This is a genomic window from Pseudomonas sp. GD03944 (assembly GCF_029839275.1).
In the GTDB taxonomy this organism is placed as follows: Bacteria; Pseudomonadota; Gammaproteobacteria; order Pseudomonadales; family Pseudomonadaceae; genus Aquipseudomonas.
Genome location: NZ_JAOCAH010000001.1, coordinates 1 through 111,948 on the forward strand (window position 1 = coordinate 1; position 111,948 = coordinate 111,948).

A 111,948-nucleotide genomic window follows, 5' to 3' on the forward strand; every position below is an offset into this window, starting at 1 on the left:
CGTTTGCGATGGCAACGATCACCCGTAGGGTGGGTTAGGCGCCTGGTCGCGAGCCATGTAACACCACCGGAATCGGCTGCGCCGTAACCCACCATGTGCCTCGAGGGCGGCAACCGCTGGTGGGCTACGTGGCGCGCTCACAATGCATCAAACATTCAGAACCGCACGCGCCACTCACCCACCCTACGGGAATGATGCGTGCATTCAGTGCTTGGCGCATGCGGCACATGCACATAAAATGGAACCACGTTCCACTTTATGTATTTACCGTTCGATTCACTCGAACTGGCCGCCGCCAGGAGCCCCCCGCATGCCCGCCGATACCCCTCCGCTTTCTTCCCTCGACTGCGATGTGCTGATCATCGGCTCTGGCGCCGCCGGGCTTTCCGCTGCGGTCACGGCGGCCTGGCATGGCCAGAAGGTGGTGGTGGTCGAGAAGGATGCTGTCTTCGGCGGCGCCACCGCCTGGTCCGGGGGCTGGATGTGGGTGCCGCGCAACCCGCTGGCCCGGCGTGCCGGCATCGAGGAGGACATCGACCAGCCGCGCACCTACCTGCGCCACGAGCTGGGCGAGCACTTCAACGCATCCCTGGTCGAGGCCTTTCTGCAGAACGGCCCGCACATGGTCAGTTTCTTCGAGCGTCACAGCAGCCTGCAATTCGCCGACGGCAACGCCATCCCTGACATGCACGACAGCACCCCAGGCGCAGCCACCGGCGGGCACCAGGTGATCGCCGCGCCCTATGACGCTCGCGAGGTCGGCGCCCTGTTGCCGCGCCTGCGCAGGACCATGCCGGAAACCTCGTTCATGGGCATGCCGATCATGGCCGGCGCCGACCTGTCGGCCTTCCTCAGCATGACCCGCTCGCCCCGGGCCGCACTCTACGTGGCCAGGCGCTTCACCACCCACCTCTACCAACTGGCGCGCTACGGCCGCGCCATGCACCTGGTCAACGGCGTCGCCCTGGTGGCGCGCCTGGCGAAATCGGCCGTCGACCTGGGTGTGCACCTGATCGAATCGGCCCCCGCCACCCGCTTGCTCACGGACGCCGATCGCGTGTGCGGCGCCGAGGTGCGCCACAACGGCACGCCGCTGACCATCCGCGCTCGCAAGGCGGTGGTGCTGGCCGCCGGCGGCTTCGCCCACGACATCGAACGGCGCCGCGCGCTGTTCCCCCGCACACCCACCGGCCACGAGCACCTGGCCTTGCCACCGACCGCTTGCAACGGTGACGGCCTGCGCCTCGGCGAGGCGGTCGGTGCGGTGCTCAAGACCGACCTGGCCTCCCCCGTGGCGTGGGCGCCGGTGTCCCGGGTGCCCTACTCCGACGGCCGTGTCGGGCATTTCCCGCACATCATCGACCGGGGCAAGCCCGGGGTGATCGGCGTGCTGAAAAACGGCCAGCGCTTCGTCAACGAAGCCGACGGTTACTACCAGTACACCTCGGCCATGGTCGAGGCCGCCGCCGAGGGCGACGAGGTCTGTTCCTGGCTGATCTGCGACCACCGTTTCCAGCGCCGCTATGGCCTGGGCTTCGCCCGTCCCGCCCCGGTTCCGCTATTCAGCGTGCTGCGCAGCGGCTACCTGAAACGCAGCGACAGCCTCGAAGGATTGGCACGCGCCTGCGGCATCGACCCGGCCGGGCTGACGGCCACCGTCGCCACATTCAACCAACACGCCCGCCAGGGTGAAGACCCCGCCTTTGGCCGTGGCAGCACCGACTTCAACCGGCGCAGTGGCGATCCCACACACACGGGCCCGAACCCCTGCGTGGCGCCCATCAAGCACGGGCCGTTCTACGCGGTGAAAGTCGAACCGGGTTGCTTCGGCACCTTCGCCGGCCTCACCACCAATGACCAGGCCCAGGTGCTGGACGCGCAGCAGCAGCCGATCCCGGGCCTGTACGCCGCCGGCTGCGACATGGCCAGCGTGATGGGCGGCCACTACCCCTCCGGCGGCATCAACCTGGGCCCGGCGCTGACCTTCGGCTACATCGCCGGGCGCCATATCGCCGGGGCCAGCGCCTACGAATAAGCGCCCCTAAAAAAACCGCCGACCGGGTTCGACACCCGGCGGCGGTCAGAGGGAAATCACACGGCGGAGAGCATCTGTAGGAGCCCCGCTCCGGGGCGAAGCAGGTAAGGCATTCAGCGCATCAGCCACCCTTCGCCGCGGGGCGCGGCTCCCACAGTTCACACATCCGTCCCGGGTATCGCTGCGCTCAACCCAGGCTACGGTCTGATAGACGACCTGCAGGAGCGGCTGGGCGGCACCCCGATTGCCCGCGAGTTTTTCGTTCCAACCGTCAGCACACCGTTGGGCACAAACCGCCGGGCTCGCGGACAAGTCCGCTCCTACGGAGGTGGCTACTGCACTGCCGGCGCCGATCGCGGGGATAGGTGGGACCGCGCAGGTCGAGCGAAGCGACACCCATCGTAACCCAGCCCCGGGTATCGCTGCGCTCAACCCAGGCTACGGTGCGGCTGCAGCAAGGAATCAGCCTTCCAGCGACTCCACACCCAGCTCGTCCCACACCGATTCGGCCAGGTGGAAGGTGGCGTTGGCGGCCGGAATGCCGCAGTAGATCGCGCTCTGCATGATCACTTCCTTGATCTCGTCGCGGGTCACGCCGTTGTTCTTTGCAGCCCGCAGGTGCAGCTTCAGCTCGCCCTCGCGGTTCATGCCGATCAGCATGGCGATGGTGATCAGGCTGCGGGTGTGGCGCGGCAGGCCGGGGCGGGTCCAGATATCGCCCCAGGCATGGCGGGTGATCATTTCCTGGAATTCTTCGTTGAATGGCGTCAGTTGCTGCAGGCTGCGGTCCACGTGGGCGTCGCCCAGCACCGCGCGGCGTACCTGCATGCCGGCTTCGTAGCGTTGTTTCTCGTCCATCGACAAATCCTCGGATGAGCCCGTGGGAGCGCACTCCCACAAGAAAAGGGGTAGCGCTCAGGCGCGCAGGAATTCCACTACGCGCTGGCTGAAGGCATCGCCGGCCTGCACGTTGGACAGGTGCGCCGCGTGGAACTCCACCAGCTCTGCACCGGCAATACGGGCCTGCATGAAGCGGCCATGCTCCGGGGTCGTCACCGGGTCGCCGCTGCCGCAGACGATCAGGGTCGGCGCGCGGATGGCACCCAGCTGCTCGCGATAATCCGCATCACGCACCGCCGCGCAATTGGCCGCATAGCCCTCGGGCGAGGTCTGCGCCAGCATGCCGACGATATGCTCCACCTGACCTGGGTTCGCCTCGGCGAAGTCCGCCGTGAACCAGCGCGAAATCGAGGCATCACGCAGATCCCGCATGGCCTGGGCACCGCCGGCCAGCACGCCGTCAATGCGCGGGTTCCACACCTCCGGGGTGCCGATCTTGGCAGCGGTGTTGCACAGCACCAGGCGCACGATGCGCTCGGGGGCATTGATCGCCAGCCACTGGCCAATCAGCCCGCCCATGGACAGACCGCAGAAATGCGCCTGGGCAATGTCCAGGTGATCCAGCAGCGCCAGCACGTCCCGGCCGTTCTGCTCGATGCTGTAGGGCCCGTCGGTGACCAGGGACTGGCCGTGGCCCCGGGTGTCGTAGCGCAGCACCTGGAAGTCCCGGGTGAACGCAGTCATCTGCGCGTCCCACATGTGCAGGTCGGTACCCAGGGAATTGGACAGCACCAGCACCGGCGCACCGGCCGGCCCTTCGAGTTGGTAATGCAGGTCGCCATCGGCGAGTTGGACAACGGACACGGTCGACTCCTCAGTCAGACAGGGCGCGGTGATCGGCCACGGCGCGCGCTACCCAGCGCTGCGCCTGGCCCAGGTAACCGGCAGGATCGAGCAGGCGATCCAGCTCGGCGGCGTTCAGTTGAGCGCTGACTTCGGCGTTATCGCCGAGCACCGCCCGCAGGTGGCGGCGCTCGGCGATGGCCTGGCGGCAGCAGTGTTCGATCAGGTGATGGGCCGCATCACGGCCGATGTGTTGGGCCAGGGCGATGCTCACCGCTTCGGCCAGCACCAGGCCCTGGGTCAGTTCTAGGTTGGCGCCCATGCGCGCGGTGTCCACCTCCAGCCCCGGCACTGCAATCAGCGCCTGTTGCAGCGCGCCGGACACCAGGCAGCACAGCTCCGGCAGCGTCTCCCATTCGGCGTGCCACAGGCCGAGGCTGCGCTCGTGCTCCTGGGGCATGGCGGCCAGCAGGGTCGACACCAGGCCCGGCGCCCGGGTGGCGGCGGCGATCAATACCGCCGCGCCCACCGGGTTGCGTTTGTGCGGCATGGTCGAGGAACCGCCCTTGCCCGGCGCCGACGGTTCGAAGACTTCACCGACATCGGTCTGCATCAGCAGGCTGAGGTCACGGCCGAGCTTGCCCAGAGTGCCGGCGACCAATCCGAGCAGCGCGGCGAACTCCACCAGGCGGTCACGCTGGGTGTGCCAGGGCTGCTCCGGCAGCGTCAGGCCCAGTTCCTCAGCCAGCGCCTCGGACACCGGCCAGGCCTGCTCGCCCAGCGCCGCCAGGGTGCCGGCGGCACCACCGAACTGCAGCACCAGCAGGCGCGGTTTGAGTTCGGCCAGGCGCTGGCGATGGCGGGTAATGGCGCCCAGGGTGCCGGCCAGCTTCATGCCCAGGGTCACTGGTGTGGCGTGCTGCAACCAAGTGCGCCCCGGCAACACGCTGTCGGCGTGGCGCTCGGCCTGCCCGGCCAGGGCCTCGGCCAACTGAGCCAGGTCCTGTTCCAGCAAGTCGATGGCCTGGCGCAGTTGCAGAACCAGGCCGCTGTCCATGGCGTCCTGGCTGGTGGCGCCCAGGTGCACGTAGCGCTCGGCCTCGGCATCGCTGGCAGCGACGCGCTTACCCAGCGCCTTGACCAGGGGAATTGCTGAGTTGCCGGCCGTGGCGATGGCCTCGGCCAGTGCCGAATAGTCATACAGCTCAGCCCGGCAGGCCCCCTCGATGGGCGCCACGGCGGCCTGGGGAATCAGCCCGACCCGGGCCTCGGCACGGGCCAGGGCCGCCTCGAAATCCAGCATGCCCTGCACCCGGCCGCTGTCGGAAAACACAGTCCGCATGGCCGGGGTGGTGAAGTAACGGTCGAAGAGTTGATTGCTCACAAGACTCATCCAGAAGGCATCGGTGTCGCGTAGATTCGCAGCACTGGCGGGTGGAATCCAGCTCCGGTGGGGCCGGATCATCAGCACCGTAGGGTGGGCCGGGCGGCGTTCCGCTTCAGCCCACCGGGGTAAATATGGTTGGTGGGCTGAAGCCCACCCTACAGCCCACCCATCAGGATATGGAGCACTACACCCGCTCGATCACCAATGCCAATCCCTGTCCAACCCCCACGCACATGGTGGCCAGGCCGAGTTTGCCGCCGGTCTTTTCCAGGTGATGGACCGCGGTCAGCACTAGGCGATTGCCGCTCATGCCCAAGGGGTGGCCGAGGGCGATGGCGCCGCCGTTCGGGTTGACCTTGGGGCTGTCGTCCGCCAGGCCCAGGTCACGGGTGACCGCCAGGCCCTGGGCGGCGAAGGCTTCGTTCAGCTCAATGACGTCGAAGGCATTGATGTCGAGGTCGAGCCGCGCCAGCAGCTTGCGCACCGCTGGCACCGGGCCGACACCCATGATGCGTGGCGCCACGCCGCCGCTGGCCATGCCGAGCACCTTGGCGCGGGCCTTGAGGCCGTATTTCTGTACCGCCTCGGCGGACGCCAGGATCATCGCCGAGGCGCCGTCGTTCAAGCCCGAGGCGTTGCCCGCAGTGACCGTCTTGTCCGGCCCGTTGACCGGCTTGAGCTTGGCCAGGCCCTCGGCCGAGGTGTCGGCGCGAGGGTGCTCGTCGGTGTCGACCACGGTCTCGCCCTTCTTGGTGGTGATCACCACCGGGACGATTTCCTCGGCGTAGTAGCCAGCGGCCTGGGCTGCCGCCGCACGCTGCTGGCTGCGCAGGGCGAAGGCGTCCTGGTCGGCGCGGCTAACACCGTAGTCCTCGGCGACGTTGTCACCGGTGACCGGCATCGGGTCGACGCCATACTGCGCCTTCATCGCCGGGTTGACGAAGCGCCAGCCCAGGGTGGTGTCTTCCAGTTTCTGGCCACGGCCGAACGCGCTGTCAGCCTTGCCCATCACGTAAGGCGCGCGGGTCATGGACTCCACGCCCGCCGCGATGGCCAGCTCCATTTCCCCCGAGGCGATGGCGCGAAAGGCCGCACCCACCGCTTCCATGCCCGAGGCACAGAGGCGGTTGAGGGTCACACCCGGCACGGTTTCCGGCAGGCCAGCCAGCAGCAGCGCCATGCGCGCCACGTTGCGGTTGTCTTCGCCGGACTGGTTGGCACAGCCCATGAACACTTCGTCCACAGCGGTCCAATCGACCTGCGGGTTGCGCTCGACCAAGGCCTTGAGCGGGATCGCCGCCAGGTCATCGGCACGCACGGCGGACAGCCCGCCATTCAGCCGGCCGATGGGGGTGCGCACGGCGTCGCAGATGAAAACGTCGCGGCTCATTCGTCGCTCCCCTTCTGGCCATGGGCCGCCGCAGTGCGGGCTTCCAGGTCACGCAGCGCGGCCAGCTCGTGGGCCTGGGGCGCCTCGGTGGTGGCCACAGTGTCGGCGAAGCGGATCTGCCAACCGGTGTTCTCGATCACCTGCTCGCGGGTCACGCCCGGGTGCAGCGAGGTGACGATGAATTCGTTGCTGCCGGCTTCCGGCTCCATGATGCACAGGTCGGTGATGATCGCCACCGGCCCCTCCCCCGGCAGGCCGAGGCGCTTGCGGTGATCGCCGCCCTCGCCATGGCCGACCGAGGTGACGAACGCCAGCTTGTCGACGAAGGTGCGGTGGCCCTGCTTGAGGATGATCAGCACCTTCTTCGCGCTGCCGGCGATCTCCGGCGCGCCACCGGCGCCCGGCAGGCGCACCTTGGGCTGATGGTAGTCGCCGATTACCGTGGTGTTGATGTTGCCGTACTTGTCGACCTGGGCCGCGCCAAGGAAGCCGACGTCAATGCGCCCGCCCTGCAGCCAGTAGCGGAAGATCTCGCCGGTCGGTACCACGGTGTCGGCGGTCTCGGCCAGTTCGCCGTCACCGATGGACAGCGGCAGCACGCTCGGCTTGGCGCCGATCGGGCCGGATTCGTAGATCAGCACCACCTCCGGCGCGTGGGTCAGGCGCGCCAGGTTGGCCGCCTTGGACGGCAGGCCGATGCCGACGAAGCAGACGCTGCCATTGCCCAGGCGGCGGGCGGCGGCGACGGTCATCATTTCGTTGGTGTTGAAGTCGCTCATCACTTGCCCTCCCCGTTCAGTTTCGCCTGGTACTGCGCAAAGTCCTCGGTGCCACGGATGTACGCGTCGATCCAAGCGGTGAAGGTGTCGCGGTCACGGGCGATCGGGTCCCAGGCCTGGTAGAAGCGGTTGTCGCGCTCGTAGTAGCCATGGGCGTAGGACGGGTGGGCGCCGCCGGGCACCACGCACACGGCGGTGACGGCCCAGGTCGGCAACACGCAGGCGTTCATCGGCGCCTGCAGGTCGTCGACGATTTCTTCCACGGTGACGATGCAGCGCTTGGCAGCCAGGGCGGCTTCCTTCTGCACCCCGAGGATGCCCTGGATCAGCACGTTGCCCTTGCGGTCGGCCTTCTGCGCATGGATCACGGTGACGTCCGGGCGCACGCTCGGCACAGTGGCCAGCTTCTCGCCGGTGTAGGGGCACTCGATGAACTTGATCTCGGGGTTGACCTTGACCAGGTCCGAGCCCTGGTAACCACGCAGCACGGCGAACGGCAGGTTGGAAGCGCCGGCCACGTAGGCGTTGGCCATGGCCGCGTGGCTGTGCTCGCTGATGTCCAGCTTGTGCGGCCAGCCCTTCTCCACCGCATCACGCAGGCGATGCAGCGAGCCGACGCCGGGGTTGCCACCCCAGGAGAAGATCAGCCGCTTGGCGCAGCCGGCACCGATCAGCAGGTCATAGACCAGGTCCGGCGTCATGCGCACCAGGGTCAGGTCCTTGCGGTTCTGCCGGATCAGCTCGTGGGCGGCAGCGGTCGGAATCAGGTGGGTGAAGCCTTCGAGGGCGACGGTGTCGCCGTCGTTGACGAAGCGCTGGACCGCCTCGCCAAGGGAAATGATTTCAGCCATCGGTGGTGCTCTCACTCGTTTGACGATGCCCGCGCAGGGCGCGTGGCGTGTGAGGCAACAGTAGGCGGTGGGGTGCGGCCAAACAATCCGATAATCGCCATAGCGTTCGATTATCGAACCCTTCTGCACGCACGCGTGATGCAGCAGAAATCCCGTGAGCGACGCCCTTACAACGGCGGGAAAAGCTGGCTGCTGAGGTCGCGGCTGGCGTTGAGCATGATCGGCAGGAAGCGCTTTTCCAGTTCGCTGGCCGGCACGCGCCCGGCGTGGGTGCTGACGTTCATCGCCGCCAAAACGTGGCCGGCCGAGTCGTAGACCGGCACCGCGATCGAACGCAGGCCCTGCTCCAGCTCCTGGTCGACCACGCACCAGCCCTGCTGGCGCACGCGCTGCAGGCATTCCCACAGGGCTTCCGGGGTGTGCAGGGTGCGGCTGGTCTTGGGTTGCAGGTCGGCGTGGTCGAGGTATTCATGCAGGCTGTCGTCGTCCATGGCCGCCAGCAGGATGCGCCCCATGGACGTGCAGTACGCTGGCAGGCGGCTGCCAACGCTGAGGTCCACGGAAATCAGCCGCTGCGGGATCGCCGAGCGGGCCAGGTACAGCACCTGCTCGCCTTCCAGGGTGGCCAGGTTGCAGGCCTCGTGCAGCTGCTCGCTGATGCGGTCCAGGTACGGCTGGGCCGAGACCGCCAGGGGCGTGGACGACAGGTAGGCGTGGCCCAGGGTCAGCACCTTGGGCAACAATGAATAGGTGCGCCCGTCGGTGGTGACGTAGCCCAGCTTCATCAGGGTGTAGAGGCAACGCCGCACGGCAGCCCGGGGGATTTCCGTGCGGTGGCTGATCTGGGCGATGGTCAGGTGGCGCTTGCGCTCCTGGAAGGCGTTGATCACCGCCAGGCCCCGCGCCAGGGAGGTCATGAAGTTCGGATCGCCACTGAATTCTTCGATGCGTTTGGCCGGCGAGACATACACCGGCGGCATCATGGGGGTCAGGGGCGGACGCGTCTCGGACATGGGAGCCTCTCACGGGCAAGGGACAACGACATTTCGATTATCGAACGGGAGTTCGATAATCGCAATTGACCCGACTGGCCTGGCTGAATACCCTTGCCGCCGCCCAGCCCCGGTCGTTACGGTCAGGTACCCCACGGGGCTTGGTACGGTTCGGCTCACAAGGTAGGACCGTTAACACGGCCGGCCACGCACCGGCCTGCGTTGCGGCGCTCCCTGCCCGTGATCTCGATCGCGGGCGGGGTCCGCCACGGCGTCAGCCGAGCAGCCCGCGGTATTCGATGAAACCGATCAGCGAGCTGACGGTGATGAATGCCAGCACCGTGGCCCCCACCAGCGCCGCCGCGCAGCGCTCCTCCAGGCCGAAACGCTGGCCCATGATCGGGTAGATGCTCATCATCGGCGCACTGGCGAACAGTACCCCGGCCACCAGCATGTGCGGCTCGATGCCCGGCATCAGTGCAAGCGCCACGAACACCGCCAGCGGGTGCAGCAGCAGCTTGGCCAGGCTGATCTGTGCCACCTCGCGCCACACGCCATTGGCCTTCATGCCGTACAGGGTGCCGCCAATCACGAACAGCGCCACTGGCGCCGAAGCGCTGGCCAGCATGTCGATCGGCCGGCTCAGCAGCGTCGGCAGACTGATCCCCAGCAGCGACACCACCAAGCCGAAACTGATGCCGATGATGATCGGGTGCTTCAGCAGGCGCTTGAGGGTTTCGCCCAGCACGGCCCACTTCGACTGTGCCTGCTGCTGACCGCCTTCGGCCAGCATCAGCGCCAGGGGAATCATCAGCAGGTTCTCCACCAGCATGCCCAGGGCCAGTGCCACGGCGGCCTGCTCGCCCAGCACCATCACCGCGATCGGGTAACCGATGAAGCCGCTGTTGGACACCGACACGCCCATGCCCATGATCGCGCTGTGCGACAGGCTCTGGCGGCGCAACCAGAAGGCCGCGGCAAAGCCGATGCCGAAGATCGCCAGCGACCCCAGGGCGTAGGCGCCCATGTACGGCAGGTTGAGCACCTCGCTCAGCGGGCGCTGCGCCAGGGCATTGAACACCAGGGCAGGCAAGGCGAAGGTGATGACGAAGGTGCCCATGCCGCGCAATTGTTCGCGGTTGACCAGGCCCGCCCGTGTGGACACGAACCCCACACCAATCAGGATGAAAATCGGGGCGGTGATACTGAGTACGGCTAACACGCGACAAGGTTCTCCACGGACCTGGACAATTGCTGCAGACGGCTGCGGGTGCGGCTGAAATCGCTGGCGCCGATATCGGCGCACACCTGCTCCAGGCTCGCCTCGCTGGCCAGCAGCAGGACCACACCGCTGTCGTAGGCAACATCGATGAAGTTGATCACCCGCAGCTGCACATCCAGCGACAGCCGATGCAGCGGCGGCACGTTGCTGACGGCGATGCACGCCACCTGCTCGCACAACCCCAGGTAATCCGCCGTCGACGACGGCACCTCGAACAGTGCCGGGAAATCCAGCCAGACGCCCTGCCCGCTGCGCCCCCGCAGTGCGAAGCGCCGGCGGTTCAGCTCCAGCTCGCCGCCGGTTTGCGTACCAACTTGCAAGGCATGGCTCAACAGGGAGTCGGCCCGGGCCATCGGGGCCTGGATGAAGCGTCCCCACTCATGCCGGGTGCGCTGGCGATAATCCTCGCCGGCGTCGAGTTCGAGTACCTGGAAATGGCGCTGCAGCAACGCGATGAACGGCTTGAAGCGTACATGATAGAGCGGGTTCGGGCACAGCCCGGCGGGTGGGAAGTTGGAGGTGAACACCAGCGCCACGTTCTCGCGCAGCAGGCATTCGAGCAGGCGCCCGAGCAGAATGGCGTCGCCGATATCGTGCACATGGAACTCATCGAAACACAGCAGGCGTGCTTCGGTGGCCAGGTCCGCGGCCACCCGCGCCAACGGCTCGGGTTGCCCGGCGTAGGCATTCAGGCGCTGCTGCAGCTCCTGGAGAAAACCGTGCACATGCACCCGACGCTTGTTCGCCAGGGGCGCGGCGGCGAACAGGCAGTCCATGACAAAACTCTTGCCGCGCCCGACACCGCCCCACAGGTACACGCCGGCAGCCGGACGCCGCCAGCGCCGCTTGGGCGTCAGCTGCCTGTCCAGCCAGTCGGCGAGCTGGGCGATGGCCCGTTGCTGGGCGGCATCGGCACGAAAGCCTCGGGCCGCCAGCTCGCGGTCGAAGTGACGGCGCACCGCCTCGACGGGCGCCACCGGTTCAGAAGTCAAAGAACACGGTTTCACCGTCCCCCTGGATGCGGATATCGAAGCGGTAGGCGGTCTTGCCGTCGACCTCGCAGCGCCTGGCGACCAGCGTCTCGCGGCGCTGCGGCTGCTCGATCAGATTGAGCACCGGGTCCTTGGCGTTGGCCTCGGCTTCGTCATCGAAGTACAGGCGCGTCTGCAGGTGGATGTTGATACCCCGGGCAAACAGCGTGACGTTGATGTGCGGCGCCATGGGCACGCCTGCCGCGTTGTTCACCACGCCCGGCTTGACGGTCTGCACCGTCCACTCGCTGCCGGCATCGAAGGTGGTGGCGGTACGGCCGAAGCCGTTGAAGGATTTCTCCAGGTCGTAGGCTTCGTCGTAACGACCCTGGTGATCGGCTTGCCACAGTTCCAGGAACGCGTCGCGCACCAGGTGGCCGTTGCCGTCGTAGACGTGGCCGACCAGTAGAATATGCTCGCCCGGCGCACCAGGCTTGGCCATCTGGCTCCAGACTTCCTGGTCGCGGACCGGGTTGCCGGCAGCCGCCAGGGCCAGGCCGATGTGCACGTAGGGGCCGGCGGTTTGCGAAGGGGTTTCCGGCAGCAGTTCGATAGGCATGCGTGGCTCCTCAGCAATTCTCGAAGTGAGTCTTTCGCTGCCCGCGCAGCACGATGTCGAAGCGATACGCCAGGCAATCCATGGGGTTGGCGGCGTTCATGTCGAGCTTGGCGATCAGGGTCTGCACCGCGTCGGGGTTGGCAATGGACTTGACGATCGGGCACAGCGGGATCAGCGGGTCGCCTTCGAAATACAACTGGGTCACCAGACGCGTGGAGATCGACGGGCCGTTCAGCGAGAAATGGATATGCGCCGGGCGCCAGTCGTTGGGGTTGTTGCGCCAGGGATACGGGCCCGGCTTGATGGTGCGGAAGCAGTAGTTGCCTTCGCTGTCGGTCAGGGCACGGCCCACGCCGCCGAAGTTCGGGTCGAGCGGCGCCAGGTAGCGGTCGTTCTTGTGGCGGTAACGGCCGCCGGCGTTGGCCTGCCACATCTCCACCAGGGTATGCGGGATCGGCTTGCCGTACTGGTCCATGACCCGGCCGCAGACCAGGATGCGCTCGCCCACCGGCAGCCCGCCGTTGTTGAAGTTGAGCAGCAGGTCGTTGTCGTGCTGGCCCAGCTTCAGGTGCGAGAAATCCGGGCCGGTGGTTTCGGAAATCGACTGCGGAATGCTCACCAGCGCCTGGCGCGGGGAACGGGCGATGGAGGTCTTGTAGTCGGGGGTGAAGGCTTTCGGGTGCCAGTTTCGATCACGGATCACGAAACGGCGAGTGTCCTCGGCGGGCATGGGCACGCTCCTGTTATTCGGGTATGGGAGTCGAGCCTGTCGGGCAGGCAGCTAGTGCCGAAGTGTCCGGCAAACGCCGGCCGAGGAACATTGAAAAGACAGCGCCAATCCATAACCAAATGGTTATGAGAAAAGTCCCTCGCGGTACTCCCCCGCCACCTCGCGCAGCACCTCGCAGAACCATTGCGAGGTCATGGCCTGGGGCATGGCGGTGTTGCTGCAGATGCCCACGGAGCCGCCCGGCTCCTGGATGCCCAGGGCCAGCTCGACCAGTTCGCCACGCTGCACGTCCAGGCGCACGGCGTCCTGGGGCGCGACCCAGATCGCTTCGCTGCACTGCACGTAGCGGCGACTCAGGGCCGGCGACAGGGTTTCCAGGCGCTGCTGCGGCTGGGCCACGCCGCACTGCACGAACAGGCTGTCAGCGTGGCGGCGGATGGTGGTGCCGGCTAGGGGCAGCACCAGCGGGTAATCGCCCAGGCGGCTGAGGTCGCTGGTACCCGCCAACAACGGGTGGCCGGGGCGCACCACCAGGGTCATGGATTCGCTGTACAGGTGCTCGAAGGTCAGGCCCTGGATCTCCGGGCTGTCGGTCATGCGCCCCACCACCAGGTCCAGCTCGCCGACCCGCAACTGGCTGAGCAGGTAGGCACTCGGCCCGGTGGCGATGCTCACCACCAGTGCTGCGTGACGGGTGTGCAGGCGCCGCACCACTTCGGGTATCAGCAGGCTCTCGACCGTGGACAACACCCCGACGCGGATCGGCTCGGCCTGGTGCTCGCCGCCGCGCAGGCTGGCCACACCATCACGCAGCGCTTGCACGCTGGGCCCGGCGTAGCGCATGAAAGCCACCCCGGCGGGCGTCAGGCTGACGCCGCTCTTGCCACGTTCGAACAGCGTGGCGGCGAGCATCTCTTCCAGCTCTTTGAGGGTCTTGGAGATCGCCGGCTGGCTCACCGCCAGGGCATCCGCCGCCTTGGCGAAACTGCGCTGCCGGGCGATCTCCAGGAAGCAGACCAGGTGGCGAAACTTGATGCGGGTATTGATGTTCATCGGCGAGCCTTGGGTGCGGACGACGCCGATTACACCACACGTCAGCCCTTGGTGGCGCCTGCCTCGCGCTCGGCCCGGGCGTCCTCCAGCAGTTGCTGGATCACCTGCTCCTGGGTCTCGTAGCGCCCTTCGCCGAAGTGGCTGAAACGTACGCGGCCCTTGGCGTCGATGAAGTAATGGGCCGGCCAGTACTGGTTATCGAAGGCGCGCCAGATCGCGTAGTTGTTATCGATGGCCACCGGGTAGGCGATGTCGAGCTTCTTCACCTCGCGCTGCACATTGCTGATGAGCTTCTCGAAGGCAAACTCCGGGGTGTGCACACCGATCACCACCAGGCCGTCCTTCTCGTATTTCTTCGCCCACTGGTTCACGTACGGCAGGCTGCGCTGGCAATTGATGCAGTCGAAGGTCCAGAAGTCCACCAGCACCACCTTGCCGCGCAGGGATTCGGCGCTCAGCGGCGGCGAATTCAGCCACTGCACCGCGCCCTCCAGCGAAGGCATGGCGCCGTGGTCGCGCAGCCCCAGCGGCGCGGCATCGGCCTTGCTGATCACGTAGTCGATGGCCTTGGGCACGTTCTCCAGCAGGCTGCGCTCCACCGCGTTGCCGCCCTCGGACGAGGCCTGCTCGTACAACTGGCGATCCACGCCGGTGGCGATCGACACCGCCGCCAGCAGCGCCGCGATACCGGTGCCCCGACGCAACCAGGAGGTGACCGGCAGCAGCGGTTTCAAACGCGCCACCAGGCCACGGCCGGCGACGATCAGCAGCCCCAGGGAACAGGCGCTGCCCAGGCCGTAGGCCAGCAGCAACAGGCTGGTCTGGCTGCTGGCGCCCTGCAGCATGGCGCTGGACAGAATCGCCCCCAGGATCGGCCCGGCACAGGGCGCCCAAAGCAACCCGGTGGCCACCCCCACGGTGAGCGAGGCCAGCGGGCCACTGGCACCACGCATGGACGGGTCGATGCGGTTGGCCAGGGCCACGAAGGGCTTCGACAGCCAGGTGCCGACTCGCGCAGAGATCAGCGACAACGCGAACAGCACCAGGATCACCAAGGCTACCTGGCGGCCAGCGATGTTGGCGTGCACCACCCACTCGCTGCTCACCACCGCCAGGCTCGAGACCAGGGCGAAAGTCAGCGCCATGCCGCTCAGCACCAGCAGGATGGACGAGCGCGAACGGCTGACGCCGGCGAACAGGAACGGCACCACGGGGAGGATGCACGGGCTGAGGACCGTCAGGACCCCACCCAGAAAGGCGATGAGCAGCATGGCGTTACCTATGGAGGCTGTGGCGCCCGGCCGGCGCCGTGTCGGCGGGCCGGGTCAGCCAGGTTGGAAGGAGCAGCGGGATGGGGCCAGGGGCCGCGCCCCACTCACGCCTGGGTGGTCGTGGCGCGTTCGTCGACCCAGCGGCCCAGTGGTGTACGGCTGAACCCGTTGGAAGCCACGGCTTCGCTCTGCATGCCCTGCGGCGTGCGGCTGAAGCCATCTTCGGCAACGCGCTCCAGCTGCTGGCCCAGCGGCGTACGGCTGCTGCCGTTCTCGGTCAGCGAGGGCACGGAACCCTTGCCGGCCAGCGGCGTGACCTGGAAGCAGAGGCCGCTCTCGCCGCGCTGGTTCTCGCTGGCGGCGTTGGCGTGCACCGCGACACCGGCCAGGGAAAAGGCGACGGCGGTGAGGAAGCTGTTGAGACTGTTCATGGGGTAACTCCCGCTTGCAACGTGGCGTGAAAGAAACGCAGCGTGGGCAGATCAGTTGCCATCGCTGCAGTTCTCGGCGAGCTTGCTGTAGCCCAGGACGTGCTGCTGGCCGTGGGAATCCAGGTAGGTCATGCGGGCGTTCACCACGCCGCAGGTGTCGGAGCTGTCTTCGCTCAGCGACACCACTTTCTGGATATCCAGGTGGCTGCCGTAGGTGTAGGTTTCGGCTTTGCTATCGGCCTGTGCCATGGCGGGCAGCGCGCCCAGGTTCAGGGCAGCAAACAGGCAAGCGGCGGTAAGGGTCTTCCAGTTCATGATCGTGTCCTCGCAGTCATCGTGTGGGTTGAGTCGAGGCGAGTGATGTCGTCTCGATGGGTCCCATTGAATGCCCGCGAGGTATCTCGGATGTGTCGGGAAAAACCGCCGTCGGATTCGTTACGTGTCAGAGCGGGCGCGGGATACAGAGCGATACATTCGCCCCGGTTTTGCATGCCTCTGTAACCCTCGCATCGCCAGATACACTGCAATACAAAGCCCGGCAGGCAGGCGCGCCGGGCATGGTTACACTGCGCGCATCACACACATTCCTGGAGGCCCGAACGATGGAACATGTCGATCACATATTGATCGTGGATGACGACCGCGAGATCAGGGAACTGGTCGGCAACTACCTGAAGAAGAACGGCCTGCGCACCACGGTGGTCGCCGACGGCCGCCAGATGCGCGCCTTCCTGGAGAGCAACCAGGTCGACCTGATCGTGCTCGACATCATGATGCCCGGCGATGACGGCCTGCTGCTGTGCCGCGAACTGCGCGCGGGCAAACACAAGGCCACGCCGGTGCTGATGCTCACCGCGCGCACCGATGAAACCGACCGCATCATCGGCCTAGAAATGGGCGCCGACGACTACCTGGCCAAACCCTTCGCCGCCCGCGAGCTGCTGGCACGCATCAATGCCGTGCTGCGCCGTACGCGCATGCTGCCGCCCAACCTGGTGGTCACCGAAAGCGGCCGCCTGCTGCGCTTCGGCCGCTGGCGCCTGGACACCACCGCCCGCCACCTGCTGGACGAAGACGACACCCTGGTGGCCCTGAGCGGCGCCGAGTACCGCCTGCTGCGCGTGCTCCTCGATCACCCGCAGCGCGTGCTCAGCCGCGACCAGTTGCTCAACCTGACCCAGGGCCGCGAGGCCGACCTGTTCGACCGCTCCATCGACCTGCTGGTCAGCCGCCTGCGCCAGCGCCTGCTGGATGACGCCCGCGACCCGGCCTACATCAAGACCGTGCGCAGCGAAGGCTACGTCTTCACCTTCGCGGTGGAGATCCTCGGGGAGCAGCCATGAGTTTCGCCCTGCACTGGCCGCGCACCCTCGCCTCGCGGCTGTCGCTGATCTTCCTGGTCGGGCTGATCCTGGCCCAGGCCCTGTCGTTCGGCGCGCAGTATTACGAGCGCTACCAGAGCACCAAGAACACCATGCTCGGCACCCTGGAGACCGACGTGTCCACCTCGGTGGCCATCCTTGATCGCCTGCCCGCCGCCGAGCGCCCCGACTGGCTGATGCGCCTGCAACGGCGCAACTACGGCTACCTGCTGCGCGAAGCCGACCCGGGCGTGCCGCTGAACCCGAACGACATCCCCATCGCCGTGCATTCGATCCAGGCCGCCCTGGGTGGCGACTACGTCCTGACCTTCAGCGAGATCCCCGGCCCGATCAAACACTTCCAGGCCCAGTTGCGCCTGGCCGACGGCAGCCCGGTCACCCTCGACGTGCGCCCCAAGGTCGCGCCGATGTCGCCCTGGCTGCCGTTCATGCTGCTCGGTCAACTGGCGCTGATGATCGCCTGCACCTGGCTCGCCGTGCGCATCGCCATCCGCCCGCTGACCCGCCTGGCCGATGCGGTGGCGAACCTCGACCCCAACGCCCACCCGGTGCCCCTGGATGAAAACGGCCCACGGGAAGTGGCCCACGCCGCCATGGCCTTCAACGCCATGCAGACGCGCATCGCCGACTACCTCAAGGAACGCATGCAACTGCTGGCCGCCATCTCCCACGACCTGCAGACGCCGATCACCCGCATGAAACTGCGCGCCGAGTTCATGGACGACTCCGCCGAGAAGGACAAGCTGACCCAGGACCTCAGCGAAATCGAACACCTGGTGCGCGAGGGCGTGGCTTATGCGCGCAGCGTGCATGGCGCCACCGAGGCCAGCTGCCGCCTCAACCTGGATTCTTTCCTCGACAGCCTGGTGTTCGACTACCAGGACACCGGCCAGGACGTGACCCTGGCTGGCAAGAACGGCGCCGTCATCGAAACGCGGCCCCACGCACTGCGACGCATTCTGGTGAACCTGGTGGACAACGCGGTGAAGTTCTCCGGCGCCGCCGAGGTGGTGATCGACGGCACTGCCGACGCGGGCCTGTCGATCAGCGTGCTGGACCGTGGCCCGGGCATCGCCGAGGCCGAGCTGGCCGACGTGCTCAAGCCCTTCTACCGCGTGGAAAGCTCGCGCAACCGCAGCACCGGCGGCACCGGTCTGGGGCTGGCCATCGCCCAGCAATTGGCCCAGGCCATCGGCGGTTCCCTGAGCCTGCACAACCGCGACGGTGGCGGCCTCTGCGTGACCCTGCACCTGCCGGCCAAGGCCTGACGCCTGGCCGGGCCGTTTGTATGCCTGTGTATCCGCCGCTGCCCGTTACACACGAGCATGCACAAACGCCGGTTCCTGACATAGCCGGCATACACGCCCTTGCAAGACTCCTGACTGTCGCCTGACCCACCGCATGCCCCGGATGGCGAAGGCCTTTCTCACAGGAGTTCTGCCATGACCACCTCAACCAACACCCTGCGCGGCTGGCCGCTGTTCAGCCTGATCGCCGTACTGATCCTGGCGATGAGCGCCGCCGCCATCGCCCTGCAACCCGACCTCATCGAAGGCCTGCGCAGTGCCATCCGCGCCACCGCCCGCTCCTCCTTCGCCCTGTTCCTCGCGGCCTTCACCGCCTCAGCCTTCGCCGTGCTGGTGCCGTCGGAGCTCTCCCGTGCCCTGGTGCGCGAGCGGCGCTTCCTGGGCCTGGCGTTCGCCTTCTCGCACTTCGTGCACGCGGTACTGATCTACGCCTACGGGCAGCTCAACACCGAGTTCTGGCCGGCGCGCAGCGTGGTGGACAACACCCCCGGCACCGTGGCTTACGTGTTCATCCTGCTGATGGCCCTGACCTCCTTCAAAGGCCCGGCCCGCCTGATCGGCGCCAGCGCCTGGAAGCGCCTGCACGTGACCGGCATGTGGATCATCATGGCGGTCTTCGCCTACGCCAACTTCAAGCGCATCCCCATGAGTGCCTGGTACGTGCTGCCCTTCGGCATCGCCTGCGCCGCCGTGGCCATCCGCCTGGTCGGCAAGCTGGCCCTGGCCACCAAACGCCGCCAGGCCAGACAGCCCGCCGCCCGCCCCGCCACCGCTGCCTGATACCGCACGCGGGCGGCCCCTGCGCGGCCGCCCGAGCCCCCCGTCGCCGCCACCACAAGGAATTTCACCATGCACACTGCTCCTGCCCTCTATCGCCCACTCGACCGCCTCGGCGGCTGGATCGCCCTGCTCAGCCTGCGCGTGTTGCTGGCCTGGGAATTCTTCGAAGCCGGCCTGGAAAAATGGAACGGCGAAAACTGGTTCGCCAGCATCCAGGGCGCCTTCCCGTTCCCCTTCAACCACCTGCCCAGCGGCCTGAACTGGGAACTGGCCATGTGGGCCGAACTGCTCTGTGCCATCGCGCTGCTGGTCGGCCTGGGCACGCGGGTTTCAGCCCTGGTGCTGATCGTCGTCACCGTGGTCGCCACCGCCGCCGTGCACTGGCCCGCCGACTGGTCCAGCCTCGCCGAACTGGCCCAGGGCTACGCCATCACCAACAAGGGCTACGGCAACTTCAAACTGCCGGTGATCTACCTGGCCATGCTCCTTCCCCTCGTTCTCAGCGGCCCCGGCAAACTGAGCCTGGACGCGCTGGTGCAGCGCCTCTACCGGCGCGGGCGCTAACCCCCAGGCGGACGCAGTGTGTAGGGTGGACAACGCGAAGCTTGTCCACCACTGACCAGCATCGCTGCGGACGCAGAGCGTCCGGATGCTTTCCCCCTGTAGGAGAGGCCTTGGCCTCGAGCTCGACGGCCTGCGGCACTCGATAATCTGTCGGCAAAGTGAAAAGCTCGCGGGCAAGCCCGCTCCTACAGGGACGCAAAGCGTCCCGGATGCATTCCCACGCGGAGCGTGGGAACGATCAAACCTATACCTGATGGCTCCCACGCTCTGCGTGGTAGCCGATCCCGTGACGCTCCGCGTCACCAGCGGTACAACTGCCTACAGATATCCCCTGATTGACGCAGTTCGTAGGGTGGACAACGCGAAGCTTGTCCACCACCGGCCAGCATCGCTGCGAACGCAGAGCGTCACGGCTGCATTCCCACGCAGAGCGTGGGAACGATCAAACCCGCAAGCCGTAGCCTGGGTTGAGCGAAGCGATACCCGGGAACCGATGCCCCCAAGCTGACGACTCCACCACAGCATTGCACCCTGTGTGGTGAAAAGATGGCGCCCAGGCAATCCCCCACAAACACACGCAAGGAGCACCCATGCGGCTATTCATCGGCGGGTTGATCGAAGGGATTCTGGATTTCCTGACAGACCTCTGGCTGCTGCGCAAACAACGCAACCGCAATGACCGACCCGAAAACAGCTGGCAGAAGGACGCCACCGACGTGGTCATCCTGGATTGGTGGCTGGTGTTGATTGCCACCGGGGCCGCACTGCTGGGGTTCGTCGTGCTGTTCTACATCGTCGGGTTTTCGTTTGGCATCAGCTTCTTCATCCCGACCACCCTGGCCGCGCTGTACCTGGCGTACCGATGGATCAGACTGACCAAGGATTGAGTCGCCGCTTTCCGCTGGTTCCCACGTTCCGCGTGGTAGCCGACCCCGTGGCGCTCCGCGTCACCAGCGGTACACCTGCCTGACAGATATCCCTTGGTTGACGCAATTCGTAGGGTGGACAACGCGAAGCTTGTCCACCACCGGCAAGGATCGCTGCGGACGCAGAGCGTCCGGGGATGCGTTCCCACGCAGAGCATGGGAACGATCAGATAGGGCGCGCCCCGTAGGAGCGGACTTGTCCGCGAGCTCGATGGCTTACGCCTCACCACCGCCATGGCGGCCGAACGAAAAGTTCGTAGGGTGGACAACGCGAAGCTTGTCCACCACTGGCAAGCACCGCTGCGGACGCAGAGCGTCCGGGGCTGCATTCCCACGCAGAGCGTGGGAACGATCAGATAGCGCGCGCCCCGTAGGAGCGGACTTGTCCGCGAGCTCGGCGGCTTACGCCCCACCACCGCTGTGGCGGCCAAACGAAAGGCCCGTAGCCTGGGTTGAGCAAAGCGATACCCGGGATCGATGGTGCCCACGCAGAGCGCGGGAACGATCAAAACGAAAAGCTCGCGGACAAGTCCGCTCCTACAGATGGGTGCCCGTCAGGCAACCGCATTTAAGCCACCCGATACAACGGATGCTCGACCCGCACGCCCACGCCAATCACCCCTTGGCCATGCAGCTGCTGCAACAGGCCCAGGCCGTTGGCCATGAAGGCCTCCAGATCCGCAGCCTCGGCCTCCGCCGCCAAACCATGCAAGTGGCTGCGCCCTTCCAGCTCGGGAAACTGGGTAATGCGCTCCAGCAACCGCCAGGCCAGCGGGCTGAGTTCGGCAAAGCGAATGCGCCAGTCCGGCAGGCGCCGCACCAGCAACAGGGTCGGCGCGGCAGGCGGTTCCGTGGGCTGGTAATCCGGCCCCAGGCGCTGCACCGGCCAGCGATAGGCCAACGGCCAGGCCAAGGGCGACACCCGCAGCGGCTGACTCAACAGCAGCTGCGCATCCCCCACCGGCAACGGCTCGGCCTCGGACTGTTGCAACGCCATCTCCACCCACTCGTAATGCGCCAGCTCGGCCATGAACGGCGGCCAATCGCCGTCGGCCAGCCCCGGTGGCTCCGTCGCCAGAAAGGCCACGAACTCCTCGGCGATCTCCCCAAACTTGGGCGTGACCGCGCGGTAGTCGCGCAGGAACACCCGCACCAGCGCATGCCAGCGCTCACGGCCCAGCACCCCGATCAACACCGGAAAGGTGCTGCTCAGCAACGTGTGCAGGTTGTTGAAAATCAGCTCCCGGTAGACCGCCACCCGCGCCCGATTCATCCCCGCCGGCGGCGGGCAATGCTCCGGGTCGCGCAGGTAGCGGGTCAGCGCCTGTTGCTGCTCGTGCAGCGTTGCGGTCGACCTAGCCATGGGCAGCCTCCGCCTCGCGTTGATGCCGGCGAATGGTCTGCAACTCGGCAACCAGCACCTCGAATGCCGGGAAGTTGAAGTCCCGCTCCAGCAGCGTCGGCACCACGCCGAAACGCCCGTAGGCCGTGGCCAGCAGCGACCACACGGCAGGCTTCACCGGCGCGCCGTGGGTGTCGATCTTCAGGTCATCGGCCTCGTCGTAATGCCCGGCGATGTGCATGCCCACCACCCGATCGGGCGCCAGCCCGGCGAGAAAGGCATGGGGGTCGAAGCGGTGGTTGATCGAGTTCACGTAGACGTTGTTAACGTCCAGCAGCAGGTCGCAATCGGCCTCCTGCAGCACGGCATTGGTGAAGGCCAGCTCGTCCATGTCCTGCCGGGGCGCGGCGTAGTAGGACACGTTCTCCACCGCCAGGCGACGGCCGAGAATGTCCTGGACCTGGCGAATGCGCGTGGCCACATGGTGCACCGCCTCCTCGGTGAACGGCAGCGGCAGCAGGTCGTAGAGGTGGCCGTCGTCGCTGCAATAACTCAGGTGCTCGCTGTACAGCGGCACGCCGAAATGATCGAGAAACCCGCGCACCTCACGCAGAAACGCCACATCCAGCGGCGCTGGGCCGCCCAGGGACAGACTCAGGCCATGGCAACTCAACGGGTAGCGCTCGGCCAGCTCGCGCAAGGCCGCGCCATGGGCGCCGCCGATGCCGATCCAGTTCTCCGGCGCCACCTCGAGAAAGTCGAAATCGCCGGCCGGCGCCGCCTTCAGATCGGCGAGCAAGGCACGCCGCAAACCCAGCCCGACACTGCTCGGCGCAAGCCCCCGGCTGGGCGCAACAAATGCCTCTTCCCGCTGCACGACACGGTTGTGCTGCATGGCGATCACCTCCTCTGAACGATGGGCAACAGGCGGCGCCCGATGTGGGCACCGCCTTCTCGTCGTTGCAGTTAATCGCGCAGGTGTATCGCCTCTGTGTGCCCGAACACCGCGCCACGTAGGCCCGTGTATCCGGCGGCGGGTTTTATACAGAGCGATACAAAGCCAAAGGTGCACCCATCTGTAGGAGCGGGCTTGCCCGCGAGCTTTTATTCGGCCGACACACCGTTGTTGGGGCAGAAACCGCCGAGCTCGCGGACAAGTCCGCTCCTACCCCTACAACCGCAACGCCGTCTGCCGTGCCTGATGGTTGCCACCCAACGGCGAACACAACCGCTGATGCACACGGCTCAGGAAGCCCACCTCGAACGCCCGCCGCTCCACGCCGGTAGGCAGCGCATCACGCTCGACGATCAGGTTGGCCCACAGCCAGCCGGAACCGTCGCTGTCCAGCCAGGCATTGGCGCACGCCACACCGTCACTGAACGCCTGCTGGCAATCCTGCGGCCAGCCGATCACCGCGCCCTGGTGCCCGTCGTGGCTGACCAGGTGACTGTTGAAGGGCCTATGCATGGCTCGCCCTCCTCCTGGCTTCAGCCAACGCCGTGCGATACAGCTCCGACACCTCGCGCAGCAGCTCGCGGGCGTAGCGGCACTGCTCCTCGACATCGCCCACCAACTCCGGCTGCGCCTGCGCACGCGCCAGGCCTTTGACCAGCTTGTGCAGCATCGCCAGGCGCAACTCGGCCTGGGCCTGCAATGGGCAGCTTTGCAGCGGTTTAACGTTTGAAGGTTTGGGGTTGAGCGGGAATGGAATGATCGTGTCGTCAGACATGGCGCACCTCCAGACTGGAGGTTGAAGACACAACAGATAGCCCAAGGTGGAGCCCTTGGGTAAAAGGGGGATAGCACATAATCCTTATGCTCCTTTCTGCGATTAAGGAGCCGTCACCCACCGTTGTCACGCGGTATTGGGTGGCGGACCGTACGGGGGTGACAAACCGGTCAGAAAGGACACCGGCCAGGCCGAAGCCTGCCCCGCACGGACCGCCATAGATGCACGAAACGGTAGGCATAAAAAAACGCCGACCGTTTAGGGCTATGGCGCTACGCGCCTTTCTGAATTCAGGTTGTCACACCCGGCCGCGGGATTGACCACGACGGGCGGACTTTAGCCCGAGGGCGACAGGAGGTGCAAGGTGAAGATGTAACGGCGTGGCGGGTCAGCCGAAGTGCTCGCGGAAGCTGGCTCGAAAGTCCAGAGGCTTCAAATAGAGGTGATTCGACAGATCGCCACGCAGAATGAAAAGCTTCGGGTCGGCCCGCAGTTGGAACACGCGGTAGAGGTAAAACTGCTCCTGCGCCTCCTTCGAAAACTCCAGTTCGTTGTGGCTAACCACGAACGATGAGGCAATCCCGCTGTTGGTGGTTTTGACCTCAATAAAACGGTGCTCTGCTTCGTTCTCGAACGACAGAATGTCGTAGCCAGCCCCATCCCCTCGCGTGTCGGAAATCCACTCCAAACGCTGGAATAACTCAGGCCGCCCCTGCTCCTGCAAACGCTGCTGTTCGTAGCCGATCACCCACTCTTCGCCCAGACGACCCAGCTTGCGATTGGCTTCGTCGCGTGCAGCGTAATCGAGCTTGCGCGGTAAACGCTGGCGGCCTGCGGCGGGAACAGCAAGCGCTTGTCGCGCCTCACGGGCCGGGGAATCGACCAGAACAGCCGAATAGGTTTTCTGCTCCGGTGCTTTCGCTTCTTCCAACGAATCGACGATTTTCTTGAGCGCGCCACCGTGTGTATCGAGGTACGACTGCACCGATTTGCGCAGCAGCAGCTGGCTGTTGCCACGCGGTTTGTAGCCCTGAATGAAAGGCAAATCCAGCCCGGCTAACACGGCGCTGATGTTCTGATGCTTCAGCTCAACAGAGCCTTTGCTGCGGCCGTTGAGCAGCTTGCGCAGCGCCTCGTTGTGCTCGCTTTTATTGAACCGATGCCCCTCTGCCTCAAGCCCCAACATCTCAAAGTAGTCACGAACGATGGCGTCGACTTCCTGCTGCGACCAGTCCTCGCCAGTGCGCGTCACCTCAAACCCCAGCGACTGCAACAGCGGCCCCACCGTGTTCTCGCCACCCGAGAAATCCGCCGGCCCAAGCGCCTCCGTCTGAAACTGCATGCCATAGGCAACCCCAGCGATCGCCTTGGAATCGCACAGCTCACCATTACGCGGGTTGCGAACCAGAAAGTCCCGCGACTTCCCAAACCCATGACGCGCCAAAAAGGCTGTCCGCCCAACGCGAGCAAACTCATCCATCGCAGCCTGAACGGCCGCCGGGCTCTTCAACAGTGACAACTTGGACATGACAGAACGCACAGAAGTGAGGAAAATTCCTACACAACTCTCGGCGTAGTCCTAAGTGAAATCAAGCCCGAAGGCATGCATTAAGAATCGCACACGCTAGCCGCACAAGGCTTGACCCAGCAATTGCTTGCCACTGATATGCCATTACGCTTTACCAGATGCCCCTACCCCGCTAGTGTTGCGTGACCGCAGTCACGTTTTAACGCATGACTCCAGGGATGGTTTTCAGTAGGCGCACTCCTAGCCCCCCTTCCCTCCTGTCCTGATCGACATGCCTGCATCTGCCTTTAACGTTTCTGATGGATGAACGATATGACGGAGCAATCTCCAACCAGTCAATCTCTGACGGCGAATGAGCGGAAGCTCGTACAGGATTGGGTATTGGAGCTGGTACCAGGAGACGGTACGGCGGTAGGAAACAAGACTCTCAAACAGCGCCTTGAACAGAAGGCAGAGTTGCACGATTTCGCCGTTAGCGACGAAGACTATTGGTCGATTAGAGAGGAGTTGATTACACAAGGCCGACTTCAGAAAGGCAGCGGCCGTGGCGGTTCAGTATTCCGCTTCGATAACACATGGGGCTCCAGTTCACAGCTGGCGAGCGTTGATGAGCAATCCCGCTGGGAAGACCTTGATGACCTTGCGACTGACAGCCCAGAAAGCCTGGAAAAACTGCGCAGCCGCCTTCTCGACCTCAGTGCAAGAAACAGGCTTCTGAATTTCTCGCATGCTCGCTCCAAGCGTTTTGCTCGAATTATCGATGAACTTCCTGATCATTTATTTGAAACGTTGACAGCCGACCAGCCGATGCGTTTCGCGCCGGTCCCTGAGCCGACAGAACGCCAACTCATCGACCACGGCTACCTTAAATACGATGAAAAAACCGGCAGTGTCAGTGAGGTCAAGAAACCTCCTACCGCTGAAATCTGGGCGCAGGTCCTTGGTATGCAGACGAGCTACGAGCTGCCTACCGGGTCGGAGACTCCCGGCGATAAGCATGCCGATGACGCAATTCAAACTCTGTATTACCCCGCCGAGCTAGAGTCACGTTTGCAAACGCTGTACGCGCAATCACGACTTTCACTCGACGAAACCGGCGCGAATATTCTCTACCTGGCATTCGGATTCCTTGAATGGGACGAGTCGGTAGTTGGAAAGAACAGCTCGCGCCTCGCCCCTCTCATGTTGCTACCCGTCCGCCTGGAGAAAGGGAAGCTCAATCCCAGAACAGCAACCTTCGACTACGAGGTTCTATATACCGGCGAAGACATCCTTACCAATCTGTCACTCCGGGAAAAATTACGCCGCGATTTTGGCATTGCACTACCTCGCATTACCGAAGATCTCCTGCCAGAAGAATACTTCGCTCGCGTACGGGAGACCGTTCTCGAAGTAAAACCGGACTGGGAGCTTCACCGCTTCGCCTCGTTGGGATTGTTCGAATTTGGCAAGCTGATGATGTACCTGGATCTTGAGCCAGGCAAAAACCAAGTTCTACTCCAAAGCAGCCTCGTACAGAGGCTGATTGGCCTAGCCGATAGCGAACGCCCCGATTCTGCTATCAACGGCTTCAGCGACGAGCACGCCATCGACGACCTTCAGGACGTACACCTGAACTACCCGCTGATTGATGACGCAGACAGCTCACAACACAGTGCATTGGTCGATGTAATCCGTGGCGAAGACCTGGTGATCGAGGGGCCACCCGGCACAGGTAAGTCACAGACCATTACCAATATGATCTCCGCAGCCATGGCACAGGGCAAAAAAGTGCTATTTGTTGCGGAAAAACGTGCTGCGTTGGAGGTTGTTAAAAACCGACTCACACGCGCCGGTCTGGGAGAGTTCTGCCTGGAGCTACACAGCCATAAAAGCCAAAAGAGCGCGGTGGCCGCCAGCATTGGACTACGTATAAGCAGTCGTGGAAGCTACCGTCAGCCTAGTCAGCTGAACGACTTGATCAGCAATTATGAGAGGCTGAAGCAGCAGCTGAATGAACACGTCCGGCAACTGCATACCCTCCATACTGATACCGGACTGACTGCTCACCAAACCCTAATGCAAGCCACACGTTTGCGCGAGAGTCTGGCCATCCGCCCTGCTGACTTCCATCCCGCTAGCGCCACAAAGCTGGATAAGAATCAGGTTCAGGAACAGGCTGGTTACTTTGCCCACATCTACAAAAAAACGGCTGAGGAATCAGGCCAGATCGGCCAACTTGAAACTCACCCATGGTTTGGCTGCACCAGAACACAGGTAAACGGGCTAGAACGGTCAGAAATCCTGCTCCAGCTTAAACACGCCATAACCGTACTTGATGAGCTGAGCAGCGTGCGTGTTAAGGCTTCAGCCAACCTCAAAGCAACTGAAGCCGCTACGTTCTCTCCCAAAGCCATGCAGCAATTGGCGAACGCCCTGACCGCAATGCCCATGCCAAAAGGTGATGAGGACTGGGATCTGATCAGCCGGCTTGACGCATCCAGTAGTGAGGCACTTCAAACCTGGCTAGAGGGTATGGACCAGCTGCTACAGCAGCAAGTCACTCTTAACCAAGCTTTGAACTCTAGCGTCCTCGGCTCTCCTGGTGCCCTTGAAACGATCAAGAAATCTTGCGCGCAAATACGGCAACACAATGACAGTAACGGCCTGAAACTGGATGACCTTCTGGAGCTGATCCAGGAGGCCCAAGAACTCATTGATGAAGCCCCTAGAGCTCAGCTACTGATTCAAACCATCACAAAAACATCAGCGGCCCAGTCGCTCAGAACCGATAAACAGGGCATCGAGCAACTGCACCTGCTACTTGAGCTGGTGATGCAAATGCCTATCGCCCTTGCTGAGTGGCGCCACAAACGATTCGAAGACGCTTCTCTGGATAGAGTACTTCCCGAGCTAAGTGAACTTCTAACTGACATCAAACGGCTCGAAACACAATCCGCCAGCGTCTTCACCATCGACCGCCTGCCAAGCCACACACGCCTTGAAGACCTGCAACGTGTGCTCGCTGACAGCTCGTTATTCCGCTGGTTCAAGAGTGGCTGGCGAGCTGCCAAGACCGAAGTCCTTGCCATGGTACGGCCTGGCATCAAATTGAAGATGGCTCTTCAAGCACTGCCAGAAGGCATAGCCTACAGACGTCAGCATAACCACCTGGCAACCGAATCTACCTTTCGCGAGGTGCTCGGCGAGCACTTTAAAGATGAAGGGACTAAAACAGCTGAGCTAATTGCTCTGCGTAACTGGTATAGAACGCTGCGTGACAAGTGCGGGCGCGGCTTTGGGGGCAATGTCTGGATTGCCGAGTATCTACTTAAAGAAAGCCCGCAGGTGCTGGAACACTTGTTAGCCGAAGCCGGCGAACTGAAAGAGTACCTTTACGATGTACTCTCCCATCGCCGTGAATTGGAAGAGGCTATTCCCTTGGACGGTCACCCGCTCAAGTCAGAAGACTTGCTGGCCCCCAAAGGTCTCTATATCCGGCTCATCAGGGAGCTCGGTGGCGCTCTCAACGCACTTCTGCCTTTGATTAACGAGCCAGCGCCAACCACCGGCCGCATACTGGCCCTCGCACAAGCAGTTGAAAACTGGCAGGAGCGCGCTGCGGCCCTGCAGAACAATGCTGAACTGATTGCATGCTTGAACGGTGAAGAGCTGCCCCGCTTCGACAACCTAGCAGAAGCACGTGGCCGTCTGATCGCCTGGCGTCATACCGTATCTTTTGTTCGCCCGATTATGGCCCTGTCGATACGCCACCTGCTGGTGCCTCAGCTAGCGGCCTGCAGCACTAAACAGGCCGAACTGTTGGTTGGCGACTGGAATACGTTAGGTCATCAGCTAGCAGGAGCCCTGCAGACTTGGGAGCAAGCCTTAGCAGGTTTTATCGGCAAAGCCGAAGTAGAACCGGCACGCTGGTGGAAGCGCGTCAATCAGGACGATCTCACAGCTCTCAAACAGCGCCTGCAATGGGCAGCGCAAAATGAAGAGCTGCTTGAGCACTGGCTGGAATATCGCCGCCTGCGTAAGCGACTTGCTGACCTGGGTTTTGAGGCCGTGATCTTCGCAGTCGAAAACCAAACCCTTCCGGCAGAAAAGGCTCAAGATGCCTGCCTACTGGGCTTGATGGATATCTGGGCCAAACAGATACTCGAAAGTAATCCGGCGCTGGGCCAGTTCTCCGGAAAGGATCAGGAGGCCATCCGCGCCCGCTTTGCCGATATAGATAGCCACCTTACCCGACTTCAACGCGAACAGTTGGCTGCGAAAATTGATCAACACAAGGTCCCCGAGGGCAACAACTCCGGCAGAGTGAAAGACCGTACTCAGCTCGCCCTCCTCAAGCACGAGGCTGGTAAGAAGACGCGTCACGAATCCATTCGCTCACTCATGTTACGTGCTCCGGAAGCCTTACAAGGGTTGAAACCCTGCTTCATGATGTCGCCCATGGCGGTCGCTCAATATTTGCCCGCTGGCAAGGTGCACTTCGATATCGTCGTCATGGACGAAGCCTCACAGATGCGCCCGGAGGAAGCCCTAGGTGCGATCTCTCGCGGTAGCCAATTGGTTGTCGTCGGCGATCCCAAGCAGCTGCCACCCACCAGTTTCTTTTCCCGCCAAGGCGGTGATGACAACGAGGAGAGTGACGAAACCTCGCTGGCCCAAGATTCGGAAAGCATCCTGGAAGCGGCCATGCCACTGTTCAAGCTACGGCGGCTGCGCTGGCACTATCGCTCACGTCACGAGAGCCTGATTGCCTTTTCCAACAAAGCCTTCTACGACAGTAACCTAGTGGTCTACCCATCACCTCACCGTGAATCGAACGAATTCGGCGTAAAATTCGTGAAAGTGGCGCGCGGGCGCTTCGTCGATCAACGCAATATTGAAGAAGCAGAGATCGTAGCCAAAGCCATCGAACACCATTTGCTGCACCGCCCGGAAGAATCGCTCGGCGTCGTTGCCATGAACGTTAAGCAAGCCGAACAAATCGACCGCGCGCTAGAGCAACTCGCCAAACAGAATCTCGCTCTTCAGGAAGCCTTCAGCCGCAACGAAGAAAGCGACGAGCCGCTGTTCATCAAGAACCTGGAAAACGTTCAGGGGGACGAGCGAGACGTTATCTATATCTCCACCACCTACGGCCCGATGGAGGCCGGAGGCAGCGTGCCTCAGCGCTTTGGCCCCATCAACGGAGTGGATGGCTGGCGCCGTCTCAATGTGCTTTATACCCGCTCCAAAAAGCGCATGCAGGTATTCGCTTCCTTCACCGCCAGCGACGTGGTTGTGACCGGCCCCCCCAGTCGTGGCGTACTGGCCCTCCGCGACTTTTTACAGTTCGCCGAATCCGGACATATGCCGCAGATCCGCGAGACTGGCAGAGCATCCGATAGCGACTTCGAGGTTGCCGTCATCGAAGCCCTGGAGCGCCACGGTTATCGGTGCGAGCCGCAAGTAGGCGTTGCCGGCTTCTTTATTGACCTCGCAGTACGCGACCCGGGTCAACCTGGCCGTTACTTGATGGGTATCGAATGTGATGGTGCTGCATACCACTCGGCCAAGTCAGCCCGCGACCGCGATCGCTTGCGACAGAGCGTACTGGAGCAGCTCGGCTGGCGCATTCGCCGCATCTGGTCAGTGGATTGGTTCCGCAATGCCAAACTTCAGCTCGAGCCAATTCTTCAAGAACTTGCCGCACTGCGTACCGAACCGGTTATCGATCCAGAGCCTGAACAGGCCGAAGAGCAAGTAATCCAGCAAGTCGCCGAAGAGCAGTGCCAGCAGGCGGAACGTATTTCACAAGAAGGCGGGGCCAGCGTGCGCGAGAAGCTGGTCTATTTGGACCAGCAAATCATCCGCCCCGCGCTTCCCGATACCCCAGACAACCGCCGCTTGCTGCGCCCTGCAATGCTTGAGGCCTTACTTGAATACATGCCTGTAGACCGCAACGAATTTCAACAGCTAATTCCCGGCTACCTTCGCTCTAGCACTGACCCACAAGAGGGCAGATACATCGATGACGCACTACTGATCATTGGCGAAGCGAGATGACGTTGATGAGATTCTTTACTAATAAAAAGTACCATCTATAACGACGCTCGCTAGATTGGCTTTCGCCGCCGCGACCTTTCACGTCGGCGAAAATCTACGAGATACTTTTGAATGAAAACTACTCTTCAGCAAAATAATCGCTGTCGATCTGCTTCACCTCATACACCTGTTTAACGCTGACACCCAAATTGTACTCGACCATCAAACGAGCTAACTCAGCGCCATCAATGAGTACCACTTTGATATCCAGGCTCAGCGCTGCATCACGGGCACCTGGAGAAAAATCCGAAGTGGTAATGAACACGCCTTTGCGTGCACGCTGACGAGTCAGCGCACCGATAAATTTATCGATTTCGGGGCGATGTACTGTCGTGCTCCAGCGCTTGGCCTGTAGATAGATCACATCGAGGCCAAGCTTGTCCTCCTTGATGATGCCGTCGATACCACCATCATTTGTTGCCTGAGTAGCTTTACCCGCCTCCTTGCGTGAACCGCCATAGCCCATGGCCAACATCAGGTCGACCACCAATTGTTCAAAGAAGCTTGGTGTTCCCGCTTTGACTTGCGCCAAAAGATCGTCAGCAAGGGTTCGTACTAAAGCCTGATGAGCCTCGGCAAGCAGTTCGTCTGGCGTTGCGTCGGTGGTGTCGCGCGTACGCAGAGCTGGAGCCTCAACAACCTGTGATTTAGCCGTATGGAACTCTACGAATTCGGGGAATTGCTTCAACCAGGTCACTGTTATACGTTCCGGACCATTTGCCAGCGCATCCCTACCTCGCGGCGTAATCTGCGTCATGCCTTTGGCCGGAATAGATAACAGCCCAGCCTTGTGCAAATAGGTTCTAGCCCAACCCACTCGGTTGTTGATGAACGTCTGGCCAGACGGTACGCGCTCTTTAAGCTCCGCCTCCGTAAGAGAAAACTCTCTGGCAATACGCGCTCGCAGCTCGCTTAACGGTAACGCCGCTCCGTCTTGCACGATAGTCAGTAACGGACGCATAACACTTTGAAAATCAGGGATCGACATCCTGCGCTCCTAATACAATTCCGATTGCTAAACGGCATTTCCATTAGCTGGTCATAGGCCTACATCAAAACCATCTGCAGATTTCAATATTTTCAAGATCATCAACGCGAACGCTCGGCTCTTGGTTTCGTTGTCCAGCACTTCCAGCGAGAGCTTCTCGTGGTCAGTCATGGCATCCAACACGGTGTCCAGCACGCGTTTGGGAAACAGGCCGTGCATCACCTGCTCCACCGAGTGGTTGTTGACCTGCGCCATCACGTCGTCTTGCCGACTGATGCGCTGGGCGATGCCGGTGAGGAACTGCAGCTGGTCGTCATCGTTCACCTCGGCACCGAAGATATCGTTGAGCGCCTTGATGATTTCCGACAGGCGCTTCTTCTCCGGGTCATGCGGCTTACCGCTGCCCACGTCGCTGCCAGGTTTTAGCTGGTATTCGCCTTCTTCCTCGCTCAGGCGTAACTGGTACTCGGCGCGCTTGCTCAGGCGGTAGTGGCTCAGTTGCAGCTCGCCCACGTCCACGTCGTCTTGTTGCAGGCGGTCCACGCGCAGCAGTGGATGCAGGTGCTTGGCGTATACGCACAGCTGCTCCAGTTCGCGGTCCTCATAGGGCACGATCTGCGAGAGGAACTCGTACAGGCGCACAAAGCTCTGCAGGTTCTTACGGAACAGGTCGAGCTGGTCCACCTGCTCGCCGGCCTCTTTCAGCGCGTGCTCGGCCTTTTTCAGGCCTGCACTGTCGCCATTGGCTTCGGCTGTGCGCTTGTAATCCAGCGCATGCTGGCGCGACTCCAAGGAGAAGGCATAGCGCTTGGCAAAGCGCTCCTTGGCCGGCGTGCAGTAGTAGCTGAGCTTGCTGGCGGCCGCCTTGGGGTCGAAGAAGGCCACAGCAAAGGCCTCGACCTCCTGCCAGTGATAGATGCCCTCGGCATCCAGCTTCTTCTGCAGGTCATAGATGATCTGCGGGTCGGTCACATCGGTCAGCTCGGCCTTGGTGTAGTACGGCAAGAAGGCGTCGAGAATGTCCTGCGGCTCGTTGAAAAAGTCGAGAATGAAGGTTTGCTTACTGTCACCGAAGGTACGGTTCAGCCGCGACAGAGTCTGCACGCAGTCCACGCCTTGCAGTTTCTTGTCCACGTACATAGCGCACAGCTTGGGCTGATCGAAGCCGGTCTGGTACTTGTTGGCCGCGATCATCACGTTGAAGTCTTGGGTGTCGAACGCCTTAGCCAGGTCGCGGCCATTTAGGCCGGCGTTGAGCAGGCTGCTGTTTTCCGTCACCTCTTCCGGGATCACCTCATCCGCCAACACGCTGCCGGAGAAGGCCACCAGCGGGTGCACATCGCGGTAACCCATCTGCTGCACATAAGCCTTCACTGCCAGTTGGTAACGCACTGCCTCCTGACGGCTGCTGGCGACGACCATGGCTTTGGCCTGGCCACCCAACAGACCACGGATATTGGCGCGGAAATGCTCGACGATGATTTCGACTTTTTTGTCGATGTTGTAAGGGTGCAGCCGCACCCAGCGGGCCAGCTTGATGCGCGCCTTTTTGCTGTCCACCTCGTCGTCTTCGCCATCCGGGTGGGCGATCTTCCAGGCGGTGCTGTAGGTGGTGTAGTTGCGCAGCACGTCGAGGATGAAACCCTCCTCGATGGCCTGCCGCATGGAATACAGGTGGAACGCCTCGGGCTTGTTGCTGGAACTGGGCGGCAACGTGGAGTCGGCCGGACGGCCGAACAGCTCCAGGGTCTTGGCCTTAGGCGTGGCGGTAAAGGCGTAGTAGCTGATGCGTTCATTCGGCTGGCGCGCCTGCACGGCAGCGTCCAGCAACTCTTCGGCGCTGACTTCTTCCCCTTCCAGCACATCACTGCCGAGTATCTGTTTCAGCTTGCTGGCGGATGACCCGGTTTGCGAGGAATGCGCCTCGTCGGCGATCACCGCATAGCGCCCCGATGCCAGCTTGGGGTACTTGTCCAGAGCATCGAACAGCGCCGGGAAGGTCTGGATGGTGACGATGATGATGCGCGTCTGCTCAGCCAGCGCCTCGGCCAACTGCTCGGATTTGCTCTGGTTGCCGACATCCCGGCTGATCGGTTTGACCACGCCCTGGGCGTGCTCGAACTGGTAGATGGTGTTCTGCAGCTGGCTATCCAGCACCGTGCGGTCGGTGACCACAATCACCGAGTTGAACAGGCGCTGGCCAGCATCGTCATACAGCGAGGCCAGTTGATGGGCGGTCCAGGCGATGGAGTTGGACTTGCCCGAGCCGGCGCTGTGCTGGATCAAGTAGCGCTTGCCCGGCCCTTCGGCACGGGTGGTGTTGATCAGCTGGTTGACCACTTCCCACTGGTGGTAACGCGGGAAGATCATCGTCTCCTTGGTCACCGGCGTGCCGTCGAAACCCTCCTTGGTTTCCTTGTCCAAATGCAGAAAGCGCCCAAGCACCTTGAGCCAGGCGTCAGGCTGTAACAGCTGTTGCCAGAGGTAGCTGGTGGCGTATTGGCTGTCATCTTCAGGCATTGGGTTGCCGGCACCGCCTTCCGCACTGCCGAGGTTGAACGGCAGGAAGAAAGTGTCTTTACCGGCCAGCTTGGTGGTCATCGCCACTTCGTTCTGGCCCACGGCAAAGTGCACCAGCGCGCCGCGCTTGAAGGTCAGCAGCGGCTCGGGTTTGCGTGTGAGCGGGTCTTTTACCGGGCGGTCTTGGCGGTATTGACGCTTGGCGTTTTCCACCGACTGCTTGAACTCGCTTTTCAGCTCCAGCGTGGCGGTGGGGATGCCGTTGACGAACAGCACCAAATCCAGCCGTGGGTTATAGCTCTGCCCGCCGCTGCCCGCCTCACGCGCATGCGGCGAATAGGACACCTCCGGCACCACGCGCAGGCGGTTGCACTGGTAGCGCTTGAGCGTGTCCGGGTTCATGCCGTGGTCGGGCTGGAAGCTGCACAGCTCCACCTTGACTGCCGGCAGCTTGAAGCCGTGGCGCAGCACATCCAGGGTGCCACTCTGCTCCAGCTCGCGTACCAGCTTCTGTACCAGCACATCATCCGGATTATTCGGATTGGCCTTGGCGAACTTGTCCCAACGCTCCGGCCAGGCCTCCTTGAAGTAACCCAGCACATCCTCGGTATACAGCGCCGTGCGCCGGTCATAGCCGCTGGACGGGCCGGTGAGCCAGCCTTGGGCAACCATGGCGGAGATGATGTCCTGCTGGAACTGGGCTTCCTTGCTGTCCGCCATTTAGCTGGCCTCTGCTACGACTGATTCGGGGGCTTGGGTACTGGCTGGTGGCTGCCAGCCACGCACATCGATTTTTCCGGTTACAGCGGCGGAGATCAGGGCGGAGCGGCGCTCTTTTAATAGCTGCATTGACCCTTCCGACTCTTCCATGAGGGCATTGAATACAGATGATTGTCTGTCAATGAATTCAGAAATCGTTGTTTGCTCTTCTCTCGGAGGTTCAAACATCCAAAACTCGATAGCGTCAGCTATGTTGAACTGCTTCTGGGCCGCACCATACTGAACTACTTCGACTTGCTGCCTCACAAGACGACTGTTCATCACAGCACAAAGCCAGTGCGAGTCGTAATTTCCTCGTTTCACTAGCATGACCGAAGCACAATTACCTCCTGCGCACTCAGGCGGAACAACCGCTGTCAAACCGGGGTAGCCCACACGCATCGTTACAATGTCGCCAGTTTCCAGCATCGTCTTTCGATTTTTCTTACTATCTTCTGGCGAAATCTTTCTCGCTTTATCGACCTCAATAAAGCCTTCTTTCACCTCTCCTCCATACAAGAACGGGAGACCTTCATCCGACACGTAATCACTTGGATTAACAACAATTCCCACAGTAATAAATGGCGATATGTTTTTTAGCCGTTTTTTCCCCCAGTGCGCAGGCACCTCGCCCAGCCACTCCACACCGGAGTCCTTCATCGGTACCGTCGGGTCGAGACCTTTGGTGACAGCATGGGAGATCACAGCCTGGCGCTTTTCCTTGAGCAGTTCGATCAGGCGCTTCTGCTCTTCGATAAGCGCGTCGATGCGGGCAGTTTCGTGGTCGAGGAAACGGGCGATTTGGGTTTGCTCTGAAAGTGGGGGCATCGGTACATCGAAGCGACCTAACTCGTCGCCAGAAATCTCAAGGAAGGTTGTACCTTTTCCGCGAATATTCAGTTCGGTTTTTGCAGTCAGCAGAACGTAAGCAAAGTAAGTTGAAAATGCGCTCTCGTTCGGGATAAGCCCCTTACACCCCTGATTTGTACACATCCTGATCAATGCAATCGCTAGCGAACCGATGGGCGCTCTCGTCGAAAGAATTAGGCTGCCTGCTGGCAGCAGACTTGTCCCACAGGAAGCAAGACCCGTATCGGTGATAGTTCTTTTCGATGTATCAAGGAAGAATGAAGTTAGCCCACTCAAATCCGCCGGTGTTACCCAAGCAATATCGCCGTCCCAGTTGATTTCATCGGGCGGAGGTGTGGAACCACCCTCGATCATGAACCCTCTCTTTAGGGGGCTTACCGACCAATGAGCAGGTATAGCGCCGATCCACTCACCACTAGAATCCTTGTATTCCTGATAACTAGGAAACGTCATGCCGAAAGCCCCTCAATCATCTGCTTGATGCGGTCGGTGCAGGCTTTCAGGTCGCGGTCGATCTCCGCAAGCGGGCGCGGCGGCTGGAATACATAGAAGTGGCGGTTAAAGGGAATCTCGAAGCCTACAACGCCCACTTCACCGTCCTGGTCATCACGCTTGCTCTCGTCGATCCAGGCATCCGGCACATGGGGTTTCACTTCGCGCTCGAAGTAGTCGTACACCGACTCGCTCAGCGGCACGTTCTCGTTGTCGCGCAGGCCAGCATCCGCTTCCGGCCGGCCCTTGGTCATGCAGATATCCGCCTCGGGGTCCCGCTCGCTTAAAGCGCTCATCAGGGCTTTTAGCTCCGGCGTGCTAAGGCTGACGCTGTGCGCGGCGAGGGCTTTTTTCAGCAGCTTACTGAACTGCTCACGGTTGCGGTGCAAAACGCTGGCGTCCATCGCTTGAAGGGCAGCCAGCAGCTGTTGCTGGGCGGCGCTGTCGAGTTTCTGCAGGGCTTTTTCTTCCAGCACTTTGCCGATGCGTTCGGCGCTGGTTTGGAAGTTCAGGCGCAGCGGGCGCTCGACGGTGAGACGGCGGTAGCCGAATGCGTCGATGGGAAAAATCTTGCTCTGTGCAGTTTGCTCGAAGCTGCCATACAGGCGCACCAGCTCGCTGATTTGCTCTTCGGTGATGTACTGGCGCTTGCTGCCCAGCGACTTACGCATTTTGGCGAAGTGCTGGCTACCGTCGATCAACTGCACCTTGCCCTGGCGCACGGCGGCCTTGTGGTTGCTCAGCACCCACACATAGGTGGCGATGCCGGTGTTGTAGAACATGTCGGTGGGCAGGGCGATGATGGCCTCGACCAGATCGTTCTGCAGCAGGTAGCGGCGAATCTCCGACTCGCCCGAACCGGCGCCGCCGGTAAACAGCGGCGAGCCGTTGAGGATGATACCGATACGCGAGCCCCCCTCACGCGGGTCACGCATTTTGCTGACCAGGTGCAGCAGGAACAGTAGGGAACCGTCGGACACACGCGGCAAGCCCGGGCCGAAGCGGCCGTTGAAGCCTTTTTCCGTGTGCTCGTCGGTGATCTGCTTCTGTACCTTCTTCCACTCCACGCCGAACGGCGGGTTGCTGAGCATAAAGTCGAAGCGGTGCTCAGGGCCAGCCAGTTGGTCGTTGGACAGGGTATTGCCCAGCTTGATGCTGGTGACGTCCTGGCCCTTGATCAGCATGTCCGCCTTGCAGATGGCGTAGGACTCGGGGTTGAGCTCCTGACCATGCAGGGACACAGTAACCTTGTCACTGATGGACTGGATGTATTCGTCACCTTCCGAGAGGAAGCCACCAGTGCCCGCAGTCGGATCATAAATCGTGACGATGCTGTTGGGCGCGAGCTTGCCATCCTGCCCGGTGATCACCAGCGAGGTGGTGAGGTGCACGATATCGCGCGGGGTAAAGTGCTCCCCGGCGGTTTCGTTGGAGCTTTCCGCGAACTTGCGGATCAGCTCTTCGAAGATGATGCCCATGCCAAAGTTGCTGATGCGCTCAGGGCTCAGGTCCGTCGCGGCAAAGCGCTGCACTACCTGGTACAGCAGGTTGGCGCTTTCCAATTGCTGAACGAAGTCTTCAAAATGGAAGTGCTCGAAGATTTCGCGTGCGTCCTTGCTGAAGGCCTGCACATAACTCATCAGGTCGGCAGCGGTCTGGGTATCGGAAAGGCTTTCCAGGGTGAGCTTGGAGTTATTGAAAAATTGCTGGCCAGCGGCGCGTAGCATATACATTTCGCGCACGTTATCCGGGCGGCCCTCCTGGGCACAGGATTCGCTAATCACCGCATTCTTGGTAGGTGCAAGCACACATTCCATACGCCGTAGCAAAGTGAACGGCAGGATGATGCGACCGTACTGAGACTGCTTGAAGTCGCCGCGCAGCAGATCGGCAATAGACCAGAGAAAAGTGGCCGTCTGGGAATGGTTTTCTGTGTTCACGCAACTGCTCCTAGAAAGGCGTGCAAAAAATCGAGAGCTTACCCGGTTAAGTGAAATACGATCTAGGCCGGTAAAAAGAGGCTAGTGTAAATTTCTGGAGATAAATTAAAGATAACTGTGCCACTAAGAAGCGGTCAGCATGACAGAGATTAGAGGCAGCACCTACAATATTAAGGAGGACAATGCGAAACATCAGTTAGGCCTTAAAATGATTTCTGACATACTCAACAAGCTTGGGCCCCTCAAGCTTATCTGTTGCAGGATTCGTTCTAACATAAAAATCCCGCCCATCAAGGTAGCACGGGATTGCCGAGGGCTTGCAATAAACCCATAAAATTTTCTTCCCGCTAAGATCAACTAACTTTGCCGAAATAAATGGGTAGTACTGCTCACCAATTCGATTTTTCAGATTATTTTTCCAATGCAAGAGGAATCTATCATCACTCCCTCTGTGAAATCGCTGTATCTCATCATTCAAACCTAGGGGCTCTCCGTCATCTGAAACACCGATCAAGAGGTCCCCGCCGCACGTATTCAAGAAGGCGACCACCGTCTTAAAAGAGGCATCTTCGATGTAGCGCGCATTTTCTTGCCTCTTTATATCAAGACCAAATGACGACTTAAATTCTGCCACATCCGCCTCACCCGCCCGAATTATGTTTCTTACTTTATCTTCAGCGGTTAAACCTCCCAGAACATCAAGCATCCCGTCAAGTCTATTATTAAGTAAACTTGAGCTTGTGGGATTCAAGGCTAGTTCACTATCAAATTTTTCAACAGCGCTCTTTAGAAGCTTTAATTTGCCTGAGACCTTAACTATATCCTCCTGCTCACCTAAGCCTGGAAGTGCCACAACAACACGGTCTAGCTCGCCAGAGCTTAAGTACTTTAGCGTAACGCCCTGCATGGATGCATTCAAACATAATGCACCAAACTCTGACTGAAAGAAAGCAACAACATAATCCGCTAAAGCCTCTCCCCCAAGAACAACCTGTATATAATCTTTATGCGACTTCAAATTTGCATCCAAAATGGATGTTACTTTTGGCGAACCACTTTTCTTTAAATATATGGAGTTTTCGCGATGGAATAGTCGCTCCCCGTTTCCACCGTCAATGACCGCTATTGCAAGATCCCCCAGGCTCAAGGAAAAATAATTCTTGTACTGCGACTCGAGACGCTCAATCTGATCTTGCACTCTGAATCGATGAAAATTAATCTCGTACCCGACAATCCCAATTTCCCCGACACCTTTATCAGTGGACGACGGGCTTAGCCAAGAGTCCTCAGCGTAGGGTTTGATCTCGCGTTCAAAATAATCTTCGACCAACTGATTCAGGGGTACATTTACCGACTTGCGCATATGGGCATCAGCAACCAACTCACCGTTTCTGCTCAGCAGTGGTTTGGCACGGGGATCACGCTCACCAAAGCAAGCTAGCACTGCCTTTTCTCCACCTTTGGAAAGCCTTTTAATGCCCGCAGCCATGAGGAAGGCTGGCAGGTTATCAAAGCTTCCTTCTACATTTGCAAGGAGTTCCACCTGCTCAGCCCCCTTAAAGGCCTTATAGGCAGCTAGCTTTATCGGAGTGGCCGAGAAGCTCAAGCGCAGCGGACGCTCGACGGTGATACGGCGGTAGCCTAACTCTGTAGTGACAAGAATCTTACTATTGGCTCCCTGCTCAAAAGCCTCATACAACTTTAAGATCTCGGCAATTTGCTCTTGGGCAAAATATTTGCGCTTGCTGCCAATGCACTTTTGCATGGGTGCATGAATGGTACTGGCGTCAATAAGCTGCACCTTGCCTATGCGGTTAGGGCTCTTGCGGTTGGACATCACCAAGATATAGGTGGCGATGCCGGTGTTATAGAACATGTCCGTCGGCAGCGCGACGACGGCCTCGACCAGATCGTTCTGCAGCAGGTAGCGGCGAATCTCCGACTCGCCCGAACCTGCGCCGCCGGTAAACAGCGGCGAGCCATTGAGGATGATACCGATACGCGAGCCGCCTTCATGCGGGTCACGCATCTTACTAACCAGATGCAGCAGGAACAGCAGCGAGCCGTCAGACACACGCGGCAGGCCAGGACCGAAGCGGCCGTCGAAACCCTTAACCGTGTGCTCGTCGGTGATCTGCTTCTGTACCTTCTTCCACTCCACACCGAACGGCGGATTACCGAGCATGAAGTCGAAGTGCTTGTCGGCCAATTGGTCGTTGGACAGGGTGTTGCCGAGCTTGATGCTGGCCACGTCCTGCCCCTTGATCAACATGCCCGCTTTGCAGATGGCATAGGTATCAGGATTGAGCTCCTGACCATGCAGGGACACAGCAACCTTGTCACTGATGGACTGGATGTATTCATCCCCCTCAGACAAAAAGCCACCGGTGCCAGCGGTTGGGTCATAGATGGTGACGATGCTGTTGGGCGCTAGCTTGTGGTCCTGATTGGCGATCACAAGCGAGGTGGTGAGGCGCACGATGTCACGCGGGGTAAAGTGCTCTCCGGCGGTTTCGTTGGAGCTTTCTGCGAACCTGCGGATCAGCTCTTCGAAGATGATGCCCATGCCAAAGTTGCCGATGCGCTCAGGGCTCAGGTCCGTCGCGGCAAAGCGCTGCACCACCTGATACAGCAGGTTGACGCTCTCCAATTGTTGAACGAAGTATCCGAAGTGGAAATGCTCAAAGATTTCGCGTGCATCTTTGCTGAACGACTGCACATAGCTCATCAAATCAGCGCCGGTCTGGGTGGCGGACAGGCCTTCTAAGGTGAGTTTGGAGCTATTGAAATACTGCTGGCCAGCGGCGCGCAGCATGTACATGTCACGCACATTATCAGTACGCCCCTCCTGGGCACAGGACTCGCTAATAACAGCATCCTTGGTCGACGCGAGTACACACTCCATACGCCGCAACAGCGTAAACGGCAGGATAATGCGGCCATACTGTGATTGTCTGAAGTCGCCGCGCAGCAGATCGGCGATAGACCAGAGAAACGCGGCCGTCTGGGAATGGTTTTCCGTGTTCACGCAACTGCTCCTGAGGCGACATGCAAAGGCGCAAGTTTACCTCGCGCGTCGCAGGATAGTGCCACCAGATGCAGTCAAAGAATCTGTCATCTCAGACTCGGAAATACAGGCACAAAAAAGCCCAGTCGTTGCCGAACTGGGCTTTGATGTTGGGATTTTTGGTCGGGACGGAGTGATTCGAACACTCGACCCCTTGCACCCCATGCAAGTGCGCTACCGGGCTGCGCTACGCCCCGACGATGCTTACGTGTTACCGAAAGCGAGGTGGACTTTACAATAAGCTGCTGAATTGTGGAAGTTTTTTTTGCTGCGAGTGGGTTATTTGCGAAGCACGTGGAGGACATCTTCCAGCTCAGCGATCATCTGTTTGATGAGCTGCTTGTACTGGGTGGTGTCGTCCTTGGCTTCGTCGCCGGAGAGGCGCTGGCGCGCCCCGCCGATGGTGAAACCCTGGTCATACAGCAGCGCGCGGATCTGGCGGATCATCAGCACGTCCTGGCGCTGGTAATACCGACGGTTGCCGCGACGCTTCACCGGGTTGAGCTGGGGGAACTCCTGCTCCCAATACCGCAGCACGTGCGGTTTGACTGCGCAGAGTTCGCTCACCTCGCCGATCGTGAAGTACCGTTTGCCGGGTATGGCCGGTAGTTCGTCGTTATGACTTGGTTCCAGCATAAGCCTCGACCCTGGCTTTAAGTTTTTGGCCTGGACGGAACGTCACTACACGGCGAGCCGTGATAGGGATTTCCTCTCCCGTTTTTGGATTACGACCGGGGCGCTGACGCTTGTCGCGCAGATCAAAGTTGCCGAACCCCGAGAGCTTGACCTGCTCGTTGAGTTCCAAGGCTTGGCGGATCTCTTCGAAGAACAGCTCCACCAACTCCTTGGCTTCCCGTTTATTCAGGCCCAGCTCTTCATACAGACGTTCCGCCATCTCAGCTTTCGTCAGAGCCCCCATACGCTACTTCCTTAACGTGGCGTTGAACCTTTGTTCCAGGGAGGTGAGGATATTCTGCGTTGTCGTACTCACCTCATCGTCATTAAGAGTGCGCGATGGATGCTGCCAGGTCAAGCCGACGGCCAGGCTTTTTCTATGCGGATCAATGCCTTTACCGTGATAGACGTCAAATAGCCTGAGGTCAGTCAACCATTCGCCGGCGGTCTCGCGGATGTTGGCCAGCAGCGACTCGGCCGGGACCTCGCGGTCCACCAGCAATGCCAGGTCACGGCGCACTTCCGGGAAGCGCGACAGCTCCTGGAATTTCGGCATGCGGCCCTGGGTGATCTCGCCCAGTACCAGCTCGAACATGAATACCGGCTGATCCAGGCCCAGGGTTTTCGCCAGCTCGGGGTGGATGGCACCGAGGAAGCCGACCAGGCGCCCTTCCCGCTCGATGCGAGCAGTCTGGCCCGGGTGCAACGCCGGGTGCTCGCCCGGTACGAAGCTGAAGCTGCCTGCCGCACCGGCGCTGGCCAGCAGGGCTTCGACGTCGGCTTTCACGTCGTAGAAGTCCACGCCGTCACGGCCGTGGGCCCAGCTTTCCGGCAGGCGGCTGCCGCAGATGACGCCCGCGAGCATCGGCTCCTGCTTGAGGCCTTCGAGCTGACCAACGAAACGCAGGCCGCTTTCGAACAGGCGCACGCGCGACTGCTGACGGTTGAGGTTGTGTTCCAGCGCCTTGACCAGGCCCGGCCACAGCGAGGAACGCATGGCGGCCATGTCGGCGGAGATCGGGTTGGCCAGCATCAGCGGCTCGACGCCAGGGCTGAACAGCTCGAACAGCTTGGGATCGATGAAGCTGTAGGTGATCGCTTCCTGGTAACCGCGGGCCACCAGCAGACGACGCAGAGCCGGCAGCTCGACGGCTGCCTCAGCCTTGGCTTGCGGCGCCAGGCGCGCTTGCGGGTAACGAACCGGCAGGCGGTTGTAGCCGTACAGGCGGCCCAGTTCTTCGATCAGGTCGACTTCCAGGCTGATGTCGAAGCGGTGGCTGGGCACGCTGACCTGCCACTGCCCTTCCCCATCGGCACGAATGCCCAGGCCCAGGGCCGCGAGCAGGCGCTCGACTTCGGCACCGTCCATGCGCATGCCGAGCATCTGCTCGATGCGCTCGGCACGCAGGGTGATCGGCGCCACGCTGGGCAGCTGATCCTGGCTGACAGCTTCGATGATCGGGCCGGCTTCGCCGCCGACGATCTCCAGCAGCAGCGCGGTGGCGCGCTCCATGGCTTCACGGGCCAGCTGCCAGTCCACGCCGCGCTCGAAACGGTGCGATGCGTCGGTGTGCAGGCCATAGGAACGGGCCTTGCCAGCGATGGCGATGGTGTCGAAGAAGGCGCTTTCGAGGAACAGATCGCGGGTCTTGTCGTTGACGCCGCTGTGCTCGCCCCCCATGACGCCGGCGATGGCCAGGGCGCGCTGGTGGTCGGCGATGACCAGGGTGTCGGCACGCAGGCTGACTTCCTGGCCGTCGAGCAGGACAAGCTTCTCGCCCTCTTCGGCCATGCGCACGCGAACGCCGCCGTTGATTTCGGCGAGGTCGAAGGCGTGCATTGGCTGGCCCAGCTCGAGCATCACGTAGTTGGTGATGTCGACGGCGGCGTCGATGCTGCGCACGTCGGCGCGGCGCAGGCGCTCGACCATCCACAGCGGAGTCGGACGGGACAGGTCGACGTTGCGCACCACACGGCCGAGGTAACGCGGGCAGGCCTGGGTGGCGATCACTTCGACCGGGCGCACTTCGTCGTGGCTGGCGGCGACGGCGGCCACTTCTGGGCGAGTGACCTTGGCGTCGTACAGGGCGCCGACTTCGCGGGCCAGACCGGCAAGGGACAGGCAGTCACCGCGGTTGGGCGTCAGGTCGACTTCGATGCTGGCGTCGTCCAGGTCCAGGTAGGCGCGGATGTCCTGGCCTACCGGCGCATCGCTCGGCAGCTCCATCAGGCCATCGTTGTTCTCGCCGATCTGCAGCTCGGTTTCCGAGCACAGCATGCCGTTGGATTCGACGCCACGCAGCTTGGCTTTCTTGATCTTGAAGTCGCCCGGCAGCTCGGCACCGATCATGGCAAACGGGATCTTCAGGCCGGGGCGCACGTTCGGCGCGCCGCACACCACCTGGAAGGTTTCCGCGCCATTGCTGACCTGGCACACACGCAGTTTGTCGGCATCAGGGTGCTGTTCGGTGCTCAGCACCTCACCCACGACCACGCCGCTGAATACGCCGGCGGCCAGCGACACGCTGTCGACTTCGAGGCCGGCCATGGACAGGCGAGCCACCAGGTCGTCGCGCGATACCTGAGGGTTTACCCAGCTGCGCAGCCATTTTTCACTGAATTTCATACTGTCTGTTCTCCTGAACCAATTCGATTACGGAATGCGAGGGGCGCTAGCGAAATTGCGCCAGGAACCGCAGGTCGTTATCGAAGAACAGCCGTAGATCGTTCACGCCGTAGCGCAGCATGGCCAGGCGTTCGACGCCCATGCCGAAGGCGAAGCCCTGGTATTTCTCAGAGTCGATGCCAGACATGCGCAGCACGTTCGGGTGGACCATGCCGCAGCCCATGACTTCCAGCCAGCCGGTTTGCTTGCACACGCGGCAGCCTTTGCCGCTGCACATCACGCACTGCATGTCGACTTCGGCCGAGGGCTCGGTGAAGGGGAAGAACGAAGGACGGAAACGCACGCCCAGGGGCTTCTCGAAGAACACGCGGAGGAATTCCTCGATGGTGCCCTTGAGGTCGGCAAAGCTCACGCCCTCGTCGACCAGCAGGCCTTCGACCTGGTGGAACATCGGCGAGTGGGTGATATCGGAATCGCAGCGGTAGACGCGGCCGGGGCAGACGATGCGGATCGGCGGCTGCTGGGATTCCATGGTGCGCACCTGGACCGGCGAGGTGTGGGTGCGCAGCAACATGTTCGCGTTGAAATAGAAGGTGTCATGCATCGCCCGCGCCGGGTGGTGGCCAGGGATGTTGAGGGCTTCGAAGTTGTGGTAGTCGTTCTCGACCTCAGGGCCTTCGGCGATGCCGTAGCCTATCCGAGTGAAGAATTGCTCGACGCGCTCCAGGGTGCGGGTCACCGGGTGCAGACCACCGGATGCCTGACCACGGCCTGGCAGGGTCACGTCGATACGCTCGGCCGCCAGCTTGGCGTCCAGAGCAGCTTGTTCGAGCAGTGCCTTGCGGGTGTTCAGGGCGTCCTGAACCTGATCCTTGGCAGCATTGATCAGCGCGCCGGCCTTGGGGCGCTCTTCTGCAGACAGGTTGCCCAGGGTCTTCATCGCCTGAGTCAGCTCGCCTTTCTTGCCCAGATAGTGAACCCGCAGCTGTTCCAGTGCATTCACATCGTCGGTGTGGCTAACGGCCTCGAGTGCTTGCGAGACCAGCACATCCAGATTTTCCATTTACAGACTCCAGATACGAAATAGGGGAAGAGCCTTAGGCTCTTCCCCTATCGATGACGTTTGAACGAGCCCAGTGCCTATTGCACTTGGTCATGCTGCGTTGAAAGCCGGTTCGGATGCTCATTTACAGCTTGTAAACTCCGCTTCCTTACCGCCTCTCGCCTTGCCTGACCTTCGTTCATTACGGCCCAGGGCTCATTCATGCACCGGGCGAGCCCGGTGATTGTCGGGGACTTAAGCCAGTACGGCTTTCGCTTTCTCGACAATCGCAGCAAACGCCGCTTTTTCGTTCACTGCCAGATCAGCCAGAACCTTACGGTCGATCTCGATGGACGCCTTTTTCAGGCCAGCGATGAAACGGCTGTAGGACAGACCGTTGACGCGGGCACCAGCGTTGATACGAGCGATCCACAGGGCGCGGAACTGACGCTTGCGCTGACGGCGGTCGCGGTAGGCGTATTGGCCTGCCTTGATCACAGCCTGCTTGGCAACACGGAACACGCGCGAACGAGCGCCGTAGTAGCCTTTAGCGAGTTTCAGAATTTTTTTGTGACGAGCACGAGCGATAACGCCACGCTTAACACGAGCCATGAGTAATTTCCTCTATCTAGACCGAGATTAACGAACGCGCAGCATGCGCTCGACTTTTGCAACGTCAGACGGGTGCAGCAGGCTGCTACCACGCAGTTGACGCTTACGCTTGGTCGACATCTTGGTCAGGATGTGGCTTTTGAAAGCGTGTTTGTGCTTGAAGCCGGAAGCGGTTTTCAAAAAACGCTTGGCCGCACCGCTCTTGGTTTTCATTTTTGGCATGTTCGGATACTCCGCATTCAGTGGATAAACATAACCGCAAGGCCTGCCGTGCCCTGGTGGTTACTTCTTCTTTTTGGGGGCGATGACCATAATCAGCTGGCGTCCTTCCATCTTCGGATGCTGCTCAACGGTGCCGTATTCGGCGAGGTCGGTTTCGACCCGCTTCAACAGCTCCATGCCCAGCTCCTGATGCGCCATCTCACGGCCGCGGAATCGAAGCGATACCTTGGCCCTGTCCCCATCACTAAGGAAACGTACCAGGTTGCGTAGTTTTACCTGGTAATCCCCTTCTTCCGTCCCTGGACGAAACTTGATTTCTTTTACCTGAACCTGCTTCTGGTTTTTCTTCGCAGCAGCAAGTTGCTTCTTCTTTTCGAAGATCGATTTGCCGTAGTCCATGACTCGGCAAACCGGAGGAACTGCATCAGCGGAAATTTCCACCAGATCCAGCTTGGATTCATCAGCGATTCGAAGCGCTTCATCAATGGAGACGATGCCAATCTGCTCGCCGTCAGCGCCAATTAATCGAACCTCGCGTGCCGAGATATTCTCGTTGATCGGGGCCTTCGGTGCAGCTCGTTTGTCTTGTCTCATATCGCGCTTAATAATGATTACTCCGAATCTTGGCGACCACGCCGGGAAACCGCCTGTGCGAGGAGCTCCGTGAACTGGCCGACGGGCATGGAGCCCAGGTCGGCACCGTCACGGGTACGCACGGCGACAGTCTGTGTCTCAACTTCCCGATCTCCGATAACCAAAAGATAGGGAACCTTGAGCAAGGTATGCTCGCGGATTTTAAAGCCAATTTTTTCGTTTCTCAAGTCGGACTTGGCACGGAATCCGCTTTGATTGAGCGTTTTTTCCACCTCGAGGGCGAAATCGGCCTGCTTGTCGGTGATATTCATCACCACCGCCTGAGTCGGCGCCAGCCAGGCCGGGAACGCACCTTCGTAGTGCTCGATCAGGATGCCGATGAAACGCTCGAACGAACCGAGGATCGCGCGGTGCAGCATGACCGGGTGTTTGCGGTTGTTGTCTTCGCTGACGAATTCCGCACCCAGGCGCACCGGCAGGTTGAAATCGAGCTGCAGGGTACCACACTGCCACACGCGACCCAGGCAATCTTTCAGCGAGAATTCGATCTTCGGACCGTAGAAAGCCCCCTCACCCGGCTGCAGATCGTACGGCAGGCCCGCGCTGTCGAGCGCAGAGGCCAGCGCCGCTTCGGCGCGATCCCACAACTCGTCGGAACCCACACGCTTTTCCGGACGAGTGGACAGCTTGAGCTGGATGTCGGTGAAGCCGAAGTCGGCATACACCGCCAGGGTCAGCTTGATGAAGTCGGCCGACTCGGACTGCATCTGCTCTTCGGTGCAGAAGATGTGCGCATCGTCCTGGGTGAAGCCACGTACACGCATGATGCCGTGCAGCGCACCGGACGGCTCGTTACGGTGGCAGGCACCGAACTCGGCCAGGCGCATCGGCAGCTCGCGGTAGCTCTTAAGCCCCTGATTGAACACCTGCACGTGGCACGGGCAGTTCATCGGCTTGATCGCGTAGTCGCGGCTTTCCGATTCAGTGGTGAACATGTTTTCGGCGTAGTTGGCCCAGTGCCCGGACTTTTCCCACAGCGAGCGATCGACCACTTGCGGGGTCTTGATCTCGAGGTAGCCGTGGTCACGCTGCACCTTGCGCATGTACTGCTCGAGCACCTGGTACAGGGTCCAGCCATTGGGGTGCCAGAACACCATGCCTGGCGCTTCTTCCTGGGTGTGGAAGAGGTTCAGGCGCTTGCCGATCTTGCGGTGATCGCGCTTCTCGGCTTCTTCGATGCGCTGGATATAGGCCGCCAGCTGCTTCTTGTCCGCCCAGGCGGTGCCGTAGACGCGCTGCAGCTGCTCGTTCTTGGCATCGCCACGCCAGTAGGCGCCGGACAGCTTGGTCAACTTGAAGGCCTTCAGGAAGCGCGTGTTCGGCACGTGCGGGCCACGGCACATGTCGACGTATTCTTCGTGGTAGTACAGGCCCATGGCCTGCTCGTCCGGCATGTCTTCGACCAGACGCAGCTTGTAGTCCTCGCCACGGGACGAGAACACATCGATCACTTCGGCACGCGGCGTCACTTTCTTGATGACGTCATATTCCGTGTCGATCAGCTCTTGCATGCGCTTTTCGATGGCCGCCACGTCGTCCAGGGTAAAAGGACGCTCGGAGGCGATGTCGTAATAGAAACCTTCTTCAATGACCGGACCGATCACCATCTTCGCGGTGGGGTACAGTTGCTTGACGGCGTGACCGATCAGGTGCGCGCAGGAATGGCGGATGATTTCCAGGCCTTCCTGATCCTTCGGCGTAATGATCTGCAGGGTTGCGTCGTTTTCGATCAGGTCGCAAGCATCGACCAGCTTGCCGTTGACCTTGCCGGCGACGGTCGCCTTGGCAAGACCCGCACCAATGGATTGCGCCACCTCGAGTACGGATACCGGGTGATCGAACGTACGCTGACTGCCGTCGGGAAGAGTAATGATGGGCATGGCGCCTCCTCTCCTAGTGGTGACCTCTACCAAAGGCCACGTGGGTTGGGATGAGCCAGTAAGCGATTCAGCGGGATACCTGCCGTACAGTGGCAGAGCGTATAAGCCAACCCGAACCGAACCGTGGTCACTGGAGGTTTAACGTTACGAATGAACCGCCGGGATGCTTCCAGAAAGCCTGAGTCCTGGCAAGCAGCCCAATAAAAAAGGGCCGCTTAAAGCGACCCTTTTTTATCGAATTTGGTAGGCACAATTGGATTCGAACCAACGACCCCCACCATGTCAAGGTGGTGCTCTAACCAACTGAGCTATGTGCCTTCGATGGGTGCGCATTCTACGGAGGCGCTCGCAGGAGTCAACACTTTTTTCGCTAACTGCCTGAAAAAAAGCATTTTTTACTGTTCAGCAACGCGTTTGCGATATTGCACAGGGCACTAGCCGGCCATTTTCAACTCGGGTAGCATCGGCCAATCGTAAAAAATAAAGAACAGAGGTTCCAGAATGGCGCACACGGCATACCCGCAGTCCTATTACGCCGCTTCAGCCAACCCCACTCCGCCCCGTCCGCCGCTCAACGGTGAGGTCGAGACGGACGTCTGCATCATCGGGGCTGGCTACACGGGGCTGTCGACCGCCATCGCCCTCCTGGAGGACGGCTTCAAGGTCTGCATCGTCGAGGCCGCCAAGGTCGGCTTCGGCGCCTCGGGCCGCAACGGTGGCCAGATCGTCAACAGTTACAGCCGCGACATCGACGTGATCGAGCGCAGCGTTGGCGCACAACAGGCCCGGCTGCTCGGCGACATGGCGTTCGAGGGCGGCCGCATCATCCGCGAGCGTATCGCCAAGTACGGCATCCAGTGCGACCTGAAGGACGGCGGCGTGTTCGCCGCCAACACGCCCAAGCACATGAAGCACCTGGAAGCGCAGAAGAAGCTCTGGGAGCGCTACGGCCACACCCAGCTGGAATTGATGGATGCCCAGCGCATCCGCGAGGTTGTGGACACCGATGCCTATGTCGGCGGCATGCTGGACATGAGCGGCGGCCACATCCACCCGCTCAACCTGGCGCTGGGCGAAGCGGCGGCAGTCGAGTCCCTGGGCGGGGTGATCTACGAGCAGAGCCCGGCCACCCGCATCGAGCGCGGCGCCAACCCGCTGGTGCATACGCCCGAAGGCCGAGTACGAGCCAAATTCGTGGTGGTCGCCGGCAACGCCTACCTGGGCAACCTGGTGCCGGAACTGTCGGCCAAGTCGATGCCGTGCGGCACCCAGGTGATCACCACCGAGCCGCTGTCCGAGGAACTGGCGCGCAGCCTGCTGCCGCAGGATTACTGTGTCGAGGACTGCAACTACCTGCTCGACTACTACCGACTTTCCGGCGACAAGCGCCTGATCTTCGGCGGCGGCGTGGTGTATGGCGCCCGCGACCCGGCCAACATCGAGGCGATCATTCGCCCGAAGATGCTCAAGGCCTTCCCGCAACTTAAAGACGTGAAGATCGATTACGCCTGGACCGGCAACTTCCTGCTGACTCTGTCGCGCCTGCCGCAGGTTGGCCGCCTGGGCGACAACATCTATTACTCCCAGGGCTGCAGCGGCCACGGCGTGACCTACACGCACCTTGCCGGCAAGATCCTGGGCGAAGCCCTGCGCGGCCAGGCCGAACGCTTCGACGCCTTCGCCACCCTGCCCCATTACCCCTTCCCGGGCGGCCGCCTGTTCCAGGTGCCATTCAGCGCCATGGGCGCGTGGTATTACAGCTTGCGGGACAAGCTGGGGATCTGAAGCATTCCTGCAGCAAAAACGGCGCCCTAAGGCGCCGTTTTTTATCCCCCAGACCACATCGACCTACCGCGAATTGATCGTTCCCACGCTCTGCGTGGGAACGCATCCCCGGACGCTCCGCGTCCGCTCTGGAATGTGGTGTACCCCTCAGCGACCTGAATCAAGAGCTCGCGGACAAGTCCGCTCCTACAAGAGCAGCGCCTCGATCGTTCCCACGCTCTGCGTGGGAATGCGTCCCCGGACGCTCCGCGTCCGCTACGGTATGTCGCCTGCTTCTCAGCAACGGGAATCAAGAGCTCGCGGACAAGTCCGCTCCTACAAGAGCAGCGCCTCGATCGTTCCCACGCTCTGCGTGGGAACGCATCCCCGGACGCTCCGCGTCCGCTACGGAATGTCGTGTGCCCCTCAGCGACGTGAATCAAGAGCTCGCGGGCAAGCCCGCTCCTACAAGAGCAGCGCCTCGATCGTTCCCACGCTCTGCGTGGGAATGCGTCCCCGGACGCTCCGCGTCCGCTACGGAATGTGGTGTACCCCTTAGCGACGTGAATCAAGAGCTCGCGGGCAAGCCCGCTCCTACAAGAGCAGCGCCTCGATCGTTCCCATGCTCTGCGTGGGAATGCATCCCCGGACGCTCCGCGTCCGCTACGGTATGTCGCCTGCTTCTCAGCAACGGGAATCAAGAGCTCGCGGGCAAGCCCGCTCCTACAGGGATACGTATGTGTAGCAGCGGACTTGTCCGCGAGCTTTTTAGGGTTTACGCCTGAATCAGCTCAAGGCGCCGGGCACACCGGCGGCAACGCGCATTGCCCCTTAGCCGCTACCGCACCGGTCGCTCCCGCAGCGAAGCGCTTGTCGGCCGGTGCCAGGCGCTGGGCACAGGCCCGGGCCTGCTCTGCCTCAACCGGGCAGCCACGCTCGCCGAGAACCTGGGAAAGGTTGAACCAGCCCGCCGCGAAATCGCCCTGCTGCTCGACGCTTTTGCGCAAGGCCATTTCCGCCCCCGCCGCATCCCCATCGGCATGCCGGCTGTTGGCCAGGGCGAACCAGGCTACCGACTCCGTGGGCCATTGCCGGGTCGCCGTGCGGTATGCCCGCTGAGCAGCCTCTTTGCGCCCGGTTTCTTCCAGGTCGCTGGCAGCCTTCAGCCAGGGGCGCACTTCGGCCTGTGCCGGCAGGCGATCGGTCGGCATCGTCAGCACTGCCCAACGCCCGCCCCGCGCCCAGGTCTTGTCGAAGCTGGTGAAATCGGTCACCCAGCGGCGCGTGGTGCCGGACCGCAGGATCAGCGTACGCTCGCGACGGTCATAGCCCACCAGCACCGCGAAGTGCCAGCGCGGGTACCAGTCGAACGCCAGGTTCTGCAGCACCAGCACCGGGTTGCCCGCCGCCACTTCCGCCAACAGGGCTTCCAGCTTGGGTTCCAGCGGGTACACCAGCATGTCGTGGGCACGGGCCGCCGCGACCATCTCCACCTGCAGGCTGCCTTCGCGCCCGGGGATGAACACCTTGTCCTTGAGCAGGCCCGGACTGGTCAGCACCCCACGCTGGTTGAGCATGGTCGACAACGCTGCCGGCCCACACTGGTAGGCCGTTTGCGGGAAGAAGGGAACGCTGCTCAGTTCCACACGCTCAGGCAGACGCGAAGTCTCCGGTGGCAACACCGGAGACTTCGCGCAAGCAGTCAGGAACAGAACAGCGATTAGAGGAAGGAAACGCCAGCCACTCAACGATTTATGCATTTTACGAAACTGAAGATGTCGGTAGCGCAGAGCATATCGGTGATGATGAAGATCACCAAGAACAGCACGATGATCCCGATGATGCCGCCCGCAGGCGCCTCATCCAGTTGCTGGTTGAATTGCGCCAGCTCGGCGGTGGTCAGGCTGTTGATCCGCTCTTCGACCTGCGAGCGCTCGACGCCCATGCTGTGCAGTTTTTCCTGCACCCCCTGGTCATCGAGCATGCTGATCAACTGCTGCCGATCAAGCTGTTGCTGCTGCTCGACCAGCACTTCCTGCGTACCGATCATGGCCGCATTGGCCATGGGGACCTGCACAACCATCAACACGTGGAACACCGCCAGAACGGCAGCCAAGCGACGGAAAAACGGGTGCTTGAACATTGCGGTCATCTCCTTAATCAACCTAGGGCCTAGACCAGAGGATCGATCCGGGGTTCCCATTCAGCATAGACAAGCGCTTGATCCCTGCTGTTCGCCTCCGTACTCGCCCCGCGCATAATTAATGGAAACAATTTCATCGGCGCTCGAGTCAAAAACAGGGCGACATCCCGCCACCCTCGCAAAGCCCTGGCCGCAAGAATGGCGACATTTCGCCACAGGGGTTTTCAGATCGGGCGGCACAAAACACCGAAACGCCGTACACACGCTGTAATGAAAGGTTAATAAACCATTCCGGCATTGGTCTTGCTATGTACAGGTGCCACCCCATGCAGCACATCGAGTCCATCGCCGTGTCCAGATCCTTCGCCATTACCGTGAGCGAAGCCGCTTCAGAGCCGGGCACAAGACCCAAAGGCCATAGGCACCGCGATCACTCGATCAGCCAGCGACCGTGTCGCTGCACACATTGCCCCACCAGGGTACGCATGGGAAACGCGCGCGCGACGTGGACAACCCTCCGCGTCAACACACAACTTCACACGGTCTGTCTGTTATGAAAAAAATCCTGCTGACGCTCCTCTGTCTGAGCGTGATCGGGTGCGCCAAGCACCCTGAACCGGAAAAAACCGTCGATGTGCTGCTGATTGGCGGCGGCATCATGAGCGCAAGTCTGGGCACCTACCTCAACGAGCTCGAGCCCGGCTGGAGCATCGACATCTATGAGCGCCTCGACCAGGTCGCCCTGGAAAGCTCCAACGCCTGGAACAACGCCGGCACCGGCCACTCGGCCTTCTGCGAACTGAACTACACCAGCGAAGCGGCCGACGGCAGCATCGACATCAGCAAGGCCGTGGCGATCAACGAATCCTTCGAGATCTCCAAGCAGTTCTGGGCCTACCAGGTCGATCAGAAAGTGCTGAACAACCCGCCCTCCTTCATCAACAACGTGCCGCACATGAGCTTCGTCTGGGGTGACGACAACGTCAATTTCCTCAAGAAGCGCCACGAGGCCCTGCAGCACAGCTCGCTGTTCCGCGGCATGGAGTACTCCGAGGATCCGGAGCAGATCAAGCAATGGGTCCCCCTGGTGATGGAAGGCCGTGAAGCCGGCCAGAAGCTGGCCGCCACGCGCATGTCGATCGGTACCGACGTCAACTTCGGCGAGATCACCCGCCAACTGGTCGATTCGCTGACCAGCAAGGAGCACGTCAACCTGCACCTGGAGCACGAAGTCCGCGACATCGTGCGCAATGACGACGGCACCTGGACCGTGGTCGTGGCCGACCTCGGCAACGATGCCAAGGAAACCAGCGTCAAGGCCAAGTTCGTGTTCATCGGCGCCGGTGGCGGCGCGCTGAAGCTGCTGCAGAAATCCGGCATCGAAGAAGCCGAAGGCTATGCGGGCTTCCCGGTGGGCGGCCAGTTCCTGGTCACCAAGAACCAGGAGATCGTCGCCCAGCACCAGGCCAAGCTGTACGGCAAAGCCTCGGTCGGCTCGCCGCCCATGTCCGTTCCGCACCTGGATACCCGTGTGATCGATGGTCAGAAGGTCCTGCTGTTCGGACCGTTCGCCACCTTCTCCACCAAGTTCCTGAAAAACGGCTCGCTGCTCGACATGTTCAGCGCGATGACCACCGACAACCTCCTGCCGATGACCCATGCCGGTCTCGACAACATTCCGCTGAGCACCTACCTGATCGGCCAACTGATGCAGAGCCAGGATGACCGCATGGCCACCCTGCGCGAATACTTCCCCAATGCCCGTGACGAAGACTGGGAACTGCTGACCGCCGGTCAGCGCGTGCAGATCATCAAGAAGGATGAAGAGCACGGCGGCATCCTGCAGTTCGGCACCGAAGTGGTCAGCTCGGCAGACGGCTCCATCGCCGCCCTGCTCGGCGCATCGCCTGGCGCCTCGACCGCCGCGCCGATCATGCTGCACCTGCTGGAGAAGACCTTCAAAGACAAGGTCCAGACCCCGGAATGGCAAGCCAAGCTCAAGGAAATCATTCCGTCCTATGGCCAGAAGCTGAACAACAACCTGGAGCTGACCAACAGCACCCGCGCCTGGAGCAGCGAGCGCCTGCAACTGACGTTCGTCCCGGTTGAGCCAGAAGCCACGGAAACCACCGAAGCACCGGCCGAGACCGCCTCCGCGCTCTAAGCCACCCGCGTTACCCAGGACGGGATCAGGCGAACCACGCATTCGCCTGATCCTGCTCCGCCCTCCTCCCGCTGCCAGTCAGCCGGCCGCACCTGCGGCTTTCTTGTTAAACTACCGCGCTTTCGCGCAACCCGATCCCGCCCCACGGGCCTTGCCCAGGTGCCGCCCCTTGACGGGCCACGCCAGGCTGACCCGTGGCGCGCACTGCAGAACGAACCGATGCCCTCAGAATCCACCGCCACCCCGTCTACGCCAGCCCTTCTGTCCCGCCGCTTCAGCGTCGCGCCCATGATGGATTGGACTGATCGGCACTGCCGCTACTTCCTGCGCCAACTGTCGCGGCACGCCCTGCTGTACACCGAGATGGTCACCACCGGCGCCGTGCTGCACGGCGATACCGCGCGCTTCCTGCGCCACAGCGCAGCGGAATACCCCCTGGCCCTGCAACTGGGCGGCAGCGTGCCGGCGGACCTGGCGGCCTGCGCCAAACTGGCCGAAGCCGCTGGCTACAACGAGGTCAACCTGAACGTCGGCTGTCCGAGCGACCGGGTGCAGAACAACATGATCGGCGCCTGCCTGATGGGCCATCCGGCGCTGGTGGCCGATTGCGTGAAGGCCATGCAGGACGCGGTCAGCATTCCGGTGACAGTGAAGCACCGCATCGGCATCGACGGTCGCGACAGCTATGCCGAGCTGTGCGACTTCATCGGCCAGGTGCGTGACGCCGGCTGCCGCAGCTTCACCGTGCATGCGCGCATCGCCATCCTGTCGGGCCTGTCGCCCAAGGAAAACCGCGAAATCCCGCCGCTGCGCTACGACATCGCCACGCAGGTCAAAGAGGACTTCCCGGACCTGGAGATCATCCTCAACGGCGGCATCAAGACCCTGGAGGCCTGCGAGGAACACCTGCAGACCTTTGACGGTGTGATGCTCGGCCGCGAGGCGTACCACAACCCCTATTTGCTGGCCCAGGTCGACAACCGCCTGTTCGGCACCGACACGCCGGTGCTCAGCCGCTTCGAGGCGATGCAGAGCATGCGCGACTACATCGCACAGCACCTGGACGAAGGCGGCAGCCTGCACCACGTCACCCGCCATATGCTGGGCCTGGCCCAGGGCTTCAAGGGGGCCCGGCGCTTCCGCCAGCTGCTGTCCGTCGACATCCACAAGACCGACAACCCGCTCGCCCTGTTCGACCAGGCGGCCGACCTGCTGCAGGGCCACTGATACCGGCCCGCCGCCAGCAGTTGAGCCGCTCCGGCAGCTCGGGTAAGGTCATGACACCTGCATCGACAAGGCTGTGTCATGACCTCCAAGCTGGAACAACTCAAGCAGTTCACCACCGTGGTTGCCGACACCGGCGACTTCGACGCCATTGCCCGACTGAAACCGGTCGACGCCACCACCAACCCGTCCCTGCTCCTCAAGGCCGCCGCCCTGCCGCGCTACAGCGACCTGCTGCAGAGCGCCGTGCACAGCAGCAAGGGCGACCTGGACCTGGCCTGCGATCGCTTCGGCGTGGCCGTGGGGCAAGAGATCCTCAAGGTGATTCCGGGCCGTATTTCCACCGAGGTGGATGCGCGTCTTTCGTTCGACACCCAAGCTACCCTGCGCCGCGCCGAGCGGCTGGTGGACCTGTACGACCAGGCCGGCATCGGCCGCGACCGCGTGCTGATCAAGATCGCCTCGACCTGGGAAGGCATCCGCGCCGCCGAGCAACTGGAAAAGGCCGGCGTGCAGACCAACCTCACCCTGCTCTTCTCCTTCGCCCAGGCTCAGGCCTGCGCCGATGCCGGGGCGTTTCTCATCTCGCCGTTCGTGGGGCGTATCTACGACTGGTACAAGAAAGCCGAAAGCCGCGACTACGTGGGCGCCGAGGACCCGGGCGTGCAGTCGGTCACGCGCATTTACGATTACTACAAGGCCAACGACTACCAGACGGTCGTCATGGGGGCGAGCTTCCGCAACCTGGGCCAGATCGAACAACTGGCCGGTTGCGACCGCCTGACCATCAGCCCCGAGCTGCTGCAGCAACTGGCCGACGACCAGGGCAACCTGGCGCGCAAGCTGTCGCCTGGTGCGGCAAGCGAAGCCCGCCAGACCCTCGACGAGAGCCAGTTCCGCTGGGCGCTCAACGAGGACGCCATGGCCACCGAAAAGCTGGCAGAAGGCATCCGCCAGTTCGCACGCGATCAGGAAAAGCTGGAAAAGCTGCTCGCGGGCAACGCCTGAATGCAAACCGGGGCGCCGATCTTATCGGCGCCCCGGTTCAGGTAACAGGCATATGACGGTCAGTGGTGTTCGAGGGCGCTGACCAGGTCGTGGAACGCCTCGCGATTGGAGTCGTTCAAGCCCATCAGAATACGGTGCGCTTCCAGCACCTTGGCCCGCACCACCTCTTCGGACTGATCCTGCGACGGCAGGTCGGTCAGCGCACCGGAGCACGGCACCGGGCAATCGACGATATTGAACACCTGGTCGAAGCCCATCGACTGCAGCAGGCGGGTAATGTCCGCGTGGGTGGTCACCACGGTGGGCAGCAGGCCGACTTTCTGCCGCGAGAGGATCGACAGTTTCGCCAGCAACCCCAGGGTGGTGCTGTCGATACTGCGTGTCTCGGTCAGGTCGATGACAATGGCGGAGAAGTTCAGCGAGGTGAAAATCTTTTCAATCGTGGCATCCAGCGCCGAGCACAATGTCAGGCGCACTTCACCGACAAACTTCAGGACAAAGGTACCGTCCTGTTCGGCGAATTGGATTCTACCGGGGCTCATCCCAGGATTCATGCAAGGTTCCTGCTTAACACCAGCAAGGCAATATCATCCGGCATATCCGCCAGATTCGCCAGCCCAAACACATTTCGCAAACCATCCAGGGTTCCGCCCGCCGAGCTGACCAATTGGGGCAGCGCGGTCTCTTTTTCCTGCAGTGTTTCACCTGGCAGCAGATCCAGGATGCCGTCGGACAGCAACGTCAGGCTGAACGACGACGGCAGTTCCAGCACGTGATCGGAGTAAGCGACCTCGTCGAACAGGCCCACCGGCAGACCGCGCCCTTCCAGGTAGCGTGCCTCTCCATCCGTGAACAGCACCGGCAGCGGCAAATGCCCACCGATGCTGTAGGTCAACCTGTTGGTTTCTTCATCGATCACGCCGCCCAGCATGGTCACGTGCTTGCCGAGCCTGCAGTTGATCAAGCCGCGGTTGATGTGCCCGAGCACGTCCGACGGCTTGAACTCCGGCAGCGTGCCGCCGCGGCGCCACTCGTACAGCAGGCGCGTGGTCATGAACTTCAGCAGCACGGTGACGAAGGCGGACGACGCACCGTGGCCCGACACGTCGGCCAGGTAGAACGCCACGCGGCGCTCATCGACCCGGAAGTAATCGACGAAATCCCCCGACAGGTACAGCGAAGGGATGATCTGGTGAGCGAACTTCAGGGAGCCCTCTTCCCAGGGGGTCACCGGCAACATGTTCATCTGCACCTGGCGACCGGCATTCTGGTCTTCCTGCAGCAGGTGCAGGCTGGCCTGCAACTCGCGGTTGGCGGTTTCCAGCTTGTCGCGGTAGCGCTGGTTTTCCTGGCGCAGGAAGGCACGATCCAGCGCGCGACGCACCGAGTGCTCGAGCACGGCCAGGTCTTCCAGGGGTTTGATCAGGTAGTCGGCGGCGCCCAGGCGCAGGGCCTCGACCGCATCGGTCATCACGCCGGCACCGGACACCACGATCACCGGGGTATCGACCCCCAGTTCGTTGATGCGGCGGATCAGTTCGAGGCCGTCAACCTGCGGCATGCGCAGGTCGCAGATCACCAGATCCGGCTCCTCGCGCTTGAACACGTCCAGGCCTTGCAGGCCATTGTTGGCTTGCAGGACGTTGAAGCCACTGTCTTCCAAGTAGGCCGCGAGACTCGCGCGCACCACTTCGTCGTCATCGATTATCAGCAGCGTGGCACTGGTTTTGTGCATGGGATATCCAGGCAAACTGCGCCGGGGATGGTTGACGTAAACGCCAGGCCAAGCCTGAGCGCGCCTACTCGATTCGCGTTAAGGCGCAGACGGTACTCCCATCCGTACCTCGATTCAAGCGTACGCCGATCGTCGTAACACGACTTTACACCCGAAATCAGCGAAGGTTATAAGAGCCGCTGGAGAGCCCCTATAACAAAGAGGATAGCGCCAATGAGCCAAAGCGATCGCGATTACAGTGAAAAGCGCGATTACATCCGCATGCGGCTGGAAACGCCGGTCACGCTGCACCACGCCGGCCGGGAGATTCCCGCCCTGTGCCTCGACCTGTCGAGCACCGGCATGCAGCTCGAAGCCGAAAGCGCCCTGAACACGGGCGACAAGGTTCGCGTGCACATCCCCTCCGAACATGACGCCCTCAAGGGGCTGGAAGCCGAAGCCGAGGTGGTGCGTGTCGCGGCCCTGGACGGTGGCCGCCAGACCATCGGCCTGACCATCATTTCGATGACCTGAGCGCTGACATTCAGACACAAAAAAGGCGGCCCGCAGGCCGCCTTTTTTATTTGCTCGACGACTTAGAAGTCGTCTTCGACATCGCCGTCCTTGACCCGGAACTCACGATTCTGCAGGTAGGCATTGCGGATGAAGATGTACTTGTCGCCGCTGATCAGCTTCTCGGCCGACAGCAGGCTGGCACGGGTGTCCACCACGTCCACGCCACGGGTCACGTTGCGGGTCGGCACGTGGTCCATGTACGGGTAAGGCTCGAGCAGCGAATCCGGCAGGCGGCCGGCGGCGTCACGCACCGAGCTTGGGCCGAGGAATGGCAGCACCAGGTACGGGCCGCTGTCCAGACCCCAGACGCCCAGGGTCTGGCCGAAGTCTTCGTCGGTCTTGTTCAGGCCCATCTGCTTGGCGACATCGAAGAAGCCGAGCACGCCGATGGTGGTGTTCAGTAGCAGGCGGCTGGTGTCCACGCCGGCGTCATGGATCTTGCCCTGCAGCAGGTTGTTGGCCAGGTTGCCGACATCGCCCAGGTTACCGAAGACGTTGTGCACGCCGTCTTCCAGGAATTTCGGGGTGACGGTCTGGTAACCCTGGGCCAGCGGCTTGAGCGCGTAGGTGTCGAGGGTATCGTTGAAGCGGAACATCGCCCGGTTGAAGCCTTCCCACGGATCTTCCTCGGCGGCTTGCGCCACGGCAGGCAGCAGCACCAGGCTGGCACAGGCAACCAGTCGGCTCAGGCGGTCGAGCCAGCTCACACCCATTACACGCATTACAGTCTCCTTGAGCGAATCGAATCATGGCGCCATGACACCATCACGGCGCGCAGTATAAGGCCTGAGCCACCTGAATAGGCAGCATAGCGGACAAAACGCCTCGCGATCATGAGCCAATAGTGAGCCCGCCATCACAGGTCGCAGCTGTCACCCGGCGGTCATCGGCCTGTCATCCTCGGCCTTTAAGCTGGACTAGACCATTTTCCAGGATGCCGACCATGACCGAGCCCTACGCACCGCCCGCCTTTACCGCTCTGCTGTTCGGCCTGTCGGGTTGCCTGGTGGACTTCGGCGCACGCAGCGTGCCCGTGGCGTTGCAGCGCCGCTACCCGGATCATCGCGGCGCGGCCGCCAGCCTGGAACAGGTGCTCGGCCGCGCGCCCAGCGCCAAGGAGCGCCAGGCCTTCGAACAGACCCTGATCGAGGTGGCGGCGGAGCATGCCGAGGCCACACCAGGCGCGCTCGATGTCCTGCACCAGCAACACGCGCAACAGGTGCCCTGTGCCTGGCTCGACGAGTTGCCCCGCGATGCCAGCGTAAGCCTGGCCAGTGCCCTGCCCGCCTGGCTGCCGGCGGCCAGCAACCAGCAGTGCCGCCCATGGCCGGCGCCCGATGCCTGCTGGCAGGCGCTCAAGGAATTGCAGGTCGACCGGCTCGACGGCTGCGTGCTGATCAGTGGCGAACCCCGCTTGCTGGAGGCAGGGCTCAAGGCCGGTCTGTGGACCGTCGGCCTGGCCGCCTGCGGTCCGCTGTGCGGCCAGGCACCGGCGGACTGGGAGGCCCTGCCCACCGAGGAACGCGACCAGTTGCGCACCCAGGCCACCCTGGCCCTCTACCGCCTGGGCGTGCATTCGGTCATCGACCACCTGCTGGACCTGGGCCCATGCCTGGATGACCTGGCCGCCCGACGACACAAGGGCGAAAAACCATGACCCATCCCTTTATCGCCCAGCTCGCCGGACGCTTCGCCAGCCACGGCAACGAGCCCTATGGCGAAGCCATCAGCCAGACCCAGCACGCGTTGCAGTGCGCGACCCTGGCCGAGCGCTCGGGCTGCAGTGATTCCATGATCATCGCAGCACTCTTGCACGACATCGGCCACCTCTACGAAACGCCGGATGACATTGACCAGCACGACCTGCGCCACCAGGAACACGCGGCCAATCTGTTACGCGATGTGTTGCCCGAAGCGGTCTGGCAACCCATTCGCCTGCACGTGGCCGCCAAGCGCTACCTGTGCGCGGTCGATGTGCAGTACCAGGCTGGCCTGTCCCAGGCATCCCGGCACAGCCTGGCCTTGCAGGGCGGTCCGTTCGACGACCGCGAAGCAGAGGCCTTCCTGCGTGCACCCTTCGCTCAGGACGCCCTAACCCTGCGCCGCCTGGACGACCTGGGCAAGGACCCGGCCATGCGCACCCCGCCCCTTGAGCACTTCTACCTACGGCTCGAGCGGCTGCTGATCGCTTGATCCACGACAGGCAAAGCAGCACCGCTTGGATTAACCTGAAGGCACGGCATGGACTTTTCGCCGCCGCGCAAGGTCAATGCTTTTGCCTATCAGTAAAGGGAGAGCCTTATGCCTGCAAACCGTCTGCAGCAGCAGTTGGATGACCTGCGCAACCAACTGGCCCAGGACCCACCGCTCAGTGAGGAAGAACGGGCATCGCTGTTCGTCCTCACCCAGGAGATCGAACTGCAACTGGCGCAACAGGCTGCCGCCTCGCCAAACGCCACGCTGATCGATGGCGTCAACCTGGCAGTGGAGCGCTTCGAAGCCAGCCACCCCACCCTGGCCGGCACGCTGCGCAACATCATGCAGAGCCTGGCCAACATGGGGATCTGATACCCCGGCGTGGCATGCGCTCATAAAAAACCCCGGCAATGGCCGGGGTTTTTCATTACTGGCGCACCAGTCGCCGGTTGTCGGTCTCGACGGCCGCGGTGCTGCGGTAGGGATTGATGTCCAGCCCGCCACGGCGCACGTAGCGCGCGTATACCGTCAGCGCTTGTGGCTGCAGCAGGCGCTGCAGGTCGAGGAAGATCCGCTCCACGCACTGCTCGTGAAAGTCCGCGTGCTGGCGGAAGCTCACCAGGTAGGCCAGCAGGCTGGCGGGATCGAGTGCCGGCCCACGGTATTGCACCACCACCGTGCCCCAGTCCGGCTGGCCGGTGACTGGGCAGTTGGACTTCAGCAGGTGGCTGTAGAGGCTTTCCTCCACCACGCGCCCGGCGTCGCAGCGCAGCAGCTCGGGCTGCGGCTGGGCGTAGTTGCTGATGCTCACGTCGAGGTCATCGATGCAGACGCCTGGCAGCGTGGCCACGCCGTCCCGCGCCACCTCATCCAGGCTGCGCACCCGCACCCCGACCGGCTTGCCGGCCGCGGCGGACAGGTCCTTGCGCAGCACGGCTTCCAGCTCGGCCACGTCGGCGAACACCGTCTGGTTCAGCGAGTTGAGGTACAGCTTGAACGACTTCGACTCGATGATGTTCGGCGAATCCGCCGGAATCGCGAACTCGCCGATGGCCACCACCGGCTTGCCCGACGGCAGCAGCCAGGACAGCTCGAAGCAGTTCCAGTAATCCACGCCTTGGTACGGCAAGGTGCTAGCCGTCAGGCCCAGCTCGGCCCACTTCGCGGCACGCGGAATGGGGAACAGCAGCGACGGCGTGTAGGTGGAGACGTATTCGCTGGATTTGCCCAGCGGAGAATCTTCTGCAGCGGGATGCATGGTGGAAACCTGAATCAGCAAGAACGAAGGCGGTGCGGCGTGCTTACGCCAGCTCCGCCACGACAGCGGCCAGGGCCTGGGACGGGCTGGCGGCCTGGCTGATCGGGCGGCCGATCACCAGGTAGTCGGAACCGGCATCCAGGGCCTGGCGCGGGGTGAGAATGCGGCGCTGGTCATCCTGGGCGCTGCCGGCCGGGCGAATCCCCGGGGTGACCAGTTGCAGGCGCGGCTGGGCGATCTTCAGCGCCGTGGCTTCCTGCGCCGAGCAAACCAGACCGTCCATGCCGGCGCGGGACGCCAGCTCGGCCAGGCGCAGCACCTGCTCCTGGGGCTCGACGTCCAGGCCGATGCCGACCAGGTCTTCGCGCTCCATGCTGGTCAGCACGGTCACGCCGATCAGCAGCGGCTTGGGGCCGTTGAACTTGTCCAGGGTCTCGCGGCAGGCCGCCATCATGCGCAGGCCGCCGGAGCAGTGCACGTTGACCATCCACACGCCCATCTCGGCAGCGGCCTTGACCGCCATCGCCGTGGTGTTGGGGATGTCGTGGAATTTAAGGTCAAGGAACACCTCGAAGCCCTTGTCACGCAGGGTGGTGACGATTTCCGAGGCACAGCTGGTGAACAGCTCCTTACCCACCTTGACCCGGCACAGCTTGGGATCGAGCTGATCGGCCAGCGCCAGGGCGGCATCACGGGTCGGGAAATCCAAGGCAACGATGATCGGGGTCTGGCAAGCGGACATGGGTAACTCTCGGGGCAAGTCGAATTCGGCGCGCATTGTAGCGGAAGCCGCGCCAGCGTGCCGCTCCAAAGCGCCGAGCAGTACACCGCCGGGCGCAAGTCGAACACCCATCAGCTCGCACATGCTTTCCCGTAGGGTGGATGACGCTCTTTTCATCCATCAAGCCGTTAGGCTCAGAAGACCTTGGTGGAAAACGCGTTGCGGTTTTCCACCCTACGGCACGCTCGAGCGCGGTGCTTCCCGTAGGAGCGGCTGGGCGGCATTCCGATTGCCCGCGAGCCCCTTATCGAGCTGATACGGCGCTATAAGGCACGAACCGCCGAGCTCGCGGCCAAGGCCGCTCCTACAGGTTGGTCGCCTTCATCAGCGCGTAGCTTCCCTCCTAGCGGCCCTACGGTGCTGAAAACAAAAGCCATCCCCATGAAAGAACGCCATTTCGGGCCATGACGCCATCGTGGGAAGGGCTTCAGCCGCGACAGCGTCTCAAGGCATTGAAAAGCTCGCGGCTAAAGCCCCTCCTACAACGCTTTGATCGCCCGCAACAGCGCCTGCAGGCGCTGCGCATCCTGGCTCGGGCAGTTGATCTGTACGTCAGCCAAGCCCAGCCAGCCGGCCATGGCCTGCAGGTTGTCCGCCATGGCAGCGAGGCAGGCGTCGTCCAGGTTCTGGTGTTCGCCGTGCAGCGCATGCACCACCAGCCGCTTCCGGGCGCGCTCGGCCCGCAGGTCGAGGCGCGCCACCAGCCGACCGTCATGCAGAAAGGGCAGCACGTAGTAGCCGTACACCCGCTTGTGCTGGGGCGTGTAGATCTCCAGCCGGTAATGGAAGTCGAACAGCCGCTCGGTCCGCGCCCGCTCCCAGATCAGCGAGTCGAACGGCGACAGCAAGACGCTCGCATTCACCTTGCGCGGGATGCGCGGCGTGCCCCGGCAATAGGCCGGCTGCACCCACCCCTGCACCTGGACCTTCTGCAGCTCACCGGCCTCCAGCAATTCCAGCAGGCGCGCCTGGCTGTCGCGGGCATCGAGGCGGTAGTAGTCGCGCAGGTCCTTCTCCGTGGCGACGCCCAGGGCATCGGCGGCCAGCAGCATCAGGCGGCGCTGGGCCTCGGCGGCTTCCAGCGGCGGCTGCTCCAGCACCGCCCTCGGCACCACCCGCTCCGGCAGGTCGTACAGCCGCTCGAAGCCCCGGCGCCCGGCCACCGTGACCTCGCCCGCCGCGAACAGCCATTCCAACGCATGCTTCTCCGCGCTCCAGCCCCACCAGGAGCCCGTGCGCCCTTCCTGCCCCAGGCTGCCCGCCCCCAGGGCGCCCTGCTCGCGCACGGCCTGCACGATCCGGCGAATCAGCGGCTGCTGCTCCCGGCCAAACTGCGCCAGTTGCCTGTAGATGCCCTGCCCCTCACGGGCCCGCTGCATGCGCCAGCCCAGCAGCGCATAGGCGCTCCATGGCAGCAGCGAGGCTTCGTGCCCCCAGTACTCGAACAGCGTGCGTTTGCGTCCCTGACTCCAGGCAGCGCTTTCGAGCAGCGTCCGGTCGTAGGCGCCCAGGCGGGAAAACAGCGGCAGGTAGTGGGACCGCACCAGGGCGTTCACCGAATCGATCTGCAGCAGCCCCAGGCGTTCGATCATCCGGTTGACCTGCAAGGCACCCGGCGCGCCACGGGGCGGCCGGCCGAAGCCCTGGGCCGCCAATGCAAGGGCGCGGGCCTGCTTGAGGGAGAGTGAATTGTCGGTGGGCATCCGTACATTCCTTGAACCGTTGCCCCACCCTAAGGGATGTCAGCGGAGATGGGTAGGCACCTCGCCGATCACCCCTGCCCGTAGCCTGGGTTGAGCGAAGCGATACCCGGGGCATCGCTTCGCGCTCGCCACCCTTCACGGACGACGCAGCGGGTCATCCCAGAACGGCCGCTCGCTTTCCTGCAACACATCGGCACGGCTCAAACCCATGTCCTTCAGCGCACCGTCACTCAACGCTGCCAGTTGCCGACGCTCCTTCATCAATTGCTGCCAGCGCATGAGCTGGCGCCCGATCATCCGCAGCAGCCCGCCCAGGCTTGCCACCTGACGGGGCATCGCACCGGCTATCGCATACCCTTTCTGACCTTTCATCATGTCGCCCTCCTGTGGGGATTGGCGACAGTCTCGCGCTGGGCATAAGATCAAACCAACGAATGTTTCTTATGCAGTCCATCTCAGAGATTGATGAATGGCCCACTACCCCAGCATCGACAGCGAACTACTCCGCACCTTCGTCGCCATTGCCGACCACGGCGGCTTCACCCGCGCCGCAGAGGTGGTGAACCGCACCCAGTCGGCGGTGAGCATGCAGATGAAGCGCTTGGAAGAGGACGTGATGCAGCGCCCGCTGTTCCAGCGCGAGGGGCGCCAGGTCAGCCTTACGGCGGAGGGTCAGGTGCTGCTGGGTTATGCGCGGCGCATCCTCAAGCTGCATGGCGAGGTGATCACCACCCTGCGCGAGCCGCACATGGTTGGTGCCGTGCGCATCGGCACGCCGGATGACTACGTGATGCGCTTCATGCCGGGCATTCTCTCGCGCTTCGCCCAGGCCTACCCGCTGGTGCAGGTGGAACTGCACTGCGAGCCGTCGTTCATGCTGCTGCAACGTCAGGACCTCGACCTGACCATCGTCACCCGCGAGCCGGGCACCGAGATCGGCCAGCTGCTGCGCCAGGAACGCATCGTCTGGGCCGAGGCCCAGGGCTTCAGCCCCCACGAGCAGGAACCGCTGCCGCTGGCGATGTTCAACTCCCACTGTTTCTGCCGCTCCTGGGCCTGCAACGCGCTAGACGCCATGGAGCGCGAATACCGCATCGCCTACACCAGCCCGAGCCTGTCGGCGATCATGGCGGTGGTCAGCGCCGGCCTGGCCGTGACGGCCCAATTGCAAAGCCTGATCACCCCGGACATGCGCCTCCTTGGCGAGGCCGATGGGTTGCCGACGATGCCCTCGGCCAGCATCGTGCTGCTGCGCAACGAACAGCGCCGCTCGCCCGTGACCGAAACCCTGGCCGAGCACATCGTCGAAGGCTTCAGACTTTAAGGCCGAGCAGCACCGCGCAGAGCAGCAGGAAACCGGCGAACAGCGCGCGCAACAGGCGCTCCGGCAAGGCATGGGCGAACTTCACGCCCCAGCTGATACTCAGCAGGCCGCCGACCGCCAGGGGCACGGCCAGCGCCCAATCAACGTGGTCGTGCAGCGCATAGGTGGCCAGGGTCACGCCGGTACTCGGCGCCGCCAGGGCCAGCGACAAGCCTTGGGCAACCACCTGGGTGGTGCCGAACACACTGGTCAGCACCGGCGTGGCCAGTACCGCCCCGCCCACCCCGAACAAGCCACCGAGCAAACCGGCGAAGCTGCCGAGCGCCCCCAGCCACGGCCAGGGGTAGCGCAGCTCGGTGCCGCCTGCGGACGGGCGGAAATACACCCGGGAAAAGTTGTACGCCGCCAGGGCCACCAGGAAGGCGACGAACGCCATGCGCATGCGTTCGGCGTCCACGTTCACCGCCCAGCCAGCGCCCAATAGGGCGAACGCGAAACTGGTGATGCCCAGGGTCAGGGCATGGCGCACATCGATGCGGTTGCGCTGGTGGTAGCGCCACAGGGCCAGCAGCACGTTCGGTACCACCATCACCAGGGCGGTGCCCTGGGCCAATTGCTGGTCGAGGCCGAACAGCACCCCCAGCGCAGGGATCGCGATCAGCCCGCCGCCGATGCCAAACAGCCCGCCCAGGGTGCCGAGAAAGGCCCCAAGGACCAGGTTCAATGCAATGTCGATCAGATTCATAGCGGGCTCCAGCTTCGATGCCGCGCATGCTAAGCCGGTGGCGCTAGCATGGAAACGCACAGCAGCGCACAATGGCTATGCGCTCAACGCACAAGCGAAACCTGCATGAACCCCGACGCCCTGACCGATCAGCTGGAACTCTTTCTCGATGTGCTGGAGGCCGGCAGCTTCTCCGCCGCCGCGCGTCGCCACCCGCTCACCCCGTCGGCGGTGGCACGCCGGATCGACGCGCTGGAGCGCGCCATCGGCAGCAGCCTGTTCAGCCGCACCACCCACGCCGTGCGCGTGACGCCGGCGGGCCTGGCCTTCGCCGAACGGGCCCGGCGCATCCTGGCCGAGCTGCACTTGGCCAGAGCCGAAGCGGTGTCCCTGAGCAGTGCGCCGGAAGGCCTGATTCGCATCGACGCCCCGAATCCGTTCGGTCGACGTCACCTGGGCCCGGCCATCGCCGACTTCCTCAGCGCCAACCCGGGGCTGGATGTGCAGTTACGGTTGATCGACAGCTTCATCGACCTCAAGGGGGAAAACCTGGGCGAAGTCGACCTAGTGGTGCGCATCGGCCCGCTGCCCGACAGCCGCTTGGTGGCCACGCCGCTGGCGTCGATGACCCGCATCGTCTGCGCCAGCCCGGACTACCTGCGCCGCCGCGGCATCCCGCGCAGCCCGCTGGAACTGGAGCAACACGACGGCCTCGACTGGGCCAGCCTCGCCCCGCCCTACGCCTGGCGCTTCGAGGTCGACGGCAAGCTGCAGCTGTGCAAACCCAAGCGCCTGCGCATGACTACCAACAACGCCGAAACCCTGCTGTTCAGCGCGGTCGCAGGCCTGGGCATCGCCCACCTGCCCACCTGGATGAGCAGCGAACACCTGCTGCGCGGCGAGCTGGTGCCGCTGTTCTGCGAAAACGGCATGCCACCGGCCGAACCCAGCAGCATCTACGCCCTGCGCCTGGAACGCGAAGGCAGCCCCCGCGCCCGCCTGCTGCTGAGCTTCCTGAAACAACGCTTCGGCTTCCCACCGCCCTGGGACCAGGCCTTGCAGGCCAGCCTGGGCTGAAGCCACTGCCGCCCCCGGGTATCGCTACGCTCCACCCAGGCTACGAACACGGCAACGCGTAGGGTGGATGACGCTCTTTTCATCCACCAATCGGTTAGCCATGCACGGTGGATGGATGAAGCGTCATCCACCCTACGGGCACACGCCACATTTGATCGTTCCCACGCTCCGCGTGGGCATGCATCTCGTGACGCTCCGCGTCACCCACGAAGCCACAGACGGGTATCACACGCTCAACCACCCCACGAACACGGGCAGCCCGTAGGGTGGATGACGCTCTTTTCATCCACCACCGGTTAGCCATGCACGGTGGATGGATGAAGCGTCATCCACCCTACGGGACGCGCTGTGGACCGGTCAGGGCAGCCTGATTACTCGGCCGGCACCACCCGGGTGCCGGCGAGGTGGTCGTGCACGCAGCGGCGGTCGCGGCGGAAGATGAACAGGTAGTTGATGACGCACAGCAGGCCGCCCAGTGTCGGGATGAGGGTCAGCAGCCACACGCTGACGTAGCGTTTGAGCACCAGACCGGGCAGGTCCGGTATCTGGCCCTGCATCGTGACGATACGCACCTTGCAGATACGCTTGCCGACTGTCTGGCCGTAGCGCTTGAGCCACGCGCCGTTGATCAGCATGAATATCGCCATCCCCAGTACCAGGTTCAGCACCTGTTCCCACAGGCTCGGCACCACGCCCTGGGCAATCCGCTCGAAATCGCCGTTGAAATAGGAAATCGGCCCCGTGATGGCCATCAGCAGCACCGTGTCGATGATCACGGCACCCAGCCGCGCACCGCGCGACGCATGCGGCAATTCACCGGGGACGTGTTCGTTCAGCGCGGCCTGAGGGGCCTGGTAGGGGTTGTTCGGGTCAATCATGCAAACATCCTTGTGCTAGGGCTGGGGGTATAAAAAAGCCCGACCGAGGTCGGGCTTTCTGCTCGCTGCAAAAGCCGGGTGATTAAACCGGGGCTTTGGCGCGGGACTTGTACTCGCCGGTGCGGGTATCGATTTCGATCCAGTCGTCGATGTTGCAGAAGTCAGCGACTTTGATCTCGGTACCGTTGGCCAGCTTGGCAGTCTTCATGACCTTGCCGGAGGTGTCGCCACGGGCGGAGTTCTCGGTGTAGGTGATCTGGCGGATGATGGTGGTCGGCAGGTCGACCGAAACCACTTTGCCTTCGAAGAAAACGGCTTCGCAGACGTCAGTCATGCCATCGACGATGTACGGCAGAACGCTTTCCAGGTCTTCGGCGCGCAGCTCATAGGAGTTGTACTCCGGGTCCATGAACACGTAGTCCTCACCGCTGACGTAGGACAGGGTTACTTCCTTACGCTCGAGGATCACCGGCTCCATCTTGTCGTCGGCTTTGTAAACGGTCTCGGTCTTGGAGCCGTTCAGCAGGTTCTTCAGCTTCATCTTGACGATGGCGCTGTTACGGCCGGACTTGGTGAATTCAGCCTTCTGGATCAGCCATGGGTGGCCGTCGATCAGGGCCACGCTGTTGGGCTTCATTTCTTGTGCGGTTTTCATACGAATATCCGAATTAGACGGGAGGTACAGAATCTAGGCCGCGTATGATAGCCAATTTCGGTAAAACTGCACCAGCGCCGTGGCAAGATCGGCCTGTGAAGCCCGTTCCAGAGCCCACCGCTGGCTGTGTTCGGCCAGTTCCGGCCACACCTGCTGCACCGCCGCCCAGCCCGGCGCCATGTCCTCGCCAGCATTCCAGGCGTGCCACAAGGCACGTAACACCGCTCCTGCTTCAGCCGACAATCCCTCTATATACAGGTCGAGAAACGCATCCAGCTTGTCCCAGTGCGCCCCTTCCGCCTGCTGATAGATGTGCCAGAGCAGCGGCTGCCCTGCCCACTGCGCCCGCAGGAACGAATCCTCCCCGCGCACCGCATTGAAATCGCAGCTCCACAGCAACAGGTCGTACTGCTCCTGGCGCATGAAGGGCAGCACTTGCACCTGCAACTGGCCGCGTTGCACGCAATCCCCCGCCTTGATCGCGGTCACACCGAGCCAGCGCTGCAGCTCGGCCACGATCCGCCCTTCAGGCACCAACAACTGGGTGGGCTGAGCGTCCGCCGCCAGCGCGCCCAGCCAACTGGCCAGCGCCGCGTTTTCGTAGGCGAACAGCGAGATCCGTCGCGCGCCGGCAACTGGCGTGACGCCCAGCGTCTGCAGGAACTGCCAAACCGCTGCATCGTCCGCCTGGAATGCCTCGCGCCTGGCCAGCAGGTCGCCCTCACGCAGCAGCCCGCCGCTGCCCGCGGTAAACCCGGGAAAGAAGAAAAACTTCTGCAAACCGTTCGATTGTAACGACGGCAGGCCATGGCAGCCTTCGACCCAGTCCTCGGCACTCAGGTACTCCAGGTTCAGCCACAGCACCTTCTGCGCCCGCGCCGCCATGGCCGCTACATAGGCCGGTGGCAACTCACAGGCGAAGGCCTCGATCACCACGTCCGCCGGCTCGGCCGCCTGCCAATCGCGGGGCCAGTGCCGCACCTCGACACCCAGCACCACCTGCTGCTCGGCTGCCGGGTCCGCCTGCGGGCAGATCGCCGCGAACGCTGCCAGGTCGTCGACCCACAGGCGCACCGCCGCCCCCTGCTCGCTCGCCAGTTGCCGGGCCAGCCGCCAGGTCACGCCGATATCACCGTAGTTATCGACCACGCTGCAGAAAATGTCCCACTTCACTCGGGCACACCCATCGCCAAAAACGCGCAGTGTAGCGCTTGCGCCTGCTTTCCCGGGCACAAAAGAAAAGCCCGCCATAAGGCGGGCAAAGGTTGTGCCGGAGCAGCACGATGAATAAACGGGCAGTCTCGGACTGCCAAAGTGCGCCAGGGGGGGGCGCAGGGAGAGTCGGTTACGCGGCGAGCGCGTGGAAATCCTTGTGGCGCATGGCGAGTTCGAACTGCCAGATCGACTGGCTGGCCAGCGCCGCGTCCTGCGAGGTAAAGGGGCCGGACTTCTGCACACCGTCGATGACCACATACCAGCAGGCCAATACACCCTCGCGTTGCAGCGCAGGCGGTACGGCAGAACCGATAACAGACATGATGTTGATGTGCGGCATGGGCCACCTCCAGGACTTGATGGAAGTAACGTTAAACGCCCGGCCGCGCCTGCAGAAATCACCCGTCTTGATAGTAGCCATGCAAATTTCGAATTTACTGGCTGCAGCGCCCGCCAACCGTGGCCTGCAGCACCGAAGCGCGCCTTCGCCAAGGAGCTCGAAGCCCGCTCTGGCGCCCCGCAGTGGCTCACCGGCTTGTGACGACAGCCCATTTTCGAAGACCGAATACCGCAGTTTTCGACCCCCTTCACACCCGCGCCCTACTCCTGCCGAACGGGCCTGTGGCACATTGGCGCCCTCTTCTTGTGCCCTGATACGAAAAGGATTTCGGTGAAAAAGACACTCATCATCATCGGCTGCACCGTGATTACCCTGGTGGTACTGATCGGCGCCATCGCCCTCTACGCCATGCGCTCGACAACGGACTACTCCGCCACGGCCGCGCCCTATATCAAAGACGCCATCACCCAGATATCCACCTGGGACACGCACACCACCAAACGACTGCTGGCAGCCGACACCCTCGCCAAGACCCGGGACGAAAACCTGGCACAACTGCTGAAGTGGTTCGAAAAGCTCGGCAGCCTGCGCAGCATCGAAGAGCCGGTGCTCACCAACCTTTCCAGCAACTACAGCCTCACCGGCAGCAAACAGGTGACCTCCACCTACAACGTCATCACCCACTACGAGCACGGCGAAGCTCAGATCACCCTGCAACTGATCGAGGTGGACGGTGGGTTTGCGGTGCAGCAATTTCACCTGAGTTCGCCGGCATTGATTGATTAGCCAAACCTCGGTAGCCGCCGGGTGTGGCTACTAGAGCCACGCCTTCAGCGCTCCCAAAGCGGCAGGCTGATCGAAGCGGCTACTGGATGGGATGTCCCAGGCAGCGTCCCGGCCAGCCTGCGACGGGTGAAAGGTGAATGCAGGGCTTGCGCACCGCTAGCAACGCAACGTCAGTACACACTCACACTGCGCAGGCGATCCAGCGAATCACCCATCTTGTAGGTGAACGGACGCCCCAGGGCTGCCGCCATCTCACGGCATTTGGACTCTAGGTGCGTGTGCGAGAAGTATTCGACCCTGGCCTGTTCGTGACTCACCTGGCCCAGCGGGCCGATCAGTATTTCCAGCTGGGTGATTCCGCGCTTGTTCCCCACCCGCCCTCCAGCCGTGTCGCCGGTCAGCTGAGTCGACATCTTCATGTCTCCGCTTGCCAGCGCGGCCTGCAACTCGGGCATATCAACGGCGATATCAACCGGAATGTGATCCCTGCTGTAAGGGGTGTACAGATTCTTGGTGAGCATCGCCTCGGCAGGCTTACCCTCTCGTTCGAACAGGCGTAAGTCATAGAAGGGCAATTGCGGTTCAACCGTCATGCTCACACTGCAGAACGCCTCGCTGTCCGTCTGCCTGGAGCCGGCCAGCGCCGAATTCAACACATCGGTAAGGCCATAGCTCACACCGATCAGCACATCCTTCACGCCAAGGCCGGCCGTGTATTCGCGCGGCAACGCAGCGGCCTGCTCCCGCACCTCGACTGACCCGGTCTCCATATCCTCCGGACGCAACGTAAAGGTCACGCCGATAGCCTGTTCCCTGCCACCGACAATGACCTTCAGTGCATCGTGCAGCGCCGCTTTTTGCGCCTCCTCAAGCTCCTTGAACACCGAGGTGCTGAGCACGATCGTCGAGCCTCCGCTCTCCCCCAGGAGCATATCCACCTGCTCGGGGTCGATACCTTGTTTGCGCAGCACGTCGGAAAGCTGAAGCCGGTACACCGACATGATGTTTGCTGCCGAGACGTCAACGCGATAAGCATTGTTCTGCACCCTGGTATCGAATTCGAGGGTGGCAAAATCCTTGTCACAACCGCTCAACAACAGCGCCAGCGGTACAAACAGATAGTGGGGCTTGATACGCATCCTTACGTCCTTCGATCAGGGTTATCCGGCGCGGCAGCCTAAAGACCGCATACCCCTGGCGCAACCTAACAGCGCTCGAATCAGTCGCGTACGGCCGACAGCGTCGGATTTTGTGATGTGGGTCATCTGCCAATCGCGAACTGCCTACAACGGTGCTGAGGTATTGGCGATTGAGGTGCACAGTCAGCAGGCTGGGGCCGGAGCCCAAAAAGCAAAAACCCCTGAGCTGAGGCATCAGGGGCTCGCGGACGTGGCTGTGAAGAGGAGATTCGAAGCTGTTTCGGTAGCGTCTCAATTCGTGCTAAACCCAATCGTTACGGGCTTTCCGCCCCACTCGCCAGCTCGATTCGTCCTATTCGGCTCTATGATTTCGACACCTTTTTGCCACTCAGCCTGCACGCAGCTCGTTGATCAACTCCGGGTGCCTGCCCAGGATCTTGAACAACTGCACCAGCGGTTGCGGTGCTTCCGTACTGCCGCGCTCGTAGCGAGAAAACGCATTCGGGCCACCGCCGAACAGCTCCGCCGCTTCTCGCTGGCTCAACCGCAACTGTTTACGCACACTGCGAATCAGCTCTTGATTGCCGTCCTGGGCGTTCACCTGCTGGCGAAACTCGTTCATGGCACGCATAACGCGCTCACTCTCAGCCGGGCCAGTCAGGGACTCACCACAAGCATCGCACCAGTCAGCCACAACTGCAGTAATTTGGGTGGTCTGCCCCTTGTAGGTGAAGGGCATATCGCGGGTGTCGTGAACCAGTTCCGCCCCGTCGCATACTGGACATTTCATGGTCACTTCTCCTTAAAGGAAACGATCAGCAGATCGGCCACCAGCGTGAACTTCAGGTAGACCTGTCCGAATTCGGTATCGGGTCGGTAAACGTCCTGCCAGGTAGTATGATCCGCATAGGTTGTCATGCTCTTGAAAAAGTCGCGGCTACTCAGGGCACTGATGACGGCCAGCATGTCGGCCATCTCCATACCCAGCTCAGCACCCCCTTCCAGGGCCACGCGGGTAAAGCGATAACGCTGGTCGGCTACGGCCTGCTTCACCAGCTCAAGCTTGAAATGGGGTTTGCGCTTTTCCATGCCGCACAAAATAACCTTTTAGGTTAATTTATTCAAGGTAGCAGCCATGAAAGACGACCGCCGTAAGCGATTGCGCAAAGAACTGCTTGACGGTGCCGCCTCCAAGCCCGCAAAGCCGGCTGATCACCAATACTTTGCTCACCTCCGCAGCCACATTGGAACGTATAGGCTGCAGCCTAAGGCTGTTTCGGAACGGTAAAGTACGGCTCGCGCTTCCTCCAAGCGTCATCAAAGCCTAGATTTTTTAGCATCATCTTGACATCATTCCGTACATCTCTAACGAGACATAGCCTAACTTGCACCAATAGGAAAATTGGAGATTTAATTGAAAATCAAAGGAATTGTTTCCGCACTGTCTCTATTTACAGTAATCACAGGCTGTTCTAGCGAGCCGTCCCAGCATTATGTTTACCATCAAAATATTCTGGGGCCGTGGGACTGTAACTACAGCTTCAAAGAAAATGACTTTGTAGCAAGCATCAGCTCGACTGACACCTATGTTCGCAACGGCGCTTCCCACTCATTCGGCATCATGAAAATTCGCTACGCAAGCGAAGCGCCTGAAGTCGAATACTCCATAGCAGGCACTGCCACTTGGAAAATTCAAGGCAAGTACTTAATTCAGACCATGACAGATGTAAAAATCGTCAATGTCTCTCATCCGGAAGTTGACGAAATTTTCAACTTGCAGGAAATGTTCCCAACAAATGTTAGTGAATCGTCTGAGATTCTTAAACTGACCGCCACTGAACTCGTATTGGATAGCGAATCTGGCGCAGGCCTCTACACTTGCTCTAAAGCAAGCAAGCCGAAAGCCTAACCATCCACTACAGGCAAAGCCCCGTCCCTATATAGGGGCTTTACTCATCACCCTATCGGGTTAAAGCTACTCGCCGCAGAGCAATAGTGCGTTTTCGTACGATCACTGTGTGTTTTGCGGTCACTGTCATAGCGGGCCTAGGTCCTGCACTGTTCGTGAAAGTGCTGCTTGGCGGCCTTTCGGCATTCTCGGTAGTCGATTGATCCGCGCCGGTGATAGGCTCAAACGCTGGTGCCATCGATGTAGTTGTTTACCGATAGCCATTCCGCCAGGTAATTCGTGCCGCCATTCCAGCTTTTAATCCACTTGGATGTACGCTCGTGGCTTACCTGCCTGGTCTGGCGCTGCTGCGTCTGCTGGGGTGCTTGGGCTATGCGATGCGCTGCGGGCGGTGTGTAGGTGCTGGCCGGCTGCTTGGGCGTGTAGTTCTAGTCACTGAACACGTTCTGCGAGCTGGCAATCGCCCTCGCCTTTCCTTCCTCTGTCCACGCCATCGAGGCGTATGGCTGAAGCGGGCTTACCGGCTCGTATGCAGCCCGTTGTGCGGGTGGATCGATGGAAATGGATGACAACCTTGTAGGCTCTTCCGGTTCACTGTAGGGCTGTGGCGCCAGTTGCTGGCTGAACAGGAGTTTGACGTCTACGTGAATCGCCTGCTTTAGCTGACCAACATTGATCACGATTGGTTTGGCAAACAGCGCGATAACGCTCCAGGTAATCGCGGAACCTACACCCAGGATGGCCACCATTCTCCATGGGCTGGGCTTTTTCTTGCTGCGTAGATAGTCTGGTGCATCGTCCCAGTCGGATTTCATAAAGCCTTCCTTGGCCGGTCCAGACCTTAAAAACGAATTGCCAGTTGAGCTATTTGCTTGGCTGAGCTAGCCAGCTCTGTATTGTCACCATTTCGCCAGTATAAATACTCACCGACATACGACAACTCTTTCTGGGGCTGAATGGTTATCACAATAACACCCAGCCCATAGTAGGAATTATAGTCAATATTGGAAAGTACAGAGGTCTTTAACGCCTCTGACAGGTTAGAATTCTTAATCGCATTCCTCCAAATAGAAACATATTCCTCTGTAGAAATACCAAGGACTTTTGCCTCTCTTGCAACCCCGACAACAAAACGCTCCCCAACTTTCTTTGCATCAATGCCGTCTAACGCTTTAACTCTTGCAGCATCTGAGTCTTTATCAGTTACGCCAATTATTATTTTTCCTGCCTTATGGGCTCCATTGTTGGCTATTCCGCATATTGTATTAATAACTTTTTGTATGACGGAATCATCCTTGCCTCGCTTAGCATCCAGACTCAAAAAACCTTGTTTCAACTCATAGTCAGCCAGCTCAATTTCGGATCGCCTAATGGTCGCTTCAATATCTGTCGTGGCATAATTACCATAAATCTTGCTTCTAATATCCTCCGAGACAAAATATGGTGAAATCAAGCCTTTAATTTGGTTTATATTTTTTCGCCTCTCTTCAACAAGAGTGGCTTTTCGAGAGGTTTCAAGGCGACTATTTAAATCCGTCAAAGACTTTCTAACGCCGGCATAATTTGCAACTTTTTTACCTTCCAGCACGATTAATTCATGAAGCGCTATTAACAGCACAGCAAATATGGAGGGAAATGCGTTTGTATTTCTATTCTTGAAGAGAATATTTCTAAGCTTATCAGAGACCCCTTCATTACAAATCGTAATGACCTCATCAACGCAAAACTTAAACTCCTCACGGAATTTATTAGCCCCATATACGCTGAGAGCATTAAGCAGTTGATTACTTTTATCTGACCCAGCTTGATAAATTTCATCAAGCGCATCTTTAGAGCGCTCAATGAGCTCACCTCCAACTATGCACGCTGCAATATCAGCTATACACTGCTCATCCATGCTATCGCGTAAATCAGTAGACTTTAGAACTCCCTGATTCACCCAAAAAACCTCTTCCGCCCTTACCTCATATCCATGCTTAGTCATCGGCAAATCAATACTTATCGCCGGCATTGACTTTAGCGGCAACACTTGATCTGACGTATCTCCTCTCATATCGCATGCGATATCCCGCACCATCTCGGAAAATGCATTTTGAACTCCAGCCTGCCTGCGCTCTTGATCACTCAACCTATGGCCATAGGTATTAATTCGATCAAAGACATCATTTATTTCTTCCTCCGTCGCATTTCGCATAACGGATATAGACAACACATAGTCAAGGATTGTGCTTACTTCTTTTTGGCCTAGCAAAAACGTAGTATTAGGAGCTTCAAATCGCCCCTCGTCCGCCAATCCCTTTGCAGTAGGAAAATGCTGAAGGTTAAAATATCTTCCATCTGCCAGCGGAAATGACGCCTCGATAAAAGACAAAATCGTATGTAGGCGCTGGAGACCATCAATAATTTCGTATGCCCCAGGCTGTCCCTCTCGCTCCGCCACTAAAATTGCTGGGATAGGATATTTCTTCAGGATCGATTCAATCAGCTTCTGTTTTTCTTCTAGCGTCCACACTAGCTTTCTTTGATAGCGCCTATTAACGTGCAGCTTATCCTCAGTAAATAGCGCATACATAGATTGAATAGGATTTTGTTGTGTACTTAATTCAGCCATAGCATGTTTTTCCTTAAACCTACACTTGTTAAATCTAGCGAACTCAAAATACTTAAGTCCTCAGCCGGGAATACCAACGCCTAGCCACTTCCGCTGTAATCGCTATCCCGCGTTTTTATTGGGCAAATTTGAATTGACCTGATCGTATTCGGGGCTTGTCTGCCCTGCTTCTGGTGCTACGTTGCCACTGACCACCCACAAGGCATATTGAGGAAAGAGCTTAACGATAGCTTCGATCTCCTCTGCTTTAATTTCGCGCTTTCTCGCTGTGTTCTTGAGGTTGTTCCAGGTGTAGCGACTGATGCCAGTGCGCTCCTCCAGCTCAGGAAGCCGAATTCCGGAGCCTTTCAAAATAGTTATAACTCGCTCTTTAATCATAGCCACTTGTTCTATAGTTGACATATCCAATATGGATCAACAATGGCATTATCCGCCTTAAGGCTATCCATTTTGAATAGCTCAATGCTGAATAGCTGGCATTGACAGGAATAGTGACGGAACGAGCATGGAACTGGAAGAGCTGGAACCTTCGAATCTGATAGGCCCGCAACAGGACGTTGAAACCGTCGAATCGTGGACTGAGCGCAACGGCCTCACCTATGGCACCGCCCGTGCCTGGGCCATGAAAGGCGTGGCACCCACTCTGTAAACCTCGGCAAGCGCCGCATGGCTAATACGCCCTGCTGACAGCAGTATTAAGCGCGCTAGGCGCGTTCTAGATAAACCATAGGCTACCAAGGAGACAGGTATGGCCGATTTCGATGCACCCAGCGCCGTAGCGCTTCTGGGTAAGCGGGTGCTCTTGGAGCTGACGCTTGAGGATGAGCCCAGGTCGATTTGGCAGTGCGCGGTGATTGTCGGCGTGGTGTTGCCGCTGGAGGGGGTGTATCGGCACCCGCATTTTATGGTGCTGGATATGGCCGGTGAGCAGGCCTTTCCCGAGGAGGTGTTCTGGGGTGATATCCGTTCGCTGGTGGTGCTCAAGCGGCACGGCAGCTATGGACACAAGCGTCGCTAGCGCGACGTGCTGTCGGAGGGGTAACCGGAGATGCGGGCAGGCGAAGCTTTATAAGGTGGGCGCATGCTTTTCTGGCTTTTGCTGCACCAGAAAAGCAAAAAACCCCTGAGGCTGAGCCATCAGGGGTTTTGCGAAAGTGGCGGTGAAGAAGAGATTCGAACTCTTGATACGATTTCTCGTATACACACTTTCCAGGCGTGCTCCTTCAACCGCTCGGACACTTCACCGGATCTCGTCATTCAGCGTACTGTCTGTCGAGGCGCGCTAATCTAGCCGAACACTTTTCCAAAGGCAAACGTTTTTTTCAAAAGATTCATGCGCTTAAGCGTTTCGCTGGCCATCGGGTGGGTTGGCGGGCGCCGTGCGTGAGGGGCTGGCGTCGAAGCGGCGCTGGCCGAACAGCAGGAAGCCCAGCGAGGCGAACAAGCTGAAGCCGAATACGCCGAGCACGCCTTCCGGGCTCTGGCTGTGGGCGTGGCTGGCCAGACCGACCAGGGCGGCGATCAACAGAGCCGCCAGCCCTGCCCGCAAGCTGATGGCCCACGTTTCATTACGGTGCATGGTCTTCCCCTTTCGTTAGGGGGCTACGCTACTGCGCCGACAGGCGGAACGACCAATAGACGATGCCGATCAGGGCGATAGTCGGCGCGGGTTTGCCTGACCCACCGGTCAGTCACGGCGCTTTACCTGGGGGTTGCGGGTGGGTAACGTCTGCTCCACTTCAGAACAAGGAGTCCGCCATGAGCGACCTGATCAGCTACCAATTCGAAGATGGCATCGCCACCCTGACCCTCAGCAACGGCAAGGTGAACGCGATTTCCCCCGATGTGATCGCCGCCTTCAATGCGGCGCTGGACCAGGCCGAGAAGGACCGCGCGGTCGTGATCATCACCGGCCAGCCGGGCATCCTGTCCGGTGGTTATGACCTGAAGGTGATGACCTCCAGCGCGCAGAACGCGATCAACCTGGTGGCGGCCGGCTCGACCCTGGCGCGCCGCATGCTGTCTCACCCACAACCGATCATCGTCGCCTGCCCCGGCCACGCCGTGGCCAAGGGCGCCTTCATTCTGTTGTCGAGCGACTACCGCATCGGCGTGGACGGCCCGTTCAGCATCGGCCTGAACGAGGTGCAGATCGGCATGACCATGCACCACGTGGGCATCGAGCTGGCCCGCGACCGCCTGCGCAAGTCGGCCTTCCACCGTTCGGTGATCAACGGCGAGATGTTCGATCCGCAAAGCGCGGTGGATGCCGGCTTCCTGGACAAGGTGGTGCCGGCCGAACAACTGATGCCGACCGCCCTGGCCGTGGCGCAGCAGATGAAGAAGATCAACCCGAGCGCGCACAAGAACACCAAGTTGAAGGTGCGCAAGGCGCTACTCGAGACCCTGGACGCAGCCATCGAGCTGGATAAGCAGCACGCCGTCTGACCGCCCTGCTGCCTCGCTTGGGGCAAGCTGCTACATCCGAAACGCCCTGTGCATTGCATCGGGCGTTTTCGTTTATGCACCCTTTATGTAGGAGCGGGCTTGCCCGCGAGCTTTTCCGGGAAGCGGCATAGAAGCAGACAGCCAGAGCTCGCGGCTAAAGCCCCTCCTACAGGTGTGGCGCCTCACGGGGTGGTTGTGATGACGCTCCCGGGTGTCGCTTCGCTCGACCCAGGCTACAGGCTGTACGCTCTTCACATCCCACGTAGGAGCGGGCTTGCCCGCGAGCTTTTCCGGGATGCGGCATAGAAGCAGACAGCCAGAGCTCGCGGCCAAGGCCGCTCCTACACGGTGTGGCGCCTCACGGGGTGGTTGTGGTGACGCTCTCGGGTGTCGCTTTGCTCGATCCAAGCTACGGGTCCGTGGGGTGGGAATCTGTGGAATGGCAGGGCTTTGGATCATGGTGCGACCTAGCGCCGTCAAACGCCTGAAATGTCCGGACATTTTTTGATAAACGACGCTGATCGGCGGCGATTGCCGCCGAGAGTGCACACCCGTACACTGCGCGCCTTTTTGTCTATGACGGGCGTACCAGATGCTTTTCCTCTTGCGCATGTTGGCCATGGCGGTGCACTTCGTCATTGCTGGCACTCTCGGCTTGCTGCTGGGCTTGTGCCGTCCCTTCAACCCGGACAACAGCCGGCTGTGCGCCCGCCTCTACTCGCTCCCCGGGTTGTGGCTGCTGCGCCTGAACCTGAAGACCGACGTCAAGCCGCTGCTGGAGCACGAGCGCAGCTGCGTGATCGTGGCCAACCACCAGTCCAACTACGACCTGTATGTGCTGGGTCGTGTGGTACCGCACCGCACGGTGAGCATCGGCAAGAAGAGCCTGAAGTGGGTGCCGTTCTTCGGCCAGCTCTACTGGCTGGCGGGTAACGTGCTGATCGACCGCGGCAATGCCAAGCGCGCCAAGCAGTCGATGCTGACCACCACCGACACCCTGCGCAACAAGGACACCTCGATCTGGGTCTTCCCTGAAGGCACGCGCAACCCCAGCGACGAGCTGCTGCCGTTCAAGAAAGGGGCATTCCAGATGGCGATCGCCGCCGGCGTACCGATCATTCCGGTGTGCGTCAGCAACTATACCCGGCGCATCCGCCTGAATCGTTGGAACAGCGGCAATGTGATGATTCGCTCGCTGCCAGCCATTCCCACCGCCGGGCTGACCCTGGACGACATGCCGCGCCTGATCGAAGAGTGCCAGGCGCAGATGCAGCAGTGCATCAGCACCATGGACCAGGAGCTGGCCGAGGCCTACGGCGTCCCGTCCGTGGCCTGACCCCGCCAGGCTGTAATCACCTCCACCGCGTGCGGCGCCTTGATCCAGGCGCTGCGCGATCTCCGCAAGACAACTGCCTCTGTTGGAGCGGACTTGCCCGCGAGCGCTTGCCGTACCGCCGCAGGGTGGATGTCGCTCTTCGCCTCCACCCTGCCATCACCACGCGCCAGTGGTGGATCGGTGAAGCGTGATCCACACTACGACCTGGCCATTACTCGCCGCGTAGACGGCCAAAACAGCCGCACCTCTGGAAGAACTCGCCGCCTGCAACGACACTCTGAGCTACAGGGTGCCGCTGCGCTCCCGAGTCGATCAGAAGAAGGAACCCACCATGGGTCATGTCGTCGCTGCCGCTGTTTACGCCCAAGGCAAGAAAGTCACCGATATCCAGCTGGACGAAGGCAAGGAGTGGTCGAAGAAACCCGGGCATTTCGTGTGGATCGGCCTGCACGACCCGGGCACGGAAGAGCTGACCAACCTGCAGCGCCAGTACGACCTGCACGAGCTGGCGCTGGAGGATGCGCTGGTGCGCCATACCCGGCCCAAACTGGAGACCTTTGGCGATGCGCTGTTCCTGGTGCTCTATTCGCCGATCAAGCTCGACGGCGAGCTGGCCTTCGTCGAGACCCAGCTGTTCGCCGGCAATGGCTACATCATCAGCGCCCGCTACGGCGAATCGGCGCCCTACTCCCAGGTGCGCCAGCGCTGCGAGGCCCGCCCACTGCTGCTGGAGCACGGCGAAGACTTCGTGCTGTACGCGTTGCTGGCCTTCGTGATCGAGAACTACCGGCCGCTGATGGATGAGTACTACGCCGAGCTGGAAAGCGTCGAGCAGGACGTCCTTACCCGCCCGCTGACCCAGGCGGATGCCGAGCGCATCCAGGGCCTGCGCCGTGACCTGCTGCGGCTGCGTCGCTACATCGGGCCGCTGGCGGAGATCTGCCAGGAGCTGCAGCGCCTGGACTTCCCCTTTATCGACAAGAACATGCGGCCGTACTTCCGCGACGTGGCGATTCACGTCAACCGGCTGCTGGAGGACCTCACCGCCCTGCGCGAAATGGCCGACCACGCCATCGAGATCGGCCTGCTGCTGGAGTCGTCACGCCAGAGCAATACGCAGCGCAAGTTCGCCGCCTGGGCGGCCATCCTCGCCTTCCCCACGGCCGTGGCCGGGATCTACGGGATGAACTTCCAGAACATGCCGGAACTGACCTGGCAGTACGGCTACTTCGCCGTGCTCGGCATCATCACCACCGGCTGCGTGGGCCTGTACGCCAGCTTCAAACACTACGGCTGGTTGTAAGCGACACGCCGGAGCGCCGCTCCCTGTGGGAGGGGCTTCAGCCGCGACAACTGCCGACGGCCCTGCATCCCTGAACCCACCCTGAAACAGTGCCCACAAAAAAGCCCCGCATAAGCGGGGCTTTTCATGTCGGCTGTACGCCTCAGGCGGTTTCGCCGGAACGGCCGTGGGCCACGAAGCGCATCATCCACTCGGCCACGGTGTGGCCCTGGTGGTCGTGCTGCAGGCTGTCGACGCCCTGGCGATATATCGACTCGCCGATGTGCTGCTGGCGGATGTCCAGCAGGGCACGGGAATAGTCGTGGATGAATTCCGGGTGGCCCTGGAAGCACAGAACCTGGTCGTCGATGCAGTAGGCGGCGATCGGGCAGAATTCGCTGGAGGCCAGCAGCGTGGCGTTCTCCGGCAATTTGGTGACCTGGTCCTGGTGGCTGATCAGCAGCGTCAGGTCGTCCAGTGCCGGGCTCATCCAGGCCGGCTTGTGCGCCATCTGGTAGCGGTGGATGCCCACACCCCAGCCCTGGGTGGCACGCTCGGTGTTGCCGCCCAGCAGCAGCGCCAGCAACTGGTGGCCGAAGCACACACCCAGCAGTTTGTCGCCGCGGGCATAACGGTCCAGCAGGTAGGTCTTGAGCGTGGCGATCCACGGGTCGGTCCCGAAGGAATCGGCCTTGCTGCCGGTGACCAGGTAGGCGTCATAGCGCTCGCTGTCTGGCGGGTAGTTGCCCTCCATGACGTTGTAGACGACGAATTCGGCAGCGAGCGGCTGGTTGGCGAACAGGCGCTCGAACATGCGGCCGTAGCCTTGGTATTGGTCGACCAGTTCGGGGCGGAGAATGTCTGTTTCCAGAATGCAGATCTGCAGCGGCATGGGGCGGTTACCTGAAACGCAGCGGTAGTGGGTACGGTGAGCAGCCTGCCTTGCCCGCCGCGGCATGGCAAGAGGCTGGAAGCGAGGCGCCGCACGAAGGCGACCAGCTGCCACGACAAGTATCAGCGCGCTCGATAGTCACCATAAGTTCCATTCACTTCTGTCAATACCCAAGCGCAGCGATTATCTGTCCATCGGGATTTCCATCCCCCACCTGACAGAAGGAATTCGCCATGAACCGTTTCGCCGCCGTCGCCAGCCTGATCGCCGCCTCCGCCTTTGCCAGCCCTGCACCGGCCGACAGCCAGAAGGTCGCGGAAAAACGCCAGAAAGCAGCCGCCAGCCAATCCCGCAAATAAGCCACGCGCTGCCCGGCAGCCCTGCAAGGAGAACCGACATGAATGCCATCAAATCCATCGCCGACCAGAACGTCTATGGCGTCACCTATGCGTCGATCGACGACAGCGGCATCCACTTCGAATCCGAACTGGCCATTCATTTGACCGACGGCACGCTGACCACCCTGAAGATGCCCACGCAGTTGAGTGAGCGCCAGGCGATTCAACAGCTGGTGTGCGGCCGCCAGGCGTGCTGAACGCCTAGCCCGGTCCACCGGCGCCCTTGAGGCCGTTTTCCCGTGGACGGCTGACGGCAAACCTATCGATTTAATAGATTTATTTATGTCGATTTATGCGTTTTTAAATCGATTCAATTAACTACAGACTGCGCTCCACACACCACTACCGGAGAACGGATATGCACCGCCTGACCATCAAGTACGCACGCAATGGCGCTCTGGCCGGCATCGGGCTGTACCTGATGATCGCCATCCCGCTGCTGACCCTGAGCATGAGCATGAGCTACACCGCCGCTCCGCGCACGCAGACGGCGAGCATGCCCACTCCGGCCGTCCAACACATCACCCAAGTAGCCATGGCCCTGCTGCAAAGCTGAGGACTCAAGGATCCACCCCAATTTTTCATCCGGTTAGACCCATCATGAAACTGCACAATCCCAACTTGCTGGTCGTTGCCGCACTGGCCGTGATGACCAATGGCTTCACCCTGCTCGGCCTGAACCACGGCTCCGCCGGCGCCTTGGCCCGCAACCTCGAGTGCAACTCGAACATGGCGCGCAGCATCGAGGTGGGCGAATCGCTGAAGAAGCTGATCGGCTTCCCGCCCTGCCATGACGACCCGGGCCTGTCCGGCCCCTTCCTGCTCGGCTGAAACGCTCGGCTGACAGGCTCGCAACCCGTCAGCGAGCAGGCGCCGGGCACGCCAGATCGCCTTCCGCGCAACTGGCGAGACGCTGCAATTCTTCGACTCGGGTAGCGGTCTTCGCTGCCAGGCAGCCCTTGAGCGCCATTGGGTAGGCCGAGCCGCCCTGGGCAGCCGACACCTCGAACGCGCAGGAACGATCCCGAAACTCCATCCAGGCCCGTTGCGCGGCCTTGAGCTGTTGCTTCTGCGAAGCCGACAGGCGTGCACGGTATTCGCCGTACACTTGGTTCAGGCGCTTGTCCTGGGCGGCATGGTTTTCGGCGATGCATTGGTTGAGGCTGGCCTGGTTGGCCGCCTCGCTGCAGTCCGCCGCCCAGACCACCGGCGTAGCGAGCAGGAGTGCAGCAGATACCAGCATGAGCGGTGCAGGTTGCATGGGGGTCTCCTTTTTCAGTTGGGGCACGGTGGTGCGACTACACTGGATAAGCGCCTGTGCGCGAAGAAACAGACCCTAAACAGGTGAAGGAGTTTACCGATGACCAAGACTGCTCTATTTGCTGCCTGCCTGCTGACAACCGGAATTGCCCTGGCCGACCGGCCCGGCGCTGACTGGATCAGCATCGAAGACGCACTGGGCAAGGCCAAGGCCAGCGGCTACACCCAAGTCCACAAGATCGAAGCGGACGACAACGGCTACTGGGAAGGCGAAGGCCTGAAACAGGATGGAAAGCTCTATGAGTTCCGTATCGATGGCAAATCCGGGCAGGTCACCCGCGACCAGCTCGACGACTGACGCAACCTGACGCGGTGCGGGCCCCGTGTGCCCGCATCAGCTCGAATAATCCAGCACCGTCCAGACCCGGCTCAGCCCTTCCCCGATGATGCACCCGGCTTCATCCAGCTGCTTGTTGTAGTGCAGCGACATCAGGGTGGTCGCACCGTCCGCCGCATCATGGCGCTCGGTCAGCCACTGCACCCGCCCGCAATTGGGCGTCTCGATCACGTAACTCGCCGCCACGGCCGAATGCCGGCTGGGCAGCTTGATCACATCCACCACCCGCCCCGATTCCTCGACGCGCTTGCCGTTGGAGACCATGACCGCCCAGGCCTGGCCATTGTCGATGACCAGGTAGGTGCCATTGGCACGCGGCTGTTCGACCTGGGGTTGGGCGCAGCCGCCGAGCAGGGCCAACAGCACAATTGTCATGATGATCTGTTGCATTGCTACTGGCTCCTCTGCGGTCCGCCCGGTGACGGTGGCGTGGTCTGCCGACCGGTGTGATTGAGTGAGTTGTCGTACGCGATGGGCTTACTATTATCGAATACTGTTTATTTGTACAGTATTTTTGGATTACCCTTGTTCCTGTCATCCGCCAGCCCGGACATCGCATGGAACCGGGCCTATCCGCCGCCACTATCGGGAGCAAAGCGATGCTGGACGTACTGCAACTGAAACACCGGATCAACCGCATGCCGCTGGAGAAGGTCCAGGCCATGGTCGAGGAACTGCATCTGGAAGGCATCGTCACCGAGGGCAAGACGCCCTTTTCGCGCATTCACTTCAACACCTGCTTCGCCGAGATCGAAGCCCTGCTGCAGCGCGCCGGCTACCACAAGCAGCTGGACGTGGTCGGCTACCAGGGCCTGGCCTATGCCCTGTTCGACCCTGCCCGCTGGAACGCCGTGGAGGTACTGCGCTGGCTCAAGGAGTTCGTCGAGGAAGCGCACATCCAGCCGGCCCAGCGCGTGAAATAGGCGCACGCCTCGCAACAAACCGAACCAAAACCGTTCAGCCCGCCCCGGGCGTGCACGCCATTGGCTCAGGAAAGTCCCGAACCTGTGCCAGGCGTGTCCGCCACGACGCTCCCGCCCCACACGCCCGCCTACGCTCTAAGCAGTTGATTTGACTGGCCTCGTACCCCAGCCCTGGCTGCTGGTGGTGCGCGGTGAGCGCGGCCTGCACCCAGGCACGAACAAACCTGGCAAGGCCTTTGCAATTCCCTTCTCAAGATTCCTGCGCAGCCCACCAACGGCGGTGAGCCGCGGATCACGGACAACGGCGTCCGTCAGACTTCCTTACTCCCATCGGGGTGGTCTGACGTGCGCCGTTTTTTATTTCAGCCGTTGATTCGGCCAATAAAGGACAGCCCCATGACTGATCGTGATTCGAAGCTCCCTGCTCATCCCAGCCGCCGTGATTTCCTGAAGAACTCCATCGCCGTGGCCGGCGGTGTCGCCGCCCTGAGCCTGGCCGCCCCCTCCAGCCTGCGCAGCGTGGCCTGGGCCGCCGGTTCGGATGCCCCGGAGAAAGCCGTCCTGAAAGTCGGCTTCATTCCCCTCACCGACTGCGCCTCGGTGGTGGTCGCCGCCACCCAGGGCTTCGGCGAGAAATACGGGCTGACCATCACCCCGAGCAAGGAAGCCTCCTGGGCCGGGGTGCGCGACAAGCTCAATACCGGCGAGCTGGATGCCGCCCACGTGCTGTACGGCATGATGTACGGCGCACAGCTGGGCATCGCCGGGCCGCAGACCGACATGGCGGTGCTGATGGGCCTGAATCAGAACGGTCAGGCCATCACCCTCTCCAAGCAGTTGCGCGAAGCCGGCGTCACCACCGGCGAGCAACTGGCCGCGCACGTGAAGAAAGGCGGCACGCCGCTGACCTTTGCCCAGACCTTCCCCACCGGCACCCACGCCATGTGGCTGTACTACTGGCTGGCCAGCCTCGGCATCAACCCGCAGACCGATGTGAAGACCATCGTGGTACCGCCACCGCAGATGGTCGCCAACATGCGCGTCGGCAACATGGACGGCTTCTGCGTGGGCGAGCCCTGGGGCGCCCGGGCGATTGCCGACAAGATCGGCTTCACCGCCGTCACCACCCAGCAGATCTGGCCGGACCACCCGGAAAAGGTGCTGGGCGCCACCCGCGCCTTCATCGAACAGAACCCCAACGCCGCCCGTGCGTTGATCATGTCGATCCTCGAAGCCAGTGCCTTCATCGAAGCCAGCGACGAGAACCGCAAGAGCACCGCCAAGCTGATTTCCGGCAAGGCCTACGTCAACGCGCCGGTGAAGGTCATCGAGCCGCGCTTCCTCAGCCAGTACGAGGACGGCCTGGGCAACAGCTGGAAGGACGACCACGCCATGGCCTTCCACAAGCAGGGCGACGTCAACTTCCCCTACCACTCCGACGGCATGTGGTTCATGACCCAGTTCCGCCGCTGGGGCCTGATCAAGGAAGACCCGAACTACGCCGCCGTCGCCGCCGGGGTCAACCAGGTCGACCTCTACAAGGAAGCCGCCGGCGCCCTGAACATCCCGCTGCCGGCCAGCTCGCTGCGTAGCAGCACGCTGATCGACGGCAGCGTGTGGAACGGCAGCGACCCGGCCGCCTACGCCCAGTCCTTTGCGATTAAAGCCTGATCCGGAGGTCGCCATGAATGCGCCATTGAAAACACCCCTGGTGGTTCCGACCGCCCGCCCCCGCCTGGCCCTGCCCAGCGCCGACACCCTGCGTGCCGTGACCCGGGCGGTGGTCCCGCCGTTGCTCGGCATCGTGCTGTTCATCGGTGTCTGGTCGCTGATCGCCACCCGCAGCGAGGGCCTGCCCGGCCCGCTGAGCACCTGGCTGGCGGCCCTGGAGCTGTTCGCCGACCCGTTCTATGACAACGGCCCCAACGACATGGGCATCGGCTGGAACATCCTGCACTCACTGGGCCGCGTCGGCATCGGCTTCGGCCTGGCAGCGTTGATCGGTATCCCCCTGGGGTTCTCCATCGGCCGTTTCGCCTTCCTGTCCGGCATGCTCTCGCCGATCATCAGCCTGCTGCGTCCGGTGTCACCCCTGGCCTGGTTGCCGATCGGCCTGCTGGTGTTCGAGGCCGCCGGCCCGGCGTCGATCTGGGTGATCTTCATCAGCTCGATCTGGCCGATCATCCTCAACACCGCCGCCGGCGTGGCCAGCGTGCCCCAGGATTACCTGAACGTCGCCCGCGTGCTCAAGCTGAGCGAGTGGAAGGTGCTCACGCGCATCCTGTTCCCGGCCGTACTGCCGCACCTGATGACCGGCATCCGCCTGGCCATCGGCGTGGCCTGGCTGGTGATCGTCGCCGCCGAGATGCTCACCGGCGGCACCGGCCTGGGCTTCTGGGTGTGGGACGAATGGAACAACCTCAACGTCGAGCACATCCTGATCGCCATCATCATCGTCGGCCTGGTCGGCCTGGCCCTGGAGCAACTGCTGTTGTTGCTGGCCAAGCGCTTCGACTACGCCAGCTAAGGAGCCGGACCATGGACAAATTCGTAGAACTGACCCAGGTGTCCAAGCACTTCGACACCAGGAAAGGCCGCTTCCAGGCCCTGGCCGACGTCAACCTGAGCATCGCCCGTGGCGAGTTCGTCAGCCTGATCGGCCACTCCGGCTGCGGCAAATCCACGGTGCTGAATCTGATCGCCGGCCTGCTCGACGCCAGCGAGGGCGGCCTGATCTGCAATGGCCGCGAGATCGACGGCCCGGGCCCGGAGCGCGCCGTGGTATTCCAGAACCACAGCCTGCTGCCGTGGATGACCTGCTTCGGCAACGTGCACCTGGCGGTGGAGAAGGTGTTCGGCGACAAGGAAAACAAGGCCCAGCTCAAGGCCCGCACCGAAGCCGCGCTGCACATGGTTGGCCTGGACCACGCCATCCACAAGCACCCCAACGAGATCTCCGGCGGCATGAAACAGCGCGTGGGCATCGCCCGGGCCCTGGCCATGGAGCCCAAGGTACTGCTGATGGACGAGCCGTTCGGCGCCCTCGACGCCCTCACCCGTGCGCACCTGCAGGACGAGCTGCTGCGCATCGTCGGCGCCACCCAGAGCACGGTGGTGATGGTCACCCACGATGTCGACGAGGCAGTGCTGCTGTCGGACCGCATCGTGATGATGACCAACGGCCCGGCCGCCACGGTGGGCGATATCGTTCAGGTCGACCTGGCCCGCCCCCGTGATCGCCTGGCCCTGGCCAACGACGCGCAGTACCACGCCTACCGCACCGCGGTGCTGGAATTCCTCTACCAGCGCCAGCAGCGCCCGGCGGCATAACGCCAGCACTGGAGCGGCTGCGGCTGTGGCCGCAACCGCTCTAGTCCGCTGGTCAGCCCGATTGAACTTACGCCGCCGATGCCAAACGAACGAGGGCTTTTTTCGCCTCCCGCCTTCCGTCTCCAAGGACTCGCTCGTGCTCGACCTCAGCAACTGGAACCTCTCGGTTCCCACCGATCCCGAACCCACCACCATCACCACCGCCCGCCTGAACAACGGCTACAGCAGCCAGTACTTCCGCCGTCACAAGGACGGCAGCGTGACCTTCTGGGTGCCGGTCAACGGCTCGCGCACCGACGATGCCCGCTACCCGCGCAGCGAGCTGCGCGAAACCCAGGCCGACGGCAGCCTGAGCAACTGGTACCACGCCAGCTCCGACAGCTACCTGAGCGCCGTGCTGCGCATCGACCAGGTGCCGAGCAAGAACAAGATCGTCATCGCCCAGATCCACAGCAAGGACGAGCCCGGCAGCAACAACGATCCCCTGGCCAAGCTGCAGTACCACTACCTGCGCGGCGTCGGCCGGCTGGAGCTGCTGCTGCGCAAGCGCCCGGGCGATGCCAAGGTGCAGAACATCCTGCTGGCCAAGGACATCCAGCTCGGCGAGCGCTTCGGCTACGACCTGCGCATCACCCCCAGCGGCCGGCTGGGGGTCAGCGTCGCCAGCAGCCAGGACGAAGGCTCGCACTACCAGCAGCTCAGCGGCTATTGGGGCAAGCAACAGCTGTACTTCAAGGCCGGCGCCTACATCCAGGACAACCATGGTCCCAAGACCGAGGGCGGCCGGGTGACCTTCTACTGGCTGAACAGTGTGCACCGCTGAGGTCGTGCCGCTTCGCTTAAGCTTGGTTTAAGGCCGGTGCTCTAGGGTGCGTGGATCATTCCCGCGCCCCAGGAAGCGAAGCATGTCGCCAACCACCCCCTCCCGCCGCAATCACGCCCTGTTCTGGCTGTTCACCTGGGTGGCCACGGCCCTGCACCTCGGCCAGTCGTTCGACGGGCCGGCCAGCGCCGGCCTGGCGCTCTACCAGGGCGTGCTGATCGGCAGCTACGCCCTGCTGTTCATCGCCCCGCTGTGGCTGCTGACGCGCCTGTGCATCCCGCTGCTGCCCGGCATCGTCACCGGCACCCTGCAGGTCCTGCTGGCCAGTGCCCTGCAGCTGCTGATCTACGCCGACGGCCTGCTGTGGACGCTGTACGGCTTCCACCTCAACGGCTTCGTCTGGAACATCCTCACCACCCCGGGCGGCGTCGAAGCCTTGGGGTCGTCCGAATCGAGCCAGCTCGGTTTCACCCTGATCGCCGTGGGCATCGTCGCCGGCCAGGCGGCCCTGCGGGTCGCGGCCTCACTCGTCGGTCACTACCTGCCGCGCCTGCCCTCGCCGCGCCTGCTGTGGGTGCTGCCGCTGTTCCTTCTGGCCACTGTCGGCGAGCGCGTGAGCTACGGCGTGAGCCACTTCTACGGCTACAGCCCGCTGCTGGAAACCGCCCAGCGCATGCCGTTCTACCAGCCGCTGACCATGCGCCGCTTCCTCGAATACCAGCTCGGCCTGGAGCGCCCGCAGCGCATGGAAGTACAAAGCACTGCCCTGGAGGGCCAACTGGCCTACCCCCAGGCGCCGCTGCGTATCGACGCCCCCGCGAAGCCGCTGAACGTGGTCTGGCTGGTGGCCGAGTCCTGGCGGGCCGACGCCCTCAACCCACGGGTGATGCCGCAGACCAGTGCCTTCGCCGAGCGCGCCACACGCTTCGACAACCACTTTTCCGGCGGCAACGGCACGCGCATCGGCATGTTCAGCCAGTTCTACGGGCTGCCGGCAAACCTGTGGTTCCCGGTGCTGGACGCCCGGGTCGGCAGCCCGCTGATCGACGTGCTGCAACAGCAGCAGTACCAGATGAAGCTGTTCACCAGCGCCAAGTTCACCTACCCCGAGTTCGACAAGACCCTGTTCGTCAAGGTCCCGCCGGAGCAGATGCAGTCCTACGACCAGGCCGAACCCTGGCAGCGCGACCGCAAGAACATCGACGACCTGCTGCAGTTCATCGACCAGCGCGCAGCGGACAAGCCGTTCATGACCTTCATGTTCTTCGAGTCACCCCACGCCAACTACACCTTCCCGCCGGAGTCGGTGATCGAGCCGGACTACCTGCCGGACTTCAGCTACGCCAGCATGGACCTAGAGCGCGACATCGACGGCATCTACAAGCGCTACCAGAACGCCGTGCACCACCTCGACGGTCAGATCGCCCGCGTCACCCGCCACCTGGAAGCCCAGGGCCTGCTGGACGAGACGCTGATCGTGATCACCGGCGACCACGGCGAAGAGTTCATGGAGAAAGGCCGTTGGGGCCACAACTCGGCGTTCGTCGACGAGCAGCTCAAGGTGCCGCTGGTGCTGTGGATTCCTGGCCGCGACGCCCACCGCGAAATCCTCGCCACCAGCCATGTCGACTTGCTGCCCACGTTGCTGCCGCTGCTCGGGGTTCAGAACCCAAGCCACGACTACAGCATCGGCCAGAGCCTGTTCGCCCCGACCGCCAACCGCCTGCTGATCGCCGGGGACTGGGACCGCCTGGCCTTCATCAGCGAACAGAGCAAGATCGTGCTGCCGTTCTCCAGCGGCAAATTCTCCGGCATGCAGGCCAGCCAGGCCAATGATCGGCCCCTGCTCGACCCGGCGGCCGTGCTGCAACGCAGCATGCCGCTGATCCAGAGCGAACTGCAGAGCCTGCGCCGCTTCCTTGCCCACTGAGGCAAATCGGTAAGTGGGCAGCCGTTCGCGTCGAAGCGGCCGTCCAGTGCGTAGAATCCGCCCCTGGCTGACAGGAGCGACAGGGCGTCGAGATGAACAACGGAGCGGTCACCTTTCTCCACTGCAGCATCGTCCGTCGCGACCTGGTGTTCATCAGCGCCCAGGTCACGGCGCTGAATGCGCAGGGTGTCGATCACACCAAGGTGTTGCGCTGGAAGAACGGCGCGTTCGCCCATTTCATGATCGATTGGGCCACCACAGCCCTCAGTGCGACGGGCACACCGCTCTCGGTCCTGTCCATGGGGCTGGAGGGCGACATTCATGTGTTCCAAGGCGCCGAGCGGCGCACCGAGACGATCGTCGGGCCGGGCCGCCTGGGGCCGTTGCGGGATATGCGGCTGATCTCAGGCAGCCATTACGCGGTCGGCATGCAGCGCCAGGCCTATCGCCGTCACGCTGATGGCAGCTGGCAGTCCATTGCCGAGGCCATCGGCAACCGCGACGGTATCAACAGCTTCGACTCCATCGACGGCTTCTCCGCCAACGAGTTGTACGCCACCGGTATGGACGGCGCACTCTGGGCGTTCGACGGCCAGCACTGGCAGGCACTGCAGAGCCCGTCCTCAGTAGCCCTGCAGCGCATGCACTGCAGTGAAGACGGTCGCGTCTACATAGTCGGCCAGGGCGGCACCCTGCTGTGTGGTCGCGGCGCACACTGGGAGGTCATCGCACTCGAGGAGGTCCACGATGACCTGTGGGGTGTACAGACCTTCAAGGGCATGCTGTTCGTGGCATCTTCCACAGGCGTTTACCGCTGGGCCGCCGGTACCCTGAAAAGAGCGGACATCGGTACCACCGGGCTGGGCTCCGCGTCGTTTCTGACCGCAGGCGACGGTGTGCTGTGGTCCGTGGGCCACCGGCACCTGGCCTACACCGAAGACGGCGAACACTGGACACCCGTTGACTACGACGACGCCAGCTATTGAGGCGGGTTCGCCCTCTGGCCATTGCTGCGCTTAGAATCACGCCCGCCCCAATCCCAGAGGAACCGTCATGGCCCGCCTGAAACTCGAATTCCCGGATTCCGCGTTCTGCTACAGCACCCACCTCACGGTGCGGGTGACCGATATCAACGCCTCCAACCACCTGGGCAACGATTCGATGATCTCGATGATTTCCGAGGCCCGCGCGCGCTTCATGCACGAATTCGGCATCGGCGAACACCAGGCGCAGGGCGCCAGCACCGGCATCATCGTCACCGACCTGGCCACCACCTACCGCGCCGAAGCCCACGCCCGCGACCAGTTGCTGTTCGAGGTCGGAGTCATGGACTTCAACCGCTACGGCGGCGACATCATCTTTCGTATCACCCGCCCGGCGGACAACACCCTGGTGGCCATGGCCAAGTCCGGTTTCGTGTTCTTCGACTACCGGCAACGCCAGGTCACCGAGATGCCCGCGGCCTTCAGCGGCAAGTTTCCCCAGGTCAACTGGCTCCCGGCCTAGCGAAGCGGCACGCTCGATGCATCGAAAATCCTGCTCAAAGGCCCGGCTGGCGTGACAGAGCGGCCATCGTCTGCTACGCCTTAGGGCACAACAATAAAAGCAGGGATCGATCATGTCCGTATTGCGCAACCACACCCGCCAGGCTGGGCTGTTGACCAATGTCCTCGCCCTCGCCTTGCTCACCCTCCCGGTACCGACCCAGGCCGTCGAACGCAGCGAATGCGCGCCGAGCGTGACCAGTTCGCACACCGCCACCTGCCCGGTTCGACAGAGCCGCTAGACCTGCGTCACCCGCCTCCCACGCCAGGCGGGACAGCATCACCACCCCGCTCTGCGCCCCATTTAGGCGCAGCGACTGGCGCGACTGCTCCGTTGTGCGCCACCCCGCCTTCTCTGCCAGCCCCTCGAACGCCCGCCAAGCGGCCCTGCTGCGCCTTGGCTCAGCTCTTGCTTTGTCATCGCTACAGGTAGCCAACGGCGGCTACTGCACCCACGACAAAGACGTCGCGCCACCCTTGCCTGCGGGCAAGCGGTGCCGCGGCGTTTTTTCGTTTTGCCCCACCGCCCGGGGCCGGTCCGTCGTCTGCGATCCAGCGATGCACCTGCAATGCTCTCGACCCCCGCTGTGGCCCAGGCCGCAGGGCCCGGCGCCACAAGCGCCAGGCCTCCCCGGCGGGAGACGGCCGTCCTGCCCACGATCAGGGCGAGCCGCCTCCCACCGGGACCCTTTTTTGCTGATGAGGTGCTCGATGAATACAAGCTTCTGGAAGTCCGGCCACACCCCGACGCTGTTCGCCGCCTTTCTCTATTTCGACCTGAGCTTCATGGTCTGGTACGTGCTCGGCCCGCTGGCCGTGCAGATCGCCACCGACCTGGGACTGACCGCGCAACAACGCGGCCTGATGGTGGCCACGCCGATCCTCGCCGGCGCCGTATTGCGCCTGTTGATGGGTTTCCTGGCCGATCGCCTGTCACCCAAGAGCGCCGGCCTGATCGGCCAGGTCATCGTCATCTGCTCGCTGTTCGCCGCCTGGCAGATCGGCATCCGCACCTACGAGCACGCGCTGTTGCTTGGAGTGTTCCTGGGTTTTGCCGGTGCCGCCTTTGCCGTCGCCCTGCCCCTGGCGTCGCAGTGGTACCCGCCGGAGCACCAGGGCAAGGCCATGGGCATCGCCGGGGCCGGCAACTCCGGCACCGTGCTGGCGGCGATCTTCGCCCCCGGTTTGGCGGCGCTGTTCGGCTGGCAGAACGTGTTCGGCTGGGCGCTGATCCCTCTGCTGTTCACCCTGCTGGCGTTCGCCGTGCTGGCCAAGAACGCCCCGTCGCGCCCCAAACCCAAGGCCCTGGCCGATTACCTCAAGGCCCTGGGCGACCGCGACAGCTGGTGGTTCATGTTCTTCTACAGCGTGACCTTCGGCGGTTTCGTCGGCCTGGCCAGTGCGCTGCCCGGCTATTTCAGCGACCAGTACGGCCTCAACCCGGTGACCGCCGGCTATTACACCGCCGCCTGCGTCTGCGCCGGCAGCCTGATGCGCCCCTTGGGCGGCGCCCTGGCGGACCGCATCGGCGGCATCCGCTCGCTGCTGATGATGTACACCGTGGCCTCGCTGTGCATCGCCGTCGTCGGCTTCAACCTGCCCAACGCCTACGCGGCACTGGGCTTCTTCGTCGCGGCGATGCTCGGTCTGGGCGCCGGCAACGGCGCGGTGTTCCAGCTAGTGCCGCAGCGCTTTCGCAAGGAAATCGGCGTGATGACCGGGCTGATCGGCATGGCCGGCGGGATCGGCGGCTTCTTCCTGGCGGCGGGCCTTGGCGCGATCAAGCAGCACACCGGTGATTACCAGCTCGGCCTGTGGCTGTTCGCCAGCCTCGGCGTGCTGGCCTGGGTCGGCCTGTACGGCGTGAAGCTGCGCTGGCGCACCACCTGGGGCAGCGCGGCAGTCACGGCGGCGCGGGTCTGATCGATGACCCTGCGCCTGAGCGTGGCCGAAGCCAGCGCCACCGGCCCCCGGGAAGAAAACCAGGACGCCATCCGCGTGGTCACGCCCACCCCGGCCCTGGCGGCGAGCAAGGGCTACCTGTTCGCTCTCGCCGACGGCGTGAGCCAGTGCGCCGACGGCGGGCTGGCGGCGCGGGCCACCCTGCAGGCGCTGGCCCTGGATTACTACGCCACGCCGGAAACCTGGGCCGTGGCGCAATCCCTGGACCGCCTGCTGGTGGCGCATAACCGCTGGTTGCAGGCCAATGGTGGCGGCCAGCCGCTGTTGACCACCCTCAGCGCCCTGGTCCTGCGCGGCCGGCGCTTCACCCTGGCGCATGTCGGCGATTGCCGGGCGTACCGCTGGCACCAGGGCGAACTGGAGCGCATCAGCGAGGACCACGTCTGGGAACAGCCGGGCATGCAGCACGTGCTCAAGCGTGCCCTGGGCCTGGACCAGCACCTGGTGGTGGATTACCTGGACGGCGAGCTGCGCGAGCAGGAGCGCTTCCTGCTGGTCAGCGATGGGGTCTGGGCGGCACTCGGTGACAACGCCATCCGCCATATCCTGCACGACGAACAGGACCTGAACGGCGCCTGCCAGGCCTTGGTGCGGGCCGCGCACCTGGCCGGCAGCCAGGACAACGCCAGCGCCCTGCTGCTGCAGGTCGATCAGCTCCCCGAAGGCGACTTGGCCGACACCCTGGCGCAGCTGGACCAGCGGCCTATCCCGCCCAGATTGCGGGACGGCCAGGCGTTCGAAGGCTGGCAGGTGGAGCAGTTGCTGGCCTCGTCACGCCAGTCACTGGTGTACCGGGTGCGCGACGCCCAGGCCAATCGCTGGCTGCTGAAAACCCTGCCGCAGAGCCGTCTGGATGACCCGCAGGCCGGCCCGGCGCTGCTGCAGGAGGAATGGTTCCTGCGCCGGGTGGCCGGCCGCCACTTCGCCCAGGTGCATGCCGTGCCCCAGCGCCAGCACCTGTATTACGTGCAACGCGAGTACCCGGGCCAGACCTTGGACGAGCACCTGCGCCTGAACGGCCCGATGAACCTGGCGGAGTGGCAGGACATCGCCCCGCGCCTGCTCAAGGCCCTGGGCCTGCTGCACCGGCGCAATATCCTGCACCGCGACATCAAGCCGGAGAACCTGCTGTGGGGCGACGACGGCGAGCTGCGCGTGCTGGATTTCGGCCTGGCCTACTGCCCCGGCCTGTCCCGCGATGGCGACCACGACCTGCCCGGCACCCCCAGCTACATCGCCCCGGAAGCCTTCAGCGGCGCGGCGCCGAGCACCGGCCTGGACCTGTACGCCGCCGGAGTGACGCTGTACCACCTGCTCACCGGGCACTACCCCTACGGCGAGATCGAGGCCTTTCAGAAGCCCCGTTTCGCCAACCCGACCCCGGCCAGCCGCTACCGCCCCGACCTGCCGGCCTGGCTGGACGAAACCCTGTCCCGCGCCGTTGCCGCCGACCCGGCCCAGCGCTTCGAGACCGCCGAGGAATGGCTGCTGGCCCTGGAACAGGGTGAGCGCCAGTCGCTCAACAGCCGCCCGCGCCCGCTGCTGGAACGCGAGCCGCTGAAGGTCTGGCGCGGGGTGGCGCTGGTGTCCCTGGCGATCAACCTGGTGCTGCTGGTGGTGCTGGTCAGTTGAACGGCTCGACCGCAGCGCCCTGGGTATCGCTTCGCTCAACCCAGGCTACGGCGACAGCGGCGCACCAAAGCGGCGCTTCAGGCATCGCAACGGTGCAGCGCCGTCTGCCATCAGGCGTCGGCGCAAGGCGTAAGGGCTGATAAACCGGGGCTGGAGCGACTTGGCACAGCCTCTGCATTGCCTTGAGCACAACTTCATAAAGCGCAGCCTTCAACGAAGACGGCTGCACTTCCCGACAGAACGGGACTTGGACAAAGGCGTCCTCGCTAGGCAACTGGCGGGACGCCTTTTTTGTTTTTTTCCGTGATTCACAGGCAGGAGATAACCGGCATGAAAAAACTCAAGCTGGTAATGATCGGTAACGGCATGGCCGGGGTACGCACCCTGGAAGAGCTGCTCAAGCTGGCCCCGGACCTCTACGACATCACCGTGTTCGGTGCCGAACCGCACCCGAACTACAACCGCATCCTGCTCTCGCCGGTGCTGGCCGGCGAGCAGACCTTCGACGAGATCGTGCTCAACGACCTCAACTGGTACGCGGAAAACGACATCAAGCTGCTGCTCGGGCGCAAGGTGGTCGAGATCGACCGCAAAAACCGCCGGGTGATCGCCGACGACGGCAGCGAAGCCGAGTACGACCGCCTGCTGATCGCCACCGGCTCCCTGCCGTTCATCCTGCCGATCCCGGGCAAGGACCTGGCCGGCGTGATCGGCTACCGCGACATCGCCGACACCCAGATGATGATGGACACCGCCAAGACCCATAAACACGCGGTGGTCATCGGCGGCGGCCTGCTCGGCCTGGAGGCCGCCAACGGCCTGAAGCTGCGCGGCATGGACGTGACCGTGGTGCACATCGGCGACTGGCTGCTGGAGCGCCAGCTCGACCGCACCGCTGGCGAGCTGCTGCAGAAATCCCTGGAAGACCGTGGCCTGAAGTTCCTGCTGCCCAAGCACACCGCCGAACTGCTGGACAACGGCGACGGCCGGGTCTGCGCGGTGAAGTTCAAGGACGGCGACGTGATCCCCGCCGACCTGGTAGTGATGGCCGCTGGTATCCGCCCCAACAGCGAGCTGGCGGAAAAGGCCGGCATCGCCTGCAACCGCGGCATCCTGGTCAACGACACCCTGCAGACCTACGACCCACGCGTCTACGCCATCGGCGAATGCGCCAGCCACCGCGGCATCGCCTACGGCCTGGTGGCACCGCTGTTCGAGCAGGCCAAGGTCTGCGCCAACCACCTGGCCCAGCTCGGCTACTCGCGCTACCAGGGCTCGGTGACCTCCACCAAGCTCAAGGTCACCGGCATCGACCTGTTCTCCGCCGGCGAATTCATGGGCGCCGAAGGCACCGAGACCATCACCCTCTCCGACCCCATCGGCGGCGTGTACAAGAAGCTGGTGATCAGGGACGACGTGCTGGTCGGCGCCTGCCTGTACGGCGACACCGCCGATGGCGGCTGGTACTTCCGGCAGATCCGCGAGAACTACAACGTCAGCGAGATCCGCGACCACCTGATGTTCGGCGAGAACGCCATCGGCGACGTCGGCCACCAGGGCGCCGACAAGACCGCCAACATGCCCGACAGCATGGAAGTCTGCGGCTGCAACGGCGTGTGCAAGGGCACCATCGTCAAGGCCATCCAGGAAAACGGCCTGTTCTCCATCGACGACGTGAAGAAGCACACCAAGGCCGCCAGTTCCTGCGGCTCCTGCACCGGCCTGGTGGAGCAGATCCTGATCAGCACCGTGGGCGGCGCGGCGGACGTGAAGCCCAAGAGCGAGAAAGCCATCTGCGGCTGCAGCGACCTCAACCACGGGCAGATCCGCAAGGCGATCCGCGAGGAGCACCTGACCAGCCTGGCGCAGACCATGGCCTTCCTCAACTGGACCACGCCCAACGGCTGCGCCACCTGCCGTCCGGCGCTGAACTACTACCTGATTTCCACCTGGCCGGGCGAAGCCAAGGACGACCCGCAGTCGCGCCTGATCAACGAACGCGCCCACGCCAACATCCAGAAGGACGGCACCTACTCGGTGGTGCCACGCATGTGGGGCGGCGTGACCAACCCGTCCGAGCTGCGCCGCATCGCCGACGTCGCCGACAAGTACAACGTGCCGATGGTCAAGGTCACCGGCGGCCAGCGCATCGACCTGCTGGGCATCCGCAAGGAAGACCTGCCGGCGGTGTGGAAGGAGCTGGACATGCCGTCCGGCCACGCCTACGGCAAATCCATCCGCACCGTGAAGACCTGCGTGGGCAGCGAGTTCTGCCGCTTCGGCACGCAGAACTCGACCCAACTGGGCATCGACCTGGAGCACGACCTGTTCAACATGTGGTCGCCGCACAAGGTCAAGCTGGCGGTCTCCGGCTGTCCGCGCAACTGCTCCGAGGCCGGCATCAAGGACGTCGGTATCATCGGCGTGGACTCCGGTTTCGAGATGTACATCGGCGGCAACGGCGGGATCAAGACCGAGGTCGCGGAGTTCTTCGTCAAGGTCAAGACCGCCGAGGAAGTGCGCGAATACAACGGCGCCTTCCTGCAGCTGTACCGCGAGGAAGCCTTCTACCTGGAACGCACGGTGCACTACCTGCAGCGCGTCGGCATGGCCCACATCAAGAAAGCCGTGCTCGAAGACGCGGAGAATCGCAAGGCGCTCAACGCCCGGCTGCAGTTCTCCCTGTCGTTCGAGCAGGACCCGTGGAAAGAGCGCATCGAAACCCCGCAACTGAAGAAAGAGTTCGACCGCATCAACCTGGTGCAACTCGAGGAGGCAACCGTATGAGCTGGCTGGATATCTGCGCCCTGGACGAGATCAACCCGCTGGGTTCGCGCATCGTCGCCGGGCCCAAGGGCGACATCGCCATCTTCCGCACCAGTGACGACGACGTATTCGCCCTCGACGACCGCTGCCCGCACAAGGGCGGCCCACTGTCCCAGGGGCTGATCTACGGCAAGCGGGTGTCCTGCCCGCTGCACAACTGGCAGATCGACCTGGACAGCGGCGAAGCCGTGGCGCCGGACGTGGGCTGCGCCCACCGCCACCCGGCCAAGGTCGAGAACGGCCGCGTGCTGCTGACCCTCGCACCACGCAACTAGTCCGTCCGGTGGGAGGGGCTTCAGCGGCGACTGTCGCGGCTAAAGCCCCTCCCACTCCTTCCCCGCCTCCGCCAGGAATTGCGAACATGGCCAGCCCTACTCAAGTCACCGCCTCCACCTGCTGTTACTGTGGCGTCGGCTGCGGCGTGCTGATCGAGCACGACGGCGAGCGGATTCTCGGCGTGACCGGCGACCCCGACCATCCAGCCAACTTCGGCAAGCTGTGCAGCAAGGGTTCGACCCTGCACCTGACCGGCGACCTCGACGCCCGCGGCCTGTACCCCGAGCTGCGCCTGGGCAAGGGCCTGGCCCGCGCCCGCAGCGACTGGGACAGCGCCCTGGACCACGCCGCCAGCATGTTTGCCGAGACCATCCGCGAGCACGGCCCGGACAGCGTGGCCTTCTACATCTCGGGGCAACTGCTGACCGAGGACTACTACGCCTTCAACAAGCTGGCCCGTGCCCTGGTCGGCACCAATAACATCGACAGCAATTCGCGCCTGTGCATGTCCTCCGCCGTGGTCGGCTACAAGCGCAGCCTCGGCGCCGACGCGCCGCCGTGCAACTACGAAGACATCGAACAGAGCGACTGCCTACTGATCGCCGGCAGCAACATGGCCTATGCCCACCCGGTGCTGTTCCGCCGCCTGGAAGAAGCCAAGGCGCGCCGCCCGCAGATGCAGGTGATCGTCATCGACCCACGGCGCACCGACACCTGCGACCTGGCCGACCTGCACCTGGCGATCCTACCGGGTACCGACGTGGCGCTGTTTCACGGCATCCTGCACATTCTGCTGTGGGAAGGCTGGATCGACCGCACCTACATCGAACAGCACACCGAAGGCTTCGACGCGCTGAAGAGCCTGGTGCGCGACTACACGCCCGGCAACGTGGCGGATATCTGCGGCATCTCCCTGGAGCAGCTGCAGGCCTGCGCCGAGATGATCGGCAAGGCGCCGAGTTTTCTCTCGCTGTGGTGCATGGGCCTCAACCAGTCCAGCGCCGGCTCCGCCAAGAACAGCGCGCTGATCAACCTGCACCTGGCCACCGGACAGATCGGCAAACCCGGTGCCGGCCCCTTCTCCCTCACCGGCCAGCCGAACGCCATGGGCGGCCGCGAAACCGGCAGCCTGAGCAACCTGCTGCCCGGCCACCGCGAGGCCGGCAATGCCGAGCACCGCGCCGAAGTGGCGCGTTACTGGGGCGTGGAGTCCCTGCCGGACACCCACGGCCTGAGCGCCATCGAGCTGTTCGACGCCGTCCATGCCGGAAAAATCAAGGCCCTGTGGATCGCCTGCACCAACCCGGCCCAGTCGCTGCCTGACCAGGGCAAGGTCCACGAAGCCCTGGCCAACTGCCCGTTCGTGGTGGTCCAGGAAGCCTTTTTCACCACCGAGACCTGCCAGTTCGCCGACCTGCTGCTGCCCGCCGCCAGCTGGGGCGAGAAGGAAGGCAGCGTGACCAACTCAGAGCGCCGCATCAGCCATGTGCGCCGCGCCGTGCCAGCGCCCGCAGAGGCGCGGCCGGACTGGGCGATCACCACCGATTTCGCCCGTCGCCTGGAAACCCTGCTCCGCCCCGGCCTGCCCAGCCTGTTCGCCTTCGACAACAGCGAAGCGCTGTTCGAGGAGTACAAACACCTGACCCGCGATCGCGACCTGGACCTCTCGGGTATCAGCTACGCGCTCCTCGACCGCCAAGGTCCCCAGCAATGGCCGTTCCCGGCCGGCGCCACCCAGGGCACACCGCGCCTGTACGGCGACGGGATATTCCCCACCGAGAGCGGCCGGGCGCGCTTCCATGCGGATCCGTACCGTGCGCCCAAGGAGAAACGCGAGGCGCGCTTCCCCCTGACCCTCAACACCGGCCGCCTGCGCGACCAGTGGCACGGCATGAGCCGCACCGGCACCGCCGCGCGCCTGTTCGGTCACGCCCCGGAAGCGGTGCTCAGCCTGCACCCGGACGAAATGCGCCGGCGGCGCCTGCAGGCCGGTGACCTGGTCAAGGTGCGCAGCCGCCGCGGCAGCCTGATCCTGCCGGTGCAGGCCGACGACGCCATCCGTTCCGGCCAGGCCTACCTGCCGATGCACTGGGGCAACCGCTTCCTCAAGGGCCTGGGCACCAACGTGTTGACCCTGCCGGCCTTCGACTCACTGTCCAAGCAGCCGGAGCTGAAGCACGCCGGTATCGAGGTCAGTGCCGTGGAACTGCCCTGGCACCTGTTCGCCCTGGTCGAAGGCGATGTGCAGCGCCGGCTCAGTGCCCTTCGCCCGCTGTTCGAGGATTTTGCCTACGCCAGCTTCACCCTCACCGGTCGGGAGCGCCCGGCCCTGTTGATTCGCGCCGCCAGTGCCGTGGCCCCGGAAGCCGAGCTGCTGGCACGCATCGACGCCCTGCTGGCGGTGGATGCCGGCCCGGTGCTGGCCTACGACGACCCGCGGCGCAGGGTCGGCAAGCGGGTGCGCATCGAAGACGGTCGCATCGTCAGTATCCGCCTGGCCGGGGAAACCGCCGCCCGGGAATGGCTGAAAGGCCTGTGGCAGGACGGCAAGGCCGATGCCGACCTGCGCCGCTGGTTGCTCGCGCCACTGGCGACGCCACCGGGCAATGCCGGCGCCTCGCCACGCGGCAAGACCCTGTGCAACTGCCTGAACGTCAGCGAAGGCGCGGTCTGCGCCGGCATCGACCGCGGGCTCGACCTGAACGGGCTGAAAGACGAACTCAAATGCGGCACGAGCTGCGGCTCCTGCGTGCCGGAAATCAAACGCCTGCTGGCCACCCGGCCGCTGGCTGTGAGCGCCTGAGATTCCCCCAAGGGAACAGACTGGAGGTAACACCATGAATGGCAAAGTCTGGCTGGTAGGCGCAGGCCCTGGCGATCCCGAATTGCTGACTCTCAAGGCGGTCAAGGCGCTGAACCAGGCCGATATCGTGATGATCGATGACCTGGTCAACCCAGCGGTGCTGGAACACTGTACCGGCGCCCGCGTGGTGCCGGTGGGCAAGCGCGGCGGCTGCCGCTCGACGCCCCAGGCCTTCATCCACCGCCTGATGCTGCGCTACGCGCGCCAGGGCAAGTGCGTGGTGCGCCTGAAAGGCGGCGACCCATGCATTTTCGGCCGTGGCAGCGAAGAAGCCGACTGGCTGGGCGAACACGGCATCGCCGTGGAAATCGTCAACGGCATCACCGCCGGACTGGCGGGCGCGACCCAATGCGGTATCCCCCTGACCCTGCGCGGTGTGGCCCGTGGCGTGACTCTGGTGACGGCCCATACCCAGGATGACAGCAGCCTGAACTGGCAAGCCCTGGCCCAGGGCGGCACCACGCTGGTGGTGTACATGGGCGTGGCCAAGCTGCCGGAAATCCGCGAAAGCCTGCTGGCCGGCGGCATGCGCGCCGACATGCCGGTGGCGATGATCGAAAACGCCTCCCTGCCCCACCAGCGAGAATGCCGCAGCACCCTGGCCGACATGCAACAGGCCGCCCAGGCCTTCGAACTGAAAAGCCCGGCGATCCTGGTGATCGGCGACGTGGCGGCAGCCGCGCAGACCCAGGCAATGGCCATCAGCGCCTGAACACGCGGCAAAAGCTTCGCCCCGGGGCGGGGCTCCTACAAACCGAGGCCACCTGTGCGCCTGTGGGAGCCGCGCCCCGCGGCGAATGACAGGGTCGACGCGGCCTCGCTGAAGGTCTGAGAAGCACGTAGGGTGAATGATGCTCGTTTCATCCACCATCGGTTGGCCATGCACGGTGGATGGATAAAGCGTCATCCACCCTACGGGAACGGCGGAGCTCTTTGCCTTCTGATCGTTCCCACGCTCCGCGTGGGCATGCATCCCGTGACGCTCCGCGTCACCCAAGGCGCTGAGGGGTATCGCGTTGCTCAACCCATCCTACGAATACAGGCGACACGTAGGGTGGATGACGCTCTTTTCATCCACCACCGGTTGACCACGCACGGTGGATGGATAAAGCGTCATCCACCCTACGGGAACTGTGAAATCGGGGGTGCCTGCAGGAAAAAGCTCGCGGGCGAGCCCGCTCCTACAAAGGGATCGCATCCAGCCAGCACCACGCCGCTTTTTCACAGGCAAAGAAAAACCCGGCCGAGGCCGGGTTTTTCGTGAAGCCAAGGCCAATTACTGGGCTTGGGCTTCTACTTCGGCTTCTACGCGACGGTTAACGGCGCGGCCGGAGTCGGTGGCGTTGTCGGCAACCGGACGGCTCTCGCCGTAGCCAGCTGCGTTGACGCGGTCACCTTCAACACCGTACTGGTTGACCAGAACGTCACGAACAGCGTTTGCACGACGCTCGGACAGCTTCTGGTTGTAGGCGTCAGTACCGACGGAGTCGGTGTGGCCTTCAACAGTGGTGGTGGTTTGCGGGTACTGCTTCATGAAGTCAGCCAGGCTCTTGATGTCGCCGTAGCTTTCTTCTTTGACCTGGGCCTTGTCGAAGTCGAACTTAACGTCCAGCTCGACGCGAACGACCTGGGCAGGCTCTTCAGCCGGAACCGGCTCAGGCATCGGCTCAGGAGCAGCTGCTACGACCGGAGCCGGAGCAGGCTTGGAACCGCCGCCGAAGTTCAGACCGACACCCACGCCGGCTTGCCATTCGGTGTCACCCTGGTCGATGTTGTACAGCGCGTCCACACCTACGCGGGTGTAGAAGTTTTCGGTGAAGTAGTACTTCGCACCGGCACCGGCGGTAGCCAGTGTCGAGTGGTTACGACCACCGGAAGTGGTGTTGCTGATGCTCTGGTGAGCGAAGCCACCGGAGACGTACGGACGCAGGCCAGCGCCAGGGGTACCGAAGTGGTACAGGGCCTTCAGGTCAGTCTGGCTGCCTTTGATGTCCTTGTTACCCAGCGACTCCTCGCCGCGGATGTCGTGGTACTCGCCGTAGCCGAGAACCAGCTCGACATCGTCGGTCAGGAAGTAACCAATCGAAGCGCCGAACAGGTTGCCCTGGTCGTCGTCGTAGCCACGCTGGGAGTCAGTGAAGTAGCGATTGGCGAAGCCTTCCACCTCGACTGCGCCTTGGCCTTGAGCCAGCACGCTCATGGAGGAAGCAGCGACAAGAGAGCCAATGACTACGCCTAAGGTGTTTTTCAATTTCATCCGTTAAATCCCCATCTTGGTGATTGATTGTGCTGCGTGCAGGTAGACACGCAATACAGTGACAAGTTTTAACAACCTGTCCTTACGTAAGAGACGGTCTGCCCCGAACTAACTTTCGGTAACGCCGGCAAACTTCTCTCGTAATCGGTCCAATGCGCGCTTGTAGCGCATTTTCGTGGCGCTGAGCCCCATGTGCATGATGTCGGCGATCTCCTGGAACTCCAGCTCCGCGACAAAGCGCAGTACCAGAATCTCCCTGTCGATCGGATTGACGTGCACGAGCCAGCGATCCAATCCTCCTCGTTCCTCCGCTTTCGGCGCCTTTTCTTCCGAGGCCTCCTCGAGCGGGTCCAAGCTGAGTGCATCCATCAGGCGACGTTTGCGTCGCTCCTTGCGGTACTGGGTAATGCACTCGTTGTAGGTGATGCTATAGAGCCATGTCTTGAACTTCGACTTGCCTTCGAAGTTCTTCAGACCGTAAAGAACTTTCAACATGACTTCCTGACAGACATCGTCGGCGTCACGATCGTTCCCTAAATATCGCGCACATACGTTAAATAATGTGCGTTGGTAGCGGCGCATCAACTCTTCATACGCACGCGTAATGTGAAACAACTCGTCATGCGCGCGCGCCACCAGCTCCTCGTCCGAGAGCGCGCGGGGGTCGTAACGCATAGACAACGATTGGGTTGTATTCAAAACGGGTCGGGCCGACAGTCAGGACGAAAGCCGCCACCGCCTGACGGATCAGGCTGTTGGGCGGCGGCATACATTAGCAGGGATTGGCGTGTTAGCGGCTGCTTACCCGTTGTTCGAGCAGCGTCCGGTTGGCCACCGAGACCAACTCACCCGCTTCGGTTAACAGGATAGTCTTGACCGTGCCAATTTCCTCGATCTGCCCTTCGACCTCACCGACCTGTACTTGTTGCCCGACTTGGTACAACTCCCGCACGTAAATCCCCGCCAGGATCTGCCCGGCGATTTCCCGGCTGCCCAGCCCCAGGGCCAGCGCCACGGCCAGCCCGACGGAAATCAGGACGATGGCGATGACGTTGTTGAGCAGGTCGGTCTTGACCTCCAGCTGGCCGATGGCCACGGAGATGCTGATGATGATAACCAGGCCCTGGGCAATGCGCCCCAGGCCGTTCGCATAGTCCAGCCCGACGCCTTCGGCGGCGCCGCGCACCAGGCCGCTGACCAGGTGGGCCAGCAGCACGCCGGCCACCAGCACCAGGGCGGCGCCGAAGACCTTGGGCAGGTACAGGGCCAGCACGTCCAGGGTGGCGGATACCCGCTCCAGCCCCAGGGACTCGGCGGCCGAGACCAGGAAGATCAGCAGCACGAACCAGTAGATGATCTTGCCGATCAGGGTCGACACCGGCACCTGGATGCCGGCGCGGCTCAGCAGCTTGGTCAGGCCGGTACCGGCCATCAGGCGGTCCAGGCCGAGCTTGCCGAGCAGCTTGGAGAGCAGCGTGTCGAGCAGCTTGGCCACGACGAAGCCGAGCAGCACCAGGATCAGCGCCACGAACAGGTTAGGGATGAAGCCGGCAACCTTGGTCCACAGCGCGGTCATTGCGCTGATCAGGCTTTGGGTCCAGGGGTCGAGTTCCATTTCAGTCAGCCTTGTCAGTAGAGCGAGCAGAAGTCGTGCGGCGCGAGACTGGCGCCACGTGGGACGAACCGTTGTTCAGGGCGATCATCAGGGCGCCTACCCAGTGCCCCATCAGGGCGAACAGGTCACCCGCGCCGACCTGGCGGTTGGCGGTCTTGAGTACGCGATGCAGGCAGGCATCGTCGTCATGGCTGGACGACGGCGACTTGAGCAGATCACGCAGGGATTCTTCGAATGGATCGTGCATGACGCACCTCACAGGATGTGTCGTTTAGATAAAAAGTGCATTCGACGAGTCACATCAGACCCAGCGCAAGCGACGAAACAGCCACAGCTGCCCCAGGGCCACGACCCCGATGAGCAGGCAGGCGATGAGAAAGCCGTAGTCGCTGTCCGACCCGGGAATCCCACCGACGTTGATGCCCAGCAGGCCGGTGAGAAAGCTCATCGGCAGGAAAATCCCGGTAATCACACCGAAACGGTACATGGTGCGGTTCATCCGCTCGTCCATGCGCCGGTTTTCGGCCTCCAGCACCAGGTTGACCCGCTCGCGACTCAGGTCCAGCTCTTCGAGGTAACGGGTCAGGCGGTTGTGCAGTTCGTTCCAGTAATCGGTGTCGTCGTCGACGAACCAGGGCTGGTGGTTGCGGGCCAGTTGCGCGTAGATATCGCGCTGGGGCGCCAGGAACCGCCGCAGGCTGGCCGCACGCCGACGCATGTGCATCAGGCTGCCGTGGTCGATCGACGAGCGTGCGTCGCGGTCGAACAGCTCCTCCATCTCGTCGACCTGCTCCGACAGTTGGGTCACCAGGGCGTCGACCTTGTCCGTCAGGTAGTTGGCCAGGCTGAGGATCAGCTCGGACGAGGTTTTCGGGCCGTTGCCCATCATCAGGTCGGCAATCAGCTCTTCGGTGGCCCGCAGGGGCCGCAGACGCAGGGAGATCACCCGGCGGGCATCGGCGTAGATGCGCAGCGACACCATGTCCTCGGGTTCGGCGCCGGGGTTGAGGTTGACCCCGCGCAGGAACAGCAACAGCGCCTGCTCGGCCAGCGGCAGCATGCGCGGACGGGTGTTTTCCTCCAGCAGCAGGCCACCGGCGAAATGGCTCAGGCCGCTGTCCTCGCGCAGCCAGCGCTGGGTATTGGCGTGGCCCCGGTCCCAGTGCAGCCAGAGGCTTTCCTCTTCGCCCAGGTGCAGGTCGGCCAGTTGCTCGGCCGAGATGACGCGCGCCCCGCCCTGGCCATCCAGGACGAACGCGTGCACCAGCCCATACTGCGCGGTGTCGTGTTGCTGCATCCTCACTCCCGAATCGCCTGGTTCATTCCGGCATGGTCAATGGGCTGGGCGAAACGATGATGCCGTTGTTGTCGGCATACAGGTACTCGCCCGGGCGGAAGGTCACGCCGCCGAAGGTCACGGGCACGTTGAGGTCGCCAATGCCGCGCTTCTCGGTCTTCTTCGGGTGGCTGGCCAGGGCCTGGATGCCCAGCTCGGTCTGCGCCAGCACGTCCACGTCACGCACGCAGCCATACACCACGATGCCTTCCCAGCCGTTCTTCGCAGCCTTTTCGGCCAGCATGTCGCCCAGCAGCGCGCAACGCATCGACGCCCCGCCATCCACCACCATCACCTTGCCCTTGCCGGGCAGGTCGACCTGCTCCTTGACCACCGAGTTGTCCTCAAAGCACTTGACGGTGACGATCTCGCCGCCGAAGGAGTCGTGGCCACCGAAGTTGCTGAACATCGGCTCGACGACCTGAACCAGGTCCGGGTAGGTGTCACACAAGTCAGGCGTGATGTAGTGCATGGCAAAACTCCTCATGGGTAACAGGGTTCGTTGCGCATTCCGGTACGGCCTCTGGCCCGGTCGATCCAGGGCATGGGCCCCGCATTCGAAAACACGGCACCAGCCTGCCCGCAGAAAATGACCAGAAAACCATCTGGCGTCACATATTAGCCGGATGCAGGCTCCGGCGAAATGCCTGTATCCCGCTCAAGCGCGGCCATTTCCGCCTCTGCCGCCACCTGGGGGCTCTTGCGCAACCACTGTTCCACCAGCGGCCAGACTTCCTGTTGCGCCTCTTTGCTCACCAGCATCGCGACATGCCCGAAATCGCTGGTGAACCCCTCGCCCTTGCCCAGGCAGAGGTATTCCCTGACCGCGGAGCCGAACTGGTCGAGCAGCGCGCGGCAGGCCCAGGCCGGGTCCTGAGCGTCGCCGGTGGCGGTCACCGCCATCACCGGCACCCGCACCTCGGCCAGGCCAGCCCACCAGTCGCGCTCGCTGTCGCCGAAACGACCGAACAGGCCATGCCAGCGCAGGCTTTCCAGGGCCACGCCAATCGGCTCGTCTTCCGGGCCGCGCTTGAGGCGATGGCCCGACAGCACCGGAAAACACCTGAGCAGCAGGCGCGCGGCCCACTCCACCGGCGGAATCTTCAACGGCCAATAGGTGCGGCTGACCTGGCTGCCGAACAGCACGGCCGAGGCGATACGGCCCTCGTCCAGGTAACGCCCGCCCAGCGCCCCCGCCAGGGTCACGCCGCCCAGGGAATGCCCCAGCCAGTGGGCCTTCTGCGGGTTCTGCTCATGGATGAAGGCGGCGATCGCCGGCAGGTCGTAGCGCGCGTAGTCGCTGACCCGGTTCGCGCGATAGGCCTGGTTGCGCGGCGACAGGCCGTGGCCACGCATTTCCGCGATCCATACGTCATAACCGGCACGCGCCAGGTACGGCCCCAGGCCGATGCCCCTGGGCGAATACCAGAAACGGCGGTTGGAAAAACTGCCGGGGACCAGCACCACCGGTACCCCGCGCGCACCCTCCTCGCCGGCGCGGCCCAGTCGGGTCAGCGCCAGTTCGACGGTGAAATCGTTGCTGTTGCCTGGTTTCAGGCGATACACATCCTCGCTCAGATCACCGCGAAACTCCGCACTGATCAGGGCGACGGGAAAAAGCTCACTGCTGCTTTGCATCGTTCTCGCTCTGGTACAAAAAATTGCCGAGGGCAACTTTTCACGTCGCTGGCGACGGCCCGCACAGTGGCCGCCAGCAATGGCAGGCCACAAAAAAGGGCAGGATCAACCTGCCCTTGTACAGCTAGGTCGACTGGCGAATCAGGCTTGTGGGCCTTCCGCGAGGAAGAACCAGGTGTCGAGCACCGAGTCGGGGTTCAGCGAGACGCTCTCGATGCCCTGCTCCATCAGCCAGCGCGCCAGGTCCGGGTGGTCCGAAGGGCCCTGGCCGCAGATGCCGATGTACTTGCCGGCCTTGTTGCACGCCTGGATGGCGTTGGAGAGCAGCTT

108 protein-coding genes, 3 tRNA genes and 3 pseudogenes (1 of these 114 only partly in view) are annotated in these 111,948 nt (G+C 62.4%); 44 read left to right on the forward strand and 70 right to left on the reverse strand.

Going from position 1 to position 111,948, the window contains the following annotated elements:
• Positions 1–310: 310 nt before the first annotated feature.
• Positions 311–2,035: an FAD-dependent oxidoreductase gene (locus N5C28_RS00005; protein ID WP_279818631.1), complete on the forward strand. Its 1,725-nt coding sequence runs from the start codon at positions 311–313 to the stop codon at positions 2,033–2,035.
• Positions 2,036–2,497: 462 nt separating this feature from the next.
• Here N5C28_RS00005 and pcaC read toward each other — a convergent pair whose 3' ends face one another.
• The 15 genes from pcaC to N5C28_RS00080 form a co-directional block, all read right to left on the reverse strand.
• Positions 2,498–2,893, reverse strand: coding sequence for a 4-carboxymuconolactone decarboxylase (gene pcaC, locus N5C28_RS00010; RefSeq protein WP_279818633.1), 396 nt, complete (start codon positions 2,891–2,893; stop codon positions 2,498–2,500).
• A 57-nt stretch (positions 2,894–2,950) separates the two neighbouring features.
• On the reverse strand, positions 2,951–3,739 hold the full coding sequence (gene pcaD / locus N5C28_RS00015) for a 3-oxoadipate enol-lactonase (protein WP_279818635.1): 789 nt from the start codon (positions 3,737–3,739) through the stop codon (positions 2,951–2,953).
• Positions 3,740–3,749: 10 nt separating this feature from the next.
• A complete protein-coding gene (locus N5C28_RS00020) occupies positions 3,750–5,111 on the reverse strand; it encodes a 3-carboxy-cis,cis-muconate cycloisomerase (RefSeq protein WP_279818638.1) in 1,362 nt (453 codons plus the stop codon).
• A 178-nt stretch (positions 5,112–5,289) separates the two neighbouring features.
• On the reverse strand, positions 5,290–6,495 hold the full coding sequence (gene pcaF, locus N5C28_RS00025) for a 3-oxoadipyl-CoA thiolase (RefSeq protein WP_279818641.1): 1,206 nt from the start codon (positions 6,493–6,495) through the stop codon (positions 5,290–5,292).
• Positions 6,492–7,274, reverse strand: a complete 783-nt coding sequence (locus tag N5C28_RS00030) for a CoA-transferase subunit beta (RefSeq protein ID WP_279818644.1) — start codon at positions 7,272–7,274, stop codon at positions 6,492–6,494. Before N5C28_RS00030 ends, pcaF begins: the two co-directional genes overlap by 4 nt.
• Positions 7,274–8,125 (reverse strand): CoA transferase subunit A, encoded by an 852-nt coding sequence (locus N5C28_RS00035; protein WP_279818647.1) that lies wholly within the window; start codon positions 8,123–8,125, stop codon positions 7,274–7,276. The genes N5C28_RS00030 and N5C28_RS00035 overlap by 1 nt, the downstream gene beginning before the upstream one ends.
• A gap of 167 nt (positions 8,126–8,292) precedes the next feature.
• Positions 8,293–9,138: an IclR family transcriptional regulator gene (locus N5C28_RS00040; protein ID WP_279818650.1), complete on the reverse strand. Its 846-nt coding sequence runs from the start codon at positions 9,136–9,138 to the stop codon at positions 8,293–8,295.
• 253 nt (positions 9,139–9,391) lie between these two features.
• Positions 9,392–10,339 (reverse strand): AEC family transporter, encoded by a 948-nt coding sequence (locus tag N5C28_RS00045; protein WP_279818653.1) that lies wholly within the window; start codon positions 10,337–10,339, stop codon positions 9,392–9,394.
• Positions 10,333–11,391 (reverse strand): cell division protein ZapE, encoded by a 1,059-nt coding sequence (zapE, locus tag N5C28_RS00050; protein ID WP_279818655.1) that lies wholly within the window; start codon positions 11,389–11,391, stop codon positions 10,333–10,335. The genes N5C28_RS00045 and zapE overlap by 7 nt, the downstream gene beginning before the upstream one ends.
• Complete coding sequence (gene pcaG / locus N5C28_RS00055) at positions 11,381–11,989, reverse strand: protocatechuate 3,4-dioxygenase subunit alpha (RefSeq protein ID WP_279818656.1); 609 nt, start codon at positions 11,987–11,989, stop codon at positions 11,381–11,383. The genes zapE and pcaG overlap by 11 nt, the downstream gene beginning before the upstream one ends.
• Positions 11,990–11,999: 10 nt before the next feature.
• Positions 12,000–12,719, reverse strand: coding sequence for a protocatechuate 3,4-dioxygenase subunit beta (gene pcaH / locus N5C28_RS00060; RefSeq protein ID WP_279818657.1), 720 nt, complete (start codon positions 12,717–12,719; stop codon positions 12,000–12,002).
• A 123-nt stretch (positions 12,720–12,842) separates the two neighbouring features.
• Complete coding sequence (gene pcaQ / locus N5C28_RS00065; protein WP_279818658.1) at positions 12,843–13,772, reverse strand: pca operon transcription factor PcaQ; 930 nt, start codon at positions 13,770–13,772, stop codon at positions 12,843–12,845.
• Positions 13,773–13,813: 41 nt separating this feature from the next.
• Complete coding sequence (locus N5C28_RS00070; RefSeq protein WP_279818660.1) at positions 13,814–15,043, reverse strand: cytochrome c biogenesis protein DipZ; 1,230 nt, start codon at positions 15,041–15,043, stop codon at positions 13,814–13,816.
• Between the two features lie 104 nt (positions 15,044–15,147).
• Positions 15,148–15,474 carry a hypothetical protein gene (locus tag N5C28_RS00075; RefSeq protein WP_279818663.1) on the reverse strand — a complete coding sequence of 109 codons (327 nt, stop codon included), beginning with the start codon at positions 15,472–15,474 and terminating at the stop codon, positions 15,148–15,150.
• A gap of 51 nt (positions 15,475–15,525) precedes the next feature.
• Positions 15,526–15,789 carry a DUF2790 domain-containing protein gene (locus N5C28_RS00080; RefSeq protein WP_279818664.1) on the reverse strand — a complete coding sequence of 88 codons (264 nt, stop codon included), beginning with the start codon at positions 15,787–15,789 and terminating at the stop codon, positions 15,526–15,528.
• Between the two features lie 287 nt (positions 15,790–16,076).
• Here N5C28_RS00080 and N5C28_RS00085 point away from each other — a divergent pair, with 287 nt between their 5' ends.
• From N5C28_RS00085 to N5C28_RS00105, 5 genes are all read left to right on the forward strand, one after another.
• On the forward strand, positions 16,077–16,817 hold the full coding sequence (locus N5C28_RS00085) for a response regulator (RefSeq protein ID WP_279818667.1): 741 nt from the start codon (positions 16,077–16,079) through the stop codon (positions 16,815–16,817).
• Positions 16,814–18,124: a HAMP domain-containing sensor histidine kinase gene (locus N5C28_RS00090; RefSeq protein WP_279818669.1), complete on the forward strand. Its 1,311-nt coding sequence runs from the start codon at positions 16,814–16,816 to the stop codon at positions 18,122–18,124. The genes N5C28_RS00085 and N5C28_RS00090 overlap by 4 nt, the downstream gene beginning before the upstream one ends.
• Positions 18,125–18,298: 174 nt before the next feature.
• Entirely contained in the window at positions 18,299–18,943 is a 645-nt protein-coding gene (locus N5C28_RS00095; protein WP_279818671.1) for a ferric reductase-like transmembrane domain-containing protein, read from the forward strand.
• 69 nt (positions 18,944–19,012) lie between these two features.
• Positions 19,013–19,507, forward strand: coding sequence for a DoxX family protein (locus N5C28_RS00100; RefSeq protein WP_279818673.1), 495 nt, complete (start codon positions 19,013–19,015; stop codon positions 19,505–19,507).
• 590 nt (positions 19,508–20,097) lie between these two features.
• Entirely contained in the window at positions 20,098–20,394 is a 297-nt protein-coding gene (locus tag N5C28_RS00105) for a hypothetical protein (RefSeq protein WP_279818676.1), read from the forward strand.
• A 607-nt stretch (positions 20,395–21,001) separates the two neighbouring features.
• On the opposite strand, the gene N5C28_RS00110 is transcribed toward N5C28_RS00105, so the two are convergent.
• From N5C28_RS00110 to N5C28_RS00130, 5 genes are all read right to left on the reverse strand, one after another.
• Complete coding sequence (locus tag N5C28_RS00110) at positions 21,002–21,796, reverse strand: putative DNA-binding domain-containing protein (RefSeq protein WP_279818677.1); 795 nt, start codon at positions 21,794–21,796, stop codon at positions 21,002–21,004.
• Entirely contained in the window at positions 21,789–22,670 is an 882-nt protein-coding gene (locus N5C28_RS00115; protein ID WP_279818680.1) for a DUF692 domain-containing protein, read from the reverse strand. Before N5C28_RS00115 ends, N5C28_RS00110 begins: the two co-directional genes overlap by 8 nt.
• A gap of 276 nt (positions 22,671–22,946) precedes the next feature.
• Complete coding sequence (locus tag N5C28_RS00120) at positions 22,947–23,243, reverse strand: LasR-specific antiactivator QslA (protein WP_279818681.1); 297 nt, start codon at positions 23,241–23,243, stop codon at positions 22,947–22,949.
• Positions 23,236–23,505, reverse strand: coding sequence for a hypothetical protein (locus N5C28_RS00125; protein ID WP_279818683.1), 270 nt, complete (start codon positions 23,503–23,505; stop codon positions 23,236–23,238). The genes N5C28_RS00120 and N5C28_RS00125 overlap by 8 nt, the downstream gene beginning before the upstream one ends.
• 388 nt (positions 23,506–23,893) lie before the next feature.
• Complete coding sequence (locus N5C28_RS00130; RefSeq protein WP_279818685.1) at positions 23,894–25,033, reverse strand: DUF3883 domain-containing protein; 1,140 nt, start codon at positions 25,031–25,033, stop codon at positions 23,894–23,896.
• Between the two features lie 312 nt (positions 25,034–25,345).
• Here N5C28_RS00130 and hhe point away from each other — a divergent pair, with 312 nt between their 5' ends.
• Positions 25,346–31,075 (forward strand): DUF4011 domain-containing anti-phage protein Hhe, encoded by a 5,730-nt coding sequence (gene hhe / locus N5C28_RS00135; RefSeq protein ID WP_279818687.1) that lies wholly within the window; start codon positions 25,346–25,348, stop codon positions 31,073–31,075.
• A 118-nt stretch (positions 31,076–31,193) separates the two neighbouring features.
• On the opposite strand, the gene N5C28_RS00140 is transcribed toward hhe, so the two are convergent.
• From N5C28_RS00140 to N5C28_RS00215, 16 genes and pseudogenes are all read right to left on the reverse strand, one after another.
• Entirely contained in the window at positions 31,194–32,102 is a 909-nt protein-coding gene (locus tag N5C28_RS00140) for a restriction endonuclease (RefSeq protein ID WP_279818690.1), read from the reverse strand.
• A gap of 51 nt (positions 32,103–32,153) precedes the next feature.
• The gene (locus N5C28_RS00145; protein ID WP_279818693.1) at positions 32,154–35,342 is read right to left on the reverse strand and encodes a DEAD/DEAH box helicase family protein; all 3,189 of its coding nucleotides are present in this window, start codon (positions 35,340–35,342) and stop codon (positions 32,154–32,156) included.
• Positions 35,343–36,704: a restriction endonuclease subunit S gene (locus N5C28_RS00150; RefSeq protein WP_279818694.1), complete on the reverse strand. Its 1,362-nt coding sequence runs from the start codon at positions 36,702–36,704 to the stop codon at positions 35,343–35,345. It abuts the gene before it with no gap.
• Positions 36,701–38,683, reverse strand: a complete 1,983-nt coding sequence (locus tag N5C28_RS00155) for a class I SAM-dependent DNA methyltransferase (RefSeq protein WP_279818696.1) — start codon at positions 38,681–38,683, stop codon at positions 36,701–36,703. The genes N5C28_RS00150 and N5C28_RS00155 overlap by 4 nt, the downstream gene beginning before the upstream one ends.
• 196 nt (positions 38,684–38,879) lie before the next feature.
• Complete coding sequence (locus N5C28_RS00160; protein ID WP_347881250.1) at positions 38,880–39,590, reverse strand: ATP-binding protein; 711 nt, start codon at positions 39,588–39,590, stop codon at positions 38,880–38,882.
• A gap of 297 nt (positions 39,591–39,887) precedes the next feature.
• Positions 39,888–41,711: pseudogene (locus N5C28_RS00165) on the reverse strand (class I SAM-dependent DNA methyltransferase); the annotation flags it as partial.
• 159 nt (positions 41,712–41,870) lie between these two features.
• Positions 41,871–41,947 (reverse strand) — tRNA-Pro (locus N5C28_RS00170).
• An 82-nt stretch (positions 41,948–42,029) separates the two neighbouring features.
• On the reverse strand, positions 42,030–42,386 hold the full coding sequence (locus N5C28_RS00175) for a MerR family transcriptional regulator (protein ID WP_131174555.1): 357 nt from the start codon (positions 42,384–42,386) through the stop codon (positions 42,030–42,032).
• Entirely contained in the window at positions 42,367–42,669 is a 303-nt protein-coding gene (gene ihfA / locus N5C28_RS00180) for an integration host factor subunit alpha (RefSeq protein ID WP_003243414.1), read from the reverse strand. The genes N5C28_RS00175 and ihfA overlap by 20 nt, the downstream gene beginning before the upstream one ends.
• A gap of 3 nt (positions 42,670–42,672) precedes the next feature.
• A complete protein-coding gene (gene pheT / locus N5C28_RS00185; protein WP_279818699.1) occupies positions 42,673–45,051 on the reverse strand; it encodes a phenylalanine--tRNA ligase subunit beta in 2,379 nt (792 codons plus the stop codon).
• A 46-nt stretch (positions 45,052–45,097) separates the two neighbouring features.
• Positions 45,098–46,114, reverse strand: coding sequence for a phenylalanine--tRNA ligase subunit alpha (gene pheS / locus N5C28_RS00190; RefSeq protein ID WP_279818702.1), 1,017 nt, complete (start codon positions 46,112–46,114; stop codon positions 45,098–45,100).
• Between the two features lie 234 nt (positions 46,115–46,348).
• A complete protein-coding gene (gene rplT, locus N5C28_RS00195) occupies positions 46,349–46,705 on the reverse strand; it encodes a 50S ribosomal protein L20 (RefSeq protein WP_160080018.1) in 357 nt (118 codons plus the stop codon).
• A 27-nt stretch (positions 46,706–46,732) separates the two neighbouring features.
• Positions 46,733–46,927, reverse strand: a complete 195-nt coding sequence (gene rpmI, locus N5C28_RS00200; protein WP_009394045.1) for a 50S ribosomal protein L35 — start codon at positions 46,925–46,927, stop codon at positions 46,733–46,735.
• A 60-nt stretch (positions 46,928–46,987) separates the two neighbouring features.
• Positions 46,988–47,539, reverse strand: a complete 552-nt coding sequence (infC, locus tag N5C28_RS00205; protein ID WP_279820293.1) for a translation initiation factor IF-3 — start codon at positions 47,537–47,539, stop codon at positions 46,988–46,990.
• On the reverse strand, positions 47,539–49,461 hold the full coding sequence (thrS, locus tag N5C28_RS00210; RefSeq protein WP_279818709.1) for a threonine--tRNA ligase: 1,923 nt from the start codon (positions 49,459–49,461) through the stop codon (positions 47,539–47,541). Before thrS ends, infC begins: the two co-directional genes overlap by 1 nt.
• A 241-nt stretch (positions 49,462–49,702) precedes the next feature.
• Positions 49,703–49,779, reverse strand: a tRNA-Val gene (locus N5C28_RS00215).
• Between the two features lie 183 nt (positions 49,780–49,962).
• Here N5C28_RS00215 and N5C28_RS00220 point away from each other — a divergent pair.
• A complete protein-coding gene (locus tag N5C28_RS00220) occupies positions 49,963–51,246 on the forward strand; it encodes an FAD-binding oxidoreductase (RefSeq protein WP_279818711.1) in 1,284 nt (427 codons plus the stop codon).
• Between the two features lie 770 nt (positions 51,247–52,016).
• On the opposite strand, the gene N5C28_RS00225 is transcribed toward N5C28_RS00220, so the two are convergent.
• Together N5C28_RS00225 and N5C28_RS00230 are read right to left on the reverse strand one after the other, a co-directional pair.
• The gene (locus N5C28_RS00225) at positions 52,017–52,985 is read right to left on the reverse strand and encodes a PA2778 family cysteine peptidase (protein ID WP_279818713.1); all 969 of its coding nucleotides are present in this window, start codon (positions 52,983–52,985) and stop codon (positions 52,017–52,019) included.
• A complete protein-coding gene (locus N5C28_RS00230) occupies positions 52,970–53,368 on the reverse strand; it encodes a PA2779 family protein (protein WP_279818716.1) in 399 nt (132 codons plus the stop codon). Before N5C28_RS00230 ends, N5C28_RS00225 begins: the two co-directional genes overlap by 16 nt.
• 553 nt (positions 53,369–53,921) lie before the next feature.
• Here N5C28_RS00230 and N5C28_RS00235 point away from each other — a divergent pair.
• From N5C28_RS00235 to tal, 3 genes are all read left to right on the forward strand, one after another.
• The gene (locus tag N5C28_RS00235) at positions 53,922–55,532 is read left to right on the forward strand and encodes a malate:quinone oxidoreductase (RefSeq protein ID WP_279818718.1); all 1,611 of its coding nucleotides are present in this window, start codon (positions 53,922–53,924) and stop codon (positions 55,530–55,532) included.
• Positions 55,533–55,751: 219 nt separating this feature from the next.
• On the forward strand, positions 55,752–56,759 hold the full coding sequence (gene dusA, locus N5C28_RS00240; RefSeq protein ID WP_279818720.1) for a tRNA dihydrouridine(20/20a) synthase DusA: 1,008 nt from the start codon (positions 55,752–55,754) through the stop codon (positions 56,757–56,759).
• Positions 56,760–56,837: 78 nt separating this feature from the next.
• On the forward strand, positions 56,838–57,764 hold the full coding sequence (gene tal, locus N5C28_RS00245) for a transaldolase (RefSeq protein WP_279818721.1): 927 nt from the start codon (positions 56,838–56,840) through the stop codon (positions 57,762–57,764).
• A 59-nt stretch (positions 57,765–57,823) separates the two neighbouring features.
• Here tal and rssC read toward each other — a convergent pair whose 3' ends face one another.
• Entirely contained in the window at positions 57,824–58,306 is a 483-nt protein-coding gene (gene rssC, locus N5C28_RS00250; RefSeq protein ID WP_279818723.1) for an anti-sigma factor antagonist RssC, read from the reverse strand.
• Between the two features lie 8 nt (positions 58,307–58,314).
• Entirely contained in the window at positions 58,315–59,499 is a 1,185-nt protein-coding gene (rssB, locus tag N5C28_RS00255) for a two-component system response regulator RssB (protein WP_279818725.1), read from the reverse strand.
• Positions 59,500–59,712: 213 nt separating this feature from the next.
• Here rssB and N5C28_RS00260 point away from each other — a divergent pair, with 213 nt between their 5' ends.
• On the forward strand, positions 59,713–60,012 hold the full coding sequence (locus tag N5C28_RS00260; protein WP_279818728.1) for a PilZ domain-containing protein: 300 nt from the start codon (positions 59,713–59,715) through the stop codon (positions 60,010–60,012).
• Between the two features lie 62 nt (positions 60,013–60,074).
• Here N5C28_RS00260 and N5C28_RS00265 read toward each other — a convergent pair whose 3' ends face one another.
• Positions 60,075–60,776 carry a VacJ family lipoprotein gene (locus N5C28_RS00265; protein WP_279818731.1) on the reverse strand — a complete coding sequence of 234 codons (702 nt, stop codon included), beginning with the start codon at positions 60,774–60,776 and terminating at the stop codon, positions 60,075–60,077.
• Between the two features lie 221 nt (positions 60,777–60,997).
• Here N5C28_RS00265 and N5C28_RS00270 point away from each other — a divergent pair, with 221 nt between their 5' ends.
• From N5C28_RS00270 to N5C28_RS00280, 3 genes are all read left to right on the forward strand, one after another.
• Entirely contained in the window at positions 60,998–61,711 is a 714-nt protein-coding gene (locus N5C28_RS00270) for an HAD family phosphatase (protein ID WP_279818734.1), read from the forward strand.
• Positions 61,708–62,247 (forward strand): phosphonate degradation HD-domain oxygenase, encoded by a 540-nt coding sequence (locus N5C28_RS00275; protein WP_279818736.1) that lies wholly within the window; start codon positions 61,708–61,710, stop codon positions 62,245–62,247. Before N5C28_RS00270 ends, N5C28_RS00275 begins: the two co-directional genes overlap by 4 nt.
• 108 nt (positions 62,248–62,355) lie before the next feature.
• Complete coding sequence (locus N5C28_RS00280; RefSeq protein WP_279818739.1) at positions 62,356–62,622, forward strand: DUF4404 family protein; 267 nt, start codon at positions 62,356–62,358, stop codon at positions 62,620–62,622.
• 55 nt (positions 62,623–62,677) lie between these two features.
• Here N5C28_RS00280 and queF read toward each other — a convergent pair whose 3' ends face one another.
• The 4 genes from queF to N5C28_RS00300 all read right to left on the reverse strand — a co-directional run bounded on the left by queF (position 62,678) and on the right by N5C28_RS00300 (position 66,367).
• Positions 62,678–63,508 (reverse strand): NADPH-dependent 7-cyano-7-deazaguanine reductase QueF, encoded by an 831-nt coding sequence (gene queF, locus N5C28_RS00285; protein WP_279818742.1) that lies wholly within the window; start codon positions 63,506–63,508, stop codon positions 62,678–62,680.
• Between the two features lie 43 nt (positions 63,509–63,551).
• Complete coding sequence (gene pyrF / locus N5C28_RS00290) at positions 63,552–64,250, reverse strand: orotidine-5'-phosphate decarboxylase (RefSeq protein ID WP_279818745.1); 699 nt, start codon at positions 64,248–64,250, stop codon at positions 63,552–63,554.
• A 518-nt stretch (positions 64,251–64,768) separates the two neighbouring features.
• Positions 64,769–65,992 carry a crosslink repair DNA glycosylase YcaQ family protein gene (locus N5C28_RS00295; protein ID WP_279818747.1) on the reverse strand — a complete coding sequence of 408 codons (1,224 nt, stop codon included), beginning with the start codon at positions 65,990–65,992 and terminating at the stop codon, positions 64,769–64,771.
• 135 nt (positions 65,993–66,127) lie between these two features.
• Entirely contained in the window at positions 66,128–66,367 is a 240-nt protein-coding gene (locus N5C28_RS00300; protein WP_279818748.1) for a DUF1127 domain-containing protein, read from the reverse strand.
• Positions 66,368–66,461: 94 nt separating this feature from the next.
• On the opposite strand from N5C28_RS00300, the gene N5C28_RS00305 reads away from it, so the two are divergent.
• Positions 66,462–67,316, forward strand: coding sequence for a LysR substrate-binding domain-containing protein (locus N5C28_RS00305; protein ID WP_279818751.1), 855 nt, complete (start codon positions 66,462–66,464; stop codon positions 67,314–67,316).
• Here N5C28_RS00305 and N5C28_RS00310 read toward each other — a convergent pair.
• On the reverse strand, positions 67,306–68,061 hold the full coding sequence (locus N5C28_RS00310; protein WP_279818753.1) for a sulfite exporter TauE/SafE family protein: 756 nt from the start codon (positions 68,059–68,061) through the stop codon (positions 67,306–67,308). The two genes, N5C28_RS00305 and N5C28_RS00310, sit on opposite strands and share 11 nt — an antisense overlap.
• A 105-nt stretch (positions 68,062–68,166) precedes the next feature.
• Here N5C28_RS00310 and N5C28_RS00315 point away from each other — a divergent pair, with 105 nt between their 5' ends.
• Entirely contained in the window at positions 68,167–69,117 is a 951-nt protein-coding gene (locus tag N5C28_RS00315; RefSeq protein ID WP_279818755.1) for a LysR family transcriptional regulator, read from the forward strand.
• 371 nt (positions 69,118–69,488) lie between these two features.
• Here the strand turns inward: N5C28_RS00315 and N5C28_RS00320 are convergent, their stop codons facing one another.
• The 4 genes from N5C28_RS00320 to N5C28_RS00335 form a co-directional block, all read right to left on the reverse strand.
• On the reverse strand, positions 69,489–69,995 hold the full coding sequence (locus tag N5C28_RS00320; RefSeq protein ID WP_279818757.1) for an RDD family protein: 507 nt from the start codon (positions 69,993–69,995) through the stop codon (positions 69,489–69,491).
• Positions 69,996–70,077: 82 nt separating this feature from the next.
• Positions 70,078–70,650, reverse strand: a complete 573-nt coding sequence (locus tag N5C28_RS00325; protein WP_279818760.1) for an elongation factor P — start codon at positions 70,648–70,650, stop codon at positions 70,078–70,080.
• 33 nt (positions 70,651–70,683) lie between these two features.
• Complete coding sequence (gene earP / locus N5C28_RS00330; RefSeq protein ID WP_279818763.1) at positions 70,684–71,823, reverse strand: elongation factor P maturation arginine rhamnosyltransferase EarP; 1,140 nt, start codon at positions 71,821–71,823, stop codon at positions 70,684–70,686.
• 172 nt (positions 71,824–71,995) lie between these two features.
• Positions 71,996–72,205 (reverse strand): hypothetical protein, encoded by a 210-nt coding sequence (locus tag N5C28_RS00335; protein ID WP_279818766.1) that lies wholly within the window; start codon positions 72,203–72,205, stop codon positions 71,996–71,998.
• 330 nt (positions 72,206–72,535) lie between these two features.
• On the opposite strand from N5C28_RS00335, the gene N5C28_RS00340 reads away from it, so the two are divergent.
• Positions 72,536–72,991 carry a hypothetical protein gene (locus tag N5C28_RS00340; protein WP_279818767.1) on the forward strand — a complete coding sequence of 152 codons (456 nt, stop codon included), beginning with the start codon at positions 72,536–72,538 and terminating at the stop codon, positions 72,989–72,991.
• Positions 72,992–73,161: 170 nt separating this feature from the next.
• Here N5C28_RS00340 and N5C28_RS00345 read toward each other — a convergent pair whose 3' ends face one another.
• From N5C28_RS00345 to N5C28_RS00355, 3 genes are all read right to left on the reverse strand, one after another.
• Complete coding sequence (locus N5C28_RS00345; protein WP_279818768.1) at positions 73,162–74,130, reverse strand: hypothetical protein; 969 nt, start codon at positions 74,128–74,130, stop codon at positions 73,162–73,164.
• 388 nt (positions 74,131–74,518) lie between these two features.
• Positions 74,519–74,920 carry a type II TA system antitoxin MqsA family protein gene (locus tag N5C28_RS00350; RefSeq protein WP_279818770.1) on the reverse strand — a complete coding sequence of 134 codons (402 nt, stop codon included), beginning with the start codon at positions 74,918–74,920 and terminating at the stop codon, positions 74,519–74,521.
• Between the two features lie 2 nt (positions 74,921–74,922).
• Entirely contained in the window at positions 74,923–75,219 is a 297-nt protein-coding gene (locus N5C28_RS00355) for a type II toxin-antitoxin system MqsR family toxin (protein ID WP_209449843.1), read from the reverse strand.
• Positions 75,220–75,544: 325 nt separating this feature from the next.
• Between N5C28_RS00355 and N5C28_RS00360 the strand changes: the two genes are divergently transcribed.
• Positions 75,545–76,039 (forward strand): hypothetical protein, encoded by a 495-nt coding sequence (locus tag N5C28_RS00360; protein ID WP_279818776.1) that lies wholly within the window; start codon positions 75,545–75,547, stop codon positions 76,037–76,039.
• Positions 76,040–76,086: 47 nt separating this feature from the next.
• On the opposite strand, the pseudogene N5C28_RS00365 reads toward N5C28_RS00360, so the two are convergent.
• The 4 genes and pseudogenes from N5C28_RS00365 to N5C28_RS00380 form a co-directional block, all read right to left on the reverse strand.
• Positions 76,087–76,287: pseudogene (locus N5C28_RS00365) on the reverse strand (hypothetical protein); the annotation flags it as partial.
• A 180-nt stretch (positions 76,288–76,467) separates the two neighbouring features.
• Positions 76,468–76,854, reverse strand: coding sequence for a hypothetical protein (locus N5C28_RS00370; RefSeq protein ID WP_279818778.1), 387 nt, complete (start codon positions 76,852–76,854; stop codon positions 76,468–76,470).
• A gap of 26 nt (positions 76,855–76,880) precedes the next feature.
• Positions 76,881–78,650 carry a DUF262 domain-containing protein gene (locus N5C28_RS00375; protein ID WP_279818779.1) on the reverse strand — a complete coding sequence of 590 codons (1,770 nt, stop codon included), beginning with the start codon at positions 78,648–78,650 and terminating at the stop codon, positions 76,881–76,883.
• Positions 78,651–78,752: 102 nt separating this feature from the next.
• Positions 78,753–79,028: a helix-turn-helix transcriptional regulator gene (locus N5C28_RS00380; protein WP_279818782.1), complete on the reverse strand. Its 276-nt coding sequence runs from the start codon at positions 79,026–79,028 to the stop codon at positions 78,753–78,755.
• Positions 79,029–79,155: 127 nt separating this feature from the next.
• Here N5C28_RS00380 and N5C28_RS00385 point away from each other — a divergent pair.
• Positions 79,156–79,337 (forward strand): annotated as a pseudogene (locus N5C28_RS00385) (DNA-binding protein).
• A 61-nt stretch (positions 79,338–79,398) separates the two neighbouring features.
• Positions 79,399–79,668 (forward strand): hypothetical protein, encoded by a 270-nt coding sequence (locus N5C28_RS00390; RefSeq protein ID WP_279818786.1) that lies wholly within the window; start codon positions 79,399–79,401, stop codon positions 79,666–79,668.
• 137 nt (positions 79,669–79,805) lie between these two features.
• Here the strand turns inward: N5C28_RS00390 and N5C28_RS00395 are convergent.
• Both N5C28_RS00395 and N5C28_RS00400 read right to left on the reverse strand, forming a co-directional pair.
• A tRNA-Ser gene (locus tag N5C28_RS00395) sits at positions 79,806–79,895 on the reverse strand.
• 94 nt (positions 79,896–79,989) lie between these two features.
• Entirely contained in the window at positions 79,990–80,229 is a 240-nt protein-coding gene (locus N5C28_RS00400; protein ID WP_279818789.1) for a hypothetical protein, read from the reverse strand.
• A 179-nt stretch (positions 80,230–80,408) separates the two neighbouring features.
• Here N5C28_RS00400 and N5C28_RS00405 point away from each other — a divergent pair, with 179 nt between their 5' ends.
• From N5C28_RS00405 to N5C28_RS00415, 3 genes are all read left to right on the forward strand, one after another.
• Positions 80,409–81,098, forward strand: a complete 690-nt coding sequence (locus tag N5C28_RS00405) for a crotonase/enoyl-CoA hydratase family protein (RefSeq protein ID WP_279818792.1) — start codon at positions 80,409–80,411, stop codon at positions 81,096–81,098.
• 592 nt (positions 81,099–81,690) lie between these two features.
• Positions 81,691–82,434 (forward strand): 1-acylglycerol-3-phosphate O-acyltransferase, encoded by a 744-nt coding sequence (locus N5C28_RS00410; RefSeq protein ID WP_279818795.1) that lies wholly within the window; start codon positions 81,691–81,693, stop codon positions 82,432–82,434.
• A gap of 331 nt (positions 82,435–82,765) precedes the next feature.
• Complete coding sequence (locus N5C28_RS00415) at positions 82,766–83,737, forward strand: magnesium and cobalt transport protein CorA (RefSeq protein ID WP_279818798.1); 972 nt, start codon at positions 82,766–82,768, stop codon at positions 83,735–83,737.
• A 142-nt stretch (positions 83,738–83,879) separates the two neighbouring features.
• Here N5C28_RS00415 and N5C28_RS00420 read toward each other — a convergent pair whose 3' ends face one another.
• Positions 83,880–84,608, reverse strand: coding sequence for an amidotransferase (locus N5C28_RS00420; RefSeq protein ID WP_279818800.1), 729 nt, complete (start codon positions 84,606–84,608; stop codon positions 83,880–83,882).
• Positions 84,609–84,841: 233 nt separating this feature from the next.
• Between N5C28_RS00420 and N5C28_RS00425 the strand changes: the two genes are divergently transcribed.
• The 4 genes from N5C28_RS00425 to N5C28_RS00440 all read left to right on the forward strand — a co-directional run bounded on the left by N5C28_RS00425 (position 84,842) and on the right by N5C28_RS00440 (position 85,837).
• Complete coding sequence (locus N5C28_RS00425; protein WP_279818801.1) at positions 84,842–84,967, forward strand: hypothetical protein; 126 nt, start codon at positions 84,842–84,844, stop codon at positions 84,965–84,967.
• A gap of 38 nt (positions 84,968–85,005) precedes the next feature.
• Entirely contained in the window at positions 85,006–85,203 is a 198-nt protein-coding gene (gene ptrC, locus N5C28_RS00430) for a type III secretion system co-regulatory protein PtrC (RefSeq protein WP_279818804.1), read from the forward strand.
• A 161-nt stretch (positions 85,204–85,364) separates the two neighbouring features.
• Complete coding sequence (locus tag N5C28_RS00435) at positions 85,365–85,562, forward strand: hypothetical protein (protein ID WP_279818807.1); 198 nt, start codon at positions 85,365–85,367, stop codon at positions 85,560–85,562.
• Positions 85,563–85,606: 44 nt separating this feature from the next.
• Positions 85,607–85,837 carry a hypothetical protein gene (locus N5C28_RS00440; protein ID WP_279818810.1) on the forward strand — a complete coding sequence of 77 codons (231 nt, stop codon included), beginning with the start codon at positions 85,607–85,609 and terminating at the stop codon, positions 85,835–85,837.
• A 28-nt stretch (positions 85,838–85,865) separates the two neighbouring features.
• On the opposite strand, the gene N5C28_RS00445 is transcribed toward N5C28_RS00440, so the two are convergent.
• Entirely contained in the window at positions 85,866–86,267 is a 402-nt protein-coding gene (locus tag N5C28_RS00445; RefSeq protein WP_279818813.1) for a lysozyme inhibitor LprI family protein, read from the reverse strand.
• Positions 86,268–86,366: 99 nt separating this feature from the next.
• Here N5C28_RS00445 and N5C28_RS00450 point away from each other — a divergent pair, with 99 nt between their 5' ends.
• Positions 86,367–86,624, forward strand: coding sequence for a PepSY domain-containing protein (locus N5C28_RS00450; RefSeq protein WP_279818816.1), 258 nt, complete (start codon positions 86,367–86,369; stop codon positions 86,622–86,624).
• 36 nt (positions 86,625–86,660) lie between these two features.
• On the opposite strand, the gene N5C28_RS00455 is transcribed toward N5C28_RS00450, so the two are convergent.
• Positions 86,661–87,053, reverse strand: coding sequence for a hypothetical protein (locus N5C28_RS00455; protein ID WP_279818818.1), 393 nt, complete (start codon positions 87,051–87,053; stop codon positions 86,661–86,663).
• Positions 87,054–87,262: 209 nt separating this feature from the next.
• Here N5C28_RS00455 and N5C28_RS00460 point away from each other — a divergent pair, with 209 nt between their 5' ends.
• From N5C28_RS00460 to cobA, 15 genes are all read left to right on the forward strand, one after another.
• A complete protein-coding gene (locus N5C28_RS00460) occupies positions 87,263–87,586 on the forward strand; it encodes a transcriptional regulator (RefSeq protein WP_279818821.1) in 324 nt (107 codons plus the stop codon).
• A gap of 396 nt (positions 87,587–87,982) precedes the next feature.
• A complete protein-coding gene (locus tag N5C28_RS00465; RefSeq protein WP_279818824.1) occupies positions 87,983–89,257 on the forward strand; it encodes a CmpA/NrtA family ABC transporter substrate-binding protein in 1,275 nt (424 codons plus the stop codon).
• 13 nt (positions 89,258–89,270) lie between these two features.
• Positions 89,271–90,113 carry a nitrate ABC transporter permease gene (ntrB, locus tag N5C28_RS00470; RefSeq protein ID WP_279818827.1) on the forward strand — a complete coding sequence of 281 codons (843 nt, stop codon included), beginning with the start codon at positions 89,271–89,273 and terminating at the stop codon, positions 90,111–90,113.
• A gap of 11 nt (positions 90,114–90,124) precedes the next feature.
• Positions 90,125–90,916 carry an ABC transporter ATP-binding protein gene (locus N5C28_RS00475; RefSeq protein ID WP_279818830.1) on the forward strand — a complete coding sequence of 264 codons (792 nt, stop codon included), beginning with the start codon at positions 90,125–90,127 and terminating at the stop codon, positions 90,914–90,916.
• Between the two features lie 136 nt (positions 90,917–91,052).
• On the forward strand, positions 91,053–91,739 hold the full coding sequence (locus tag N5C28_RS00480) for a polysaccharide lyase family 7 protein (RefSeq protein ID WP_279818833.1): 687 nt from the start codon (positions 91,053–91,055) through the stop codon (positions 91,737–91,739).
• A gap of 82 nt (positions 91,740–91,821) precedes the next feature.
• Positions 91,822–93,669: a sulfatase-like hydrolase/transferase gene (locus N5C28_RS00485; RefSeq protein WP_279818835.1), complete on the forward strand. Its 1,848-nt coding sequence runs from the start codon at positions 91,822–91,824 to the stop codon at positions 93,667–93,669.
• Positions 93,670–93,761: 92 nt separating this feature from the next.
• Positions 93,762–94,655, forward strand: a complete 894-nt coding sequence (locus N5C28_RS00490; protein ID WP_279818838.1) for a hypothetical protein — start codon at positions 93,762–93,764, stop codon at positions 94,653–94,655.
• Between the two features lie 67 nt (positions 94,656–94,722).
• Complete coding sequence (locus tag N5C28_RS00495; protein ID WP_279818841.1) at positions 94,723–95,175, forward strand: thioesterase family protein; 453 nt, start codon at positions 94,723–94,725, stop codon at positions 95,173–95,175.
• Between the two features lie 112 nt (positions 95,176–95,287).
• On the forward strand, positions 95,288–95,455 hold the full coding sequence (locus N5C28_RS00500) for a hypothetical protein (RefSeq protein ID WP_279818844.1): 168 nt from the start codon (positions 95,288–95,290) through the stop codon (positions 95,453–95,455).
• A gap of 469 nt (positions 95,456–95,924) precedes the next feature.
• Positions 95,925–97,136, forward strand: coding sequence for a NarK/NasA family nitrate transporter (locus tag N5C28_RS00505; RefSeq protein ID WP_279818847.1), 1,212 nt, complete (start codon positions 95,925–95,927; stop codon positions 97,134–97,136).
• Positions 97,137–97,139: 3 nt separating this feature from the next.
• Positions 97,140–98,807, forward strand: coding sequence for a bifunctional protein-serine/threonine kinase/phosphatase (locus tag N5C28_RS00510; RefSeq protein WP_279818851.1), 1,668 nt, complete (start codon positions 97,140–97,142; stop codon positions 98,805–98,807).
• Between the two features lie 330 nt (positions 98,808–99,137).
• A complete protein-coding gene (gene nirB, locus N5C28_RS00515) occupies positions 99,138–101,594 on the forward strand; it encodes a nitrite reductase large subunit NirB (protein WP_279818852.1) in 2,457 nt (818 codons plus the stop codon).
• Positions 101,591–101,908, forward strand: a complete 318-nt coding sequence (gene nirD, locus N5C28_RS00520) for a nitrite reductase small subunit NirD (protein WP_279818853.1) — start codon at positions 101,591–101,593, stop codon at positions 101,906–101,908. The genes nirB and nirD overlap by 4 nt, the downstream gene beginning before the upstream one ends.
• An 86-nt stretch (positions 101,909–101,994) precedes the next feature.
• Positions 101,995–104,712, forward strand: coding sequence for a nitrate reductase (locus N5C28_RS00525; RefSeq protein ID WP_279818855.1), 2,718 nt, complete (start codon positions 101,995–101,997; stop codon positions 104,710–104,712).
• Positions 104,713–104,746: 34 nt separating this feature from the next.
• A complete protein-coding gene (cobA, locus tag N5C28_RS00530; RefSeq protein ID WP_279818857.1) occupies positions 104,747–105,484 on the forward strand; it encodes a uroporphyrinogen-III C-methyltransferase in 738 nt (245 codons plus the stop codon).
• 564 nt (positions 105,485–106,048) lie between these two features.
• Here cobA and N5C28_RS00535 read toward each other — a convergent pair.
• The 8 genes from N5C28_RS00535 to ppsA all read right to left on the reverse strand — a co-directional run.
• Positions 106,049–107,029, reverse strand: a complete 981-nt coding sequence (locus tag N5C28_RS00535; RefSeq protein ID WP_279818859.1) for an OmpA family protein — start codon at positions 107,027–107,029, stop codon at positions 106,049–106,051.
• Between the two features lie 108 nt (positions 107,030–107,137).
• On the reverse strand, positions 107,138–107,728 hold the full coding sequence (gene sigX / locus N5C28_RS00540) for an RNA polymerase sigma factor SigX (protein ID WP_279818860.1): 591 nt from the start codon (positions 107,726–107,728) through the stop codon (positions 107,138–107,140).
• 91 nt (positions 107,729–107,819) lie between these two features.
• The gene (locus N5C28_RS00545) at positions 107,820–108,644 is read right to left on the reverse strand and encodes a mechanosensitive ion channel domain-containing protein (protein WP_279818863.1); all 825 of its coding nucleotides are present in this window, start codon (positions 108,642–108,644) and stop codon (positions 107,820–107,822) included.
• A 1-nt stretch (position 108,645) separates the two neighbouring features.
• Positions 108,646–108,891 (reverse strand): CrfX protein, encoded by a 246-nt coding sequence (locus N5C28_RS00550; protein ID WP_279818866.1) that lies wholly within the window; start codon positions 108,889–108,891, stop codon positions 108,646–108,648.
• Between the two features lie 54 nt (positions 108,892–108,945).
• Positions 108,946–109,941: a zinc transporter ZntB gene (locus tag N5C28_RS00555; protein WP_279818867.1), complete on the reverse strand. Its 996-nt coding sequence runs from the start codon at positions 109,939–109,941 to the stop codon at positions 108,946–108,948.
• Positions 109,942–109,963: 22 nt separating this feature from the next.
• Complete coding sequence (rraA, locus tag N5C28_RS00560) at positions 109,964–110,452, reverse strand: ribonuclease E activity regulator RraA (RefSeq protein ID WP_279818868.1); 489 nt, start codon at positions 110,450–110,452, stop codon at positions 109,964–109,966.
• 146 nt (positions 110,453–110,598) lie between these two features.
• Positions 110,599–111,618 (reverse strand): alpha/beta fold hydrolase, encoded by a 1,020-nt coding sequence (locus tag N5C28_RS00565; protein WP_279818871.1) that lies wholly within the window; start codon positions 111,616–111,618, stop codon positions 110,599–110,601.
• Between the two features lie 141 nt (positions 111,619–111,759).
• Positions 111,760–111,948 carry the end of a phosphoenolpyruvate synthase gene (gene ppsA / locus N5C28_RS00570; protein WP_279818872.1) on the reverse strand. 2,184 nt of this gene lie beyond the right edge of the window, so the window shows 189 of its 2,373 coding nt (coding positions 2,185–2,373); its start codon lies off the right edge, out of view; its stop codon occupies positions 111,760–111,762.

Excerpts from the sequence above, each read along its gene's own strand:
- N5C28_RS00005 (WP_279818631.1), top strand. The coding sequence starts at position 311 with ATGCCCGCCGATACCCCTCCGCTTTCTTCCCTCGACTGCGATGTGCTG.
- pcaC (WP_279818633.1), bottom strand. The coding sequence starts at position 2,893 with ATGGACGAGAAACAACGCTACGAAGCCGGCATGCAGGTACGCCGCGCG.
- N5C28_RS00020 (WP_279818638.1), bottom strand. The coding sequence starts at position 5,111 with ATGAGTCTTGTGAGCAATCAACTCTTCGACCGTTACTTCACCACCCCG.
- pcaF (WP_279818641.1), bottom strand. The coding sequence starts at position 6,495 with ATGAGCCGCGACGTTTTCATCTGCGACGCCGTGCGCACCCCCATCGGC.
- N5C28_RS00030 (WP_279818644.1), bottom strand. The coding sequence starts at position 7,274 with ATGAGCGACTTCAACACCAACGAAATGATGACCGTCGCCGCCGCCCGC.
- N5C28_RS00035 (WP_279818647.1), bottom strand. The coding sequence starts at position 8,125 with ATGGCTGAAATCATTTCCCTTGGCGAGGCGGTCCAGCGCTTCGTCAAC.
- N5C28_RS00040 (WP_279818650.1), bottom strand. The coding sequence starts at position 9,138 with ATGTCCGAGACGCGTCCGCCCCTGACCCCCATGATGCCGCCGGTGTAT.
- pcaG (WP_279818656.1), bottom strand. The coding sequence starts at position 11,989 with ATGCCTATCGAACTGCTGCCGGAAACCCCTTCGCAAACCGCCGGCCCC.
- pcaH (WP_279818657.1), bottom strand. The coding sequence starts at position 12,719 with ATGCCCGCCGAGGACACTCGCCGTTTCGTGATCCGTGATCGAAACTGG.
- pcaQ (WP_279818658.1), bottom strand. The coding sequence starts at position 13,772 with ATGAACATCAATACCCGCATCAAGTTTCGCCACCTGGTCTGCTTCCTG.
- N5C28_RS00070 (WP_279818660.1), bottom strand. The coding sequence starts at position 15,043 with ATGCTGCTCATCGCCTTTCTGGGTGGGGTCCTGACGGTCCTCAGCCCG.
- N5C28_RS00075 (WP_279818663.1), bottom strand. The coding sequence starts at position 15,474 with ATGAACAGTCTCAACAGCTTCCTCACCGCCGTCGCCTTTTCCCTGGCC.
- N5C28_RS00080 (WP_279818664.1), bottom strand. The coding sequence starts at position 15,789 with ATGAACTGGAAGACCCTTACCGCCGCTTGCCTGTTTGCTGCCCTGAAC.
- N5C28_RS00085 (WP_279818667.1), top strand. The coding sequence starts at position 16,077 with ATGGAACATGTCGATCACATATTGATCGTGGATGACGACCGCGAGATC.
- N5C28_RS00090 (WP_279818669.1), top strand. The coding sequence starts at position 16,814 with ATGAGTTTCGCCCTGCACTGGCCGCGCACCCTCGCCTCGCGGCTGTCG.
- N5C28_RS00095 (WP_279818671.1), top strand. The coding sequence starts at position 18,299 with ATGACCACCTCAACCAACACCCTGCGCGGCTGGCCGCTGTTCAGCCTG.
- N5C28_RS00100 (WP_279818673.1), top strand. The coding sequence starts at position 19,013 with ATGCACACTGCTCCTGCCCTCTATCGCCCACTCGACCGCCTCGGCGGC.
- N5C28_RS00105 (WP_279818676.1), top strand. The coding sequence starts at position 20,098 with ATGCGGCTATTCATCGGCGGGTTGATCGAAGGGATTCTGGATTTCCTG.
- N5C28_RS00110 (WP_279818677.1), bottom strand. The coding sequence starts at position 21,796 with ATGGCTAGGTCGACCGCAACGCTGCACGAGCAGCAACAGGCGCTGACC.
- N5C28_RS00115 (WP_279818680.1), bottom strand. The coding sequence starts at position 22,670 with ATGCAGCACAACCGTGTCGTGCAGCGGGAAGAGGCATTTGTTGCGCCC.
- N5C28_RS00120 (WP_279818681.1), bottom strand. The coding sequence starts at position 23,243 with ATGCATAGGCCCTTCAACAGTCACCTGGTCAGCCACGACGGGCACCAG.
- N5C28_RS00125 (WP_279818683.1), bottom strand. The coding sequence starts at position 23,505 with ATGTCTGACGACACGATCATTCCATTCCCGCTCAACCCCAAACCTTCA.
- N5C28_RS00130 (WP_279818685.1), bottom strand. The coding sequence starts at position 25,033 with ATGTCCAAGTTGTCACTGTTGAAGAGCCCGGCGGCCGTTCAGGCTGCG.
- hhe (WP_279818687.1), top strand. The coding sequence starts at position 25,346 with ATGACGGAGCAATCTCCAACCAGTCAATCTCTGACGGCGAATGAGCGG.
- N5C28_RS00140 (WP_279818690.1), bottom strand. The coding sequence starts at position 32,102 with ATGTCGATCCCTGATTTTCAAAGTGTTATGCGTCCGTTACTGACTATC.
- N5C28_RS00145 (WP_279818693.1), bottom strand. The coding sequence starts at position 35,342 with ATGGCGGACAGCAAGGAAGCCCAGTTCCAGCAGGACATCATCTCCGCC.
- N5C28_RS00150 (WP_279818694.1), bottom strand. The coding sequence starts at position 36,704 with ATGACGTTTCCTAGTTATCAGGAATACAAGGATTCTAGTGGTGAGTGG.
- N5C28_RS00160 (WP_347881250.1), bottom strand. The coding sequence starts at position 39,590 with ATGCAGGGCGTTACGCTAAAGTACTTAAGCTCTGGCGAGCTAGACCGT.
- N5C28_RS00175 (WP_131174555.1), bottom strand. The coding sequence starts at position 42,386 with ATGCTGGAACCAAGTCATAACGACGAACTACCGGCCATACCCGGCAAA.
- ihfA (WP_003243414.1), bottom strand. The coding sequence starts at position 42,669 with ATGGGGGCTCTGACGAAAGCTGAGATGGCGGAACGTCTGTATGAAGAG.
- pheT (WP_279818699.1), bottom strand. The coding sequence starts at position 45,051 with ATGAAATTCAGTGAAAAATGGCTGCGCAGCTGGGTAAACCCTCAGGTA.
- pheS (WP_279818702.1), bottom strand. The coding sequence starts at position 46,114 with ATGGAAAATCTGGATGTGCTGGTCTCGCAAGCACTCGAGGCCGTTAGC.
- rplT (WP_160080018.1), bottom strand. The coding sequence starts at position 46,705 with ATGGCTCGTGTTAAGCGTGGCGTTATCGCTCGTGCTCGTCACAAAAAA.
- rpmI (WP_009394045.1), bottom strand. The coding sequence starts at position 46,927 with ATGCCAAAAATGAAAACCAAGAGCGGTGCGGCCAAGCGTTTTTTGAAA.
- thrS (WP_279818709.1), bottom strand. The coding sequence starts at position 49,461 with ATGCCCATCATTACTCTTCCCGACGGCAGTCAGCGTACGTTCGATCAC.
- N5C28_RS00220 (WP_279818711.1), top strand. The coding sequence starts at position 49,963 with ATGGCGCACACGGCATACCCGCAGTCCTATTACGCCGCTTCAGCCAAC.
- N5C28_RS00225 (WP_279818713.1), bottom strand. The coding sequence starts at position 52,985 with ATGCATAAATCGTTGAGTGGCTGGCGTTTCCTTCCTCTAATCGCTGTT.
- N5C28_RS00230 (WP_279818716.1), bottom strand. The coding sequence starts at position 53,368 with ATGTTCAAGCACCCGTTTTTCCGTCGCTTGGCTGCCGTTCTGGCGGTG.
- N5C28_RS00235 (WP_279818718.1), top strand. The coding sequence starts at position 53,922 with ATGAAAAAAATCCTGCTGACGCTCCTCTGTCTGAGCGTGATCGGGTGC.
- dusA (WP_279818720.1), top strand. The coding sequence starts at position 55,752 with ATGCCCTCAGAATCCACCGCCACCCCGTCTACGCCAGCCCTTCTGTCC.
- tal (WP_279818721.1), top strand. The coding sequence starts at position 56,838 with ATGACCTCCAAGCTGGAACAACTCAAGCAGTTCACCACCGTGGTTGCC.
- rssC (WP_279818723.1), bottom strand. The coding sequence starts at position 58,306 with ATGAGCCCCGGTAGAATCCAATTCGCCGAACAGGACGGTACCTTTGTC.
- rssB (WP_279818725.1), bottom strand. The coding sequence starts at position 59,499 with ATGCACAAAACCAGTGCCACGCTGCTGATAATCGATGACGACGAAGTG.
- N5C28_RS00260 (WP_279818728.1), top strand. The coding sequence starts at position 59,713 with ATGAGCCAAAGCGATCGCGATTACAGTGAAAAGCGCGATTACATCCGC.
- N5C28_RS00265 (WP_279818731.1), bottom strand. The coding sequence starts at position 60,776 with ATGCGTGTAATGGGTGTGAGCTGGCTCGACCGCCTGAGCCGACTGGTT.
- N5C28_RS00270 (WP_279818734.1), top strand. The coding sequence starts at position 60,998 with ATGACCGAGCCCTACGCACCGCCCGCCTTTACCGCTCTGCTGTTCGGC.
- N5C28_RS00275 (WP_279818736.1), top strand. The coding sequence starts at position 61,708 with ATGACCCATCCCTTTATCGCCCAGCTCGCCGGACGCTTCGCCAGCCAC.
- N5C28_RS00280 (WP_279818739.1), top strand. The coding sequence starts at position 62,356 with ATGCCTGCAAACCGTCTGCAGCAGCAGTTGGATGACCTGCGCAACCAA.
- queF (WP_279818742.1), bottom strand. The coding sequence starts at position 63,508 with ATGCATCCCGCTGCAGAAGATTCTCCGCTGGGCAAATCCAGCGAATAC.
- pyrF (WP_279818745.1), bottom strand. The coding sequence starts at position 64,250 with ATGTCCGCTTGCCAGACCCCGATCATCGTTGCCTTGGATTTCCCGACC.
- N5C28_RS00295 (WP_279818747.1), bottom strand. The coding sequence starts at position 65,992 with ATGCCCACCGACAATTCACTCTCCCTCAAGCAGGCCCGCGCCCTTGCA.
- N5C28_RS00300 (WP_279818748.1), bottom strand. The coding sequence starts at position 66,367 with ATGATGAAAGGTCAGAAAGGGTATGCGATAGCCGGTGCGATGCCCCGT.
- N5C28_RS00305 (WP_279818751.1), top strand. The coding sequence starts at position 66,462 with ATGGCCCACTACCCCAGCATCGACAGCGAACTACTCCGCACCTTCGTC.
- N5C28_RS00310 (WP_279818753.1), bottom strand. The coding sequence starts at position 68,061 with ATGAATCTGATCGACATTGCATTGAACCTGGTCCTTGGGGCCTTTCTC.
- N5C28_RS00315 (WP_279818755.1), top strand. The coding sequence starts at position 68,167 with ATGAACCCCGACGCCCTGACCGATCAGCTGGAACTCTTTCTCGATGTG.
- N5C28_RS00320 (WP_279818757.1), bottom strand. The coding sequence starts at position 69,995 with ATGATTGACCCGAACAACCCCTACCAGGCCCCTCAGGCCGCGCTGAAC.
- N5C28_RS00325 (WP_279818760.1), bottom strand. The coding sequence starts at position 70,650 with ATGAAAACCGCACAAGAAATGAAGCCCAACAGCGTGGCCCTGATCGAC.
- N5C28_RS00335 (WP_279818766.1), bottom strand. The coding sequence starts at position 72,205 with ATGCCGCACATCAACATCATGTCTGTTATCGGTTCTGCCGTACCGCCT.
- N5C28_RS00345 (WP_279818768.1), bottom strand. The coding sequence starts at position 74,130 with ATGCGTATCAAGCCCCACTATCTGTTTGTACCGCTGGCGCTGTTGTTG.
- N5C28_RS00350 (WP_279818770.1), bottom strand. The coding sequence starts at position 74,920 with ATGAAATGTCCAGTATGCGACGGGGCGGAACTGGTTCACGACACCCGC.
- N5C28_RS00355 (WP_209449843.1), bottom strand. The coding sequence starts at position 75,219 with ATGGAAAAGCGCAAACCCCATTTCAAGCTTGAGCTGGTGAAGCAGGCC.
- N5C28_RS00370 (WP_279818778.1), bottom strand. The coding sequence starts at position 76,854 with ATGAAATCCGACTGGGACGATGCACCAGACTATCTACGCAGCAAGAAA.
- N5C28_RS00375 (WP_279818779.1), bottom strand. The coding sequence starts at position 78,650 with ATGGCTGAATTAAGTACACAACAAAATCCTATTCAATCTATGTATGCG.
- N5C28_RS00380 (WP_279818782.1), bottom strand. The coding sequence starts at position 79,028 with ATGATTAAAGAGCGAGTTATAACTATTTTGAAAGGCTCCGGAATTCGG.
- N5C28_RS00390 (WP_279818786.1), top strand. The coding sequence starts at position 79,399 with ATGGCCGATTTCGATGCACCCAGCGCCGTAGCGCTTCTGGGTAAGCGG.
- N5C28_RS00400 (WP_279818789.1), bottom strand. The coding sequence starts at position 80,229 with ATGCACCGTAATGAAACGTGGGCCATCAGCTTGCGGGCAGGGCTGGCG.
- N5C28_RS00405 (WP_279818792.1), top strand. The coding sequence starts at position 80,409 with ATGAGCGACCTGATCAGCTACCAATTCGAAGATGGCATCGCCACCCTG.
- N5C28_RS00410 (WP_279818795.1), top strand. The coding sequence starts at position 81,691 with ATGCTTTTCCTCTTGCGCATGTTGGCCATGGCGGTGCACTTCGTCATT.
- N5C28_RS00415 (WP_279818798.1), top strand. The coding sequence starts at position 82,766 with ATGGGTCATGTCGTCGCTGCCGCTGTTTACGCCCAAGGCAAGAAAGTC.
- N5C28_RS00420 (WP_279818800.1), bottom strand. The coding sequence starts at position 84,608 with ATGCCGCTGCAGATCTGCATTCTGGAAACAGACATTCTCCGCCCCGAA.
- N5C28_RS00425 (WP_279818801.1), top strand. The coding sequence starts at position 84,842 with ATGAACCGTTTCGCCGCCGTCGCCAGCCTGATCGCCGCCTCCGCCTTT.
- ptrC (WP_279818804.1), top strand. The coding sequence starts at position 85,006 with ATGAATGCCATCAAATCCATCGCCGACCAGAACGTCTATGGCGTCACC.
- N5C28_RS00435 (WP_279818807.1), top strand. The coding sequence starts at position 85,365 with ATGCACCGCCTGACCATCAAGTACGCACGCAATGGCGCTCTGGCCGGC.
- N5C28_RS00440 (WP_279818810.1), top strand. The coding sequence starts at position 85,607 with ATGAAACTGCACAATCCCAACTTGCTGGTCGTTGCCGCACTGGCCGTG.
- N5C28_RS00445 (WP_279818813.1), bottom strand. The coding sequence starts at position 86,267 with ATGCAACCTGCACCGCTCATGCTGGTATCTGCTGCACTCCTGCTCGCT.
- N5C28_RS00450 (WP_279818816.1), top strand. The coding sequence starts at position 86,367 with ATGACCAAGACTGCTCTATTTGCTGCCTGCCTGCTGACAACCGGAATT.
- N5C28_RS00455 (WP_279818818.1), bottom strand. The coding sequence starts at position 87,053 with ATGCAACAGATCATCATGACAATTGTGCTGTTGGCCCTGCTCGGCGGC.
- N5C28_RS00460 (WP_279818821.1), top strand. The coding sequence starts at position 87,263 with ATGCTGGACGTACTGCAACTGAAACACCGGATCAACCGCATGCCGCTG.
- N5C28_RS00465 (WP_279818824.1), top strand. The coding sequence starts at position 87,983 with ATGACTGATCGTGATTCGAAGCTCCCTGCTCATCCCAGCCGCCGTGAT.
- ntrB (WP_279818827.1), top strand. The coding sequence starts at position 89,271 with ATGAATGCGCCATTGAAAACACCCCTGGTGGTTCCGACCGCCCGCCCC.
- N5C28_RS00475 (WP_279818830.1), top strand. The coding sequence starts at position 90,125 with ATGGACAAATTCGTAGAACTGACCCAGGTGTCCAAGCACTTCGACACC.
- N5C28_RS00485 (WP_279818835.1), top strand. The coding sequence starts at position 91,822 with ATGTCGCCAACCACCCCCTCCCGCCGCAATCACGCCCTGTTCTGGCTG.
- N5C28_RS00490 (WP_279818838.1), top strand. The coding sequence starts at position 93,762 with ATGAACAACGGAGCGGTCACCTTTCTCCACTGCAGCATCGTCCGTCGC.
- N5C28_RS00495 (WP_279818841.1), top strand. The coding sequence starts at position 94,723 with ATGGCCCGCCTGAAACTCGAATTCCCGGATTCCGCGTTCTGCTACAGC.
- N5C28_RS00500 (WP_279818844.1), top strand. The coding sequence starts at position 95,288 with ATGTCCGTATTGCGCAACCACACCCGCCAGGCTGGGCTGTTGACCAAT.
- N5C28_RS00505 (WP_279818847.1), top strand. The coding sequence starts at position 95,925 with ATGAATACAAGCTTCTGGAAGTCCGGCCACACCCCGACGCTGTTCGCC.
- N5C28_RS00510 (WP_279818851.1), top strand. The coding sequence starts at position 97,140 with ATGACCCTGCGCCTGAGCGTGGCCGAAGCCAGCGCCACCGGCCCCCGG.
- nirB (WP_279818852.1), top strand. The coding sequence starts at position 99,138 with ATGAAAAAACTCAAGCTGGTAATGATCGGTAACGGCATGGCCGGGGTA.
- nirD (WP_279818853.1), top strand. The coding sequence starts at position 101,591 with ATGAGCTGGCTGGATATCTGCGCCCTGGACGAGATCAACCCGCTGGGT.
- N5C28_RS00525 (WP_279818855.1), top strand. The coding sequence starts at position 101,995 with ATGGCCAGCCCTACTCAAGTCACCGCCTCCACCTGCTGTTACTGTGGC.
- cobA (WP_279818857.1), top strand. The coding sequence starts at position 104,747 with ATGAATGGCAAAGTCTGGCTGGTAGGCGCAGGCCCTGGCGATCCCGAA.
- N5C28_RS00535 (WP_279818859.1), bottom strand. The coding sequence starts at position 107,029 with ATGAAATTGAAAAACACCTTAGGCGTAGTCATTGGCTCTCTTGTCGCT.
- N5C28_RS00545 (WP_279818863.1), bottom strand. The coding sequence starts at position 108,644 with ATGGAACTCGACCCCTGGACCCAAAGCCTGATCAGCGCAATGACCGCG.
- N5C28_RS00550 (WP_279818866.1), bottom strand. The coding sequence starts at position 108,891 with ATGCACGATCCATTCGAAGAATCCCTGCGTGATCTGCTCAAGTCGCCG.
- N5C28_RS00555 (WP_279818867.1), bottom strand. The coding sequence starts at position 109,941 with ATGCAGCAACACGACACCGCGCAGTATGGGCTGGTGCACGCGTTCGTC.
- rraA (WP_279818868.1), bottom strand. The coding sequence starts at position 110,452 with ATGCACTACATCACGCCTGACTTGTGTGACACCTACCCGGACCTGGTT.
- N5C28_RS00565 (WP_279818871.1), bottom strand. The coding sequence starts at position 111,618 with ATGCAAAGCAGCAGTGAGCTTTTTCCCGTCGCCCTGATCAGTGCGGAG.